This is a genomic window from Alkalihalobacillus phoenicis (assembly GCF_047302405.1).
Taxonomy (GTDB): domain Bacteria; phylum Bacillota; class Bacilli; order Bacillales; family Bacillaceae_D; genus Alkalihalobacillus.
In genome coordinates this window covers 115,344-230,686 of sequence record NZ_CP154853.1, presented here as the reverse complement: position 1 = coordinate 230,686, position 115,343 = coordinate 115,344, and the positions used below count along the sequence as shown (strand labels likewise).

The window sequence follows — 115,343 nt, the reverse complement described above, 5'->3', positions numbered from 1 at the left end:
CCATGCATTTTAGTAAAATTCAAGTCTTCCCCTACTTTCTTAATTGCTGATCAGTCCAAAAATAATCATCATCGGCCTCAAGGATCGTCATTTTCTCATGACAACATGGCATAATCAGAATGGTTTTAATCGATTCTTTAGCTCGTTCTAGATCACGTGCTTTTAAATTCGTTAATACATGATCTTCCTCACAAAAAGGACATGTATGAAAATAGATATCCTTCATCTGTTTTTCATACGGCCATGTATTTACAAATGGAATCACATCCATTGAAATTCCCCCTTGCCTATTCTCCTTTTCTTCATTAGATCACAATTGTTTCCATATACTCGCCACCAGAATACATTTCACTTCCCGCGGTTCGCTTCTCCCGCCGATAACGAGTTTTATCTATTCCATGCTCAGCTTAATATCCGTCTTCTAAAAAGGAAACACCTTTTAAAAAACAAAATTCTATTAGAACATCGGATTTTCCTCTAAATGTTGATATATATTTTCCACGAGTTCTTCCGGTGTATCACCGGCCACATACTCGCCATTGACAAGAGCAAATAAATCATGGGCACAGCTTCCACAATTTGATGTGCAACCATACTCGATAATATCAAAATTCGGATCCTTTTCAAGTTCTTCCATTGCTTTTTGGGACCCGCTCGCTAAATTACTTAAACAAAATTCAATAATTGGTCTCATCTGTCATCACCCCTACTTCTTCAAGCTCTATGCTACTCTGCCCTCTTAATAATGTCAATTTTCTATCTTGTTTTACTAATTTACTATAAAAATGTTGAGAATTTGTCACATTATCGTTATAATCAAAACTGACCACGGTCATTTAAAGAAGGGATCATGTATGAGCGATAAGAAAAAATCACAATCTACAAAAAAGAATATCGAAGAAGCCGCATTAGTTTTATTTCAAGAAAAAGGATTTCAAGCAACGACAGTTCAAGAAATCACCAAAAAGGCTCATGTGGCAAAAGGAACGTTTTTTAATTATTTTCCAACTAAAGATTCAATTATGAGAGCGTTGGCGAATGAACGGTTAGAGCAAGTCACTTCTTATATTGAGCAACCATCAATAAAAGCACTTCCACTTCATACTCGAATTCGTTCATATTTACATTTTATTTTGGATGGTTATGATGTACATCCAAAGTTAACGCTCCATATTTTAATGCATGTAATAGAGGAAGAGAACTTACTTAGAAGACATATGCTTCAATTGCTCAATCAAGCATTAAAAGCGAAGGAAATTGACCGTTCGACTTCTATAGAAATATGGAGTCACCTTTTAGTGGCTACGATTTCTTATGGACTGAAAACCTTTCAAAAGGAACCAACTAAGTCACAACTACTCGATCAAGTGATGAATCTTGTCGAAGTAAGCCTTGACACAATCACCGAAAAAAGGAGACATCTTGGAATGAAGAAACTAGTTCTTTTAGGTGGTGGATACGGCTCTATGCGAGCGATGCAACGTCTACTACCCAACGATTTACCGGATGACACTGAAATTATTTTGATTGACCGCTTACCTTACCATTGTTTAAAAACAGAGTACTATGCTCTTGCAGCAGGTACGGCTTCGGATCAACATCTTAGAGTCTCTTTTCCAGAGGATCCACGCCTGACGATCAAATACGCAACGGTGACAGACATTCGACTTGAAGATAAACAAGTCGTTTTAGAAAATGATGAAATCGTCGAGTATGATAAACTGATTATCGGTTTAGGCTGTGAAGACAAATACCATAATGTTCCTGGTGCTGATGTTCATACTTATAGCATTCAGACGATGAATAAGACGCGTCGTACGTATGAAGCGATCAATAATATTCGTCCTCAAGGAACGGTTTCTATTGTCGGAGCCGGTTTAAGTGGGGTCGAACTAGCTAGTGAACTAAGAGAAAGTCGCCCTGATGTAACGGTTAAGTTATTTGACCGTGGCGAAATCATTCTATCTATGTTCCCGAAAAAATTAAGTGTGTATGTACAAAATTGGTTCCTTGATCATGGTGTTGACGTCATTAACAAATCGAATATTACAAAAGTCGATGAGAACGGATTATATAATCATGAAGAATTTATTCAAAGTGATGCAGTGATTTGGACCGCTGGTGTCCAGCCAGTAGAAGTCGTACGAAATCTTGATGTGGAAAAGGATAAATCAGGACGTGTGATTTTGACACCACAGCACTTTTTACCAAATAACGAAGACGTTTTTGTTGTTGGTGACTGTGCGAGCCTTCCGCATGCTCCAAGTGCTCAACTTGCGGAAGGACAAGCCGAGCAAATCGTTACTATTTTAAAGAAACAATGGAACAACGAACCACTACCAGCAGAACTTCCAAAGATTAAGCTAAAAGGTGTTTTAGGCTCTCTTGGTAAAAAACACGGTTTTGGTTTAATGGGTGAACGTACTTTACTTGGACGCGTACCCCGTGTCTTAAAATCAGGTGTATTATGGATGTATAAATACCATTCCGGATCATAAACGATTTTTACTTGTTTATGTAAAATCCCACAAAGTCAATTTGACTTGTGGGATTTTTTTACACACAAAGAATATAAACACTCATTAATTTGAGGATTGTGCTGTTAAGGATTCAACTTTTTTGGTAATTTCTTTTAAGTTCGGGTTTCCTTCCCCAACCACTTCACCATTTAAGACGACTAATGGATAAAAATACTCTTCCTCTTTAATCGCTTCCGCATAACGTTGATCTTCTTCACTGATTAACGTTTGCTCAATATCGATATATTGAAATTGTAATCGATTATTTGGAAACTTCCGTACTAATGCAGCTTCTAACCATTCACTTGTTTCTTTGGCGGTTGGTAAATGAACACAACTTGCACATTTCTCTTCGGCTCCATATATACGAAAGGAAATAGATGATGACATGACATGACCTCCTGAGTCTAAATCTTAACTTTACAATAAGTTGAAATCTCCAAACTTGCAAGCTTCAACATAAAATTCCTTCAGGGCATTTTAATCAGCCATTCTCATTTCTAGCTCTTGATTTTCAATAACGCTTTATGTCATAATGACTCTTCCTATAGTTTTAATCTTAAAATATAGGCTTTTGTCTTTCATCGATGGCTTTTAGATATTCAAGTTGACTTTTTAATTATAGTTGTTCTAAATAATTTTTAAAAATCAGCGGCTCAAACATGGATTTTTTTTGCCATCGCTAGTATAATAAAAAGTAGAAAGGAGTTGTTCATTATGTCAGCTACTGTTGAAACATTTGATCAAGTCAGAGAGGTATTGGATAAGCTTCGTCCTTTCTTGCTTCGTGATGGCGGGGACGTTGAACTTGTAGATGTAAGCGAAGATGGAATTGTTCAAGTTCGTCTTCTAGGTGCATGTGGTTCTTGCCCGAGCTCAACGATTACGCTAAAAGCAGGAATTGAGCGCGCTCTTCTTGAAGAAGTACCTGGAATTACAGAAATCGAGCAAGTCTTTTAATGAAATAGTAAACGCCTGAAAATGATTCAGGCGTTTTTCTTTATGATTTTGAAGAAGCAGCAACCTAGCGGCTCCCAGCCACTCTAATAATATTGCTCATATAATTGTTCTGCTTCTTCTAAAGTGGTGAAAATCGCATCATCGGCTTCAATTGGGTGATAATAATCATATAAAAACAGAGCCAACTGATTTTGAATTTCCGGATGTTCCCGAATCGTCGCTTCTTGTATCGTAGCAACGGTTTGCGTATGCGGATTCCGATAAATGACATACACATTTTGTCCATCATATAATTGATTGAGATCGAGCATCAAAACAACTCCTTATTATGTCATAAAGTTGTTTTTCCCTGTTTCCTCATCCCTATACGTTGGCATTCATTCTATATATGAACCCTACTCCTACTTATCCCTAAGATATTTCTTTTTTCTTTTTCTCTGATAAATGTTGAACTTGAATACCCTCTGTTGCTGGTTGAAGGATCTCAATTTCAAAGTTTGAAAACTGCTCAAGTAAAGCTGATTTCACTAATTCACCTTGGCCAATCGGTGCCAAACAAAGCATCGTCGGACCAGCTCCACTTAAGGCAGCACCAAATGCAACGGTCTTACCTTGAACAAAATCAATTACTTTTTGCAAATGTGGAATTAGTTCACCGCGATATGGCTGATGAAAAACATCACGTGACATCATCTTACCGACAAGTTCCCAATTTTTTTGGAAAACCGCCGCAACTAAAACATTCGCAACACTGCTTCCTCGAACAGCCTGTTTAAAATCTATTTTTTCAGGTAACACACTTCTAGCAAGTTTGGTTTTTAACTCTTCTGACGGAATGAGTAAAATTAAATCTAGCTCAGGAATGCCCCCATATAACACGTCGGTCTCCTCTAATGTATGTGTACCAATCGTTAAGCCACCGTAAATAGAAGGGGAGACATTGTCTGGATGCCCCTCCCATAAACTCGCAAAACGAACTTTCTCTTCTACGCTCATCTCTGTCTCTAAAAATTGATTGGCTAACTCCACTCCAGCTACAATGGCTGCAGCACTACTTCCAAGCCCTCTAGCTAACGGGATATCACTTCTCATCTCTACGCGGCAAGGAGGTATTTCTATCCCTTTTTTGCTTGCGACATGTTTGGCCACTTCACAAATTAAGTTATCCTCTCCAACTGGGACCCCTTGTAAATCCACTGATTCGGAAGAAAAATGCCACTCCTCGGCTTCTTCCACAGTGAGGGTTAAGTAACGATTGACTGCAAGACCAATTGAGTCAAATCCCGGTCCTAAGTTCGCTGTACTGCCCGGAACCGTTACTTCAAAACAAAGCCGACTCATTGTGTAACACCGCCTTTAATGTGAGAGAGGAAGGCTTCTTCATTATTTGGCAGAACAACAGGTTTAACGGCGACCGTATCCATTGCTGTGCTTGGATCTTTTAAACCATTCCCTGTTAACACACAAACCACTTTTGAACCTTTTTTAATTTCACCTGAGTCAATTTGTTTACGTAAGCCAGCAATTGAAGCACATGAAGCTGGTTCTGCGAATATGCCTTCACGTTTGGCTAACAACTGATAAGCATCCAAAATTTCCTCGTCCGTTACATAATCAATTTTCCCTTTTGACTCTTCTGCTGCTCGAACAGCAAAATCCCAGCTTGCTGGATTCCCAATTCGAATCGCCGTTGCAACCGTTTCTGGTTCCTCAATCACTTTATTTTGAACAATCGCAGCCGCTCCCTCTGCCTCAAAGCCACGCATTTCAGGTAAACCTGTACCCTTTTTCTCATGATACTCCTTGAACCCTTTCCAGTAAGCCGTAATATTTCCAGCATTTCCGACCGGGATCGCTAAGACATCTGGTGCTTGACCAAGAGCATCACATACTTCAAATGCCGCTGTTTTTTGCCCTTCAATTCGATATGGGTTGACAGAGTTCACGAGTGTAACTGGCTCCTTTTCACTAATTGAACGAACAATATCAAGAGCATTATCAAAATTCCCTTTAATTTCAAGTACTTCTGCTCCATACATAACCGCTTGTGCGAGTTTCCCAAGGGCAATTTTCCCTTCTGGAATGACGACGATACAACGCAGTCCTGCCCGTGCTCCATATGCCGCAGCAGCAGCTGAAGTATTTCCAGTCGAGGCACAAATGATCGTCTTGCTACCTTCTTCTTTGGCTTTCGCAACCGCCATCACCATTCCACGGTCCTTAAAGGAGCCAGTTGGGTTCGCACCTTCATATTTTACATAAACCTCTACTCCCCATTCTTCCGATAAATTTTCTAACGGAACGAGTGGTGTATTTCCTTCTTTTAATGTCAAGATAGGCGTATTTTCGTTTACCGGTAAAAACTCCTTATATTCTGCGATTAACCCTTTCCAACTACTCATCCTATTGTCCTCCCTCAACTCGATAACTACTCTCTAATGAATGTACAACCGCTAGTTCATTTAAACGATTGATTAACAATTGATAATTCTCTTTATTTGTTTTATGTGTAATAATAATGACCTCTGCTGCTGCTTCTCCTTCAATTGGCAATTGCAATAGCTTTTCAAAACTCACCTCATATTCAGCAAATAAAGAAGTAATCGTTGAAAACGTTCCAGCCCGATCGACGACTTTTAAGCGAATAAAATATTGCGATTCAATTTCTTTATCTTCTTTTAAGACACGCTCATGTAGAGGCTCCTGAACCGTCTTTCCATTCACCCCTAGCCTCATGTTTCGAATGACTTGAACTAGGTCAGACATGGCCGCTGTCGCCGTTGGAAGCGATCCTGCACCTGGTCCATAAAACATCGTTTCACCAACTGCTTCTCCGTAAACATAAACCGCATTATATTCATTATGAACAGAGGATAATGGATGATGATGAGGCAATAAGGTCGGTTGAACACTCACTTCAATTCTGTCCTCATCACGCTGGGCCAATCCGATAAGTTTCATCGTGTATCCAAGTTGATGGCTATAATGCAAATCAGCATCTGAAACAGATGAAATGCCTCGAACACTCACATCATCTAATTGAACTTTCACGGAAAAACCAAGTGTGGCTAGAATCGCCATCTTTCTAGCTGCATCAAGTCCTTCTACATCCGCTGTCGGGTCACTCTCTGCAAACCCGAGCTCTTGAGCCTGGCTTAACACCTCTTCATATGAGCTACCTTCTTGCGTCATCTTCGTTAAAATATAATTGGTTGTTCCATTTACAATACCCATCATTTTTGTAATACGGTCGGCTGATAATCCATCCGATAATCCTTTTAAAATTGGGATTCCGCCCGCAACACTCGCTTCATAAAATAAGTCACATTGATTTTCTGCAGCTACCTTTAATAATTCCGCCCCATGTAAAGCCATCAAATCCTTATTTGCTGTGACCACATGTTTTTTATGATTTAAGGCATCGATTAATTGAAGTTTGGTTTCTTCAATTCCTCCCATTACTTCGACAATAATATCGACTTCTGGATCATGAATCACTTCACTCGCTACTTCTGTTAAAATGCTTCTATTTACTTCAACCGTACGCCGTTTATTGACATCACGTACGAGAATTTTTTTGACTTCGACCGGACAGCCGACCTTATGCTGCAATTCATTTTGATGACGCTGAATAATCTCAACGACACCACTTCCGACCGTACCGAACCCTAGTAAACCAACTCCAACTGCTTTCGCCATACTCCCACTCCCATCCTTCAAAAATGTTTCTCTTAAATGAACATTTGTTTCTCTATAAAGGACATTATAGACCTCATTCCAAAAGAAAACAAGAGTGATTCATCTAATTTTCAAATAATTCTTGATGTTTTTTTTTCTCCTTCTATATCATGCCCCTTTTCCTTCCTATCCGACTAACCAATCTACACACCTTGTCTATAATTGAATTCAAAAAAACTGTTGAGCATCATTTGCTCAACAGACTCGTTTGGGTATAAAACTAAATCCAATCAATCCTCGGTGTTCTACCAGTTGTTCTGGGCATTTTAATATTCTCCTGAAAAACTTGAAGAAATGTTTCATTATCCTTTTCATGCTCCAAAAGTTGGGTAAAACGTTGACCAATTTGAAATTTCTCCTCTCTAATTTGACTTCGATAATAATCCTCAATCGTCTCAAAATAGTGAACAGGAAAGAGAAGACGTGCATACATTAATCGCCATGAATAGCTTGTTAAAGGGTTATACTGAGTATATCCTTCTAAAAACGGTTCAATTAAACCACCATTTCGTTGATCAAAAAGTGAGAATCGTTTCGAACGAATCCACTCCGCCAGATCTCGACACGGGTGATCAAAAACAAACTCAGTTGGACATTTGACAATACCACCTCGTTCAGACAAGGTCAGCCAAGTCTCCTCAGTAAACCGGCGATGACAAAGAGTGCCTTGCTCCATTTCACTTGTTCGATCATCTAACCCTGCATCAACAGCATACTGAATCGCATTTTCTGTGATCCCCATATAATAAGGGTACGTATAAAGAAACGCTTCATCGACTATTGTTTGTGGTCCTTCATAATTCACTTGAAAATACCATTCCTCCAGTTGCTCCAATCTTTGTTGCCATAGATTGGGCCATTGCCCAAAATAATCATATTGTTTGCGGTTTTGAGAAGTTTGTTTGCCATAATGATGAACGATCGCTAAATGCTCACCTCGTTCATAATCATTATTAATTTCTAACCCCGTTCTTTCATCTTGATTTGGCAATTTGAATAAATAAACGTCTTGACCATCAATAAAGCCACTATTTTTTTTCAACTTTGTTGGCACTAATTGTAACACCGTACTGTCCCCGAGCGAACGCAAATACTCACTATAATAAATCATTTCTTCTTCTGTTGAAGCTAAGTGCTCCTTTGGAAATAACAAATATTGCTCGGTCTCTGTTTGAAAACCGTCATAATGACCAAATCGGGTTCGAGAATCGCAATAAATGCCATAATAATCATAAATATTTCTTTCAAACATTGACACACCACCTCATTATTGTGCCCATTTTAATACAGTGTATGACCTAAAGCATAAAATGTTTACGCCCACCGTAAACTAACTAATAAGTGCTATTAATTTTACAACAGGAATAACAAAGAGACTTACTACTTTTGTTAAGGGGGTTTTTCATATGAAACCAGAAAATGAATACGGAGTCGTCGAACGAGCAGCACGTGAATCGTTAACAAAAAGAGGAGTTACAATAGAAGATATAGCTGATCTCGTCTATTTTTTGCAAGTAAAATACCATCCTGATCTTACACTTGAAACCTGCCTAGAAAATGTCGATCGTGTGCTCGGGAAACGAGAAGTACAAAATGCGATACTAACAGGTATTCAACTAGATATTCTCGCCGAAGAAAAGAAACTAATTGCTCCTTTACAAGGAATCATTGAAAGAGATGAAAGCCTGTACGGTGTGGATGAAATCATCGCTTTATCAATCGTCAATGTGTATGGCTCCATCGGGTTTACAAACTACGGGTATATTGATAAACAAAAACCAGGAATTCTCGAAATGTTAAATGATAAATCAAGTGACAAATGCCATACTTTTTTAGATGACATTGTCGGTGCGATTGCAGCCGCAGCCTCAAGTAGATTAGCACATCGAGCTGCAAATGTGGAATAAAGTTAAAGGTTGTGTGTGGCAGCTACTTGTTTCGGACTGTAAACACAATTAATCGTCAAATGAAGCCATTAGCTATATAAAAGTATAGTCAGTGGCTTCAGAGGGGACTTTATAGGAACCCAGAACTATCAACTTGAATTAAAGGCACTCTAAACATAATCATCTGCACCAATAATACAAAAGTCAACAGTAGGGCTCACCCTACATTTTTTTGCTTACACACAAAAAAAGCAGTCACCTTTAAAGTGACTACTTAAATTTCACAATTTCTGAAGACAAGCCTCCACAGAGACAATAACCGAGGGTAAAATGTTACCTTATTCTCCAAAAGGCCATTCTGCTAGCGACTTTAAAGCCAGCGTCGGTTGCTCCGCTTTTTCTTTCAATTGCTCTTCAGAAGTAACACCAGTATGTACAATTAAAGTATCAATTCCAGCTTGAATCCCGGCTAAAATATCGGTCTCGTAATTATCGCCGACCATTAATGTTTCTTCTTTTGTGAGTCCTAATACATCCATCGCTTGTTCGACAATAATACTTTCTGGTTTTCCAATAAAAGTTGGTTCAATACCGGTTGATACGGCAACAACAGAAACGAGCGAGCCACAACCTGGCATTAACCCACGCTCGGTTGGCAAAGCGACATCACCGTTTGTTGCAATAAATGTTGCCCCTTTCCGAATCTCAATCGTCGCTCGTGCTAACTTTTCATAGGTAATTTCACGGTCTAAGCCCATTACAACAAAATCAGCATCTTCTTCAACGAGACGATGCCCTTCTTCAACTAAAGCTTGTCTCAATCCAATTTCACCAATCACATAAACATTCGCTTCCTTTTGTTTTTCCGATAAAAATTTTGCGGTAGCCATACTAGTTGTAAAAACATGCTCTGTTGTGGCCGGAACATCCATCGCTTGTAAAAGCTCGGCCACTTCTTTGGGAGGTTTTGTAGAATTATTAGTCACAAATAAATAAGATAAATCTCTTTTTTCAAGCTCTTTTACAAACTGAATCGCTTCATCTATTTTTTCTTTGCCACGATAAATCGTTCCATCTAAATCAATTAAAAAACCTTGATATTTCTTCATATTCTCCACCCACACCTTTTCTTTTTTCTCATTATACAAGGTTCTTTCCCTAAAGAAAACTCGTGAAATGGAGAACATTGTAAAAGCAGCGGCATCAGCGTTAGAGTACCTAGGCCCTTTTGGTGGCGTTCATCTGCCATTTTTACACATCAACCATGGCCCAATCACTTTGACGCCTTTGCTCCTCCTTTTCACACAGAAAAAAACCACGAAATCAATCCGTGGTTTCTTGAGCTAGTTGTTAAGCCATTTTATTTGATTTTTTTATCGTATATACACAAGCACTATCTTCTTTTGCTGCACATGTTTCTCTTGTAATATTTTCCGTCTGCAATAAGTTTTGGAAAAGTTTCTTCTCACATGAACAAGCAACATGATAATCCTTCGCGACCTTTGCAATGGGACAATTATATTCAACAAATTGGAATGTGTCCTCATCTGTCTGATTCCACTCAACCATATAGCCACTTTCATCTTGAATTTTAGCTAAGGCGGCTACCCGTTCTTCTAGAGATCCTTGAACAATTTGTTGATATTTCTGTTCTAAACGCTCTCTTCTTTTTTCAAAAAGTTCCTCGATTACCTTGTTTCCGTTTAAAGCTTCAAGATCCTTCAAAAATTCAAGAGATAAAGAACCATAATTTCTTGGAAAACTTTCTTCACCAGCTTCTGTTAAAAAATATTTATAACTTGGTCGGCCCATTGACTGTTTTTCCAGTCTTGCTTGAATTAAACCATCGTTCTCGAGTCCTTGTAAATGTCGCCTGACAGCCATCTCCGTAACCTTTAGCTCAACAGCTATTTCGGATACGGTTCGTTCCCGATGTCTTTTAATTAGCGACAAAATAATTTGACGAGTCGAGCGCGTTTGTTTTTCCATGGCCATCACCACCCTTATGTCTATTGTATGCGATGTGGCGATTTTTGCAAAGAACTTGCCTATTACCTCATTTTACTTGTCCGGTAAAAAAGCTGTAACTGGCCCTAATTCTTCCAATAAATAACGGCGAACATCTTGAGGAAATTGAGCAATCGCTTTTTGAGAAGCTTGCAATTGACTCAACAGAACGTCATGATTAAGTTCCAAATAATCTTGAACAAGCTGCTTACGTAAGCCCATTAGTTTTTTTAAATCTTCCGCTGAATCATCTTCAATTACTTTTTCATCAAGTAAAATTTCAATAATATCTTCATAACTTCCCGGATCCCTCATAATAAAGCCATCAATCATACTATTCCCGACATCAATAATCGTTTCAATATATAAGTAAACGGTTCGTTCTAACGCTAACTTCTGAATGCGATTATCTTGTATGGATGCAAGAGAAAATGAACTTGTTTGCATAAGCTGCTCAATAAATTGTAAAGTCTTTTCTATTTTTTCACGATTAACAAAATACATAAACGTCACCATCATCTTTCCATTATGTATAATCTTACTTCGATTAATAAATGTCACCCATCACTCATATCACAATTGCTCACTTTAGGATAAAAAATAGAGCCATTGTCTACTCTATAACCTATGGAGGGGATCAAATGTCAAACGATCATAAACTTAAGCACAAGTATAGCGACTTTTCAAATGTCGAAGAAGCAAGGGAAACCATCTTACCTGAAGATTTACCGGAAGGAGCTTATGGTTCGCCGATAAATAAGCATGAACCTGTTGAAGGAAAAAGTACCCCTTGGGAAGAGGGTCAGCATGCAGCTAGTGCCTTTATTTATGAAAATAAACAATTGCACCGCGACCATCAACGGCTTGACCCAGAAAGTCACCCTACGCATCAAGAATCTGGTGAAAATTAATTCCTCAACTCAGCCACTACCCATTTATTCATTCATCTTGTCCACGAAAAAATAGGGAGGATAAACGATACCCTCTCTATTCTTTTATCCGTTTCAAGACGAAATAAGCACAGCCAAAGTTACAATACTCATATAAATAATCATCTAATGTACTAATTTTTGTATCAAATGTCGATTTTTTATGTTTATCCTCAAAAAACCCACGTAATCTTAGCTGATTATAGCCCCAGTCGCCGACAATATAGTCATATTTATTTAGCACTTCACTATAACGTTCTTTAAAAGCTTCCTCATTCCAACCGTCTTTCACTTCTTCAATAAGCTCAAATTGCATAGCTTGAAGTCGGACCATAACCCGTTCACCTCACTTTATAACTATCTTATATTGTACCATATCAAGCCAAAATCACCTACTCACTTTCCACCGATTTACTTACATGATTCAATCAACCAAATGCCAAGCTATGTATAGATGGACCTATTTTATACAAATCGACCATTTAATCATTACTTATAAAGGAGAAGGCATTCATGATGAAAACAAGATTAACTTTTAGTGGTTTACTATTGGCCCTCGTACTCACTGGTTGTCAATTAGAACAAGCAAGCCCACTTACACTTGAGAATTCTTCCGATATTGGAGGTACTCAATCAACAAATAAAGGTTATTATTCAATTACCAATAAACGAATGGATGAAAATGACACCCCACATTATGGTTATAGCCGTTTCCAACGAGAACAAGTGCATAAAGCAAATGGGGATTTTTCTTATCCTGTCGTTGATCGAACGGAAATCTCAACAAATATCACTAAAATGGTTCTCACCAATCCAGAAATTGATGAAGCGGCTACATTAGTAACAGACCAGTATGCATTAGTCGTTTATGAGTCCCATCACAATGAAGAAGATAATGATTCACGCTCTAATAAAGAAGAAATCGCCGCTTATGTTCGTAAAACGGCTGAATCAGCTTTACCTCGTTTTTATGAAGTCGTTGTCGCAGACGATCATAATCAAATTGAAAGTATTGAACGATTCCAAAGTTTATCTTCTCGAAGCACCTCGATTTATGGAACACTTGAAGAAACGATTGAGCAATTACGAGAGTATCCACAAGGAACTAATTATAATACGCAATCCGACTACGAACGGAATTAAAAGAGCACGACTAGATTTTTTGCTAAATGAAAATGTCAAAACCTCATGCTTAAGCGAGGTCACTGAAAAACTCTGAGCGTAAGAATGTGGCTATATCATTTAGCTTTACTCCACTCGCTGCATGCCCTACGCGTTCCGCTGGTGAACCGGGAGCCTCCTCACGACAAGTCGCTGCGGGGTCTCCCGTGTTTCACTATTCCCGCAGGAGTCTCCGGGCATTCCGCTCGTTCCGTTTTGGTAATCCAACTCATAGAATAACATTGAATGAAGTTTCTTCTCATTTAGTCTTAGAATACTACTTTTTCAGTGGCCTCTGCTTAAGCTGGGGTTTTTCTTCTGCAAAATGTCTCTAAGAAGAGCGTCACCTTGAGTATCACGGCTTTTTTATGTAAACCCGAAGCCTGCTATTTAAAGGCACTAAGGGATTCATTGAACTCCTTTGATTGCCGATGACATTCAATTTACGGCACTAAGGGATTCATTGCTCTCCTTTGATTCCAGGAGACATACAATTTACGTCACTAAGGGATTCATTGCTCACCTTTGATTGCCGAAGACATTCCATTTATGTCACTAAGGGATTCATTGCTCTCCTTTGATTGCCGGAGACATTCCATTTATGTCACTAAGGGATTCATTCGCCTCCTTTGATTCCGGAAGACATACAATTTACGTCACTAAGGGATTCATTGCTCTCCTTTGATTGCCGAAGACATTCCATTTACGTCACTAAGGGATTCATTGCTCTCCTTTGATTCCAGGAGACAGCGAATTTAACGCACTAAGGCATTCATTGCTCTCCTTTGATTCCAGGAGACAGCGAATTTAACGCACTAAGGCACTCATTCGCCTCCTTTGATTCCTGAAGTCATTTCATTTAACGCACTAAGGGATTCATTCGCTTCCTTTGATTCCAGAAGACAGCGAATTTAACGCACTAAGGCATTCTTTCGCCTCCTTTGATTCCACTTTTCCATTACTTATCATCATTTATTTACCCTGTGGTCTCTTTTGCAGACCTTGATCCGACCAACAAGTACAACAAAAGAAGAAACCCGAAAAGAGCACATTACGCTTCTCTTCGGATTTCTCCACTATTGCTCTTTATTGTCCGCTTACGGTTTGTTCATTTTGTACTTTACGAGCTTCGTCACGAACTTGAGCTTCGTTAACTTGTTCGTCAGCATGGTATGAAGAACGTACTAACGGCCCAGCCTCACAGTGACTAAACCCTTTACTTAAAGCAATTTCCTTTAGTTCAGCAAACTCATCTGGGTGATAATATTTAACGACTTTTAAATGCTTTTTCGTTGGTTGTAAGTACTGACCGATTGTCATAATGTTGACGTTGTTCGCACGTAAGTCGTCCATTGTTTCAATAATTTCTTCTTTCGTTTCTCCAAGACCAATCATCAAGCTTGATTTAGTTGGAATATCTGGATGTAACTCTTTGGCACGACGTAAAAACTCAAGTGTCCGGTCATATGTTGCACGAGCACGAACTCTTGGAGATAGACGTCGAACCGTCTCGATATTATGATTCATAATATTTGGTCTAGCATCCATTAACGTTTCTAAACTTTCATGGTTCCCTAACATATCTGAAGGGAGCACTTCAATTGTACAGAACGGGCTTTTTCTTCTGACCGCACGAACCGTCTCAGCAAATACTCCTGCTCCACCATCTTTTAAATCATCACGAGCAACCGCTGTAATAACGACGTGTTTTAAGCCCATTTGTTCAACTGAATCTGCCACACGTTCTGGCTCTTGTAAATCTAATTCATTCGGTAAACCCGTTTTTACAGCACAAAAACGACAGGCACGTGTACATATGTCCCCTAAAATCATAAACGTCGCAGTTTTACGTACAGCCCAACATTCATGAATGTTCGGACATCTTGCCTCTTCACAAACTGTATGTAATTTCTTTTCACGCATCATCTTTTTTAGACCCGTGTAAGACTCATTCGTATTTAACTTAATTTTTAACCACTCAGGTTTACGAATATGCTCTTCTTTTTTTGCCATTCACACTCACCATCCAATTAAAGTTTAAAACTATTCTGTTTTGGTAAAATGCAACACATTTCACCGCCATTTTTTCTGTCTTTTATACTTTATCATGAATTGAAGGAAACAACCAACTGCTTAAATTGTTTTCTTTTTGATTCACTTCCATTTTTTAACGTAATTTAATCAAACGAATTGAAGACAATAAAAGTAAGTTAATTTAACGAAAGGAGACCGACAATTTATGAAACAAATCCTACTTTCTCTCGTCATCATTATTCCCTTATGTTTTGTTCCATCTACGTTTACAGCTGCTGCTGAAGAAGAATTAACCTTGGAAGAAAAAGATGCCGAACGATTGAACTTGTATAAAAAAGTTGAAACATTGACAAATATTCCTTGGTATTATTTAGCTGCAGTTGATACGTATGAACGAGGGTTAAGGAGGGTTGTGAAAGATCGTCCAAAAGAAACTGGTCTTGCCTCGATCTTTTTTTCACCAAGTCAATGGGTTGGTCCTCTAAACCCCAAATTGGATGAACAAGAGCCCTTATCGATCAGTATGTTTGGGGGGCTTGGTTTAGATGGGGATGGAGACGGATTGGCGGACCCAAACAACGATGAAGACATTCTTTATACGTACGCTCGTTATTTAGAGCAATACGGCTTTAATAAAGAGGATTTTCGCATTGCCTTATGGGATTATTATCAACGTGAACAAACCGTCTCAATCATTGATGGACATGCCTCCATTTATGAAAAATTTGGTCACTTGAATCTCCATGATCATGCTTTTCCATTACCGCTTCGTTCCACTTACAGCTATCGTAGCACATGGGGAGACCGTCGCGGTTGGGGAGGCAGACGAATTCATGAAGGAACCGATATTTTTGCTGGATATAATGTGCCCGTAAGATCAACAGCCTATGGGATTGTCGAAATTAAAGGCTGGAATATGTATGGGGGCTGGCGTGTTGGCATTCGTGATTTAGATAACATCTATCATTATTACGCCCATCTTAGCGGTTTTGAAAAGGGGATTGAGGAGGGATCCATTGTTGAACCTGGGCAAGTCATTGGATATGTAGGAAGCTCAGGGTATGGAAAAGCAGGTACACAAGGCAAATTTCCACCACATCTCCATTATGGTATGTATCGTGACAACGGCTATACTGAATGGTCTTTTGACCCGTATCCATCCCTTAAATCCTGGGAACGTAAAGGGTTTCAATTATTAAAACAAGGAAAATAAAAAGAGACCTCAAGCACAATTACTGTACTTGAGGTCTTGTTTCTTCTTTTTATAAAGATGACTGCACTCTTTTTTTTCTGGAAACTCGTACGGCGTTCAAAATACTTAAAATCATCCCGCCCCAAACTATAACAGTACTAATAATTAACATGATAATTGCACTTGTACTCATATTAAAATCCCCCTAAGTCATCAGAAGCGTTCTTATTGTTTTTCCACTTAAAGAAAGTAAATAAGAAGCCAACAACAATCGCTAAAATAGCAACAGCCCATCCAGCTATCATAATAAAGTACGTTGGATAATCTTCATAATTGGAAGTTAAATTTAAAATAAGGTTTTGATAAAGCATAAACCCTAATACAGCAGGCGTTATGATTCCTAAACAAACTTTCCACCATAAGCCGATACGGAAATCAGATAATTCGTTTGTATGTTTTTGTAAATCAGGAAGCTTTCTCATAAACCATGCAACCGCAATAACGGATACAAGTCCCGCTAAAGCTACGCCAAAGTGATTAATAAAGTAATCGACCGTATCTAATAACCATAACCCACCTTGAGTAGCATATAAAATCGAAATTAGGGCAGATAGCCCACCGCCTATAATAACGGCTTTTGTACGAGTTATTTTAAACTTATCTTGTAAAGCTGAGACATACGTTTCGATAATTGATATCAACGACGTCAATCCAGCCATCACTAATGAACCAAAAAATAAAGCTCCAAATAATCCATTTAAACCTGGAAAACTGTTAATAATCTCTGGAAATACCATAAACGCTAAAGCAATTCCTCCTGCAGCGACTTCATCAACTGACGTTCCTTGCTGAGTTGCCATAAAGCCAATAATGGCGAAAACTCCAATACCAGCTAATATCTCAAAACTCGAATTTGAAAATCCTGTGATAAAAGCATTATTATTTAAATCTGATTTACGAGGTAAATAACTGGAATAAGTAATCATAATAGCAAAGCCAATCGATAAGCTGAAGAAAATTTGGCCATAAGCCGCTACCCAAACCGCTGGATTCATTATTTCTCCCCAATTCGGTTTAAAGAACGCATCTAACCCAACCATAGCTCCATCCAAAGTTACAGCACGAATAACAAGGATTAAGAACATTACAACCAAAAGAGGGATAAAAATACGATTTGCAAATTCAATGCCTTTCTTTACCCCTTTAAATAACACGCCTAACGCGATAACCCACACGATTAGTAATGGGAAAAAAATAGTAGGAACAAAACTACCTAATTGACCAGGATCAACAATCTGTAAAAAATCATTTAATAAAAAATCAGTAGGATTTGATCCCCATGTTTGTCTAAATGAAAAATAAGTATAAGAAATAGCCCAAGCAATAATAACCGCATAAAACGTAGAAATAACGAATGAAATGGCTACTTGCCACCAACCAATCCATTCTGCCTTTTTATTTAACCTAGCATACGATAAAGGTGCTGACCCCCGATATTTCTGTCCAATTGTAAATTCCATAATTAATAAAGGAATCCCTGCTGTTAATAGTGCAAACAAATAAGGAATTAAAAAGGCGCCGCCCCCATTTTCATATGCTACATATGGAAATCTCCAAATATTACCTAGTCCTACTGCCGAACCAATTGCCGCTAGTACAAAACCAGCCCTTGTCCCCCACTGTTCTCTACCTTCCATCTTTTCAAACTCCTCTCCCTCTTTACGAAAAGATATTTTAAAATACAGTCCTATCTTTTCAAAATTATCTGAAAATTATATCAAGTACTAGCTTTTCTTTTTTGTCGCAACGAACTCAATGTCATTTTATTTTATATTTTCAGATTAATCAATATCTTATTATAATAACTGAGTCGAATTTTGTCAAAAACTTTTTTTACCAAAAGAAGCCCTAGCCGAATGGCATGATTTTTTCGTGTCGACCGCGTTACTCCTCTTTAAAAATATACCATCTCCGTCCATATATCCGCTCCACCACATCCCTCTCTTCTCTCTATCACGATTCCAAAGCCGGAGCCCACAAACTAAAAACAGCCAATGAAAAGTTTCAAAACTTCTCATCAGCTGATTTTAACCTGTTTTTCTTAGACTACTTCATTTACGCTTTTTTTAAACTTGTATTTAATTGCTTAATTACAAATACTGTAATTACAAAAATGACAACTACTAACAATAATGATAACCACATATTTCCTGTAACTCCTAAGATAATAAAGCCTACAAAGGCAATCACCGCTGAAACAATCGCATAGGGAAGCTGTGTAATAACATGGTCAATATGATGACTTCCTGCACCTGCTGATGACAAAATCGTCGTATCAGAAATAGGTGAGGTATGATCACCGAAAATAGCTCCCGCTAGTACGGCTGCAAGCATTGGTAACATTAAAGTCACATCAACTGCAGCTGCCATATCACCAGCAATTGGTAAGAGTAAACCAAAAGTTCCCCAAGAAGTACCTGTCGATAAAGCTGTAAAACCAGCAATTAAGAAGATAATCGCAGGTAATAGCATTGGAGGAATAGTACCATCCACTAACTCAGCTAAAAATCCACCTGTTCCAATTTCACTAATGATCTCAATAACAGTCCAAGCAAGAATTAAAATATAAATTGCAGGAAGCATTGACTTAATCCCAGCCCATAGAGTTTGGAACATGTCTGGGTTATCAGGTTTGACCAAATTCGTAATAAGAGCAAATACAAGACCAATCACTCCACCAATCACTAATGAACCAGCAATATCAGCCTCACCAAAAATAGCAATTAAAGATGCAGATTGTGCCTCTCCGTACCCAGTGAATACCATAGCAGTAACTGTACCTACAACTAAACCGAATATAGGTAAAATTAAATCATAAACTTTCCCGTGACTATGGCTTTCAACTTCTCCATCTGTTCCAGGAAGATCACCTGATTTTGGATCCGTTAATTGTCCCGTTGTTATCGCGAGTTCCTCGTGTCTTCTCATTGGACCAAAATCAATTTTAAATAAAACGACAGCGATCATAAAAGCAATCGCAATGAGGGCATAATAGTTCATTGGAATAATTAACATAAACGCTTCAAACGCTTGATACTGTGATAATCCATGTGCCGTTAAAATTCCACCAATTATCGAAATAATATAAGCACCCCAGCTCGAAATAGGAGCAATTACACACATTGGTGCCGCTGTTGAATCGACTAAATAAGCTAGCTTCGCACGTGATACTCGGTGCTTATCCGAAATGGGACGACTAATATTTCCCACTGTTAAGCTATTAAAATAATCATCGATAAAAATAATAAAACCTAAAAAGATCGTAAACAATTGAGCACCGACACGGGTTTTTATCCGTTTCATTGCCCACTCTGCAAAGGCAAGGCTACCACCAGATTTGGTAATTAAAGCAGCCATCATTCCTAATAGGAGCAAAAATAAAATAATATAAAATTCCCAATCATTGATGCCACCATCAACATAAAAAATTCCGGTAAAAATACCAACGACTTGCATCAAACCGTCGATAGGATTAAAGCCATTTAACATTAAGGCTCCGACTACAATACTAACTCCAAGTGAAATTAATACCTTCCTTGTTAACAGCACAAGCACAAGGGCTAACACAGGTGGTATTAATGAATACCATGTACCTACAACTTCCAAGATACATCCTCCTCTACTCCGCTCTCTTTTTAAAGAGCTTATCTTTTTTGTGTGCTGAAGAAGAATTATCCCAATAAAAAAAGGCCCTAATGGAAACCCATTATGCCTTTTGATCGCAAGGTTATCCCCATCTTCAGTAGTAGTTCTCCACAGTCTTTCAACCGTGACAGTCCTGCATTTATTTAATACAGTCCCAGCATATAGAAACATGACTTTTTCTATAAACTTCGGCGAACTTGCCTTTCTCCTTTACTCAACGTTGTCATCCTCATAAAGGGTACTATTCGTATTCGCGCCTCTACCTCACCGTGTTGATGAGGTAATACTATTTATATTATCGTAACATATTATATCGAACTATTTCTTTATAATCAATGGTTATTTTAGTCAAAAAGTGCTAGCTTCCTTTATAAATAAAAATCAGCTTCTCACTTTTTTTGATAGGTTAAAAAGGTATGTGGATATTTATTTTCTGGATCAACCGAACCTTCCTTTTGGAAAATGAGCTCCCAATTCTCCCACTCCCATTTCGGAAAAAATGTATCTCCAGCAAACGACTCATTAATTTTCGTCATATATATTTTCTCAACCTCTCCACGGAACAAATCATAAAGTCCTGCTCCACCAATGACAAAGGTCTCGTTTTCTCCCGCAATCGCCTTTAAAACAGCTTCTTTTGAATGAACAACTTCACAGCCTGGAGCTTGATACGCTTCGTCTGTCGTTAATACGATATTGCGACGTTTCGGCAACGCACGACCAAGCGATTCATATGTCTTTCTCCCCATAACAACCGTTGAACCTGATGTCACCTTTTTAAAATATTGCAGATCATTTGGCAAATGCCAAGGCATATCATTGTCTTTTCCTATGACACCGTCTTCTGCCATCGCAAAAATATAGGAAATCATACAGACACCTCACCTTTAATATGTGGATGTGGCTCATAATCGACAAGTTCAAAATCATCAATCGTAAAATCAAAAATCGATTTAACATCTGGATTAATTTTCATTGTTGGAAGGTTACGTGGCTCTCTCGTTAGTTGTAGTTCGACTTGCTCATAATGATTCGAATAAATATGGGCATCACCAAAAGTATGAACAAATTCACCTGGCTCTAAGTCAGTCACTTGAGCAATCATCATTGTCAAAAGGGCATAGGAAGCAATATTAAAAGGAACACCTAAGAAGATATCCGCACTTCTTTGATACAATTGACAAGAAAGCTTACCATCATTTACATAAAATTGGAATAAACAATGACAAGGTGCTAAAGCCATATCATCAATCTCCGCGACATTCCAAGCATTTACGATTAGACGACGGGAATCCGGGTTCGTTTTGATTTGTTCAATCAACTCGCTAATTTGATCAATCGTTTTGCCATTAGCCCCTTGCCATGAACGCCACTGTTTTCCGTAAACCGGACCAAGATCTCCATTTTGATCGGCCCACTCATTCCAAATTCGTACTTTATTCTCTGTTAAATAAGCAATATTTGTATCCCCTTTTAAAAACCATAACAGCTCATGAATAATGGAGCGTAAATGTAATTTTTTCGTCGTTACTACCGGAAACCCATCGGCCAAATTAAAACGCATTTGATAACCAAACACACTTTTAGTTCCTGTGCCTGTTCGGTCACTTTTTTCTGTTCCGTTCTCAAGTACATGTTGGCATAAAGATAAATATTGTTGCAATTTGCTCATCTCCTACTATATAACTTAACTACTTTGCTCTTCAAAAGCATCGGTTCCAATAATCGTGATATTTAGATGTTTCATTAAATCAATAAAATAAGGCTCTTCTAGTTTTATCCCATCCTCATATAGAACTTTAATGATCGGATGAGTACTCATTTCACGATTTTGTTGAAACACAACCCCTTTTCGATTATCACTTAAGGTAACCATTAAACCGATTGGATACACAGCAATCGTTTTACGAAAAGCTGTAACTAAACTTAAATCAAATAAGGTCGACGCACCAGAATATAATAGCTCTAATGCCTCATGAGGGAGCATTGGCTTTTTTCGATACACTCGATTTGTCGTGACAGCATCAAACACATCGGCAATCGCAATAATTTTCGCATAAGGGTGTATCTCATCTTCTTTCAGTCCCTGCGGATAACCTGTCCCATTTAACCGTTCATGATGTTGGTGAGCACATTTTGCTACTTGAAGGGGAATATGTTTTGTTTGCCTTAATAAGTCATAGCCTATTTTACTATGAGTTTTTACAATTTCAAACTCTTCTTTTGTCAGCTTGCCTGGCTTTTCTAATATTTCTAAAGGTGTCGACATTTTTCCAATATCATGTAATAATGCCCCTAGTCCTACCTCTAACAATTGACGTTCTGAGTAATTTAACTCTACGGCTAATCCAATTGAATAAACCGTAACATTAAATGAATGTGTAAAGATATAATGATCGTGTGATGTCGCACTTAGAAGCAACGTTAAAGCATTCGGTTTACTTTTTATATCACCAATTAACAATCGAACAGCGTCTTCAAATTCAAGATTTAATTGGAGAGAGGAAAAATGATTCGTATTCTTTTTCCACGCATCGGCTAAATCAAGAAAATCTTTTTTTAGCTGATTAATTGTATATTCTCTTGTTTCAGTAGAAATCACTTGTTCGATCTCAGGAAGTTGAATTTGATCATCTCGAATGTAAATAAACGAAACACCAATACTCTTAAGGCGCTGGATTAATTTCCTAGTTAAACATACACCTTTATTTAAGAGAATCGTACCTTCCTCATTTTTTATCGCTCTGGCTAACTGCTGCCCTGGTTTCGCCACCATCACTGCTATTAGTCTCATAGAACGTCCCCTCTTCTATACGTAGAACAGCTTTTTCTTTTATCTTCCCATGAATAAAAAACTTGTGCAAGCCTGTTTTCGACAATTGGAAACGATCTTGTGAAAAAAAAGTCAAATTCTGTCTTTTTATAACGCAACTTTCGCATCGAGAAAATCCGTTCAACGAGTTGGCAGAGCGAAAGGGAAGCTCTTAAACAAATGCCCTTGACACGTTTGAAAAGCGAGAACGTACTATCACACAAAACGGATAAACTGTGCAGTAAAAAAATATGCCCTCCGGCGGTCGCTACCAAAACCATACTCCGCGTCCTGCAGGAACCTGGCGAGCCTCCTCGGCAAGCCTTGCGGGGTCTCGCTCCGGTTTATTCCCGCGGGAGTCTCCGTATGGTTTTGTCCGCTAAGTGTCGTGGAGAGGCTTGATGATATGGATCTTTCCAACTCAGCTATTTCTAACGCAGAAGGACCTACTTCTTCCCTTTGTTGGTTATGGAACGAAATAGGGAGTTGCCACCTATTTTTTTCCTAAGTCTGCAGTAATGAAAAGGCATGATTTAAATTGAAACCAGCTCGATCATCTAGCTAACGTACAGAGCATCAACACTGATTTGGCTAATGTACGTTGAAGTCATGACTGTTTTTTTATTCAATGAGAAAACCGAACCTAGATTCGATTCCATTATCTAGCGGACAAACAGACACGGAGACTCCCGCAGGAATAAACCGTCCAATGAGACCCCGCAAGCGTGCTGAGGAGGCTCATGAGGTTCCTGCAGGACGCGGAGTGTCTGTTTGGGAGCGACAGCCGAAGCGCTTCATTTAGTGAACAGTTTCCTTCAACAGCCTACGAAGAGATGTGTTCAGACTGTCGACGATTGAACCGTTTATATAAAGTCAATTTGAGTATTGTATCTCCCTAAAGTCAATCTCTATCAAAGGTTAAGGGTCAATTATACGCTGCGAAAGTTGAGTTATAAGAGCAAAAAAAAACGGATTGTCCATCAAAGTCTGAATCACTTTTGAGACAATCCATTTTGAAAAATTAGTACTTCATTTTTAATAGGGCGTCTTTACCCTTCATTCCTACATGAATGCCGAGCTCTTCCGCCTCCAATGTGACCGATTCGAGTGGTGCTTCTAACAGTTGCTCAATCGTTCTAACACCAACTGCTCTTGCTGCGACAATTTTTCTATCTTTTAATTTCTCATTTAATAATGCCACATCTAAAGCTCCACACATTATATAGCCGATTTCATTCGTAATCGCCATAAAATTAGTTTTCGGCAGTTTTAACGTAATCGCAAGAAAAGTTTCCCCTTCGACTGTAATTGGATTCATTTCAAGCATCGTTCGTCCCTCCATCCTCATGTACAATCACTCTTTCAATACTACTTTATGAGGATCGATAGATGACCGTGAATAAGTTTATGCCCATTCTTGCCCAAGCTTCCAAGCTAAAATATCACGTAAAAATTCTGGCATAAAATACTCTTTATTCGGCGCTTGAAAAATATCAGGAAAAAGATGACCAAATGTATACATATCTAATGTTGCCAATCGATAAGTCTCTTCCAACTGAAGGGGTTCCCCTAGAACCTCAATCCCACTGACTTGCTCACTCTCTGATAAAGAAATGGAAATTCCAGTAAAAATCATTCTCCCTAAAATCTTGCCCCTAAACCCAAAGCCTTTTAGTTCTAAATAGCGAATTTCGTTTGTAAAAGCTCGTTCAATAGTTGCTTTTAATTGTGATCCAGTTAATTCAACGACACAAGGATTAATGGGGTGTGGACAGATTCTATGTATATCCCCTTTCGTAATTTCACCTTGCCGAATCGATTCAAGCAACACGCCAGCATTTAACATTGCCATCTCTTCTTTACACCATTTTGCCAATGCGTCACAAAGCATTTGAATCACTTCGGTGTTGTCTTGCCAAGAAACCAGTAAATCATGTGGAATAGTGGCAACACGCTGATTTAATTTTTGAAAGGCTTCGGCCTCTAACTGCTCAATCAATACCCGTGTTTCTTGAGAAGGTTCACAATCGATGGCGGCTACCATTTTCTCTTCAGCTCGGAAAATTTTTCCTTTCTCTAGATCATACTCCACTTCAAGCTGCCCAAAATAATGACCGTGCTTACCTGCTTGAGTGATTAATGTTCCAGCAACCCATTTCCCTTTTGCTAAAACGTGATGAGTGTGAGAGCCAAAAATAAAATCAATCCCATCCATTTGTGCTGCAATCTCTTCATCTGTAAAAAGCCCTAAATGTGACATTAAGATCACAATATCGGTTTCCTTTTTTAATTGCTGGACAATTTCTTTTAATGGTTCAAGAGAATCTTCATTTTTCCAACCTAGTTGTGAATAGAGGCCAGTAAAAGCCGCCGTCCACCCTATTAATCCAATTCGAACCCCGTTTTCAAAAGTGTGAATGGCATATGGTTGTGCCCATTTAGGAAGACTACCATCTTTCTCAAATAGATTCCCAACTAACACAGGAAATGTTGCCTGTTCATAAAGCCTGTCCAGTTGCGGCTTTGAAAATGTAACCCCTTCATTATTTCCTATCGTCGCATAATCTATTTTCGCTTGATTGAGCAATTCAACATTGCCTTTTCCTTCGGTTGCTTCCGTGATAAGCTGGCTGCGGTCGGCATGATCGCCTAAATCTAAAAATAAAGTAGACTCATCACGATGCTGATTCACATACCCAACAATATGTGGCCAGTTTGTAAAACAACTATGTAAATCATTCACATGAAAAATCGTTAGTTTCTCTGTAGTCAAGGGGTCCTCCCTCCTTTCACTCCCCATACAAAAAAGAGGTTAAAATAAATCCATCTGCCTTGGGGCCAATCCGTGGTAGGTAATGTCTAGCTTTTCAATTAATTGTTTGGCATTGTCTGCTGCATCTCCACCAGAATTATTATTAAAGATAATATATAGATTTTTACTTTGGTTTTGAAAATTGACTAATGATTGAGCCCACTCTGTTAACTCCTCATCATTATAACGATACAAATAACGAACATCTTTCCAACGTCCATTTCCAGGGTCATTCCACCCATGAACATTGCGGCCATGAAAACGAAATAAGGTTTTATTCTCATCCGTAGCCTGAAGAACAGTCGGAATAGAACCGGCTCCAGCTTGAGGTTCATCACAAATACTATGTATCCAGCCTTCTTCTCGCATAAACTGTAATGTTCGCTCACGATATCTGCCAGAGAACCATGATTGATGACGAAATTCTAACGCGACTGGTAAGCCATTTAATTGCTCTTTTATATATCTCACCCATAAAACATGGTCTTTTTTACAATCAAACCAAGGTGGGAATTGACATAAAACCATCGCTAATTTATTTGCTTCCACCATCGGCATAAGAGACTCACGAAAGGCCAAAAACATTTCTTTTTTTGTTTCAAAAGGGGCAATCCCTTTCTGATGACCGGTCATTCCCTGAAATGTCTTGACAACAAATTGAAAATTGCTCGGAGTTTCTCGTACCCACTTTTCCATATTTTTTAAAGGTTGGACCGCGTAAAAAGAAGAGTCTAATTCAATGATTGGGAAAAAACCAGCGTAGGCCTCTAATTTAGAAGCACTGCTACTTAAACCTTGATATAAGCTATTATGATCACCCCAACCTGCTAACCCAATATAAATCAATGATCTCTTCACCTCAATCTATGTCAAACAAACTTCCCGATTATTACTCTTACGAGGCGATTTCGTTAAGCTGACTTACTTGAAATCCTCACAAAAATTCCTTCCTTACAATATACCAAATTTCGATCAGATAACCTATAAAAATGCAATCCAAGTCACACAAAATAGCAGTGTGATTTTTCTAAATGAAATGCACTGCTTTTTTATTTCTTATTCACTCTTTTTTTGTATGGCACCATTCAAACATAAAGCGCAACACAACTTTTGTATAGTCGACTAATTGTTGTATAGATACTTGTTCATTAATAGAATGGGCATGTTTAAGCTCCCCCGGTCCATAAATCGCTGCTGGTATTCCTGCATCACCAAACCAGCCTCCATCTGTAACCGTTGGGGATACACCTACAACTGGTTGTTCATATAAAGTAGATTCGTGGCATGAGCTCAATGTCTTAACCGCCTTATGATCCGAATCAACCTCCAATGATGGAAAAATCTCACCACGGTCTACAATCATCGAGGAACCACCCCATTCAAACGTCGGAGGATTTTCTCTTAACCACGGATCGGCTTTCGCCACAAGCTTAATATGTTCTTCAATTTCTTTTGCGACTTGTTCATGCGTTTCATTCGGATAAAAATGGACCGTAACCCACAGGCGACATTCATCCGCAATAAAAGCAGCATGCCTTCCTCCTTCAATCACAGCAGGATTAATTGTATTCGTACCAGGATCATAACCAGGATAACTTTTCATTACAGACCAATGTCTCTCTAAATCCTGCAAGCCTTGGATAATCTTCATCATCTTCTCAATTGCACTGGCCCCAAATAATTTCCCACCCGCATGAATCATATTTTTCCTAGTAGCATCATGATGAGTCTGCTTGCTTTTAACAGTTATCCAACCAGTTATAACACCACCTTGTCCTTGAATATGCAAATTACTCGTATCAACAACTAAGGCAAAATCAGCTTTATACCCTCGTTTGCAGCATTCTAAAGTGCCCGCTTCTCCTACCTCTTCCCCGATGACAGACTGAAATATTAGGTCACCAGGTAGCTCAATTCCCGCTTCGTGCAATAGTTGAATGGCAAACAAAGCACCAACCAGTCCACCCTTCATATCTGCTGCACCTCGTCCAATGACGACTCCATCCTTTACAACTGGAGTAAACGGGTCTACCTCCCATTCTTCTGTTTCACTTACCTCTGCGACATCCACATGTCCATTTATAATCAAACTCTGGTAGTCCTCTGCTTGTTTTCCTTTTAAAACCCCAACGACATTCGGATCACCAGGGTACACATCCCATTTATCGATCATAAAACCTTTTTTATCTAAAAAATCAGCAATAAACTGCTGCACCTCGTCCGTATTTCGGGCAGGTGGTGCTGGTGTTTTATAACGGATTAACTGTGCCAACAAATCAACCAATTCATCCTGACGTGAATCCACTAATGCTAACAATTCCATCAAGTTCGACTTCATCTAATCATCCTATCTTCTAAATATTTTTTTATCCGCTCTTTTATTACATTAGAGAAAATTGCTTCAAAAGGTCTTAATTAATAACTCAACTTTCGCAGCGTATGATTGACCCTTAACCGTTGATAGAGTTTGACTTTAGGGCGATACATTACTCAAATTGACTTTACATGAACGGTTCAATCGTTGACAGTCTGAACACATCTCTTCGTAGGCTGTTGAAGGAATCTGTTCACTAAAATGAAGCGCTTCGGCTGTTTCTAACGCAGAAGGACCTTCTTCTTCCCTTTGTTGGTTATGGAACTAAATAGGGAGTTGCCACCTATTTTTATCGAAACAAGCTCGATCATCTAGCTAATGTACAGAGTATCAACACTGATTGGTTTACAACTGTAACGGAATTAGTCATGGAAGGAGAAAAAATCATTCTCAAGCTAATGTCCTTTGAAGTCATGACTGTTTTTTTATTCAATGAGAAAACCGAACCTAGATTCGATTCCATTATCTAGCGGACAAACAGACACGGAGACTCCCGCCGGAATAAACCGTCCAATGAGACCCCGCAAGCGTGAAACGCTGAGGAGGCTCATGAGGTTCCGGCAGGACGCGGAGTGTCTGTTTGGGAGCGACAGCCGAAGCGCATTGTACATTGTATATTTTTTCTTGATGCGCAGTTTATCCGTTTTGTGTGATAGTACGTTCTCGCTTTTTAAACGTGTCAAGGGCATTTGTTTAAGAGCTTCCCTTTCGCTCTGCCAACTCGTTGAACGGATTTTCTCGATGCGAAAGTTGAGTAAATAACAAAAAACCACTTCCCTAAAGAAATGGTTGAATTAAAAATAGACAGAATAACCCCATCAATCCACTTCCCTTCGCTAGCATTACCTAGTGCAGGTTAAAAGGGTTAAGACAGCAGTCTCTCTCAGCTTAAAAGCACCCCTAGCTTCAAAATATTCAATTATACTAAAACTTTAACAAATGAAAAGCATGAATACAATAAATAGTTCATTCAAAGGAAATAGAAAAGCTTATTCAGTGGATTACGTAGGAAATACAGCAGGTGGAGGATTCCAAATGGTTATCTCTTAAAACAAATTATTCACTTTCTTCCCAAATGATTTCCACATTCCATTTATTCGCCAGTTTTTCTAAGTCATCTTCATATTGAATATATAATTCTTCAGATTTAACAAACAATCGATCGGATTGAATGAAGTCCTCTGCTAACCAAAGTTGATTGCCTTCGATCGCTTTATTAAAAGAATCGATCAAAATTTCATGAACTTCTAATATTTTCGCATGATCATATTCTTCGGAAATACGCTCTAATTGTCCCATTAATTGATTCAATTTCGGTAAAGTCTCTTCTTCCGTATATGTATAAAGTTCTTCATAATCTTCAATCATCGCTTCTTCGATCATTAGTGATACATAGTCACTTGTAACCCGATCTGATTCATCAATATAAGCGATAATTAAATCTTGTTTACTCGAATAATTATAATAATAAATCCCGGAAGCCACTAATACAATCAGCCCCGCTAAGACTGATATTACCTTTTTGCTCACTCAACTATCCCCATTCTTCATAAAATTAAATGTTTTTCCTAAAATTTGAAAACACAACATCTTACATAATAATCCACATGATCCAATTTAACAATAATTCGAATGGTATAGGTCATTAGGAGTGGGCTTTATCTGTTTACTGAACGCGGATGAATCAGGAACCACCTCGTAATTAGTAAAACCACTGAAAAACGGTCTACTCATCAAATATGGTTACATTAGTTAGCTATACTCCGCCAGCTCCATACCCTACACGTTCCGCGGGTGAGTCGAGAGTCTCCAGGTATTGCGCTGGTTCCGTTTTGAATAAAGGAAAAACAGTTAAAGCCATAATGGATCATCAAATGAATATCCAAATTTTTTTGAAATTCTTCCCAGTAAAAGGTGAGAATGGGGTTAAACAAAATGCGGAATGGGCCTCTTTATTGAGCATGTCAAAGTAGAAAAATTCATCATTATCCCCTTCAGACCTCCTGTGATAGATGTCAATGAGTAAAACGGTTTCTGCACTTGCTCCAAGCAACTTGTAAAACCTAAATAAAAATAAGGTAGGGAAAAAAAGTCCTAAAAGAGTTGGATGACTAGAAATAACGGTCATCTAACTTTTTTTATTTGGAAATTCCTTATGTTATCTTCAAAAAAGGATGGGAAGGTTCACAAGTATTAAATGATGAACCCTCTATCTTAGTGGACGAAAACATGCGGAGACTCCCGTGGGATCTAGTGGCAGGGCCGAAATCCACCGGCCTAGCCGGTTAGTTCGGCGGCACCCCACAGGACGCGGAGCATGATTTTCGGGAACGGTGAGAAAAACACCTCGACTTCTGTTCCAATATATATATTTTCATACTAGGGAAGGGTTTTGTCCCAGCCTCATTTCCTACGTTTAGTCAAGGGGTTTCTGATCCATGTAGGTTAAGGTAATTAATTTCTGCAGGGCCCGGAGGGCCCTGCAGAAATTAAAAAGCACTTGCTGATCAACTGAATAAAATTAGACTTTTTGTTGGGTAATCTAACGTAGGAGGATACTACTTATTTTATTTTCTAGTACGACTACGTATGATTAGGCATAAGAAATAAACCTCAAGTCTAGTTCATTTAAAATGAGGTTCATGTGATATAATACTTTTATTGGTCCGTTGAGACCGCGTGCGAGTAATCGTACTTTGTATCATTTCTAACCATGGAATGAATACACTTTATAAGCTTGTTCATACAAGCGACAATGGCAACCTTGTCCTTCTTGGGGGTAGGTTGCTTTTTTAATTTGTAATAGTAATCGACAATGTGATTGGGAGCTGCCTTTTGTTGGCGAATCATGTTTCGGATAATTATATATAAAATCTTTCTCCCTTTGGGATTTCCGCGTTTATTGATATGGTCCTGTCCATGATATTTACCTGATTGATATCTTCGAATATCAATTCCAACAAAGGCATTCACTTGTTTATGGGTGGAGAAGCGGGATACATCACCTAGTTCCCCCATGAGCAGGGCAGCACTTATCTCACCGATACCAGGAAAGCTGATGAGCCGTTCGAATTCAGGAAGGGTTTTAGCTTCTGCAATCATCGCTCGGGACACGTGTTCTTTTTCTTCTAATAGGTGAAGTAGCTGACGTGCATAGTACTGTACTTTTTGAGTTTGAACACTGTTGGACGGCACAGCTGGATACGATGATTGTGCGTACTCCATAATGGTTATGGCTTTTTGTTTCGCTCGTTCCTGTGATATTTTTTTCTTCGTGTGATTCACTAAAAGATCCTTAATCTTTGTAATACTGGAACCTAAAACAAGATCAGGGTGAGGGAACAGTTCAATCAGTGTTAACGCGTATGGGGTGAGTCTATTTGAGAAGAACTGTTCAAGCTCTGGAAAACTCATATGCAGGGCATTGTGTAAGTACATACGCATACGTTTAATTTGTTCCTCTATTTCTTGATAAAAGCGAGAGAAATCACGCAGATTTTGATAGACATCCGATGGATGGATCTTTTCTTCTCTTCTGTGATGGGTGTGAGATTGAGCTAACATATGTGCATCGTGCTTGTCCGTCTTCCAACTTCTGAGTGTATTTTGTTCGAGTTGCTTTTTAGCTGCCAAGGGGTTTAAGAGACAATAAGGCAGTGCATTCTTTTGGCAAAATGTTTCAACCGGCTTTGAGTAAATACCTGTGGATTCGAAAACCACTGTCACCTTCCCAGGGAGGCTTTGAATTTGATGGAGCAGCTGTTGAAACCCTTTAAGATTATGGGCAATCTCTTGTTCATAAATGCATGTTTGATTTTGATAGATGACGACATAACTTCTCCCCATTGAAACATCTAAAGCAGTTACAAATTCCATGTTTTCTCCTCTTTTCATACGAAAGTTGAAAGTTCTTCACTTATTCATTCCGATTCCCATTTCCTATACACGAGCTCAATGGCCCCAACATACTTAAAACTGATTCAGTAATGAAAGTGAAGAAGCTCGGTTTGATTTCCGGATTCTGAATCCCTGAGGCTTTGGTCGAGCTTTCTTTCACCTCTCACTATACTCCTAAAAGAAAAATAGTGGGTAAAATCATCCGTCGATGATCTTACCCACTAATCTTAGTATGTTTATACCGATTAGTCATTTTAAGAGCACTTGTCTTAAACATATTGACTTGCTCTCTCTAGCTCCTTCAATTTCATGCGATCTTTTTTTAACACTTCCTGAACATTGGGGCCAAACCATTCTAATGAAGCATCTATATCTGAATGCGAATTTAATATCTTTTCAATAATAGGTTCATATTGAATAGCTCCTTCAAAAAGAGGAACCATTCCTTCCCTTGTACCTGCTGGAGAATAGACATTATCCTGTTGAAAAACATGTAACTGTTCTCTTGAAGTAATATTTTTAAAATGAAAATGAGAAATATGATTTTTTAATAACGAAAAAGCTTCGAGTGGATCCACACCAGCTTCCCATATATGCAAGACATCAAAATTCAAGCGTAGTCCTGGGTGAGCTACTTCCTTTACTAACCGAATAATCGACTCTAGCCGATCGGCAAATGTATTTGGATGTGTTTCGATAAGTAACAACTGGTTATTTTTATAGAAATAATCGGTGATGTCTCTTAAACGTTGAACAAGTATTTGTTTTTCTGTTTCAGTCATGTCCAAACTTGATTTATTTCCTGCAAATATACGAACTTTTTTCGTTTTCCATGCTTTTGCTGTCAATGATAATAATTGAACAGAGTCCATCAGCTGTTCAGTCGTTCCCATTAAAGGTACATAGTCACTCACCATTGTAATAGGTAAACCATAAGATTCTAACATGTCTATGTTTGTAGGAGCTTCGGCTAATAAATTTTTAGCATGGACACCCCAAAGCTCAATTCCTTGAAACTGATGATCGTTGGCCCATTGTGCAAGATTATTTAATGATTGAAGTTGATGGCGAAACGAAATGGTACATAATGAGACGTTCAAAACGATCCCTCCCTTATTCTATGTCAGTTGTACTTGTTGATTTGGTTCATTATCGGATCGAACCTTTTTTTGAGACCATTCATCATAAACTTGCTGCAACCCTAACTTGATCTTAAACTCTTTTTGATGAAGAGCCTTTAATTGTGACAACACCAGCGTTAAATCTGGACTCTTCCCCGTCAGAGCATAACGCATCGCTTGATATTGTAAGGTTGTAAACCCGTTAACAAGATGTTCTATTTCATCGCACCATGCTTCAAACTCATCCTCCTCTTTCCCTAAATGAATCCAAAAATAAGCAAATGCATGTTCATACGCATATTTCCTTATCGCTAACACAGGGATTTGCTTGAGAGCTTCAGTTAATCTCTTTCGACTTTCTTTCTTTTCACCTGTTGAATAACAATGAATAATATTTGCAATAGCGTCTGTTAAAGGATTGGTTTTAAGCTTTAAGCAAGTATTAAAGTAAGCTTGAATAACTTCATCATCTGGCACACGAAGATGATCGGTATCGAAGTAATAACCTCCTTCTACAGAAGGTTCACGAATGGCTTCAAGAATCCGCTCTTTTTCTAAAACTCCTTCCCAACGAAAATCCGGATCAAACATCAACCATTTATCTGCGTCCTCGGTTTGTTCGATCATGACATAATGCGGAAAAGGTTTTTGATGAAATTTATTTTTTCTTTCAGGTAATTCCGATAAATCAAGCATCACCATTATCGATCGTTCTTCCTGTTTATTCTCGATTAAATGGAGCAATCGCATGATATTTTGTTCTTTTGTTTCACTCTTGTCATACCATTGATACATCTTAATTCCATACAATCGTTCATACCATTCCTTAAAAAAATCATGGTCAATGTTAGGAGAATGATAAGTTAAAATATGATCTTCTGTTACATCAAAATCTGCATCCCACACGCCAAAATAGTAGGGACGGTGATCGACTCCTTCTTTTTTTTTGATCACTTCGCAGACACAACTAACAAAGCAGTGGACTTTTATCATATTAATACTCCTTTGAGACTTGGTTTTGTGGCAATGAATCTAAAAATTCAACTAAGCTTCCAATCGTTTGAAAATTTTTAGGGATAACCATCTCATCTGGAATGGAGAAACCCGCTTCTACTTCCAAAAACAAAATGAGTTGTAACAACATAAGTGAATCCACACACAAATCTTCATTTAACCTCATACCATTATGTAAAATGCTAGGATCAGCTAATTTTAATTGTTCAACGAGGAACTCATGAATCAATTGAGTAATAGCTTCTCGATTCATCCCGATACCTCCACTAGTTTTTTTCGACTTATTTTCCCATTAGGTAATCGCTCAATAGCATTTACTTGCTTACATTCAATTGGGATTTGATGACTAGGCAATTGGTGAAAGCACCATTTTCTCAGTTCTTGAACATCTAGCCCTTCCTCATCGGAGACGAATTGACAACATACTCTTTCCCCAGCATATAAATCTGTTTTTTTGTACACTACAATATCTTTTATTTTTGGATGTTCTAATATCACTTCTTCAACTTGATGGGGATAGACATTTAAACCAGCTACATTAATCATGTCATCTATTCTCTCAAGATAAAAAATTCCTCCCGTTGCATTAAAGTATCCTAAATCCTTTGTATAGATCGTTTTATTTCCTAAGTGAATGACTATTTCACTTGGCTCAGTCTCATCTGTTCCTGTCTCGATCTCAAGGTGACTAAGTGGGAATCCGATCTCCTCATGACTTGTTAACTGATGCTTCATTAAAACACACCCTGCTTCTGAACATCCGTACTGTTGAGACAATTGATTCGTGATTTTCTTTAATTGGACAAAGAGTTTTTTCGGTAATAGCATTCCTGAAGTCATCACACAATCTAACTTCATATCCTTTTCAACAAAATGACAAAGCGTTTGTAACAAAGCAGGCGAAGCATATAATAAGTGCTCCGGATATTTCTTCAACATTTTGACCATATATTTTGGATTTTGATTCGTTATAATAACTGGTGTTATTCCTCGATTGAGAGAAGAAAGAACTCCACTTATTAACCCATAGGAATGAGTAATGGGGCACATAATAATCGTTGTTTTTTCTTTTTGTCCACTCAGTGCTTGATTATAACTTTCTATTTCTGTATCAATTTCTTCCCATGTTCTTTCAATACATTTTGGTTTTCCCGTCGTTCCAGAACTCATTTGGATGAGAACACCCATTGATTCATCTGTTTCTCGATTTAAGTCAATCGGATTTTCTAACGATTGATAAAATAGTAAATGACTCGATGTCTCGTTAGCAGCTCTAACGGCCGCCTCCTTTGGAGAACTTGAGTGAATGAGCGTAATGGAACTCCCTTTTTTTCTCACATAGAAAAAAAGAGCTAACATTTCAAACGGATCATTTAAGCAAACCGCGATGCGTTTCTTCTCACCATCTTCAAATAGATTCAATTGTTCACATTTATTTTGCAGTGCTTCTAAATCGGCAACTGAATAAAATTGCTCATTAACAAAAAGCATTAAATGTCACCCTTTCTCTAAAAATCAGTCAATGTATTTTTCACTCGATGACCATATTCCGTCGCATCATCATTGCTCACTTTTTTTGTTAATAAAGATTCTACATAAATAAAAGGACTTTCCGCTTGGAGCTGCTTATGTCGTTTCACTAGATCGGGATAGAGAATTAAATGTTTCGTAAGTGCTACTTTCACTTTATGCCAAAACAAATTTTCTTCATAAGAATAGTAGCTCTCCATTAGATGTGATAGTTCACTAAAATTAAAGACAAACAACGTATCCATGACTAATTCTCTTAATGCTTCTACATTTGACATCCAAAAATATTGATCGATTGGACTGTTTTGATAACACTCATTTATTACCGTAAAGGAAGGGAGTCGTTCTGGGTTGGCTAAATACTCTTTGACATATTCCACACTCTCGTGAAAGTCACGAACAATGAGTCGCGTTGGCCATCCTTCTTCATGTAATAAAACCATATTTTGAGCATGGGCTTCTAATGCCACACCGTGTTTGATTAATAAATGCCAAACTGGAATAATCGCTACTTCAATAAGACGCTCGAGCCAATTTTCTATCCCATAACGACTTAACCACTCATCAATAAAAGGTTTTCCATCTGCCTCGATTTGTATGAGTGCCGTAAAAGGTAGAGCTTCTTCTCCTTGCTTCATATATGTTCTTACATTTTCTCGCCAAATTACAGCTAGTTCAGCTTGTTCACCATCATCCATTTGTAACTGTTTATGTTCCAGTACCATCCCCGTATATTCTTGCAAAAGCACAAGCTTACTCTCTTTTCGTAAAAATGGATCGGACTCTACAATACCCGTTAACCATGCAGATAGATACGGAGCGGTACAAACGGAATGAGTAGCTAAAGTTCGAAGCGAGGATGTATGGGCGACACTCATTGAAAACTTTAGGTTTGCTCTATTTCGGCTTGTCGTATTTAAAAGTGTTCGAAGTGATTGCGTTGCCTGATAACGCTCATCTCCATATGTAAGGAAGACAATCTCTTCTCGCTCAAGTTCTGTTCTTAAATCCTCTTTTTTCTGCTCCCATTGCCATGGGTGGACAGGGAAAAACGTATAATCAGCACGTGACTTCCCGAATTCTTCTAATTTAATTACTAATTTCTTAAAACTTTCCTCTCCTAATTCTTCTCTCCAAAACTCATCCTCATTTCCTGGAAATTTCATTTTTGTCTGTCTCCTTAATACGGCAAGCCAGACTAACTCAAACGAATTGGCTGCTTCAGGTCCGTAAATTTCATGATCGGTTATCGAAAACCCGGTCCGAGATTTAAAGCATGGATGATAAGGGTGACCTTCCAAAATCGCTGATTCTAGTTCTTCATACTCAAACTTCCTTCTTATGTGCTTGAACAAATGTTTCTCATTCCACTCAGTAAAATAAACGGTCTGTTTTAATTCATTTATTAACTCTTTCTTTTTCTCTTTCGTTACAGCTAATTCTTCAACAAGTTCCTGAACTGTCGCTGGACGAGGCGGACTATTTGTATGACTAGCATAGATGGACATTTCCTCTAGTCTGATCCTTCCAAATGCACCTATCTTCCCTTGACACTGATAGCTATTGAACCTGCCTTTAACAAGGAAATTTAACAATTTACTTTCTGGATTTCCTATCATTTCATATTCATAAGAAAGCAAGTTCTCAAAAATAATCGCTTCCATGAGCTGCCTTCTTACACGATATTCCGCTTTAGACATGACCTTTTGAGGTAACAGCATATTCGTCCTCCTCTCTCTTATTCGCACGATAAAGTAGAAATGGATTATCAAATTTAGCATATACAGCTTGTTCAAAATCGGCTTCTAATTCGTCAACATCAAGTAACCTCGTCAATAAGTTTGCCTTAAATGGAAGCTTCTCGCGATTTAATAGATGATGAATAAAACGACGACCAGCTCCTTTAAGTTCCTGTTCAAGCTCTTCCATTCTTTGCGTCAAAACACTCATTAGCTCGTTTTCAGAAATAAGCTGATCGATCCCAAAACGGTTAATAATGGAAAACAGATGATTAAAAAATAAATAGTAGGTAAACCTCTCATGAATCATCGTTTCTTCATAAAATAAATCATAAGCAAACTTCAACCCTGATTGCTCTTCTACAAGTTCTTGTTGATACTCTTTTGATAAATAATAGCCTTGATTATCGCGATAATAGTACCGTTCTGGATAATTGGTTGTTAAATCAAGTAAACTATTTTGCTGGTGTGCTTCAAGAGCAATTCCATGTTCATCAAATAAAGAAATAAGAGGCACCATTACATTTTCCAAATACTTCTTAAACCATTTCAAACTAACTTCTTCACCCGAGCAAATCTCCTTCTCAGTAAGTGCCTCAATTTGATTCACCAATAACGACTTTTCGCCTGGCATTGGATCCTGAACAAGTGCAGCTATCGAACTAATTCCTTTCGATTTCTCTCCTCTAAATGGATTTACACGTATAATCGTCTCAAAACCTGTTTCTTTTCTTCCCGGTAGATTTACCGTTAAATAAGCTAAATCATCAATGATTTCAAAAGTAGGATGGTTCTGAAAAAAAGGTAAAGCTCTTTTTAACTTTGCCATTGCAACCCCTGCCTTTAACTCAGCTAACCGGTTTACACGCAATGAATTCGTTATTTTGACTGGAATTGAGAATTTAAGCATCCAATCTTGATTAGCGTTATAAACGGTTCTCATCGAGGAAGTTGCCGTGTACGCTGCTCCTAAAGGCCCTAAATACTCCATTATTCCTCTATTGATAGCCTCCTGCACATATGTTTGCTGTAAAAGCCATTGTGTTTGTAATGGATGCATAGGAATGAGGCTCAACTCACTATGATTCGAAACCTCTCCTTGCTCAATACTCGAATCAATCATCTCTACAGCCTTGATTTCTAAAGCTGATTCCTGTTTTATGTATTCATTTTTGACTCGGAAATAATGCAATTGAAATTGTCCTGCTAATTCCGGTGCATAATCATTATGTTGCCAGTTGGCCATCCCTTGCCTGCTCTTAGGTGTCGGATGAAACCAATGTCCAAAGAGGAGCGACTGTTCCGTTTCAATAAACTGTGGCCTCTTGGATCTCGAATTCAATGGCTCAACTAGTCTATGATCAAGATATACAGCCATCGTCTTGTAGCTTTCAAAAAATCGAACGAGTAATTCATCAAAGTAGGTTAGTGCCGCACCTTCTTGATGAATCAAATTGTTTTTAGACTGAAGATGAAGTTCTCTAATCAGTAAAACGATAGCGGAAAGATAATCTTCCCCTTCCCAATCTTGATTGCTATCGTGTGAGCTCAATACCGTTCCAAACAAATGCTTTCCAACTTCTGAACGATATTCTATTTCAATCGCTAATACGATCGATTGTTTTGGAAGGTGTAAGGTTAGTATATTTTCTCCTTTTAAAAAATAAGAAGGATAAAACTTATTAATAAACTCTTCCTTTCCATACCATATTCCGTGATCAACTTCTCTTATATAGCCATTTAAAAATGCATGAAAAGACGCCTTTTCTGCAATAAAGTTCGCTTGCTTCACCATGACTCATCCTTTCTCGGTCTAATCCCCCAGTAAATGATATTCATTCTCAATAAATGCGTTAAAAAAAAGAGGCACTCTCTTTTGACTCTAAAGAAATAATTGCTCTAATTCTCCTTACATATATTGAATGCTTTTATTTGTTGAACATCGTTTCATATAAAAAAAGGAAAAGTCTAACCATATTTGTGTCTTTCATTCTAACGATAATGATATTCATTATCAATTAGACGTTGTACCTATTTTTAATATAGTACTAAATAGTAAAAAAGCAACCTTATTTATTTCTCACCCCTCTTTTTACACTGTGCTTTCTTCAATTTTGTTAAAAATGCGACTTTTTTTAAATTTGTACATCTGGTTCTAAATATCCGTTAACTAAGGCCTCTTTTTTATTTTATTAAAATAACTTTATACATTGGGTTGCTTTGCTTCGCCTCGAGTTCAAAATACATATTAACTAGCAAGGTAGCTCTCTTGCTTTGACTTTGTCTGAACCTACGCACAGCCGCCTCTCTCTTACTTCGAACTTTCTCGCCTAAACCAAGTACAATAACAATAAAGGTAAGAATAGAACCTTTTCCTTACACCATATTTAGCACAAAAAAAGACTGTCCTCATAAGGTCATTTTCATAACCTTACTGGACAGCCTCTCTTATATGGACCCAAATCGGATCGACACTTTTTCTCATATAACAAAATCCTTATTTACTAAGGAATTTTATTATTTTAACCAATCGAACCTTCCATCTCGAATTTAATCAAGCGGTTCATTTCAACAGCGTATTCCATCGGTAATTCTTTTGTAAACGGCTCGATAAAGCCCATAACGATCATTTCTGTTGCTTCTTGTTCCGAAATACCACGGCTCATTAAGTAGAACAATTGGTCTTCCGATACTTTAGAAACAGTTGCTTCATGCTCCAATGTAATATTGTTGTTTAAAATTTCGTTATAAGGGATTGTATCTGACGTTGATTCGTTGTCTAAAATTAACGTATCACACTCAATTTTTGATTTTGAACCTTGAGAACGACGTCCAAAGTGACAAATACCACGGTATGTTACTTTACCACCTTGTTTCGAAATCGATTTAGAAATAATGGTTGAAGAACAGTTTGGTGCAAGGTGAGAAATTTTTGCCCCTGCATCTTGGTGTTGGCCTTTACCCGCAATAGCGATAGAAAGAACCGTTCCTTTTGCCCCTTCTCCACGCATAATAACCGCTGGGTATTTCATCGTTAATTTAGAACCAATGTTACCATCAACCCATTCCATCGTTGCACCAGCATCAGCTACCGCACGTTTCGTTACTAGGTTGAAGACGTTTGGTGCCCAGTTTTGGATGGTTGTATAACGACAGTAGGCATTCTTTTTAACGATAATTTCAACAACCGCACTATGAAGAGAGTTCGTTGTGTAAACAGGTGCTGTACAGCCTTCAACATAGTGTACAGAACTATCTTCATCAGCAATGATTAGCGTACGCTCGAATTGACCCATATTTTCTGAGTTAATACGGAAATACGCTTGTAGTGGAGTTTCTGTTTTTACGCCTTTTGGAACGTAAATGAATGATCCACCAGACCATACTGCTGAGTTAAGAGCTGAGAACTTGTTATCCGTTGGCGGAATAATCGTTGCAAAATGCTCTTTAAAAATCTCTTCATGTTCTTTTAAAGCTGTGTCTGTATCTGTGAAAAGAATTCCAAGATCCGTCAACTCTTGTTTCATATTATGGTAAACAACTTCAGATTCGTATTGAGCAGAAACCCCTGCTAAATACTTTTGCTCTGCTTCTGGAATTCCTAATTTATCAAACGTGTTTTTGATTTCTTCTGGTACTTCATCCCAAGACTTCTCTGACTTCTCTGATGGCTTCACATAATACGTAATGTCATCAAAGTTTAGTTCAGATAAATCGCCACCCCATTGTGGCATTGGCATATTATAAAAGTGCTCTAGCGACTTCAAACGGAAGTCAAGCATCCATTGTGGTTCTTCTTTCATACGTGAAATCTCTTCAACGATCTCTTTCGTTAACCCACGTTTCGAACGGAAAATTGATACATCACGATCCGAAAAACCATATTTGTATTCACCGATATCAGGCATTTTTTTCGCCATCGGAAACCCTCCTTCTTTTACTTACCAGTCTCTTCGTTTAACCCTTTTTCCATCGCTTTCCAAGCTAAGGTTGCACATTTGATTCGTGCGGGAAATTTCGACACCCCTTGTAGAGCTTCAATGTCCCCTAAATCAAATTTTTGGTCATCATAATCTTTTCCGAGCATCATGTCAGAAAAAAGATGAGACATTTCAATCGCTTCATCCTTCGTTAACCCTTTAATAGCTTGGGTCATCATCGAAGCGGATGAAAGACTAATTGAACAACCTTCTCCTTCAAACTTAGCATCTATTACTTTACCCTCTTCAACTTTCATTTGAAGTTGAATTCTATCTCCACATGTTGGGTTATTCATGTTGACTGTTAATGTGTCTCCATCAAACTCACCACGATTACGTGGGTTTTTGTAGTGATCCATAATAACTTGGCGATATAAGGTATCTAGATTATTAAAAGACATCTCCAAAGTACTCCTTTGTTTTTACTAATCCAGTTACAAGACGATCAACATCGTCCTTTGTATTATACAAGTAAAAACTAGCACGGGCTGTCGCTGTTACATTTAACCACTTCATCAATGGTTGAGCACAATGGTGTCCGGCACGAACTGCAATCCCATCAGCATCAAGAGCCGTCGCCACATCATGAGGATGAACATCGTCTAAGTTGAACGTAACGACTCCGGCACGATGTTTTGGACCATAAATCGTCATTCCTTCAATTTCAGACATTTGCTCCATCGCATAATGTGCTAATTCTTGTTCATGCTTTTCGATTTCAGAAAGACCCACCTCAGTTAAGAAATCAATGGCCGCACCTAAACCTATCGCACCTGCAATAATAGGCGTTCCACCTTCAAACTTCCACGGTAACTCTTTCCAAGTTGAATCGTATAAACCGACAAAATCAATCATTTCTCCACCAAATTCAACTGGCTCCATATTCTCAAGCCACTTTTTCTTTCCATAAAGGGCACCAATTCCAGTTGGTCCAACCATTTTATGTCCAGAAAAGGCAAAGAAATCACAATCTAAATCTTGAACATCAATTTTCATATGCGGGGTACTTTGAGCTCCGTCGACAACCATAATCGCTCCATGGCGATGAGCGATTTCAGCAACTTCTTTCACTGGATTGACTGTTCCTAATACATTTGATACATGCATCATTGTCACAATTTTTGTTTTGGCAGTCACTATATTTTCTACATCTTTTAAATCTATTGTACCATCTTCTTGTAATGGAATGTATTTTAACGTTGCTCCTGTCGCTTTAGCCAATTGTTGCCAAGGAATGATATTTGAGTGGTGCTCCATTGGAGTTAACACAATCTCATCGCCTTCTTTGACGTTCGCTCTCCCGTAACTTGAAGCGACCAGATTTAACGCTGTTGTTGTTCCACGTACAAAGATGATTTCTTCTATGGAATGAGCTCCGATAAATGAGCGAACCTTTTCGCGGGCCCCTTCATATCCATCTGTAGCAAGTGTTCCCAATGTATGAACACCACGATGAACATTAGAGTTATAACGACGATAATAGTCTTCTACCTTCTCAATCACTGAAATCGGTTTTTGAGAAGTGGCCGCACTGTCTAAATAGACAAGATTGTTTCCGTTGACTTGTTGATTGAGTATTGGAAACTGCTTTTTCAGCTCAAGAGCATTCATTACTTAACTTTCCTTTCAATTGCTTCACGTAAACGCATCTTTACTGAATCAATTGGTAACTCTTCTACAACAGGTGCTAAGAATCCGTGAATGACTAAGCGCTCCGCTTCTTTACGAGAAATACCACGGCTCATTAAATAGAACATTTGTAACGGATCAATTCGACCTACAGATGCTGCGTGTCCAGCAGTTACATCATCTTCATCAATTAATAAAATTGGATTTGCATCTCCACGAGCCTTTTCGCTTAGCATTAACACACGCTCTGTTTGTTCTGCATTTGATTTAGAAGCTCCGTGTTCAATTTTACCAATACCATTAAAAATCATCGTTGCATTATCTAACATAACACCATGTTTAAGGATTTGTCCGTCAGAATGTTTACCATGGTGAATGATTGATGTTGTAAAGTTTTGCTTTTGACTACCAGTTCCAACAGATACTGTTTTCGCATCCCCTGTTGAACCTTCACCAATTAAATGAGTTGTATTTTCAGAAACGGTATTTCCATTATTCATTTGACCTAATGCCCATTCCACACGACCATCGCGTCCAACATGTGCTCGTCTAACGACATATGTTGTCACCTCTTCAGATAAATGGTCCACCGCACCAAATGATACTTTTGCTCCATCTTCAGCGTAAACTTCTGCAATGATATTCACTACACCATTTGTAGTAGAAGGTGATACATAGTTTTCAACATAAGTAACAGAGCTATTCGCTTCCGCTACAACGATAACATGGTTGAATAATCCACCGTTTTCACTATCTAATGAAAATACCGCTTGAAGTGGTACTTCGACTTGAACATTTTTTGGAACATATACAAACAGACCACCATTTAAAAGGGCTGCATGTAAAGCCGTTAAACGGTTCTCATTAACATGAACAGCTTCACCGTAAAGATATTTCTTAACTAGCTCACCATGTTTGACTAATGCTGTTTGAAGATCAGTAAAGATAACACCTTGTTTATTTAAGTCTTCACTCACTTTTGTAAAAACCGTTTGTCCGTCTTGTTGCACGACAACGTTTTGGCTTGTTGCATCGACTAATTCACGTAACTCAGTTGAAAGAGCCTCTAATGAAGCAACAGCTTCTCTTTTTGTTACTTCACGAGTAAACTCTGTGAAATTCCATTTTTGAATTTTTGTTTTATCTGGTTTTGGTAGCTCAAGTGTTTCAACAAGCTCCAAACCTTGTAAACGGATGTCCTGAAACCATTTTGGCTCATTGCGTTCATCCGAGAATGTTTGAATTTGTTCTTTATCGAACGTTAACGTCGTCTCGATTGACATATTTACTCACCCTTTACTGTTGTTCATTTACTAAACTTATTAAGCGATACTTCCAATTGGATCAAGCCTCTCCTAAAAAGAGGGGACGATTAAGAATTAACTGTTTCGTCTTCAATTCCTAATTCATCTTTAATCCAGTCGTAACCTTCAGCTTCTAAACGCTCAGCTAATTCTGCTCCACCAGATTTTACGATACGACCTTGCATCATAACGTGTACTTTATCTGGAGTGATGTAGTTTAATAAACGTTGGTAGTGAGTAATGATTAGAGAACCGAATTCTGGGCTACGCATAGCATTAACACCTTTTGAAACGATTTTTAATGCATCAATATCAAGACCAGAATCGATTTCATCTAAGATTGCGATTTTTGGCTCTAACATTAATAACTGAAGAATTTCATTACGTTTCTTTTCTCCACCAGAAAATCCTTCATTTAAGTATCTTTGAGAAAACTCAGAATCCATATCAAGTACTTCCATTTTCTCATCTAATTTACGGATAAATTTCATTAAAGAAATTTCATCGCCTTCCTCACGTTGAGCATTAATCGCAGAACGCAAGAAATCAGCATTTGTAATTCCACTAATTTCACTTGGGTATTGCATCGCTAAAAATAGACCAGCTTGTGCTCTTTCATCCACTTCCATTTCCAGAACATCTTCACCATTCATATGAATCGAACCACTAGTGATTTCATATTTAGGATGCCCCATAATAGCTGATGCTAAAGTAGATTTTCCTGTTCCGTTAGGTCCCATGATCGCATGGATTTCTCCCCCTTTAATTTCTAGGTTAAAATCTTTTAGGATTTCTTTACCTTCTATAGATACTTTTAAATTTTCGATTTTCAAAAATGGTGCTGTCATGACTTTACCTCCGTTTAATCGCGTCGATTCGCGTACATTTTTAGAATTGAATCATTATCAATCTATTCTCATTATCATTTTATAACAAATTTAATCTAAATTCAAGTTCAGCAAAATAGGGGACAAATGAATTATTCACAATCCAAAACGAAAAAATCCCTTTATTTCACTAGAAAATCTGACTACTTTTAATCATGAACATAATGAGAAACCTCTATACAATTTATTCCCAAAAAAACCCCATCAAAATCAATAACGCTTAATTAATTGAGAAAAGGGTGTTTTCTAAATGAAAGAAACAGAGTGATTCAAACTCACTCTGTTTCTTTATATTTTATGCTTGCTTCTATTACTTGTCCAGTGAATCGACCATTTTTTTCGTCATTTCATATTCTTTTTCTCTATCTTTCTCCACTTGTAGCCTTTTTTCAAAACTGTTATTATATTCCGCCATGCTCATTCCGTGTGATTGCTGTAATCCCTTTTCCATTTCTGGTGAATGTCCATTCTTTTGCGGTTGAATAATCAATCAATCCCTTCGGTTATTTACATCTATGATCGTATCATTAGTGATATAATCTCACAAACTTCACTAGATGTACTGACATAGGTTCTATCCCCTTCAAATAGAAGCACGAAACATAAGCTTCCTTTTATATGTATATCGATTCATTTCCTCCCTTATCCTCTTTTATCCGCCGTAAACCTTTAGGAAGATTGATTAGAATCACCAGAATTTGAATTAGAGTTTGAATTTTGTTCGAATTCCGATAAGGCTTCCAAAACAAGAGTGACCGCTTGACTCATCGCTGCTCCCCCACCAAAAGCAGCTGTCACCGCAATTGCTTCTAGTACTTCTTCTTCTTTACAACCTTCATCAAGGCATCCTTTCGTATGGTAAATCATACAATATTCATCCTGGGCAATAACACTTACGGCCAAAGCAATCAACTGCTTCTCTCTTAAGGTAAGCTTTCCTTTTTCAAAACATGCTTCTGTAAACGCATTATATTTTTTGGCAATATGAGGCATTTTTTTTGAAAATTTTTGGGTTCCTTCTTTATATTCCTGCAAAGCGAGTGCAATCGGACTTTGTGGATCTTGCTGTTGCTGACTCCCTGACATCGTTATCCCTCCATTCACCTATTTACGTCAATAGTATGAGATAGCCCGAGGTCGATTATTCTAAATAAGCGAAAAAAGATATTTTGTCCTGCCCTTTCCTTAGGTCACTGAAAAAGACTATTCGTTAAAAATGGTTACAGTAGTTAGCTATACTCCGCTGGCTCCATACCCTACGCGTTCGAGGCCACTGAAAAACTCTGAGCATTAGAAATGTGGCTATATCATTTAGTTTACTCCACTCGCTTCATGCCCTACGCGTTCCGCGGGTGAACCGGGAGTCTCCAAACATTCCACTCGCTACCCTGTTAAAGATGAGCATGAGACTTTTTCAGGGGCTTACCCTTTCCACTTGCAGGAATCGGCTCCCACCCCTTCCACTAGTTAGAGATCATCTCCTGGCATGAGGTAGGTCTCTTTTTTCGCGTCTCATCCACCATTAGGCCATAATAAAAAGCAGACGAGGTTTTAATTTCCTCGTCTGCTTTATGAAAAGCTACTAGCCCATTAATCCACTAAAGAAATAACGGCACCATTATATTTTTCTTGAATAAATTGTTGAATTTCTTCCGACTGAAGTACTTCTAAAAGCGTTAAAATCGCTTCACTATTTTCGTCTTCAGAACGGACAACTAAAAGGTTTCCTTGTAATTTATCATCGGATTCAAAAGCAATTCCATATTGATCAATATCAACATTTCCTTCAAGGGCATAGTTTGTATTAATCGCGACAGCATCACCTTCGCCTGATTCAAATGATGGAGCGAGCATTCTAGCTTCAACTTGTCTTGAACCAAACTTTAAATCTTTCGGGTTTGATGAAACATTATCAATCGTTGCTAATTCGCCTTCTTCGACATCAAGTTCAATTAAACCAGCATCCTCAAAAATCGGCAAAATACGTCCATGATCACTTATTGAATCACTTAAAATAATTTCAGCACCTTCTGGAAGCTCATCTAAACTTGCATAATCTTGAGAATAAATTCCAATAGGTTCAGCATGTACAGAACCTACGCTAACAAAATCATAGTCATATTCAGAAATTTGTTGAGCTAAATAACCTGGTGTTTGGAAGTAGTTTGCATCTAAATCCCCTGACTCTAATTCCTGATTCGGTAAAATGTAATCAGAGAATACAACAATATCTAGTTCAATTCCTCTTTCAGCTAAAATCGGCTCAGCCGCTTCAAGAATTTCTTGGTGCGGAACTGCTGAAGCACCAATTCTAATTGTTTCTACTTCTGCTGCTGAATCATCCCCATCACCAGCTTGATTATCATTACCTTCATTGTCACTACCGCATGCTACAAGTGCAAGTGTTACAGCGACCGCTCCTAGTGTACGAACAAATTTTTTCATACATTTCTCCCCCTCTTATCGTTTATCTGTTTTATTTGTTAAAAAGTCACCAATTGCTTGAATCACAAAGACAATAAGCAATATAGCAACTGTTGCAACCACCATTAACGATGAATTATTTCTTTGCCAACCTTCAAGGAAAGCGAGATGTCCTAATCCACCTGCTCCTATTACTCCCGCCATTGCTGTAAAACTAACAAGTGAAATACTTGTTACTGTAATTCCCGATATTAAGGCTGGCATTGATTCTGGCAATAAAACCTTCCAAATAATACGAAAGTTTGAAGCCCCCATTGAGTGGGCCGCTTCAATGACCCCTTTATCGACTTCACGTAAAGCAATTTCAACCAATCGAGCATAAAATGGTGCAGCTCCTATTATTAAAGCTGGTAAGGCTGCAGTTGCACCAAGGATGCTCCCCATCAACATTCGAGTAAATGGCATAAGTAATATAATGAGAATAATAAATGGAATCGAACGGAAAACATTGACAATCGATGCAAAAATAAAGTTAATAACCTTACTTTCCCACATATTCCCTTTACTCGTTAAATAAAGCATCAAACCTAAGAAAATCCCGATTACGAATGAGGCAGCAACAGAAATTCCTGTCATATAAAGCGTTTCTTTTATAGCTTCCCATAAAAGATCCCATTTCACATCAGCTAAAAACTCTTCAACCACGCTCGATCACCTCCCATTCGACTTGCTCACCTTGAATGAAGGTAATCGCTTTGTCTATCTCTTCTTTATCACCTGTTAAATGGATAAAAAGAGTCCCGTATGAGCTTTCTCTAGTTTTCGAAATTTTACCTTGCAATATATTCACATCAACTTGATATTTGCGAATCAGCTCAGTTATCAGTGGGCGCTCTGCCCCTTCCCCAACAAATGTAAGCTTAACGACCTCACCATCTATCCCTTGCTGTAGCCAATGTTCGAGTGACTCCATCGTTTCTTCAGGTTCAGTTATTTGTTTGACAAATTCCTTCGTCATATCTTGCACTGGTTTGCGGAAGACATCAAGGACAGGTCCTTGTTCCACAATTTTCCCTGCCTCCATGACGGCAACTTGATGACAAATTTTGCGAATCACATGCATTTCATGAGTAATCAAAATAACGGTCAAACCTAACTTTTGATTAATATCAACAAGCAATTCTAAAATGGAGTCGGTCGTTTTTGGGTCAAGAGCTGATGTTGCTTCATCACATAATAAAACCTTGGGATTATTTGCAAGTGCTCGTGCAATTCCGACCCTTTGTTTTTGTCCCCCACTTAGCTGTGACGGATAACTCCCACCACGACCTTCAAGTCCAACAAGTGATATTAACTCTTTAACTCGTTCTTCTCGTTCCTTTTTTGGGACTCCAGCAATCTCCAATGGAAAAGCAATATTATCAAAAACGGTGCGGGACCATAGTAAGTTAAAATGTTGAAAAATCATCCCTATTTCTTGTCTGGCTTTTCTTAACTGAGGTTTTGAAAGCTTTGACAATGATTTACCCGCTACGACAACTTCACCACTCGTTGGTCTTTCAAGCATATTTAACATCCGAATAAGCGTACTTTTACCAGCACCACTATACCCGATAATGCCAAAAATCTCGCCTTCATTTATTTGAAGATTAATTCCATCAACCGCATGTACTGGACCATCCTTTGTAAAAAAAATCTTTTGGATGTCACTTAAATTAATCACGTTGTTTCTTGCCTCCTGACAACTTCTCTATTCTTTACCCAAATATAGGTCTGAACATTTATACATTATCTGAATTTAAAAGTGCAAAAAAACCTTCTTCTCACCAATCCAGATGAAAAGAAGGCTTTAACCTTAATCTCATCTTTCAAAGCAATTTGCTTTGCAGGATTTAGCACCGCGAAAACGAAATCATTCGTTTTACGGTTGCCGGGTTTCATCGGGCCAGTCCCTCCACCTCTCTCGATAAGAGCTATAAATGTTATGTTCATTTTTGTTTGACTTATCGTAACACGCTCATAATTTTGTTGTCAACCTTTTTTACACAAGTAGTCTGACCTTTATAATCGGTTTAGTCTTATAATTCATTATTTTCCGTCTTTTTTATTGTTATTTAGCACCAACCGCCATCACAGTTTTCTACATAAGCTTTTATTTGTTCTGGATGAGCATTTTCGAAATGGTATATTTTATCATTTTCAAAAACGAAACCTTCTCTCATTTTCCGCTTGAGACCATCATCTGTTTCTGTCACCATCCCAATTTTTATCTCACCCATATAAAGATTTAATTGCCCCTCTTCATATTTACCGATTATTTTGTTCGTCACATCCACTTTATCTAAATTCATTTTCTGTTCCCCCTCCTCACTCTTAAATTAACCTTCCTGCTAAGCTTGATACTGTTAGATTTGTGGGAAACAGGGGTGATTGTGGGTTAAGTTGATCATTTGCTTGTATAAAAAGTGATTGTAAGTAGGTAGGCGGGGTTCGTCATGCTTAATTACATATCATCACCGGCCAAATTGCTGAGACCACTGAAAAATGGCAACATTAGTTAGCTATACTCCGCCAGCTCCATACCCTACGCGTTCTGCGGGTGAACCGGGAGCCTCCTTGGTCGGCGTTCCTATGCTTTAATTTCACATCATCCCGGCCAAGTCCACTTAACGTATCTAAACCATCAAAAAAAGCACCAAAGCTTATCCCTTAGCTTCAGTGCCTTTTGCTCTTATTATTAATTAGTCTTCACTAATCATTTCTTCGTATTGCTCTGCAGACATTAAGTTTTCAATCTCAGACTTATCAGATGGTTCTACAACGATCATCCATGCTTTTTCATATGGAGATTCGTTTACGAACTCTGGAGAATCATCTAAGTCTTCGTTTACTTCTACTACTTTTCCACTTACAGGTGCATATAGTTCAGAAACTGTTTTTACGGATTCTACGCTACCGAATGGCTCGTCCGCTTCAATTGAATCTCCAACTTCAGGAAGTTCAACAAATACGATATCGCCAAGTTCTGATTGGGCAAAGTCTGTAATCCCGATACGAACGTTTCCGTCTTCTGTTTTGACCCACTCATGTTCTTCTGAATACTTTAATTCCTTTGGTAAATTACTCATTAGATGAATACCTCCAATATTTTTTGCGTTATGTAATACGTTCTTACTAAACACTATACCTTTTTTTTGAGAAAATGAAAATCCTTGATTGTATCATTTCCAAATTTGTTCAAACTCTGCCTCTTTAAAACCAACTGTTACTCGCTTACCGTCCGTTGTGATCGGACGTTTAATCAACATACCGTCCGTTGCAAGTAAACGTAATTGTTCTTCTTCATTCATATCCTTAAGCTTGTCTTTTAAACCGAGTTCACGATATTTTTGACCACTCGTATTAAAGAATTTCTTTAATTCAAGTCCACTCTTCACATAAAGTTCCTGCAATACTTCTTTAGAAGGCGGCTCCTCGACAATGTGAATAGCTTCAAATTCAATTCCGTTGCCCTCCAGCCATTTTTTCGCATTACGACAAGTTCCGCACTTTGGATAATGATAAAAAGTTAGGCTCATTTATAATCACTCCTCTTTAATAATCATTATAATTATTATCCAACTGTTTTTCAATCTTTCTCAATCAATTTAGCCTTTATCGACAAATTTGAAACAAATTCTGTTCATTATACTTGCTGTATTAAGTAATCGCCAACCATTTGATAGCATTAATGTGATGTGTCAATGAATTTCTATTCGCTTTATAATGCTCTTCTTATACAGACACTATTCTCACAGAAAGAACTCCTAACCGAAGATTCCTTTGGTCGGAGTTCTCACTCAAATTACCTATTAAGCACCTTCTTCAACTAAAAACTTAGCGATTTCACGTTTTGTTTTAATCGCATTGATTGGGTTTGCTTTTGTCAATTTGCGGACGATTGATAACATCGTGCGGAGATTATCGCCTGATTCCACGTTGCTAAGTGTTTCTTTAGCAAGGTTGTCAATCTTCTTGAGGGCTTCATGACAATATAACTCTGTCATCAAAATAAACTTCCTTGCTTTTTCTTCACCAACTCTTTCAATTTCTTTTTTCGTACGAGCTACTGCTGATTCCATTTGGAACACTTCAATTACAATATCGGCTACATTTGCTAACATTTCTTGCTCATCTTGCAGCTTATCTGCGTATTTTTGTGCAGCAGTTCCAGCAATCATAAGGAATAATTTTTTGCTGTTTTCAACGATCGCTTCTTCACGCTCAAGTGGTTCGCTCCCAATCTGTTTTGGCATAAGCATAAGCAGTTCTTTTTGTAATTCTGTTGCTTTTTCTAATAAAGGTAATTCACCTTTCATCGCCTTACGTAAAATGGTACCTGGAATTAAGAGACGGTTAATCTCATTTGTCCCTTCAAAAATACGATTAATTCGTGAATCTCGATAAATTCGTTCAACTTCATATTCAGCCATAAAACCATATCCGCCATGAATTTGAACCGCTTCATCCGCTACATAATCAAGCATTTCTGAGCCAGCAATTTTGGCAATCGAACATTCAACCGCGTATTCAGCAATCGCTTTAGCTGCATTTTGCCCAGATTCATCCTCCATATCGGAAAGTCTTTGCTCAAATAACCCTCCTGTTCGATAACAAGAACTTTCGGTTACAAATATTTTTGTGGCCATATTCGCCAATTTTTCTTGAATTAATGGGAAGTTGATAATGGCTGTCTTGAACTGCTTTCTTTCTTGAGCATAATCAAGAGCAAGCTTCAACGCCCTTTTTGATCCGCCTAAGCAACCAACTCCTAGTTTATAGCGACCAATATTTAAAATATTAAAGGCGATTAAATGTCCTTTTCCAATCTCCCCTAAAACATTTTCAACTGGTACTAACGCCTCTTCTAAAATAAGTGTTCTTGTTGAAGAACCTTTAATTCCCATTTTCTTTTCTTCAGGTCCAACCGATACACCTTCATATTCTCTTTCGACGATAAAGGCTGTAAATTTCTCGCCATCGATTTTCGCATAAACGACAAAAACATCCGCAAAACCAGCATTCGTAATCCATTGCTTTTCACCGTTTAATACATAATGAGTTCCTGCTTCATTTAAAACCGCTTTTGTTCGAGCTCCTAAGGCATCCGAACCTGAACCTGGTTCTGTTAAAGCATATGCTGCAAGCTTTTCACCACTTGCTAAACCAGGTAAATATTTATGCTTTTGCTCTTCATTACCAAAATAGACGATTGGAAGTGAACCAATTCCAACATGTGCCCCGTGACTTAAACCAAAACCACCGACACGGGCAATTTTTTCCGTAATAACAGATGAACTTAATTTATCTAATTCCATACCACCGTATTTCTCAGGGACATCTGCCGCTAATAAACCAAGATCTCCTGCCTTTTTTAATAACTTAACAGTATGCTCAAATTGATGGTTTTCAATATCTTCAATAAGAGGTGTAACATCTTTTTCTACAAATTGATCAACGACTTTTCCAATTTCTTTTTGTTCATCTGTTAATTCCTCTGGTGTATAAATAGATTCCTTTGATACCTCTCCTAATAAAAAGCTTGCTCCTTTTGGCCAATCTACTTTCTGAGTCATCATTATTTCCCCCTCAAATGGTTTTGGTTAACATAATTCAAAAACAGCTGCAGCTCCCATTCCACCACCGATACACATCGAAACAACGCCGTATTGAATGTTCTTTCTTCTCATTTCATGTAAAAGAGTTAAAGTAAGTTTAGTACCTGTACACCCAAGTGGATGTCCTAGTGCAATAGCTCCACCATTCACATTGACTTTCTCAATATCGAGCTCTAGAGAACGAACAACTTGTAAGGCTTGGGCCGCAAATGCCTCATTAATCTCAAATAATCCGATATCTTCTTTTCTCAATCCAGCCATCGATAGTGCTTTTGGAATCGCTCCAATTGGCCCCAATCCCATAATTTCCGGGGCACAACCCGTCACCGCATAGGAACGAAACTTAGCAATAGGTTGCAAATTTCGGCTTATTGCTTCTTCCTTATCCATAACAAGTACTGAAGCTGCCCCGTCACTCATTTGTGAAGAATTCCCAGCTGTCACTGACCCTTGCACATGAAAAGCCGGTCTTAATTGGCCAAGCCCTTCAATGGACGTATCAGCTCGGACGCCTTCATCTTGAGCGAATTGAACCGTCTTCTCAACAAAGCGATTATCTTTTACAGAGCGTAATTTTACTTCAATCGGTACAATTTCTTCCTTAAAAGCACCTGTTTGCAGTGCCTTCGCTGCTTTTAATTGACTCTCCAAAGCAAATTGATCTTGGTCTGCTCGGCTCACACTATATCGATTGGCCACCTCTTCTGCGGTTAACCCCATATTCATATAATATTCAGCACGAGCCTCAACGATCTTACTATTCGGAGCTATAACATGCCCTCCCATTGGGATTTGGCTCATTGATTCTGCCCCACCGGCAATAATTGTTTTTGCCTGACCTGTCAAAATGCGCTCTGCGGCATAAGAAATACTTTGTAGACCAGACGAACAATAACGATTAATCGTAATACCAGGTACCTCATCAGGTAACCCAGCAAGCAATGAAATCGTGCGAGCCATATTCATTCCTTGTTCTGCTTCAGGCATTGCACAACCAATAATCACATCATCGATTTGATCAAAATCCTGAAAGTTCGCTCTATCTAATGTTGCTTTTACCGTTTCAGCCGCATAATCATCTGCTCGCATATTTGCAAGCGTTCCTTTTTTTGCTTTACCAACAGCTGTCCTCGCACCACTTACAATAACTGCTTCCCTCATCGTATCCCTCCTTGAATAAAAGCGCAGTCCGTTTGCCTAGAAGCGAGAAAAAATTAGGGACGGCTTCTGAAGACGCTTTTTGTCTTCATAAGACGAACCGATTTTTCTCGAGCTTCTAACGGACGTAGCTAGATTAAATAAAAAGCGCAGTCCGTTTGCCTAGAAGCGAGAAATATCAAAGTTCAACGCTAAATTCGCGCCATCCTGCCGCAACGCCTTGTACCCACGTCCTGTGGGCAGGGGCGGCCGTTGAAGACGCTTTTTGTCTTCATAAGACGAACCGATTTTTCTCGAGCTTCTAACGGACGTAGCTGAACTAATTCCGTAATGGCTTTTTCGTCATTAACATATGTTGCATTCGTTGTTGCGTTTTTGGTTCACCGACAAGGCTTAAAAAGGCTTCTCTTTCGATATCAAGCAAATACTGCTCATCCACGAGCGTTCCTTTTGCGACTCGTCCTCCAGCAATAACGAAGGCCAATTTTTCGGCAATTTTTAAATCATGTTCACTAATTCTTCCGGCAAAGTGAAGACTTTTCGCTCCTAAAAGCATCGTCGCATAACCGGTCTCACCTACGACTGGAATAGGCTCTCTAGTCGGTGGCATATAGTGATTTTTCTCCAGAGTCAGAACGGTCTGTTTGGAGCGCTCAATAATCTCCTCTTTATCAAAAATAATCACGTCATTGTCACCTAAATAATTTAATTGCTTCGCTTCAAGAGCTGAAGTTGAAACGGAAGCCATTGCAATCGTCTCAAACGTTTTGTTCGCTACATTTTGTAAATCAAACTTAACATCGTTAGCCGCATTTTTTAGATTGCGTAAATAAAGTTCTTTGTTTCCGCCACCGCCTGGAATAAGACCGACACCTGTTTCGACTAAGCCCATATATGTTTCAAAATCGGCATGAATGCTAGCCGCTGGTAAGCTCATTTCTACGCCACCACCGAGAGTCATTCCAAATGCTCCAACAACTACTGGTTTAGCTGAATAACGAACTTTACTCATTGTTTGTTGGAAAATATGAATGATATCTTCAATATCCTCATAATTATCACTTTGAGCTTCAAGTAAAATCATTAATAAATTGGCACCTACACAGAAGTTTTTCCCTTGATGACTAATCACAAGCCCTTTATATGATTTTTCTGCTTCTTCAACCGAGCGACGAATCATATCGAGTACATCAAGTCCGATTGATTGATTTGGTGAGTGCATTTCCATTAATACAACATCATCACCGATATCAAGTAAGCTTGCTCCATCATTTCCGAAAATCTTCTTCTCTTTTTTAAGAAGAGTTAAATTGTAATACCCATCCTTTTTAGGGATTGAAACATAATTTCCTTTTTTCTCATCATAATATTGCTCATTTTGATAAAAACTCGTAAAACCATTAGCAACCATTTCATCAATCCAAGATGGAACAGTTAAACCTGATTCTTTCATTTTCGTTAGTGTTTCTTTCACGCCGATCATATCCCACATTTCAAATGGGCCAGCTTCCCAACCAAAACCAGTTTTCATCGCCACATCAATTGAATAAATGTCATCGGCAATATCATCCTTTTTCTCAGCTGCATAAACAAGCACATTCGAAATTAAGTTCCATATAAATTTCGCATCTTTACTATTTTGAGAAACGATAAAAGGGAGTCGTTTTCTTAATGATTTGATTTGTTTTGTTTGTCCGATTAGTTCCGATTGATACTTCGTCGTTTCATCATATTCTAATGTCTTTGGATTTATCGCTAAAATAACCGATTTGCCATCTTTTTTGACTTTTTGGTAAAATCCTTTTCCTGCCTTTTGACCAATCGCACCATTTTCAACTAATTTTTTCATAAAGTTTGGTGGGTCAAATAAGTCCTGTTCCTTACCTTCTGTATGATCATATACGGTCTTCGCTACATGTAGAAATGTGTCCAGACCAACAACATCAAGTGTTCGGAACGTTGCACTTTTCGGTCGACCAATTAATTTTCCGGTTAAAGCATCAACATCTGATACCGTTAATCCGCTTTTCTCCATTTCTTGTACCGTTAACAAAAGCCCATACGTCCCAATCCGATTCGCAATAAAATTAGGAGAATCTTTAGCTAAGACAACGGTTTTTCCTAATCTCTTTTCAGTAAACGCTTTCATATTTGCGATTGTACTTGTGTCGGTTGAATTACTTGGAATAAATTCAACAAGCTTCAAATATCGTGGCGGGTTAAAAAAGTGGATTCCTAGAAAATTCTTTTTAAACTCATCAGAACATGTGGAAACCATTTTTTCAATGGACAATCCAGAAGTATTTGAACTTACGATACAACTTGATTTTTTCACCTTCTCAATTCGTTCAAAAAGGTCTTGTTTGACGGACATATTTTCAACAACCGCTTCAATAATCCAATCCACTTCAGCTAACTTTTTAAAGTCATCTGTTAAATTACAAGCTTGAATTAGTTTGGCTTGTTCTCTTGTACCAAGTGGAGCTGGTTTCATTTTTGTCAATTTCGTAATGGCTTCCAAAGCGTAACGATTCTTGACTACGGCATTATCTAAAGAAAGTCCCAGCTTTGATTCCTTCTCTGATAATTCCTTTGGCTGCAAATCAAATAACAATGTCTGAATTCCTGCATTGGCCAAGACTGCAGCGATTTGCGCCCCCATTACTCCCGCCCCAATAACGGCAGCTTTCCTAATTTGAACAGGCATGGATACCCTCCTCATTTTTAAAATATAAAATAACCCTACTGTTCCATATGCAAGTGATTGACTAAAGATGCTGCTAAATCGTAAATTCTCATAATAATTCAGTCATATTTGGCTCATACGACTTGGATTTACGTTGCATTTAAATTTGTTTTAGACGATCACACAATGGAATTGTAAGCGCTTAATTATATAATTCGCGATAAATCGCCGATAACCTTCAATATTTTTAAAATTTTTTAAAATTTATTCAGATTTTTTTTATAACGTTCTGAAAGTCATGGTTCACCAATAATTGTCGCTTATATTAATAAGAAAAAAATCAAATTCTATAGGGGTAACCGTCTTAAATTTAACGGTTCATCATTTTTTAGGGGGAGATTTTATGCAACAACAAAGTCAAAATCAAGGTCAACCGCAGCAACAACAGCAGCCGCAATACCAAGAACCACCTGCCATTCTTTCAACAAAGGATAGCCTTTATTTATCGGATATGCTGTCATGGAATTTAGTGGCTATGAAAAAAGCTCATTTTTATGCGGGTCAGTGCCCCGATCCTGAAATTAAACAAGCGTTAGAAAATGCTGGGCAAATGCATGAACGACATTATGAAAAAATCCTGAGCCATTTACAACCTCAGCAACAGCAACAACAAGTCACAAATGGCCAGCTACAGTAAATATTCATTAGGATTGCTAATCCGTATTTTCGAGCATAAGAAGGAGGAATTCAGATGAGCCAAAAAATTCAAAACCCACAAATACCGATTCCAAAAACTCCACAAATGTCGGAGCAAGATTTTATTACTGACCAACTTTCGACAGAGAAATATTTGTGTAATTCCTATAGTCTGGCAGCGACAGAGGCGAGCCATGCTCAATTGTTCCAAGACATTAATCAGATCGCAAACGAAACCCATAACTGCCAACGTGATTTATTTAATGTCATGTTCAAAAAAGGACTATATAGCTATGATGCAGCCGACCAACAATCCATCCAGCAAGATTATCAAAAGTTCACTGGCTACAAAAATCAATTCCCTTATCCACAAGGACAAGGCGGACAAAATTATTCGTAAAAACAGCTTCCAGTTGCATGAGTTTAAAGTAAAAATACTTCCGGTGATTTCAAGTAAATCACCGGGTTTTTATTGTATAATATTCAAATTTCGGATTATTGCTCCAGTTGGGCTGGGGGGGGGCGGCTTTTTTTCACATTAACCACGGCCATACTAGGTTTCGAGGCGTTCCAACTCTCTTTTTCCACACCACTACCGATCGCTAACATCATTCCCTATCATTACATCACTCCATAAATTTTGTATTCAAACTCAATCTTCTTCTCTCCCCCATTCTCCATTTCTTTTTCTGTATAGAAGCCTTCTTTTACTTCTTTTTCACCGATTATAATCACCTTCTGTACCGCTATTCGGTTAGCTTTTTTTAGGGCTTTTGTTATTTTTTTCGTCCCTAATTCCATTTCAACAGAGAAGCCATTCCCCCTTAAGGTTTTTGCGACTTGCATCGCTTCTTTCTCATAACCTAATGGAATAATATAGTAATCGATGGCTGACTTTAGATTTTGTCCACTTTGTTCCAAAGCAGTACAGATCACGTCTAAACCAAATGAAAGTCCTACAGTGGGATAGCAGTCATCCGTACCAAGAAAACCGTTTATCGCCTCATCATAACGTCCACCTGCTCCAATACTTGATTGAATCGAACGATCCTTTAAAAAGATCTCATAAATGGTACCCGTATAAATTTCAAGCCCTCTTGCTAAGTAAGGATTAAATACACAACAGCCCATTAAATCAATGGCCTCTAAATAATTCAGCAGCTCTTCTGTTTCCTGCAATCCTTCTAGAAACCATTCATTCCGAACATCGATTTTCTTGAACTCTTTAAATGTCCATTCTTTATTTAAAAACTCGATAACTTTTTTGATTGAATTGGCTTCCACAGCTTTATCTTTTAGTTCCTTTACAACACCATCAACCCCAATTTTCAAAAATTTATCAATCGTTAAAATCACTGAATTTATTTTTGCTGGATCTACTTCAAAGCTTTTTAATAACCCTGATAACAACTTACGGTTATTTATTTCAATCTCAATATCTATTCCTAATTTCTCAAAAACATCGACCGCCATCGAAATTAATTCAGCCTCAGCTATTTGTGATTGGACTCCGACTATATCAACATCACATTGCGTAAATTCACGGTATCTCCCAGTTTTAATTGGGCCATCCCGAAAAACTTTTCCTATTTCATATCGTTTGAAGGGCATTGGCAAAGTAGGATTCATAGCAACCACTTTTACAAAAGGAATCGTCAAATCATACCTCAGGGCAAGCTCTCGTTCTCCTCGATCTGTAAGAAGGTACATTTCCTCTAAAATTTCCGTCCCACCACCATATTTAGACGCTAGTAATTTGGCTTCATTTATAATAGAAGTCTCTAGTGGTAAACACCCGTACGCCATAAAAATATCTTCTAATATACGACGAACTTTTCTTCTCACTGACTCTTCCTTTGGCATATAGTCAGTTGTACCTTTTACATTTTTAATGACAACACTCTTTCTCACATCAATTACCTCCTAATATTTGTAAATATAATAAAATAAAAAACCGCATTGATTAAAATAAACTCTTTAATCAATGCGGTTTCATGGGAAAAAGTCTTCCTAAGATTAATTTTTTTAATCTGTAGCAAGACTTTTACATATGATGATGTTGGTTCATTAATATTGAGCGGTTTCGACTTTTCACACTAATCACACTCCTAGATTTCTGTTACTTTACCATCTCTACAAAAAGAAAACAATATTTGTTAGAAAATTACTCAACTTTCGCAGCGTATAATTGACCCTTAACCGTTGATAGAGATTAACTTTAGGGCGATACACTACTCCAATTGACTTTACATGAACGGTTCAATCGTTGACAGTCTGAACACATCTCTTCGTAGGCTGTTGAAGGAAATTGTTCACTAAAATTAAGCGCTTCGGCTGTCGCTACCAAAACCATACTCCGCGTCCAGCAGGAACCTGGCGAGCCTCCTCGGTACACCTGTGGGGTCTCGCTCCACGGTTTATTCCTGCGGGAGTCTCCGTATGGTTTTGTCCGCTAAGTGTAGGGGAGATGCTTGATGATAGGGCCATTCTCAATCAGCTATTTCTAACGCAGAAGGACCTTCTTCTTCACTTTGTTGGTTATGGAACTAAATAGGTCGTTGCCACCTATTTTTTTCCTAAGTCTGCCGTCATGAAAAGACAGGATTCCAATCGAAACAAGCTCGATCATCTAGCTAACGTACAGAGCATCCACACTGATTGGTTTACAACTGTAACGGAATGAGTCATGGAAGGAGAAAAATCATTCTCAAGCTAATGTACTTTGAAGTCATGACTGTTTTTTTATTCAATGAGAAAACCGAACCTAGATTCGATTCCATTATCTAGCGGACAAACAGACACGGAGACTCCCGCAGGAATAAACCGTCCAATGAGACCCCGCAAGCGTGAAACGCTGAGGAGGCTCATGAGGTTCTCGGCAAGGACGCGGAGTGTCTGTTTGGGAGCGACCGCCGGAGGGCCTATTATTTTTTCTTGATGCGCAGTTTATCCGTTTGGTGTGATAGTACGTTCTCGCTTTTCAAACGTGTCAAGGGCATTTGTTTAAGAGCTTCCCTTTCGCTCTGCCAACTAGTTGAACGGATTTTCTCGATGCGAAAGTTGAGAAAATTAAAACAAAACACTTGCTTTATTTCTTATATATCCTTTAATATATAACTAAATGATATATATCAAAAAGATATAGAAGGATGAATCGAGATGGCACAAGAAAATCATACAAAGTACGCAATACTTGGAATATTAACGACGACCTGTAACTCCGGTTACGAGATTAAACAAATGATCGACAACAGCTTAAATCATTTTTGGAAAATTAGTTACGGACAAATTTATCCAATGTTAAAAGCTTTAGTTGCTGATGGATTAGCTTATGTAGAGGAGGTTGAACAAGAAAACAAACCAAATAAAAAAAACTATTTTATTACTAAAAAAGGACAGATGACTCTACAAGATTGGTTAGAAACTCCAATCGAAAAAGTGGCTATTGAAAAAAATGAATTGCTTTTAAAGCTTTTTTTTAGTAGCCATCAAAAAAATCACCAACTCACGATTGAACAAATTGAACAATACGTCCAAAAACTCCAAGAGCGAATGGCTGTTTTTTCAACTATCGAACAGTCGATTTTGACTCATTCAACGGGACAATCCGATGAACAGTATTGGCTTCTTACATTGGATTACGGAAAAAGAACGACTCAAGCCGCGATTGACTGGGCATTAACAGCCATTGCAACCATTAAAGGAGGAATCGAAAATGGGTAAAACAATTGAGACCCAACGAGTGACCGCAACACATCGTGATAAAGTAGTGATTTTTATGATTGGGATGAGAGTGAATAAGTGGTGGGCCATCCATAAATGGTTCCCAGTATTTATGGCAATGCCAGCGATGATTAAAGAATTGTATCAGCATAAAGAGCATGGTTGCTTGTCGATGGAAAACTTTTTTGGCTTGCGTACCACTTATTTGCTCCAATATTGGCGATCTGAGGAAGATTTATTTGCTTATGCAAAAGGGCAAACCCATTTAAAAGCATGGAAAAACTTTAACAAGCGTTGCCGCAATAACTCAGCCGTAGGTATTTATCATGAAACATATGTTGTGGAGCCTGGAGGTATGGAGTCCATCTATGTGAATATGCCGAAATTTGGGTTAGCAAAGGTATCCGGCTATGAAAAAGTAACAAAATCATTACAAAGTGCTTCACAAAGGTTAGCTAGAAACTGAGGGAATAAGGGAAATTGGTTTTCCTTTCCGTAATAAAGGGATCTCATACCCTTTTTATCGGCTTACTTACTTTTAAAAGTGGCCTTTTCATTAAATAATAAAGAGGGTGAAAAAGAAATGCTCGTATTTTTCGGTGTTTTTAATGCGGTCCTATTTCTTGGGATAGCTATTTTTCAACTACTATTAGCGTTTGGAAAACCATTAGCCGAATATTCATACGGGGGCAAGTTTACTGGAGTGCTTCCATTACCATTCCGAATCGCTAGCTTTGTTTCAAGTTTGGTATTAATTGCTTTCGCCTTCGTTTTTTTACAGTACACAGGACTCATTTTGCCAGGCGTAGACCTTCCATTTTTAAAATGGATAATCGTCGGAATCGTTATTTTTCTTTTCATTAATACAGTCGGCAACTTAGCCTCGCGAAGTATAAAAGAAAAAATGGTGATGTCCCCCCTTTCGGCACTAGCTTGTTTAGCTGGAGTGATTATCTTGCTCTTGACACGTTAAGTTAACATAGTTGCCCGCGGAATATTCTAGGAGATGGGGCCGAGGTAGTCAGTATTTTTATACAAAAAAGTTGATGAGAAGCCCTCCGGCTCCTCATCAACTTTTATTAGTGTATATGTCGGCCCTTATTGTAAAGCTTCTGTTAAAGGTGGAACAATTTGCTTTTTACGTGAAACCACACCTTTTAATAGGGCTGTCCCATTATCTAAATGAACGTTAAACGCCTTTTCAACAGCTGGTGCTTGACTTCCTAAGGCAAGGATAACTGAATCGTTTTCTAAAATATCCGTGACGACTAATACGAATAAATCAAGTTTTTTCTCTGCGATAAGTTCAGTTAAGACCGGCTCGATTTCTGCTTGACGATTAATGACTTCATTCGTATCAACTGTGTTGACTTGAGCAACTTCTACTTTAAATTCACCCATTGAGAATTCTTTTGCGTCAATTGAAATTAATTGTTGAACCGTTTTGCTTGTCGTATCAGCACCCGCTTTAAGCATTTCAAGTCCGTAGCTATTTGCATCGACACCAGCGATTTCAGCAAGTTCTTTTGCTGCGGTTACATCTTCTTCCGTGCATGTTGGCGACTTGAATAATAAAGAATCAGAAATAATGGCTGATAACATAAGCCCTGCAATATTTTGCTCGATTGCAAAACCTTTTTCTTTATAAATTTTTAAAAGAATTGTTGCCGTACATCCTACAGGCTCCGCACGATAGTATAAAGGGTCAGCCGTTTCAAAATTAGCAATACGATGATGATCAATGACTTCTAAAATACGAACATCCTTAATATCAGAAACACTTTGTTGGAATTCATTATGATCGACTAAAATAACTTCTTCCGTTTCATTCGCGACCGTTTCCACAAGACGTGGTGTTTTTGTACTAAATGTTTTTAAAGCATATTCCGTTTCTCCATTAACCGCACCAAGACGAACTGCTTCCGCTTGGACACCTAATTTGTTTTTTAAATCTGCATAAGCAATCGCTGAACAAATTGTATCTGTATCAGGGTTTTTATGGCCAAAAATAAGTACGTTAGACATAATCTCGCTCCTTTTAGATGTTTACATTTTTTTATCTATCATCGATTCTACCATGAGTTGTCCTACTTTTACATAATCGATTTTACAACAGATCGAAATGAAAGCAAACCATATCGATAGGAATAATTAAATTTGTTGAATATTTAATGTGTTCTTCATGTAAAAGAGGTCAGTACAAAACCCAGCTCTAAATTGAAAAAGAGGCTGGGAAAAATCAAAATGTTTAACCGAGAATACGAACAAGACATAACCTTAGCGGAGAAAATATACGTAGACTCCTGCCGGCATAAAGGCGTGGCCACTGAAAAACAGGCTACTCGTTAAAATATGGTTACATTAGTTAGCATACTCCACCAGCTCCATACCCTACGCGTTCCGCGGGTGAACCCATGAGCGACTTTCTACTCGGAAAATTAATTTCTAAGATAAAGGTGATGTTGAGACTTTTTCAGACAAACAAGCTTTTCCTACTAAAAAGAGTTCGATGACCATTTTTCTCGTCATCGAACTCTTTTTTATAATCATTTCGCTATCAAAATCGATTCTGCTTTTTCAATCAGTTCCCTACTCGGTGAATCAATTCCTTTAAGTGGATACGGATACCCAAGTGCCTCCCATTTATAGACTCCCATTTGATGGTACGGCAACACCTCTACTTTCTCGACATTGGTAAGGGTCCCAATAAAGTCGGACAAACGTCTTAAATACTTCTCATCATCATTAATGGTCGGCACGAGCACATGTCGTATCCAGACAGGAATATTTTTCTTTGATAGGTGTTTCGCAAAATCAAGAGGGGCTCGATTTGGTTTACCCGTTAGCTCACGATGTTTTTGATTATCGATGTGCTTTAAATCTAACAAAACGAGATCCGTATAGTCGAGCAATTCATCCAGTCCCTTTAAAAAAAGCTCTCCCTTTTCAAAACAACCGCCCGATGAATCAATCGTAGTGTGAATGCCTCGCTCTTTACAAGCCTTAAAAAGTTCGATTAGGAATGGAATCTGTAGAAGCGGTTCACCGCCACTAACAGTAATTCCTCCATTGGAAGCGGCAAAAAAGGGACGGTAATCTTCAAGCTCAACTAAAATTTCCTCCACTGTTTTATCGGTTCCCGTGCCAATTTTCCATGTGTCGGCATTGTGGCAATATTTGCAACGTAACAAACAACCTTGTAGAAATAGCACATAACGAATACCTGGTCCATCTACCGCCCCAAATGTTTCCACTGAATGAATATTCCCCTTCATGCGATCAACTCCTATCTAGATTGGCTCCGTTACCTTTTCCTGTTCGGTTATCGCCCCGTGGAAGGTACGGTTAATAACATCCAACTGCTGTTCTTTCGTTAATTTAATAAAGTTTACGGCATATCCCGAAACTCGAATGGTAAGTTGTGGATAATTTTCTGGATGCTCCATTGCATCGATTAACTGCTTTTGATTAAAAACGTTAATATTTAAGTGATGGCCCCCTTTTGCGATATAACCATCTAAAATCGCCACAAGGTTTTGAATCCGAGCCCCACCTTCTTTTCCTAACGCTTTTGGCACAATGGAAAAGGTGTTCGATACACCGTCTAAAGCATAATGATAAGGAATTTTTGCCACTGAGCTTAAGGATGCAAGAGCTCCCGAACGATCTCGCCCATGCATTGGATTGGCTCCAGGAGCAAATGGTTCACCAGCTCTTCTACCATCAGGTGTATTCCCTGTTTTTTGACCGTAAACGACATTGGAGGTAATGGTTAGTACGGATGTAGTTGTTTTAGAATCACGATACGTCTTATACTTTTTCAATTTGTTCATAAAGTTTTTGACTACCTCAACAGCAATCGCATCGACGCGTTCATCATTATTTCCGTAAGTTGGATAGCTTCCTTCAACATAGTAGTCAATAACCATTCCTTTTTCATCACGAATCGCGTGAACTTTAGAATGTTTGATCGCACTCAGAGAGTCAGCTACAACGCTAAGTCCAGCTATTCCTGTTGCCATCGTGCGTAGAACCTCTGTATCATGTAAAGCCATTTCAATTCTTTCGTAGCTATATTTATCGTGCATATAATGAATGATGTTAAGAGAATTAATATAAAGTTCTGCTAACCATTCCATCATGACATCAAACTTTTCCGCTACTTCCTCATAATGGAGAATATCACTTGAAACCGGCTCCATTTTAGGACCAACTTGTTCTTGTAACTTTTCGTCAATACCGCCATTAATGGCATACAATAAAGTTTTCGCTAAATTGGCTCTCGCTCCAAAAAATTGCATTTGTTTCCCGATACGCATCGCCGATACACAACAAGCAATCCCATAATCATCGCCCCATTCTGGACGCATTAAATCATCATTTTCATACTGGATGGCACTTGTTCTAATCGACATTTTTGCACAAAATCCCTTAAATGCTTCAGGCAAATGCGTTGACCATAAGACCGTCAAATTTGGTTCTGGTGCTGGTCCAAGGTTTTCAAGCGTGTGTAAAAAGCGGAATGAGTTCTTTGTCACTAGATGTTGACCATTAATCGACATTCCCGCAATGGATTCGGTTACCCACGTTGGATCTCCACTAAATAATTCGTTATATTCAGGAGTTCTTGCAAATTTGACCAGTCGTAGCTTCATCACAAAATGATCAACAAGCTCTTGGACTTCTTTTTCAGAAAGTAGATTTTGCTTTAAATCTCTCTCAATAAAAATATCTAAAAAGGTAGAAACTCGACCTAAGCTCATCGCCGCCCCATTTTGTTCTTTAATGGCCGCTAAATAAGCTAAATAGAGCCACTGGAAAGCTTCCTTCGCATTAGTCGCCGGCTTCGATAAATCAAATCCGTATTTATGCCCTAGCTCCTTTAATTCTTTTAATGCTCGAATTTGTTCAGATAACTCTTCCCTCAACCGAATTTGATCTTCGGTCATCGTTTGACTCGTTTCTTTTTTGTCCTTCACTTTTTGTTGGATTAAAAAGTCAATTCCATATAAGGCAACCCGACGATAATCACCGATAATCCGACCTCTACCATAGGCATCAGGTAATCCAGTAATAATCCCTGCTTTTCTAGCTTTCTTCATTTCATCTGTGTAAGCATCAAAGACTCCTTGGTTATGTGTTTTACGATATTTCGTGAAAATTTCTGATATCTCTTCATCGACTTGATAACCGTAAGAGGTTGCCGCTGTTTCAGCCATACGAATTCCACCAAATGGCATTAACGAGCGTTTAAATGGTTCATCCGTTTGAAGCCCTACAATTTTCTCTAATGACTGATTCAAATACCCCGGACCATGTGAAATAATCGTCGAAACCACTTTTGTATCTAAATCATAGACACCGCCTCGCAATCTTTCATCATTTGTTAAGTCCATAATTTGCTGCCAAAGTTGTTTTGTGGCCTCTGTTGCGCCTTCTAAAAAATTTTCATCCCCATCATAGCTCGACACATTTGTAAGAATAAAATCTCTGACATCGACTTCTTTTTTCCAATTTTCCCCTCTAAAAGAATGCCATTGCTCCATTTGTTCTTCCTCCTCATTTTTTTGGAATAAAAACAATAACAGATTAATTGAAATGTATATAACAGCTATTACACTTTTATTGTACTTGAAAATTCAGACAATGGATTATCCTAATTATGAAGCTCTTGTGAACTTTTTCACAAACCTTGGTATTAATTGATTTATTTCCTTTTCATTGAGCAATTAATCGTATCGGCTTAATTTGAAATACTCACTGAATCCACACCCCACTGTATTAGTACTATTTAGTCATGTGTTATAATAAATGTAATAAAGATTCTCTTTTTACAAAAGACTTTTTTAATAGATTCTCCTGCCCATCCGTGGGAAACACAGGATATACCCCTCTCTCCATTTTTCTGTTCATTTCGACTTGTTCTCATTTTCTTATTGTTACTTTCGACCACCATATAAATCTTTTGTCACATATTGATGAACTTTTGTTCGAAATAAATAAAGGAAAATACACCTTTTTACCTAATATAATACTAATAAGAATATAAAGCGGGAGGTTGTACGATTGAATGAAAGTGATTTAATGTTTACAGTGATAGAAGGTATGTGTGAAGCTTGTGTCCTACCAACGCTCCCGACATTATGTGTTAGGACAGGACATACAAAAGAAGAGCTGCTGCCGATATTAGCTCAATTAAAAAAAGAAGGTAAAATCGAATGGATCAATGAAGAAATCGTCATATCCTTACCCAAACCAGAATGGTATTTAGACTATTTACTTTCTATTCAAAAAATAAAAGTGCTGCCATAAAGTCCGATAATGACTTTATGGTTTTCTTATTGAATGATTTTACTAATTCCCCCTACTAACTCAGACAATAGATAAACTTTCCCTACTATCTGTTGGCATCTATACAAAGCACAACATTTTATCAAAGACTCGCCCTAAATAAGCAATTGGATAGCCCCTCTCCTCAATCGGAGAGGGATGGTACGAGATACAGTGATAAGCCGAGTTGAAGCTGACTTGGCTTATTTTTGTGCTTCTCGGTTCCTTATACGCCGAACTACATTTGGCTCGGCTCTTTTTTCTGCTTCTCCGTTCCTTATACGCCGAACTACGCTTAGCTCGGCTCTTTTCTCTGCTTCTCCGTTCATTATACGCCGAACTACCGCGCCTCCCTCTCTGGGTCCCTTCGCTCCATGGCTTATTCAAATTAATACACCCCTAATTAATCCACTTAAAAAGTTTTATCATTCCTTATCAAAAAAACTGATGAGATTCACATCTCTCATCAGCTTTTTCAAAATGATTACTTCGATTATTTCTCCTTCAAAATTAAGTAAGAATAATCCTCTAAATAAATCGACTCTTTCATCTCTACATTTTCATCATTTATTAAGTTAATCAAGCTTTTATCTTGAAGCTCTTTTGGCAATGAAACCGTTCCAACACCTTCTGTATAAAAAATGAAGTAAAGATGACCTTGATCACTTTTCTTTTTGTATATAATGTTATTCTCTTCTACAGTCAAAAACTCAAATTTCCCACCTGACCCGAACTCTGGATACTCTTTTCTTAACTTACATAACGTTGCGATATTACCTTGCTCTCGTTCCTCATCCCATGGCATACAGCGACGATTATCAGGGTCTTCGCCACCATCTAAGTAAATTTCACTGCCATAATAAATGGAGATCGCTCCTTGCACTGACAGCAATAAAGCAAAACACATATCAATCTTGCGTTTATCTCCATTGGCCCATCTTGTAATTCGCGTTGTATCATGACTATCTAATAAGGTGAACATGCCTTGATTGATATTGTCCGAATAACGTAAGAGGGCATGAACGAAGTCATTCTGAAACTGAATGCCATTAATTCGTCCAGTCGCAATCCAGTCTTGAATTGGTCGCGATAATGGATAGTTCATTACCCCGTCAAATTGATCACCGTGTAACCACGCTTGACTGTCATGCCAAATTTCTCCACAAATATAAAGATCCTCTTTTATAGCTTTCACTTCTCTTCTGAATTCACGCCAAAAAGCATGATCCACTTCATTGGCGACATCAATTCTCCAGCCATCAATGTCGGTTTCTGTAATCCAGTAACGACTAATCGTCAATAAATAATCGATTACTTCAGGATTTGATGTATTTAATTTTGGCATTGCTGGCACAAAGTTTTGATACGACCACTTCTCAACTGGTCCATCCGTCTGTTCAAATAGAAACCAATTAAAGAACTTAGAATCTTTACCTTTTTTCAGTACATCTTGAAATGGATAGGATTTATCCCCGATATGGTTAAAAACCGCATCAAGCATCACCTTCATCCCTTTATTATGTGCCTTATCAACTAACTCACGTAAGTCTTCCTTTGTACCAAAGGCTGGGTCAATTTGAAAATAGTCAATCGTATCATACTTATGAGAGGTCGTCGCTTCAAAAATAGGCGTTAAATAGATTCCAGTTATGCCGAGCTCTTTAATATAATCTAATTTGTTAATGATGCCACGAAGATCACCACCATAAAAGGAATACTGACCTAACTCAGCCCCCTTTTTATTCCAAGTGATCACCTCATTTGGATCAATCGTTGCATCTCCGTTTGCAAATCGATCTGGAAAAATCTGATACCATACGGTGTCCTTCACCCAAGCTGGTGCGGAAAAAACATCTATCTCATGTACAAATGGAAAAGCAAAATAACTATTAATATCATTTTCGATTCCCGGCTCATCCGTTTTGAAAAAGCCTCGATCTAAATAATAGAGTTCTTCCCGTCCATCATTCACAAGAAAACCGTACCTCATTTTATAATCAACCGGCTCCACTTCCGTAAACCAATAATCAAACATTTCCGTCTGAAACTCACGAGTCATTTTAATTTTACGTTTCATCCATTGCCATGTCCCGTCTTCTTGCTCCTGCCAGCCTACTTCTGAATCCGTTAAAAGATAGACCTCTTGCAAATCATCACGCTCACTCTTCAAACGAATGTGAACGGTTTTTCCATCAAAAGCATAAGAAAAATGACTTTTTGCTCGATGATAAATCGCATGTTTATTCATTAAAAACAACCCCCTTAGATTGAGTAAAAGACTAAAAATTAAGCACTTACAAAAATAAATCCAAAAATCACTTAATCGTTTAAGTAATCCTCTAAAAGAAAAGCGAAAAAGCAATGTCATTCCACTGCTTAAACGCTTAAGTTAACTTGATTTTACCATACTTTAATAAGCTGTCAATAAAACTAAAGGTCCACCATAGGAACAATAAACTGATAGCGTGGAATTTCATCATGATGCTCCCAATTGATCAAGGACTGAACTAAAGTGGAAACAGCCTCTGCCTTTTGTTCGTGACTGATGACAACCTTTTTCGTAGTGGCTAAAAGTAATTTGGATTCCGGATTAGAAATAACCGTCGTTAATGCGAACGATTGACTTTGAATACGTTCTAGTTGTAAACCAATCATTTCACTCATCGCGAGGACATCTGTAATTACACCGTCGCTAAGCTTATCTTCTAGTTCCTGCAGCTGATTTGAGAAAAGAACATTTGATTTAGAGAAATATTTCGCAGTCAAATCTATTAAATCTTTTCTTGCAAACTCATTTAAAACAACTGCATACTTTTTCCGTTCATGTTCGTTTACATACTCTGTAAACAGCTTCTCATAATCCGTAAGAACGGTATGAAATATAGGATCATTAGGATCACAGTCAACAAAAAGAACAGGGATGATAAAGTTCGTTGTAACAGACTTTAACATTTCTTCTTTAATCCCAACTACGATCACGGCGTCCATCGCTCTTTGCTGAAAAGGTTTATCCTCTTCACTTAATACTTGATGGACGGGGATAAGAATGGTATCTAGATGAAGTGTGGCCAATTGTTCTTTGATCTGCTCGGTTAGTTGAAAAAATTCTAGAGCTTCACTTGGTTGTTCCACCAACTTCGCATCATAAATGATTCCTATTAATTTACTTTTTTGATTTACTAAAGATTTGGCTTCCATATTCGGTACATAATGAAGCTTTTTGGCTATATTAAAAACCTTCAATCTCGTTTCATGACTAATTTTTTGCTTCTCAGAATAATTAAGCACGTATGAAACTGTTGCAACAGATACTCCAGCCTCTTTCGCAATATCCTTTAAAGTCGCTCTCTTTTGCATAATCAATCATCCCTAAACTTACTTTTTATCTCTTTATAATACCATAATTAGGGAAAGAAAAGGACTGTCTTATAAAGGTCAATCTACCTCACAAGACAGTCCTATTTCATGTTGTATTTCGATAACTAAACTAGGTGTGCACTAGTCGACTAAACTATTTAAAATATCATCAATAATTTGGCCATTGGCGATAGCCCCTTGGTAAAGCCAAGACGTATCTGCTCCAAATTCATAAACTTGTCCTTTTTGAACCGCAGGGATGTTTTGCCATAACGACTCATTAATTGCAGAATCTTCTATGCCTGTATCGCTGTTAATAAGGAAAAGATGATCAGCATCTAATTCTACCAATTTCTCTAATGAAATCGAGCTCCAGTTCGCTGAATCACTTGCTGAAATCTCTTCAACTACAGAAGGAACACCCAATCCTAAGTCACCATACATAACCGAACCACTTGATAAATTTTTATTTACAATAAAGAAACTATCATTGACGAGCCAGATCGCTGCGGCTGATTCGTCACTAATCTCTTCTTGTATCTTATTTTTAGCTTCCTCTGCTTTTGCATCGTATTCAGATAGTACTTGTTGTGCTTCTTCTTCTTTATTTAAGATTTCAGCAATCGTTGTTAAATTGATGCGCCAATCACTGTTTTCCTCTTCTCCAATAACATATGTTGGAGCAATTTTTGAGTACTGTTCATACTTACCACCTTCCACCAAAGAAGGCGAATTAACAATAATTAGATCGGGTTCAAAACTGCTTACAGCCTCAAATGGTAAATCATGCGGCACTAATGGCACCCCATCTAAATCTCCTTGAAGATAATCTTGAATGCTTGCTCCATCATGGACAGACCATTGAGCTACAGGCTCAACATCTAATGCGACCAAACTATCTTCTAAATAGCTTGCAATAATTCTTTCAGTGTTAGCTGGAATTGTCACTTCATTCCCTAAAGTATCTGTTAACACTCGTTCTTCTGTTTGTTCACTTGTATTTGATCCATCTGATAACGATTCATCAGTAGAACTTTCCGACTCTCCATCATTTCCGCAAGCGACTAAAGCAACAGCTAATAGACCGACAGAGATCAATTTATAAAACGCTTTTAATTTCAACATCTTTCTTTCCTCCTAATTTTCACTTACATCATATGAATGATAACAATTTTCATTCTCACTTACAATATTTTTATTATTTATTTTCGAAATTGATGATTGAGATTTTACTTCCACTCTCCTATAATGAAAATGATTATCAGTTTCACGATAAAGAAAGAAGATGGTTTTATGCCTATGTTTTCATTATGAACAATCAAAAAAATCAACCAAAACTAAAATCAAAACCAACTACTGCGACGTTTATTCTCTCTAGTGGTTTTATTCTATTACTGTTATCGATTGCAGCCTCTACGGCCTTCGGTGCAGCAGACATTCAATTAAAGACCGTTTGGGAAGGGGTTTTTTCTTTTAATCCAAATGAATCTTCCCATATTATTATTCGTGAGCTCCGTTTACCACGTGCCATTGCAGCAGCGTTTATAGGAGCTGCTTTAGCGGTATCAGGGGCGATTATGCAAGCGATGACTAGAAACCCTCTTGCCTCCCCATCCATTATGGGTGTCAGCGCAGGTGCAGGTTTTTTCCTTGCGATAGCGTTTGTCATTTGGCCAAATATATCCTATTTTAATTTACTGATTGCTTCGTTTACCGGAGCTGGACTCGGAGCCGGTTTTGTTTTCGGCATTGCCTCATTATCAAAAGGGGGGATGTCACCAGTTAAATTAGCCTTAGCGGGAACGGCGATCACCTCTTTACTTAGCTCGATTTCAACGGTGATTGGCCTGAGATACAATATTGCAAAAGATATTAGTTTTTGGCATGCCGGTGGAGTCGCTGGTATTCAAAGCCATAGTCTTTATTATTTAATACCTCCTGTCGTGATTGGAATACTGCTTTCCCTTTTTCTTTCTCGTTCTTTGACGGTTTTAAGTTTAGGAGAAGATATGGCCAAAGGGTTAGGGCAACGAACAAAAACGGTCAAAGTATTAGGGACAATCACTGTTCTATTATTGACTGGGGCTGCGGTCTCTGTTTCTGGTGTTATCGGGTTTGTCGGATTAATCATCCCTCATATTACTAGATTTTTAGTCGGATTAGATTATCGTTGGATTATTCCTTGTTCCGCGATTTTAGGTGGTCTCTTATTAGTATTAGCTGATATTGTGGGCCGTACGATTAATCCTCCATTTGAAATTCCTGTCGGTGCCGTTACAGCGATTATTGGTGTCCCTTTCTTCCTCTATTTAGCTCGGAATGAAGGGAGGGGTTTATAATGGAGCTCATGCAACAACAACGAAAAAAGGCGATTAAACTTGCCTTTTTACTTATATTAGCAATCTGTATCATCTTTATTATTAGCTTAAATACTGGCTTAACCAAATTAAGTCCTTATGAAGTTCTCCAAACATTGTTAGGAAATGGCGAGCATAGAAATTGGGTCATTTTAGTTGAGTTCCGCTTGCCACGAATGGTATTGGCATTATTAGTTGGAGCTGGAATTGCAACAGCGGGAGCCATATTACAAGGAATTTCACGTAACCCTTTAGCCGATCCCGGAATCATTGGGATCAATGCTGGTGCTGGATTTTCCGTTGTGCTGTATATGTATTTTTTCCAAGGAAGCTCCTTTTTAAGTGGGGCTCTATCCATTTATTCATTGCCGTTTACAGCTTTAATAGGAGCTTTTACAGCAGCCTTGCTCATTTATTGGTTAGCTTGGAAAAACGGGGTGACAGCAACAAGATTAATTCTCGTCGGAATTGGGATTAACGCCGCTTTTAACGCTGGGGTGATTGTGTTTCAGTTAATGATGGAGCCCAATGACTTTACCAAAGCACTCACTTGGCTTTCAGGCTCAATTTGGGGTACAAACTGGACATTTGTTTGGTCTTTATTACCTTGGATTGTCATCTTAATTCCCATTGTCTATACAAAAGCTCGAATTCTTGATCTCATTTATTTAGGAGATTCCACGGCAATTGGTCTTGGTGTCAATATAGAAAGAGAGCGATTTATTCTCTTAATGCTAGCTGTTACCTTAGCTGGATCATGTGTTTCAGTAGGGGGAGGAATTGCCTTTTTAGGATTGATTGCCCCTCATTTAGCGAAAAGATTAATTGGCTCAAGGCATCAATTATTTATTCCTATATCAGCGTTATTAGGGGCTCTTCTATTAATAGCCGCAGATACACTTGGACGAGTGATTATGTCGCCTGCCGAAGTTCCTGTTGGATTAGTCGTTTCTGTTTTAGGAGTTCCTTATTTTATCTATTTATTAATCAAAACGCCGTGAATTAGTCGGATAGGACTGCCTCAAAAGGTTTTTTCACCTTTGGGTAGTCCTTTTTGTTGTTGGTAGTGTTTGGAGTAGTTGTAATGGAATTCATAATCATTGACACAAAAAAGCTGTCCTGAAAAGCTTTCACGCTCTTTTTTGGACAGCCTCATTCAACATATCATTTTAGTTATTTTCTTAACGTTTTTAAAGCTCCACTCCAAGCAATTGTCTGATCAAGCATAGCATTCACATTATCAAGGTGTAAGTCTGCTGGTTTAAACGTCGTATAGTTTTCAAAATCAGTAAACAAAGAGAGCGTCGGATGAACACGAACATCAGCAATCATGAGTTCGCCCATAATTCCACGTAAATGTTCCGCTGCACGAGCTCCACCAGTTGAACCGTAACTGACAATACCTGCCGCTTTGTTGTTCCAAGCTTCTCGAGCAAAATCAAGGGCATTTTTTAACGCTCCTGTAATGCTATGATTGTATTCTTGGACAATAAAAACAAAACCATCTAATTCAGCAAGCTTTTCATTCCAAGAGGCAATTCCTGGTTCTTTTCCATCTGTTGTTCCTAAAAACGGTAATTGGAAATCGGCAATATCCACCACTTCATAGTTAGCATCTCCGCGTTTATCGGCAATTTCTTTCACCCATGCTCCAACTTGTGGACTTACTCTTCCTTCTCGTGTACTTCCTAAGATAATTCCAATGTTTAATTTTTCGTTTGCCATTTTATTTTTCCTCCTAATTTGTTGTCTCATTATATTTTTCACTCAAAATTACCTATCCCACGAACCTTTTCACTTGATAGCATTTCCAATTATTCAAAATCAATAAGTAAATGAAGATAACGACATTGAGGCTTGTTTCTCTTTCACTCCTTTTATGATAAATTTATCTCTCTCTATAGAATAAACGAAAAAAAGAATATGGAAAGTAGGCACAATAAAGTATTATAGTATCCAAAATGATACCTAATGCTTCAACAAGCTAGAGCAGAATTCGCACCGTAATCCTCCTCAGCTCAGATTTTCATTACCTATTCACTACTATTCGCACCCTATTCCCCCATATCTCAAATTTTCATTACCTATTCCACCTTTTACACACACTCAGCCAAAATAAAAAAGCACACTCATCCCTGCCAAATTGGCAGAGATGAGCACACTTTTTTCGTCGCTTATTTAACATCGCTAGGCTATTCCATTTTTATTTACCTGTTTCTGCAAAATGTTGGATTCGTGCACCAATCTCGTCACGAACACGTTGGAAAAAGGCCCATTTTTCCTCGTCCGTTCCTTCCGCTTTCGCTGGGTCATCGAATCCCCAGTGAGCGCGTTTGATGTGAGGTGGTGTCATCGGACATTTATCTGCTGCATCGCCACATAATGTTACAACAAAGTCAGCATGATTTAAAATTTCTCGGTCAATAATATCTGATGTCTGATTAGAAATGTCAATGTCCACTTCTTTCATCGCTTTTATTGCATTTGGATTTAAACCATGTGCTTCAATTCCTGCACTATATACATTCCACTCACTCGCCAAAAATTGTTTCGCAAAGCCTTCCGCCATTTGGCTGCGGCAAGAGTTTCCCGTACAAAGAAAATAAATCGTTTTTTTAGACATAATCATTACTCCTTTTTTCTAATAAATCACTAATAACCAAACATATAAACCGAGAAGAGTCATAAACAAGACGGGTAGTGTAATCACAATTCCTGTTTTAAAATAGGTTCCCCACGATATTTTTACTCCTTTTTGCGATAAAACATGCAGCCATAATAATGTAGCTAATGAGCCGATTGGTGTAATCTTCGGTCCTAAATCTGCTCCAATGATATTGGCATAAATCAACGCTTCTCTCGTTAGCCCCGTTGTATCGGTTCCCGCAATCGCCATCGCATTAATTAACACAGTAGGCATATTATTCATCACGGATGAAAGGATTGCCGCAATAAAACCCATCCCCACCGTTGCCACAAACAGCCCTTGGTCTGCTACCATTTGAATCACATCTGATAACAGATCGGTTAAACCAACGTTTCGTAAGCCATAGACAACAACGTACATTCCAATCGAGAAAAAGACGATATTCCATGGTGCTCCTTTTAGAACCGTCCTTGTTTTGACAGCTGGACTTTTTCTTGCAATCATTAAAAAGACAAAAGCAATGATTCCCGCAACGATTGAGACAGGAATTCGAACAAATTCACTCACTAAATAACCAACGAGAAGAACTCCTAAAACGAGCCATGAAAGTCGAAACATCTTTTTGTCTTTAATCGCCTGAACAGGTTCTTTTAATTGTGCATAATCATATCGTTTCGGAATGCTTTTTCTAAAATAAAGGAAAAGAACAAGAATACTTGAAACAAGGGCAAAAAAGTTAGGAACAATCATTCGAGTCGCATATTCGACAAAACCTATTCCAAAATAGTCTGCCGAAACGATATTTACTAAATTACTCACAACAAGCGGGAGTGAAGTCGTATCCGCAATAAATCCACTTGCGATAATAAAGGGGAAAACCATTTTTTCATTAAAGTTCAAGGAACGGACCATCGCCAATACGATCGGTGTTAAAATTAACGCTGCACCGTCATTAGCAAAAAAAGCGGCCACGATTGAACCTAACAAACACACATAAATAAACATAAGAATGGCGTTCCCTTTTGCTACCCTTGCCATATGTAAGGCTGACCATTCAAAAAATCCAATCTCATCTAAAATCAAGGAAATAATAATGACGGCAATAAAGGTTAACGTCGCATTCCAAACAATGCCCGTAACGTCAACTACATCTGAAAAGCTAACCACTCCAAGTAAAAGAGCCACAATCGCCCCTCCACAAGCCGACCAACCAATATTTAAATTCTTCGGTTGCCATATTACGAAGATAAGCGTCACGATAAAAATAGCGGACGCTAAAAAAACAGAAGTCAAACTTTATTCCTCCCTTAACATTCTACTGGCCGTTCTTTCGAAAGGGCTCGCTTTAGCTCCTCATTATCTGAACGAATACGACCAATAACATCTTTAATAAGAGGAAAATGTAAGGATGATTTATTCAAAGAATAGAAACGCCATTGCCCTCTACGTTCTTCATTTATAAGCCCAGCTTGCTTAAGCTTTCGTAAATGTTGGCTGATAGCCGGTTGACTCATTTCAAGCATATCAACCAATTGACAAACACAATAAGTACGTCTCTCCACAAGCTTAACGATTAATAATCGTGTTGGATCACTCATTAACTTTAAACAATTTGTCACATCATCAATAGAATGTGTATCTTTTTCACTCATGCATACACTCCCCTTTCACGTTTCATTATATTATCATTTACTTATATAAGCAAACACTAATATAATGAGCAATTCTACTTTTTTGAGAACCGCCTTGTTCCCCGAAAGAAAAAATCCTTCATTATGAACTGGTCAGCTCCTAATCGGACTAAACCCCCTAATAAAGGATTAAAAAATATAGTTAAGATGCCAAACAGAACATGCCTTAAAACTCTCGATTTAAACATCTTGCCAATGAGTGGAATTTTCAAATAAGTCTTTATTTATATGCTCTAAATGAGTTTGATTTAAAGCGAAAATAATGCCTTCTGTTATACTTGTCCTCTGAAAAATAACCTCAGAAATGGAATAAGCTTGAATGATTGATAAAAGAGGTAATATTCCTCCTTTAAAAAAGGGAACTCTTCTTTTAGGTAATCCTTTGAGTTCTGAAAGTTGTTCTTCATCGTAAGCTACATATTCTTGTAATTTTTGCTGTAAATCATTTGCTGGAATGGTAGCTTGTCGGTCTAGTTTAAATATACTTTTCAAAAAATGGTGCGAGCCGCCAATAGTGATTAAATACGTTGGAAATTCAACTAGATTTATTTCTCTTCTTTCTACTTGTAATTGTCGGGAAAAGCTCTGAACAAACCACTGCCAAGATTCTCTTGACTTATCAGCTTCCTGAAAGAAACGATCACTTAGTGTAATCGCACCATAAGGAAAGCTCTTAAAGTGGATAGCTTCTTGATTTGACACTATTGTTAGTTCCGAACTCGCTCCACCTGTATCTAAAATAAGGCCATGTTCAAGTTTGTTTTTTCCAGTTTGAACTCCTAAATACCCTAAAAATGCTTCTAAATTACCTGAAAGAATATGAATTTTATAATGAAATTGCTCGTCTATTTTTCTTTTTAAAACCTCTCTATTTTTGGCCAATCTGACAACACCTGTTGCAAAAACAAAGGTGCCTTTACACCGATAAGCTTCCTGAACCTTTTTAAATTGAGAAAGTGCCCAGAGCACTTTCTTAATAGACGTTTTTTGTAATTCAAACGTATTTACTAATTTTTTCGCTAAATGAATTTGAACTTTTTTCGTTGTTACCAATATAAACGCATAATTATGATACTTGCATATCGTACATTTTATAGAATGAGAACCGATTTCAATGATCGCGTAATAAGACAACTTATCGTCACACCAACCTTATCCTATGTTCTTATATCTCTCATTAAATGACTTTTTTACGAATCCATTGTGACACCTGTTCAACAAAAATGACGACAAGTAATATAAGAATAATGATCATTAGTGCCTCATCAAACCTTCTCAAAGTCATAGAAGTTGATAATTCTACTCCAATTCCACCTGCTCCAACTAACCCGAGAACAACAGCCGAACGAATCGCTTTTTCAATACTAAATAAGCTCGTCCCCACAAATGAAGCAAAACCAATTGGCAATATAGCACCAGACATCACGCCTATTTTGGAAGCACCTGTTGACGCTAATGCCTCAGATGGTCCTTTGTCAATTTCTTCAATTCGCTCTGAGAAAAAACGAGCACAAAATCCAATTGTATCGAACATAATCGTTAAAATTCCAGCTAGAGGACCAAGCCCTAAAGAAATAACAAAGATTAACGCCCATACTAAATCAGGAATGGTGCGCAGTGTTGAGACGATTCCTTTCGTAACATAACTAATAATAGGATGTGGAGTCGTATTTCTTGAAGCTAATAAGGCAACAGGTAAACTTATAACCACTCCAAACACGGTCCCTACTAAGGCAATTTGAAAAGTTTCATACATGGCGATAGAAATAGTGCTAAGCCTTGTCGGATCAGGTGGAAAGGCACTTGTAATAAAATGAGCCATGTTAGAAAACCCGCGAGCTAACCGTTCAATTGAAACCCCACCATGCTGCATCCCCATCACAAATAAAGCAATGAAAATTACCCAGCCAATCCAAGCTAAAAGAGAAGGTCGCTTAAACCTTGGTGGCATATTGTTTTGCCAAGAGCTTGTTGATTGACTCATGAAACCTCTTCCTCCCTTTTATCAAGCTCTTCTAAATCATATAACCGAGACAAACTGTGACGCTCGATTTGAGAGACAGGAAAATCTAACACTTTCTCCCCCTGTTTTAAAGCAATCACTCGATCCCCAAATTCTAAGGCAATGTCAATATGATGAAGAATAGAGATAACGGTCATTCCATTGCTTTCAGTAACTTCCTTCAATAGGGCCATAATTTCTTTTCCTGCTTTCGGATCTAAACTAGCAATAGGCTCATCTGCAAGAACGATTGATGGTTTTTGCATTAACATACGTGCTATCGCCACTCGCTGTTTTTGTCCTCCAGATAATTCATCTGCCCGACGATTGGCTAATTCGGACAGCCCTACTTGTTCTAGGCATTTCATTGCTTCCATTCTTATCTCAGAAGAAGCAAATGGAGCAAAAACTTGTGGATAAAAGGCTACTCTTCCCATTGCACCGAACAAAACATTTTGAAACACAGATAGATTATAAACAAGATTAAAATGTTGAAACACCACTCCTATCTGCCTGCGATATTTACGTAACTTCCTCCGACTTAAATTAGTCATATCAGTCCCATTCACGAGAACATTTCCTGTTGTTGGTTTTTCAAATTGGCTAATACAACGAAAAAGACTAGATTTCCCTGAACCATTATGACCTAAGAGAACCACTTTTTCTCCTTGTTTAATTTCAAAATGAACATCTTTTAAAGCTTCAACACCATTCGAATAGGTTTTTGATAAATGGTTTACCTGAATGATTGGTGTGGTCATTATTCTAACTCCATTCCTAGTACACGATAGGCTTCACGCATCGAATCATAATCTGCATCATCAGCATCAACAAACTTCGCTTCTAAATATTTATCGTTTTCACCTGTTTCTAAAATACTTGCAAGAATAGTACCTTGGTTCTCTAGAATTGCACTCGTTAACTCCTCTAAAAATTCCTTAGGCAAAGCTGGAGAAGCAACAAAGACATCATTTGGGAGAGGTGGTCCTTCTACTAATAACCGATATTTCCCCTCTCCATCTTCTTCAACCATTTGCTCATAATCTTTAATACCTGTCGCTAATACATCAACATCACGGTTTTTAAATGCTTCGATTCTTGCACCATCCAGTAATTGAATATTGACATCTCGATCTAAATCAAATCCGGCTTCAATTAAAATTTGGCTCGGTCCTATATGACCACTTGTTGAGCCCGCATCTTTCATCGCAACTTTTGTACCTTTAATATCTTCAAGTGTTTGATATTCACTATCTTCATGAACAATGATGGCCGCATGATAATCAGCACGTTCAATCCCTACAATTGGTTCAGCTCCTGGAACAACCGATTTTATTTGAGCATATTCTGAAGGTCCTGCCAGTAAAATATCAACTTGCTCATACTCTAGGGCAGTCGCACCAATCACTCGATCATTCACAGCAAAAAATTCAACTTCAATGTCCAATACTTCTTCAAGTGCATCTTTAAATGGACCAAATTCCCTTTGTAATTCTTCTAAACCTTCTAATCCAGTATCAGCAAAACGGATTTTTTCTGGCCAATTTTGTTCTTCTGCCCCTTCATCACTATCCGCTGCTGTCTGCTCTACCTCATTTGTACTAGCATTACAAGCCATTAACAGCAATGTAAAACTAAAAAAAATTGCAAAAATAACCTTCTTCATATCAACCACTCCCATTCTCTTTAATTCACTATTAATAGTACAGAACGAATGTTGATAGATTATGAAGAATCTTTTAGCGTTTTATTTAATTTGTAAAAATATTATTAATTGCCAGATATATTAACCTGTGTTTCATAAATAGTTGAACAAGGGTGCTCAAAAATCTCGAGACACTCGTTGCTAGTGCATCTCCAGCAAGAACACAAATAGCAGAAACGTCGATACTTACCAGTACAAGTCAGATCGGGTCCTATCCATAGCAGTTCAAAGCAATTGCTGCACTTAAATTAAAAAGGTCTCGACATTTTTGTCGAAACCTTTTTAGAACAAACTAAGCATAAACTATCCATAATGATGCCTTTTTGTATAGTTTATCTTTTAAATCCACCTTCAGAATGAATAATCTGACCTGTAATCCAATCCGCTTCATCACTCACTAGAAATTTAATAGATTTCGCAACATCTTTTGGTTCACCTATTCTACCAAAAGGAAACATTGATTTTAATTGCGTTTTTATCTCCTCTGACATCCAGCCAGTATCAGTTGGACCTGGATTTATAGCATTGACTGTTATCCCCAACGGAGCAAGTTCAGCCGACAATGTAATCGTTAGTGCATCAACAGCTCCTTTTGTTGTTGCATATGCCAACTCACCAGGCATCGGTCCTTGGAACTGACCGGATGTAATATTGACTATTCTACCACCAGATTTCTTATCAAACCTCTGAGCAAATTTACTACTTAACAGTGTTGTAGCACGCACATTTACCTTGTAATGTTTATCTAATACTTCTGCAGTCAAAGTAGAGAAATTGTTATTAGTTGAGTATGCTGCGTTATTAATAAGGAAATCAGGAGAACCAAGTTGTTCGTATACTGTATTTAGAAGTTTTTCAGGTGCATCATATTGAGTTAAGTCCAACTCCATACATGATACCTTTACCCCTCTTTTTATTAATTCTTCTTTTAGTTCCAATGGCTCATCTAATTTAATACTCCAAGGCATTTCTTTATCATATTCCGTCCAATAAGTAAAAAAGATATGATAACCCGCATCTGCCAACTCTTTACAAATTGCAGCTCCAATCCCTTTTAACCGGCTTACACCCGTAACGATGGCAATTTTCCCTTTTAATTGATTCATTAAATATTCCTCCAATTGAAGGATGCATAAACTAGGACAACAGGAGATATAATTTTCCCCACTAAAAAGACTTAAAATATGGACATCTTCTAAAAAGGGATGTTGCAACCAAAATATGCAGTCCTTGAATGATTATAGATAGTCCAAATAACTCTCATTTCTTTAAAATTACTTGGAACGGATAATTTAGCTTGAGTATCATTAAACTAACTTATCCGGTGTTAACTTTCCAACAATACCAACTGGATTAAGATGAGCTTCTTTTCTTATCCATTAAATAATTTAACTAACTATCTTTCAAACTTAATTTAAATGTCAGATTTTCAAAGTTACTTACACTAAATCCCGAATTACACTTATAAATATAAGCATTATCAACTTCTGTAACTTTCATTCCTGACAAATATTCATGAAATCCAATTGTTCGTTCCTCTTCCCAAACGTTGAATACTTTAAAAAATCCTTTAGAACAAATAATATCTCTTTCAGTCGCACCATCGCTGTTCCAAATTATAATACTTTTACATATGGTTTTCTCCTCTAAAATTAACCCATTCTCTGAAACTAAAGCTATGCCTTGCTTTCTCGCTGCATAAGATTCTATAATTTTTTTAAATGCTTGCTCTGTAATATAGTTAAGAAAAAAACCAAAAATTGTAGGAACATCCATCTATGTTCTCGCATTAATCTACTACCCCACTATTAAAGAACTTCATCATTTCATTAAAACAATACTCTTGTGCTTCCAGACTATACTTACTTGAATACCTATCTGCAAAACCATGATCTTCATTTAAAAGATGAGTTCTTGTATTCTTTTTTTTGTTTAATACTCGTATTACATCTTTCGTATTAAAAGAATTTTCCTTTTCAGAAAAAAATAATAATACATCACATTTCGGATTGAGAGCTAGGTAGTTACGAATTCTAGAACCATAAAAACCTACTATTCCCTTAACATTATTAATGTCACTACTACATCTCCATGCAATAGTCGCCCCAATACTAAAACCTACTATATAAACACTTCCATGTAATTTACTTTTATTAGTTATATAATTCCTTATAAAGCCTGTTGCTTTATCAAAACCAACATTATTTATGAAATAATCATAGGCTTGTTTCTCATCATCATATTTAAAAGTCAGCGAGTCTTGATATAAATTAGGGCAATATACGACATACCCTTCACTTTCAAAGTAACTTTTCAAATCAGTGATATGACTATTTACTCCATATATTTCATGTAAAATAATTATAGATTTCCCCAATAATACACCCCCTTTCTAAAAGGATAGAGTTAGTAATAACTACCTCTATCCTCAATTAGAAATTTGTTAGTCGACTCTTACTTTCATATGTGAAATTCCAGTAAAAGTGGGATTACTAGTCCATACTATTTTGGAAAACTAATATTTAAAAATTTAAGAGAGAGTCCACCCTATCAAAAAACGTTACGCCTCCTTCAAACCTATCCTTACAATCATATAAAGTAGAATAAATCAAGGGTATTGACCCCTTAATTATGTCCTAACAATGCAACATGAGTGCAGCACTTTTTGGATAAATTGCCGGATTTTAAATAAAAAACCTAAAACGCTTATATGCTAAAAGTATCAGTTTTTTATGATTTAAAGTATAAGCTTTCCATACCTTGATTCAGAAAGATCTTTATAAAACATATTTCAGATTTTTGTTGAGTAACTTTTCTATTTTTTACTGTTAAACATACTATCTAATTTAGGTAAAATTGATTTTAATTCGATTAAATTATCAATCACAATATCAGCCTGAGCAAGTTCCTCTTCTCGTGCAAAGTCAAAATTACAACCTATAGATACCAAACCGTTATCTTTAGCTGCAAGTATGTCTGATAAGCGCTCTCCTACTACTACCGCATTGGTAATATCATATTTATTTACAATAACATTAACTAAATCTGATTTATTTAAAGAATCAATTTGTTGAATACTAAAGATTTCTGTAATCCAACTATTTAAATTATAATAACTTACAATAGCATTTAAATATTCAGTTAAGCCGTTACTAGCTATATATATGGAATAATCATTTTCCTTTATGTAACTAAAAATTTCATTTACGTTAGGGTATAAGGCACCTTTTCCACCTCTTATATTTTCAATTAATCTTTTCAAAAAGTAAGCATCTGTTTGTTTTCTTTCTTCTTCTGAACGATTCGACAACAAGGTCTCCCATACTTTTGGTAAAGGTACACCCATAATTTCTCTATATTTTTCTATAGGTGTTTCTTGATCCCATTTACCTAATAATCGCAAACGATTAAAAGCATCTTCTAATGATATTTCTAATATTTTATTTGTTTGAAATAGTGTTCCATCCATGTCAAAAATTAGAGCTCGTGTCATTAACCTCATCTCCTTATTTATATAGCCGATATCCTACCCAAACAAGCATACTTTAAAAAGCATACATCTTATCTGTTCCATCTATAGGCTGGTTAAAAACAAAAATAGAAACAACTTCATCGTTCTCTATGTCTATATCTGTAAAAATTTTAACGTATTTTCCGCCGACGACTTCCTCCAACTCGTTCGGAGGAAGTTCATTAAATTGTTCTGTCATCATCAAGGTCCGAGCTTTTCGTATCGTATCATACCCCTTATCAGTTTGAGCTATAAATAGTTCGACAGATGTTAGACATCCGCTCATCTGAGTAATTGCCCAATTTCTTGAAAAATTCACTTTAATAATTTGAGGTCCTTTTCCATATCTATCCTTTTGATAAGAACGAACAAGTTTGGAGAATTTCTGTTCTAAATTTGCTATCATTTCGCTCATTTAAATTCACCTTCAATTATAATTAGTTATATCTAGTTATATCTAGTTATAATTATATATAATTTCAAATGAATAATCTACACAATTACATGTACACAGTGTCTCCTCGTTATCTAATATTTAGGATTTTTACTTTTAGAACAGCTCTATATAGCACATGCCAAACATAATTCAGTGTTCGTTTCCATATACAAAAAAAATACCATAGCATCAATGTCTGTGGTATTCCAAAATTTTTTACTTTATATTTTATTAATCTCCGTATTTCTAAACAGTTGAAGCATAACCCTGCCAAAACGGCAAAATTATGCTTCAAGTCACATTCACCAAGATTCTCTCGGTTCTAAAAAATGGAGACGGTGGGAGTCGAACCCACGTCCAAACATAACGACACTTACGCTTCTACGAGTGTAGTTGCTGTATTAGCGATTCGCCAGTACGGCGGCCCAACAACAGGCTTTCGTATGGCTAGTTTGATTATTCTCTTCCTTCGCCCTCAAACGGCGGGCAGCCGGCGTATCCCACTAAAGTGAGTCTCGATCCCTACCACATGGGCGATGGAGGGTGAGACCGCGTAGTGCTATTAGGCAGCTACAGCGAAGTTATTGTTAGTTTTGCCAGTTATTGGCTTTGGCGTTTTAACGAGGCCGACCCCCTCGACTCGCCACGTAAGCACGACCTATGCCTGTCGAATCCGTAACGTCCCCTCGTTATAAAAGGAAATCCAGAGTAATGTGCTCTGGAATTAATATTATAGCATGGCTGAAAGAGAATGCAAATGGAAAAATTATCCTTTTTGTCGTTCTCTTAAAGCACGCTCCACTTCTCGTTTTGCATCTTTCCGTTTTAACGTCTCTCGCTTATCAAAATTCTTTTTACCCTTTGCTAAGCCGATTAAAACTTTTGCATAGCCATTTTTGATATAAACCTTTAAAGGGACAATTGAATATCCTTGCTGCTTTGTTGACCCGATCAACATATCAATTTGTTTTTTCTTAAGTAATAATTTTCGGGCGCGAACCGGGTCATGGTTATAACGATTCCCTTGTTCATACTCAGAAATATGAGCATTATGCAAAAAAACTTCTCCATTAGAAACACGAGCAAACGAATCCTTTAAATTCATACGCCCAGCACGAATTGATTTAATTTCAGTGCCTTGTAAAACCATCCCTGCTTCAAATGTTTCTTCAATAAAATAATCATGATTTGCTTTTTTATTTTGTGCAATTATTTTGCTTTCATGTTTTGCCATTTCACGACACCTCGTGTTCTGATTCGTTCTCTTATCATAGCAACCAAGTGCAAAACCGTCAATTTATCTCTATTATAAATGTCAAAGGATAGCCAAATTCGTTCTGGGTGGTGGGGTTAGTTGGCTTTTTTACATTAACCCCTCCCAATTACGTTGGGCAGCGTACCTCATAAGTCCGAAACCAGCTATTTTCAGGTGCAAAGAGCATCAAAAAGCGTCCATGTGATGCCGGTAGCATCCCATTTTAGCTACTAAAGCAATCATTGACCCCTTTGATTCCCGAAGACATCCCTTTTTCTCGGCTAAAGCAATCATTGACCCCTTTTGATTCCCAAAGACATTCCATTTTCGCTGCTAACGCCATCATTGACCTCTTTTGATTCCCGAAGACATCCCTTTTTCTCGGCTAACGCTATCATTGACCTCTTTCGATTCCCGAAGTCATTCTATTTACACTGCTAAGGCCATCATTGACCCCTTTGATTCCCGAAGACATCCCTTTTCGCTGCTAACGCCATCATTGACCTCTTTTGATTCCCGAGGTCATTCTATTTACACTGCTAAGGCAATCATTAGCCTCCTTTGATTCCCGATGACATTCTTTTTACGCCGCTAGGGCAATCATTGGCCTCCTTTGATTCCCGATGACATCCCCTTTTCGCTGCTAAGGCAATCATTAGCCTCCTTTGATTCCCGAAGGCCTCCCCTTTTCTCTGCTAACGCCATCACCCTCCTCTTTTGATTCCTAAAGACATCCCCTTTTCGCTGCTAACGCCATTATTCTCCTCTTTTAATTCCCAAAGACTGCTTTTTAAAACCAATTCGGCCCCGCTGTTTTCAAGCAGCGAGGCAATAAATTTTATTTTTTCTTTTTACGGCCTTTTTTGCGTTTAACGGCTGGGGCATTTTCATAATATGCTTTTTTCTTTTTCTTTTTACGACCGCCGCTTCCATTTGGTTTATCGCCTAGGGAAAGTCCACCTTTACTTTTCTCACCTTGGCCATTTCCACCTTTTGAATCTCCTTGAGCTTGAGCACGTCCACCACCTTGACGTTTTTTCCTTTTTCCGCCTTCAATGACAGTTGGACGACTTGGACGTTCGCGACGTTTTCTCGGCTTCATTCCAACGACTTCAAAATCAATCGAGGCTTCTTCCACATTGACGTTCACAACACGCACTTCGATTTCATCACCGATTCGGAAAACTTGCCCACTCCGCTCCCCAATCATCGCATATTGCTTTTCGTCATAGTGATAATAGTCATCGGTTAAATAACTAACATGGACTAATCCTTCAATCGTATTTTCAAGCTCAACGAACAATCCAAAATTGGTCACACCTGAAATCATCCCTGTAAAAATTTCACCAATTTTATCTTCCATAAATTGAGCTTTTTTTACACTGTCTGTATCCCGTTCTGCGTCGACCGCTCTTCTTTCCATTTCAGAAGAATGGCGTGTTAATTCAGGCAATTTTTCTGCCCAATGACTTTGCGTTTCTTGATCAACATTTCCTCTAATTGAGTAGGTTCGTATTAAACGGTGCACAAGCAAATCCGGATAACGACGGATTGGTGATGTAAAATGCGTATAGAAATCCGTTGACAAACCGAAGTGACCTAAGCTGGTCGTATCGTACTTTGCTTGCTTCATCGAGCGTAGCATCACGGTGCTAATGACCGTTTCTTCTGGTTCTCCGCGAACTTCATCTAATAGTTTTTGTAAGGCTCTTGGATGAACCGTATTGGCATTTCCGCGAACCACGTAGCCAAAGTTCGTAATAAACTCTAGAAATTTATTTAATTTCTCTGCATCTGGGTCTTCATGAATCCGATAAACAAACGGTAGCTTCAACCAGTGGAAATGCTCTGCAACCGTTTCATTCGCCGCAAGCATAAACTCCTCAATGAGCTTTTCTGCTACAGAACGTTCACGTAATACAACCTCTTTCGCTTTCCCTTCTTCATCTACAAGAACTTTTGCTTCTTTAAAATCAAAATCAATCGCACCACGGTCAAAACGTTTTGTCCGCAACGTTTGAGCAAGCTTTTCCATCTCTTTAAATAGTGGAACTAGCTGTTCATATTTTTCTTTTACCTCAGCATCATCATCGACTAAAATTTTATTAACATCGGAATAAGTCATTCTTTCCGTTGTTTTAATAACACTTTGGAAAATTTCATGCTTCACAACTTCACCAGATGAATTAATCTCCATTTCACATGAAAGCGTTAGGCGATCAACTTTCGGATTCAAACTACAAATCCCATTAGATAGTCGATGCGGAATCATTGGAATCACTCGATCAACTAAATAAACACTTGTTGCTCGATCAGCCGCTTCTTTATCAATTGGTGAACCTTCTGTGACATAATGGGAAACATCAGCGATATGGACCCCTAATAAATAGTTGCCATTCTCAAGCTTTTTCACATGGACCGCATCATCCAAGTCTTTCGCGTCAGCCCCATCAATCGTCACAATTACTTCATCGCGTAAATCACGGCGACCTTCTAAATCTTGTTCATCAATTTGTTCTGGCACATTGTTGGCCTGTTCCATGACATCATCAGAAAATTCAAGAGGAATGCCATGTTTATAGATGATAGAAAGAATGTCCATGCCAGGGTCGTTTTTATGTCCTAATATGCGAACAACTTCCCCCTCAGCACTCATTCTTCCTTCAGGATATTTCACAATTTTTACGATGACTTTATGACCATCAACGGCCCCGTTTATTGCATTTTTAGGGATAAAAATATCATTTGCAATCCGTTTATCATCGGCCACAACAAAACCATAGGCTTTCTGATCAGAATAAGTACCAACGGCCTCTTGAACTCCACGCTCCAAAATCCGAATCACTTTTCCTTCTGGTCTCGCTCCAGATGACTCCTGATGTAACCGGACAAGAACGGTGTCTCCATTCATCGCACTCTTAAGGTCAGACTGGGATACATAGACATCCTTTTCTCCCTCAACTTCTGGGATAATAAAGGCAAAACCTTTGGCATGACCTTGAACTCTACCTCGAACAAGGTTCATTTTTTCAGGGACACCATATCGGTCACTTCTAGTCCGAACAATATGCCCCTTTGCCTCTAATTCATTTAATCCTTTAACAAATTCTTTAAACTCTTCACTACCTTCAATTTGAAAAGCTTCTTCTAGCTCCGTCACGGAAAGAGGCTTGTCCGCGTCTTCACGAAAGTAACGTAAAAGTTGCTGTATCTTTTCTTCATTCATTATTAATCTTCTCCTTTCGTATCATGCAGCTTCTAAGTCTCAATCTGTTCTCGGAATCGATTAAACTGTCCAATCTAGTTGTTCTAAAAATTGAAAAACATCCTCATGAAGCTGCTCTTTTTCTGGACCAATTGTAATCGAGTGTCCAGATTTCTCATACCATTTTAATTTTTTTTCATCTGACTCAATTTGATCATGAATGACATCCGCACTCATTGGATCAATCATTTCATCTTTTCGTGCTTGCACAACAAATGTTGGTGTATAAATATGATCAAGATGCTCAGATACATCCGTCATTAAATCCCTTAATTCCTTTAGTGTATCAGTTGGAAGGTTTTTAAATTGAGTCATTTCTTCTTCAATTTCTTCATTCGTCTTCTTTTCTCGTTTCTTATATTCGGTAGCGTAAGTAAGAAGTCCTTTATAAATAGATTCCTCTGTTCTCGGTTTGACAGGTGCACACATTGGAATTATTCCCTTTACAGGTAAAGTGTAACCTATTTTTAAAGAGAATACCCCTCCTAATGACAAGCCACAAACCGCCATTTCTTCATAGCCTTCATTTTTTAGAAAATCATAACCTTCTTGAACCGATTTCCACCAATCCTCAGGTCCTGACTTCATTAACTCTTCAGGTGGTACTCCATGTCCTTCATAAAGTGGGGCATGACATGTATAGCCTTGACTATGTAAATAACGTCCGAGCATCCGGACATCAGCCGTCGTTCCGGTGAAACCGTGTAATAATAAAACAGCTCTATCACCTGCTTCAAATGTAAACGGCTTCGGTTTCACTAATCTCATTCTTGATCTTCCTTTCGTTCCTAGTCTATTTTCTGTTTCTATTTTATCATTGACTTGATTCGTTAGGGTATGCTCCCTTCGGAAAAGCTGACTTTGGTCGGTCTGGAAATTCCTTGTCTAAAAAATGCTCAACCGTTTGAATCAACTCAATTTGATCAAAATCGTGGCAAATCATATGCTTCGAATGTTTTAAAAATACAAGCGATTTGTTCTCAGAAGCTATGGTTTCAAACAAATAAGCGGCACTCTTCTTCGGAACAATTCCATCCATTTCACCTTGAACAATTAAAGTTGGCACTTTCACTTTTTTTAATTGAGGTTTAATTGCCTTAACCGCATTCATAAATTGCATCACCGCCACAATCGGAGTTTCCACAATTTTGGCTCGATATAATTGATAATGCTCATCTTTTTGCAGCTCTCCTCGTAATTGCAGTCGAATGACATCCTTTAACTCGAGTAACAATTGACTCGGATTCCAATAATAAGCGGCCGCACTTAACAACACAACTTTATCGATAGGGTACTTGGCTGCAATGTGACAAGCAAGCATTCCCCCCATTGAAAAACCAATCACATATACCTTTTCACAACGGTCGAGGAGCTCCTTGACCGCAATTTCAGCTGCTAAAATCCAATGAGCATACGTCACATCCCCTAATCGGCCGTTTGGTCCATGTCCAGGTAAAGTTGGCGTATACACAAGCCACCTTTTCTTTTCAAAAAGATATTTCGCTACCGGCTCAACCTCCCACGGCTCTCCCGTAAAACCATGTAAACAAAGACACCCGATCATATGCTCACCTCATTTGCATACCTTATGGAGTTATTTTACTTTAAAAATCATCATTTCACTCTTTATTCGCTTATACCCTTATTTAGGCGATTAAAATCAACTAAGGGAAAACTTTTATTCGCACCCTAATTTGCGGGTTTCCAGCTTTTCATTACCTATTCGCCATTCTCCACACCCATCCCTCAACGTCTTGCGGATCAAAAGAAAAAAACAGCAGGTGTATACCTACTGTTTTCATACGTCCATTTTATAAGAAATATGCAACGGTAATTGTTAGGGCGAAAAATAGAACGGCAAGTACTATTGTGGCTTTCATTAGCACTGCGTCAATTCCACGTGCTTTTTGTTTACCTAATAGTTGCTCGGCCCCACCAGAAATCGAACCTGACAATCCAGCACTACGACCCGATTGTAATAAAACAACAGCGATTAAAGCAATTGAAACAATAATTAATAAAACAAATGCGATTGATTCCATTTCTACACCTCCAGCACTGTATACACTACTTTTAATGTACCATAGCCTAACACGATAAGCAACGAGTTCTTAACAAAATAACTTACTATTCAAGAATACTTCCATCTTCAATTTGATATTTCACTCAAATGGTTTCGAGTCTTCAAACGCCTTTGCCACTCTTGCTACTCGCTCCCCTAAACGTGCCGCCATCGTTAATTCCTTTTGTACAGGCTCTCTCCCTCCATCAGGACCTGCCAATGTCGAAGCTCCATAGGAAGAACCACCGATCGGCTCATCCGTTAAATACTCTGGATTTTCCGTATAAGGTAAACCCATAAATATCATTCCAAGATGTAAAAGAGGGACTATCGAGCTTAATAACGTCGCTTCATGACCACCATGAATAGAACCTGCACTTGTAAATAAGGCTGTCGGCTTTCCTTCTAAATCACCTGTTGTACAAAACTGACCCGCTTCATCAAGAAAAGTTTTAACTCGCCCAGGCATTGATCCTAAATATGTAGGAAACCCCCAAATGATTCCGTCTGCATTCTTTAGATCTTCCATTGTCACAACTGGGATATGACTTTGCAATTCTTCATTTTCTTTATAGTCCTCTAACCGTTTGGCCAATTTAAAATGTGAGACTTTTTCCTCGTTCATCTGTTTTTGTTGGTTAACAGGTCGAAGTGATTCATCAACAAAATCAGGAATACGCACTACTCGAGCCTGCACCCCAGTGACACGATTCGCTCCCATCACTACCGCTTCACTCATTTTGGCAATATGTCCAAAGGCACTGTAATAGACGACCACAATTTCAGCCATAAAAACCTCCCTTTCCTCATTTTTACTTCAATAACTTTGTGTTTTACTTCCAATCTCAACTAGATTGATATTTTTTGACCATGGGTGCCTGTTCTAATTGACTATAATGAACAGAAGCCCATCCTCCGTTATGATAAACGGCTCTTGTTTCCGTCAATTCAGCAAATAATTGTTCCACAGAATGACTATCAAAAAGAACAAAACTTGCCCCATCACCTATATCAATGCCACTCTCTTTTTCACCAATTATACTTTTAGGAGTGAGTGTCACCATTTTTAATAGTTCAATTAAATCGTTTCTTCCTCCCAAATGAGCCGCATATCCAGTTAATTGAGCAATTTGTAGCATATCGGCTCGACCAAAAGGATGAAAAGGATCACATACATTATCCGAAGCTGTGGCCAATGGAATTCCAGCTGCTCTAATTTCATTGATTCTTGTAATCCCTCGTCTAATTAGGCCCTTATCCTCTCTCCCTTGTAAGTACATATTAGCGGCTGGTAACGTTACTGCCATTAAACGAGCTGTTTTCATTCGCTCCAAAACATGGTTAGCTTTCTCTTCATCCATAGCGGCTAAAGAGCATAAATGATCGACCACCACTCTTCCTTGTAGCTGATGTTTTATCGTCAATTCAGCGATTTTCAGGACGGTATCCACATTTGGCGAGTCGCTCTCATCCGTATGCAAATCAAGCGGCAGATCACTTTCTAAAGCAAACTGAAATAACTCTTCCACACATTCAAGCGGTTTTTCACTAAGATGCGGTGCCCCTCCAATGCCATCAATATCCATCATTAAAACTTTTTTTATACACTGACGATCAAGCTCATTATAAGGATGATAAGGGAGCATCGGAAAAACTTGAATATGAATCCAATCTTTTAACTCTTCTTTCACCTCTAGTGCCATCTTGACACCTCGAAAAGTCGTGGCTTGATCACTTCTTGTATGAAAATCAATATGCGTGCGAATCGTTGTCGTTCCATACTTTAATGCTGATAAAGCCGTCTTCCGTATACGAGCCTTGATTTGTGCGTCACTAAATGTTGGAGCTGCCTGCTTATAATTTTGCACCGCTTCAAGCAATGTACCACTTTGATTTCCGACATAAGGAAGTGAATGAGATTTATCTAAGTGCATATGAATATCAGCAAATGTTGGCAAGACGACTCTTCCGTTCAGATCATAATTAGCATTTGTTCGATCAATTTGCATTAAATCCTGGAAATCGAACGGCGTGCCTCCTTCTATTTTTTCTTCAGATGGGACAAGCTGCTTAATACGACCGTCTTCCACAACAAGCTCATAAAAAGTATTTGGTTTCAGTATAGGAATCAAAGCATTTTTTAAATGGACATTCATGGATACACACCTTCCTTTACTCATGATTGGATCATCTTATAAAAACCACGTCGTCTGTTCCGGTTCTGTTTGTGCTAGGACCTGACCTTTTAGTATCACATAACTAGGTTTAGGATGTTTTCTTAATAATTCATGAGCATTTTTTGCCGGACATATTAAAAAACTCGCCTCAGCACCTATTTTTAATCCGTAAGCATCCAACCTTAACACATGGGCAGCATTCGTTGTCATCATTTCAATGACCTGATTAAAATCGTCGCTTCCAGTCATTTGAGCTAAATGTAGGAGCATATGTCCTGCAAGTAACGGCGAACCGGTACCTAATGGATAAAAGGGGCTCATTAAATCATCGTGGGCTACTGCTACATTCACACTAGCTACAAGCAACTCCTTCACTCGTGTGATGCCTCTCCCTTTAGGCCACCCAGTATTTCTTGACATCATCACACTATTGATTAATGGACAAGTGACAACGTTTATCCTTGATTGACCAAGTAAATGTAATAACTTTTGCACGTATGGTTCATTATAATAAGCCATTGCATTAATATGACTAACTGTGACCTTCTCATACCATTCATATTCGATTGCCAAATCTGCTACGACCTCTAAATAACGGGACTCAGAATCATCGGTTTCATCGCAAAAGATGTGCACAAATCCATCTATTTCTTTAGCCATTTGGAAACAATGATGTAAGGATTCAATCCCTTTTTCCCGTGTTGCTTCTAAATGTGGTACGGCACTTATCCCATCTACTCCTAATAGAATCGCTTCCTTCATACGCTTATAACCTAAAGAACCTGAAGTTAAACCCAATTGTGGAAAAGCGATTATTTGTAAATGAAAATAAGGAGCAACTTCTTCTTGTAGTTGCTTAAGGGCCTCTAAGGCTATTAAACTTTTAGCTGTCACATCAACCATCGTTCTCATATATAAAACCCCATGACTAATCATGAGGTTAATCACCTGTTTCGCTCGTTCATAGACTTCCTTTGTTGTTAAATACTGTTCCTGATACTGTCCCCATAGTTTGATGCCATCGATTAATTCGCCAGTTGGATTCACAGCTGGTTTGCCATAAGTTAAGGCTGTATCCAAATGAATATGTGATTCAATAAAAGGTGGCAACACAAGCCTACCTTTGGCATCAATGACTCTCTTAGAATCTTCTTCTCCGACCGTTTTTTTTGAATCCATCTGTTCGATTTTCCCATTTTGCACAAATAGATGGACTCCTTTATCACCTTGCAACGTGCTTGCATTTTTTACGATTAAATCATACATATCTCTACACCTCTTGTTTTAGACCCGCCTTTAGTTTCCCTGGATTCAATAGATGGTACGGATCATTTTCTTGTTTAGCTAAACAAATATCAGAAATCCAATCATCTTTCCCTCCTTCTTCCAATAAATAAGTATGAGGATTGCTAATCTTAATACCGACTTCACGGAATTCTTTAATGATTTCATTTAATCTATCTTCCGATCTGAATTGTATGATAGGTTGAGAACTTGGAACCACTTGACCTTGGACCTTTATCCATTCAAAATGAATCCAGACTTCAGAAGGGTATTTTTCTTTTAGACCCTTTACCTGTTCCAAATAGCTTTCTCGGTTAAATCTTCCCTGTAAATAGGTAGCGGACGGCTCTTTTTTCATCCACCATAAGGTCACATGATTCCAACTAAAATCAGTAATTCTCGTCTTCTTTTCCACCATATCAGCATGAAAGTTTTTTATATAAGTTCCATTATAATCGTGAGCGATTTGAGCAATTTCGGCTTCATGGCCTTCTTCAATCAACAGAAGAACCGTTGTCGTTGATTCTGATATATACGAAGAAAAGGCTTTAAACGAAGTAGCTAGCGGTGCCTCGGAGACCGAGACAAGCCTTTTTGTAATTGTTGCATCAGTCGCAATCTCTTCTGAAAACGTTAAAGCGTCCTCTAATTTTTCAAAACAAATCAGTTGATTGGACCATTTTCTGAGTGGGGCTAAGGCTATTACGGCTTCTACAATGATGCCAGATACCCCATAGTTATGAATATATTTTTTTAGCTCTTCTCCTTTAATTGTTAATCGGCGCGGCTTTTCTTCCATCGTTAAAATTGATAATTCAATAACGTTACCTTCATCCCACAGCGTTCCATATTCGATTGAGCCAATGCCCCCTGTTCCTCCCGCAATAAAGCCACCCAAAGTAGACTTTATATATGTACTCGGAAAAAAGCGTAAGGAATAACCATAAGAAGCAAGCTCGTTTTCTAAATTCCCTAATTTAATTCCCGCCCCGAAACGTCCGATTCCATTGTTGATTTCCTTCATTTCATTTAATTCACTTGTATCGATTAAAATCCCTTTTTCTAAAGGAATAATTTGCCCATAATTCCCTGTCCCTCCCCCACGAGGAATAACCGCAATTTTATTTATTGCGGCAAAGGATAAGACTTTTGCTAATTCCTCTTCTGTTTTCGGTGTAACGACACAATCGGCGACATGGCCAGCTAATTGCTTTTTTAATACCGGGGAATACCAATAAAAATCTTGAGACATTCGCTCCACAAATTTAGGATTCGTTTTGACCCGTTCATAACCAACACACTTTTCAAGTGCTTTTATCCAAGCTTTTGAAACCTGCTCCATATTCCCATCCCCTTTCGTCTCGGTTAATGTCCCAAGTTCTTTGAGACTTGGCCCACTAACTGACTAAATTCTGCCGTACTACGGAAATCCTCATTTCGTTCATAATCAGGCACATCAAATTCATGACTAATTCTTCCAGGTCGTGCAGACATCACCGCGATTTTAGTTGAAAGAAAAACAGATTCAAAGACATTGTGCGTAATAAATAACACCGTCATATTCGTCTTTTTCCAAATCTTTAGTAATTCATAATGCAAGTTTTGCCTCGTGATTTCATCAAGTGCCCCAAACGGCTCATCCATTAATAAAAGCTTTGGTTTTGCCACTAACGCTCTCGCAATCGAGACCCGCATTTGCATCCCACCAGACAATTGACGTGGCAATGATTTTTCATACCCTTTTAAACCGACCAATTCTAGGACGTCTAAACCTTGCTTTTGTCTTTCCTTTTTTGAGACTCCTTTTAACTCTAATGGTAATGTGACATTATCTAAAACAGATTTCCAAGGTAATAGAGTTGCATGCTGAAAAACAAAACCAATTTCCGTTCGGTCTAAACTTTCTTTTTTAGACGTTTGTGTCGGCAACTCAACGGTTCCTGTTGTTGGTTCACTTAAACCAGCAATTATTTTAAAAATAGTTGATTTTCCACAGCCAGATGGACCAACAAATGAAATAAATTCCCCTTCTTTTACATCTAAATTCATATCGGTCAAAGCGACAATTTCTCCATTATAAACTTTGCTAACATTGGAAATCTTTAAAAGCGTTTTTCTTTCATTAACTGTTTCTGGTCGGATCACTTCTGCTGTTTTCATGACGATCACTCCTTAACATTTATTTCACTTCTGAAACAATTGGACTATTCTTTAGCACATCCATTTCAAAAGTACTGATCTTTTGTAGTGTTTTGGCTAATGGTTCACTAAGACGTGCAATCGTTTCGATTCCTTTATCTCGTGTTGCCAAAGTCGCATCTCCTGAGGTTCCACAATCTGAGACATCATCAGCTATCCAAGCAACTGAAGGGCTACCTTTAATATCAATCACAATCTCATCTTCTTGATAAGGCTGATACATATGGCTTTGGGCTATATCCATATGAACCCAATCTTCCTGCAAAGCTAATACAATCGACGTCTCCACATCACCGCCATGAATGCCATAGGTTAATTCTTTGTCTGTGTATAACCCATTTAAAACATCTTTATAATCCATTCCTGACATTTTAAACACCATTAACCCTGTTTGAATCCTTACTTCCCTTGCGATCATGTTAATTAAATCTAAGTTCCCCCCATGCGTATTAAACAGAACTAAACGTTTAAATCCACTTGCCTTTACACTTTCAGCTAAATCTAAAATCACACGTTGCAATGTTGTCGCGGAAAAAGTTAAGGTTCCAGGATGACCTAAATGCTCAGTGCTTTTGCCATACGGAAGTGGCGGTAACAGCCAAATATTGTCTTCTTTGTTTAAAAGCTCAAAAATGGCTTCTAACAATCCTTCTGCAATAAGTGTATCTGTATAAGTAGGGAGATGTGGACCATGCTGTTCAATTGCGGCAATCGGCAAAACAACAGCACCCTTGTCTTTCTCTAATGCAGCTACTTCATTAGTCGAAAGGCGTGGTAAGAAAAAATCTTGCCACGCCTTTCCGTTCTTTTCTGCTTTCAAAATATCGTCCTCCTCGTCATGTAAAGACTTTTATTAAGAAACAATTTGGTATATGTCTTCCTCAAGTGAATCGGGATCCCTCTCACGACAAAGTCGCTACTAGGTCTCCCTATTTCACTTATCGAGGCCACTAAAAAATGGTCTACTCGTTAAAAATGGTTACATTAATTAGCATACTCCGCCAGCTCCATACCCTACGCGTTCCGCGGGTGAATCGGGAGCCTCCTCGCAAAAGTCGCTGCGGGGTCTCCCGCATTTCACTATTCCCGCAGGAGTCTCCGGGTATTGCGCTAGCTCCGTTTTGGTTAATGGAAAAACGGTTTGATGCTATGATTGACACTTTAATAAATAACCTAATGATACTACCTAATTTAAAAACTGATCGGTGTAGACTTCCTCCACTGTTAAACCTTCATCAATAATTTCTAATTCAACCAACTGATCGATTAACGTCTGCCAGCGTTCCTCTGTCATCGTCCCTACTCCGTGCTCTGCCGCATCACCACCGAAGACTAAATCTTGCATTTGTTCCGTTGCATATTCCATTTGCTCCACTGTTTTTTCTGGCTCTAATTCAATGATATAAGGATAGAGAGGCTCTGGATTTTCTTTAAAAGCTTCCCATCCTTTTGTAATGGCATTCACGTATGCCTGAATGACCTCAGAGTTTTCTTCCAAATATTCTTTTGTTGTAAACAAAACATCCCCATACGGAGAATAGCCTGAATCAGCAATTAATAAATGGTTGGTTTCTATTCCTTCCTGTGCTAAATAAAAAGGTTCTGAAGTCACATACATTTGTGAAGCTGCGTTTTTATTAGTGGCAAAGGTCGTATTATCACCGCTATACACCCGATTTTGCTCATCCGTAATGGACGTAGAGTGGACTAAATATTCCCAATATCCAGCTCCAGCTGCTGTATAGACTTCATAACCATCTGCTAAATCTTCAAAAGACTCAATCGGTTGATCAGCATGAAACATAATGCCTTGTGGCGTCTTTTGAAAGTTAGTAAAAAAGGCTACTAATGGAATCCCTTCGTTAATAGCGTTTAAAACTTGATCGGCTTGAGCCATTCCAATTTCAGCGTTTCCTGATGCGACAATTTGGGTTGAAGAAACCGTTGGACCACCAGGCTCAGTCTTCACAGATAAACCCTCTTCTTCATAAAATTCCTCTAATGCTGCGTAGTATTGTCCTGCATTTTCCACTTGAGGAAACCAACTTGTTACTTGAGTAATTTCGATTAACTCTTCACTGTCTTCACCTGAACTAGCATTATCTGAGCCACATGCTGTTAAAAGTAATCCAGTTACAATTGCGACATTTGCACCTATAAATGATTTCCACAACCCCTGTTTCATTCAAAAGGCCCCCTCGTTTTGTATATAATCGTGTTTATTCTTTTTCCAATTCGGATTCATGCCATGAGCTAAGTAATTTTCTTGAGAAAAAGCTCACAAGTAAGAAAAAGACAATCCCAAGAACCGCTGCTGAAAGCCCTAAGGCGAATAAATAAGGGGTTTGTAGTCTTGATGCTGCAACAGTAATGGCATATCCGATCCCACCTGCACCTCCACCAACACCGGCAATATACTCACCAACAATCGCTCCTACTACCGCTAATGTACAGGAAATCTTCATCCCCGCGATAATAAAGGGTAGAGCAGCAGGAAATCGTAACTTCCACATAATTTGCCATTTTGAAGCATTGTATAGTTGAAATAAATCTTTTAGTTTATGATCCGTTGCATTTAATCCAATTAATGTGTTTGATAACATCGGGAAAAAGCCAATCGTAAAGGCAATAATAATAATGGCATTCATTCCAGAACCAAACCAAATCACAATGATAGGAGCGATCGCTACAACTGGAATTGTTTGTAAAATAATGGCATACGGATAAAAACTTCTTTCTATCCATTTTGAGCTCGCCATTAAAACAGCTACCCCAATCCCGATAACGACACTAAACACAAACCCTAATACGGATTCAATGACTGTCGTCTGTAAAGCTCTTATTAAATTATCCCAATTGGCCACTGTAGCGGCATAAATATCCGTTGGTTTTGGTAAAATATAATGGGCAATCCCAAGAAAACGAACACTCCCTTCCCATAAAACGACAAATAGTACCAATGCTAAAACAGGGGGCAATACTTTTTTAATGACCTCTTTTTGTTTTATCTTCCAACTATCAGATAGTGAAACTCTCTTTTTTTCAGTAACGGCAACCTGTCCTGTATCTATTATTCCTCTAGCCATCCAAATCACCAGCTTTCCTTTCGTATTATCAAATCACGATGCCGACACTTGTTCTGGAGTCGGCAATTTCCCTTGGTTCAGTAAATCATAAGGATCATTTATTTTTTTCTTGTTCGCAATCGACTCCAGCTGCAGATTCCAGCCACCTGCTCCCAGTAAATAAGTATGGGGATCATTCACACTAGCACCATTACGATTAAAGAAATCTATTACCTCATATAATCTTTCTTTACTTGAGTATTTAACAAGCGGTAAACCGGCTGGGATTAATCTCCCTCTGTCTCGAAGCCATTCAATATGAATCAGCACCTCATCACCAAATTTGATTTTAATTAATTCAATCTGTTCTTCAAAACGCTCCAATTCAAAGAAATTTTGTAAGTATGTCCAATCCTTATCTGCCTTTAACGCCCATAATGTTGTATGATTCCAAGTAAAATCAGATATCCCTATTCCTTTTCGATAATTATCTGGAACGACGGTATACACTTCTTTTCCTTTAAACTGTTTAGCTAATGAAAGGATAGCCTCGTATTGCTCATCTGCTATTTCTAAAAAAGCATAGTCTCCTTCTTCCGTAATGACTTTTTTTAGTGGTTTAAAAAACGAAAGGATAGGAGCTTCTAAAACCGTAACTAATCTCTTTTTCCAATTGCTTGACTCTGACATTTCTCTTGTAAACTGTAATGTATTTGATAAATCTTCAAACTTTAAAACTAACTGCCTCCAATTTTGTTTAGGCTTAAGTGGCAATGTCACATCGACCAAAACACCAGTCGTCCCATAGCTGTGAATGTAATCCTTTAGTTCATTGCCTTGTACTGTAAAAATCTCGATAGGCTCTGTCATCGTCATGACCGTTGCTTCTAACACATTTCCATCCCAAAGATTTCCCCAAGTAACAGATCCAATCCCACCTGATCCTCCTGAAACGAACCCTCCTACTGTTGCCTTAGCAAAGGTGGACGGGTAAATTGTTAATTCCTGTTCCTGTACATTAGCCTGTTTTTCTAAATCTCTTAACCTCATACCAGCTTCTACCTTTACATAACCTGGTTGCATATCAATCACTTTATTTAAACGACTTAAATCAACCACAACCCCTCCGGTCATGGGAATCGCTTGTCCATAATTCCCTGTTCCAGCCCCACGAATTGTAACAGGGATTTGTTCATTTCTAGCTATCTGTAATATTTCAGCAACCTCTGCTTTATTATCAGGAATTACAATAAAATCGGCTTTTTTCTCCTCCAGCTCATCCTTTAAAACGGGTGAATACCAATAATAATCTTTTGATAGCTTTAAAACCTTTTGCTCCTCCGTTATAATTTCACCCTTTACAACCACACTTTCTAATTGCTCAAGCACAGTTTGATTCAAAGCTACTCACTCCTTCAAAAGTTTCAATGTCCTATTAGCTATAAACTTCTTAACATCCGTTTCATATCCATCGTTTGCTCTTCATTATCCTTACATTACTTGATCCATTTCTCTTTTTGTTTTAATAAGTTAAATTTTCTGACATATTATTTTGTTTTAAATTAACGGTTAATAATATATATAATGATCTTTTTTTAATTATATATATTTCATTATGTATATATTTTTTCATTTTAAATTTCGAATCGATCATGCTAATTTATCTGACAATCCATCCATTACGGTATAACATAACAAATTTAAAACCGAACAAATTGCTTATTGTCGCTCTTGTATACGCTATCATAATTTCTAAGGGGAAAATCATCATAACTAAAAGGTGATTTCCTGTCCTTTCGTTTTGAACGCTTTACCTCTTCTCAAAAACGCAAAAAACCACCTACCCCAAGAGGGTAAGTGGCTCTAAACGATATGATTACTTCTTCAAGTTATAAAAAGAATTTAGCCCTTGGTAAGTCGCTACAGCTGCTAATTCGTCTTCGATGCGAAGAAGTTGGTTGTACTTCGCTACACGGTCTGTACGAGACGGAGCACCTGTTTTGATTTGACCAGCATTTGTTGCAACAGCGATGTCAGCGATTGTTGCATCTTCTGTTTCACCAGAACGGTGAGAGATAACCGCTGTGTAACCAGCACGCTTCGCCATTTCGATTGCTTCAAATGTTTCTGTTAATGTACCGATTTGGTTCACTTTGATTAGGATCGAGTTACCGATTCCTTTTTCGATACCTTCAGCTAGTTTTTTCGTATTTGTTACAAATAAGTCGTCTCCAACTAATTGTACTTTTTTACCTAGACGATCTGTTAATAGTTTGTGGCCATCCCAGTCGTTTTCGTCTAAACCATCTTCAATTGAGATGATTGGGTATTTAGAAACAAGATCTTCGTAGAACTCAACCATTTGTTCAGATGTAAGCACTTTGCCTTCACCAGATAAGTGGTATTTGCCATCTTCTCTGTTGTAAAGCTCAGACGAGGCAACATCCATCGCTAATTGAACTTCTTCACCTGGCTTGTAACCGGCTTTTTCGATTGCTTCAATAATCGTTGATAATGCTTCTTCGTTTGATGATAAGTTTGGAGCAAATCCACCTTCATCACCTACTGCAGTGTTGTAACCTTTAGATTTAAGAACTGATTTTAAGTTATGGAAAATTTCTGCTCCCATACGTACCGCTTCTTTAAAGTTCTCAGCACCTACAGGCATAACCATAAATTCTTGAATATCAACGTTATTATCAGCATGCTCTCCACCGTTGATGATGTTCATCATTGGTACTGGTAATTGCTTCGCGCTGAATCCGCCAAGGTAAACATATAAAGGAATTCCTAATGCGTTAGCAGCAGCATGGGCAACAGCCATAGAAACACCAAGAATCGCGTTTGCACCTAGTTTACTTTTGTTTTCTGTTCCATCAAGGTCGATCATTAATTTATCGATTCCTAGTTGGTCTAAAGCGTCCACTCCGATAATTTCTGGAGCAATAATTTCATTGACATTTTCAACGGCTTTTAAAACACCTTTTCCTAAAAAGCGTTCGCCACCATCGCGTAATTCAACCGCTTCGTATTCACCTGTTGAAGCACCACTTGGTACTAACGCACGGCCCATAGCTCCTGATTCAAGATAAACTTCTACTTCCACTGTTGGGTTCCCACGAGAATCTAATACTTCGCGTGCATAAACATCTGTAATCATTGTCATAACAAACGTCATCTCCTTAAAATTGTTTTTTATTTTTTAATTAAAGATTTTCCAGTCATTTCTTTAGGTTGCTTAGCACCTAGTAGTGATAAAACAGTCGGTGCTAAGTCTGCTAAAATGCCATCTTCTCTTAAACCCATGTTTTCCTCTGTTACAATCACTGGCACACGGTTTGTCGTATGAGCTGTCATTGGTGTATCCGCAAGCGTAATCACTTCATCCGCATTTCCGTGATCGGCTGTAATGACGGCGGCTCCACCTTTGGCTAAAATCGCTTCAACGACTCTGCCTAAACATTCATCGACGGCTTCGACCGCTTTAATCGTCGGTTCAAGCATTCCAGAATGTCCAACCATATCTGGATTAGCAAAGTTCAAAATAATCACATCTTGTCGGTCCGCTTCAATTTCAGCCACTAAGGCATCCGTGACTTCATAAGCACTCATTTCTGGTTTCAGGTCATATGTTGCGACTTTAGGCGAATCGATTAAAATTCGCTCCTCACCAGGAAATGGCTGTTCACGTCCACCACTAAAGAAGAACGTAACATGCGGATATTTTTCCGTTTCAGCAATTCGAAGTTGCCTATAATTTTGCTGTGAGAGTACTTCCCCTAACGTATTATCAAGATTTGTCGGCTTAAACGCAACAAACCCTTTTACCGTTTCACTAAATTGAGTTAAACATACATAATGAATGTTTGTCGGATGACTCCCTCCACGTTCAAAACCACGGAAGTCTTCATTTGTGAAAACTTGCGACATTTGAATCGCACGGTCTGGGCGGAAATTAAAGAAAATAATCGCATCATCATTTTCAATTTTCGCAACCGGTGAGCCGTCTTCTTTGGTCATAACAGACGGAATTAAAAATTCATCATGGACCGAATTCCCATAGCTATCTTGAATCGCCTCAACTGGCGAGCGGTAACTTGGACCGTCACCGTAGACCATTGCTCGGTACGATTTCTCGACACGGTCCCAGCGCTTATCACGGTCCATTGCATAATAACGACCGTGCAAGGTAGCGATTTCTCCGATTCCAAGCTCCGCCATTTTTGCCTCTAAATGTTTGATATAAATCTCAGATGTCGTTGGACCAACATCTCGTCCATCTAAAAATCCATGAATATACACTTTTTCGACATTGCGTGTTTTAGCTAGTTGTAAAATCGCAAATAAATGTTCAATATGACTATGGATTCCCCCATCAGATAACAGGCCATATAAATGAAGGGCACTATTTTTTTCTGTCACATGTGCCATCGCATTATTTAACGTTTCATTCCCAAAAAATTCGCCTTCACGAATCGATAAATTAACTCGTGTCAAACTTTGATAAACAATACGTCCGGCTCCAATATTTAGATGACCTACTTCAGAGTTCCCCATTTGTCCTTCTGGTAAACCAACTGCTTCCCCTTGTGCTTCTAGCGTTGCATGTGGGAACTGATTCCAGTAGCGATCAAAATTTGGCTTCTTCGCTTGAGCAATGGCATTTCCTTTTACTTCATCCCTTAAGGCGAAACCATCAAGGATGATTAAGGCTACTGGTTTTTTACTCATTTTCCTGCCTCCACAAGTGAAAGGAAGGAATCCGTTTCTAAACTCGCACCACCAACAAGGGCTCCATCAATATCAGACTGAGCCATGTACTCCGCAATATTGGCTGGTTTTACACTGCCACCATACTGAATACGAACCGCATCTGCTGCTTCTGTATTAAACGCCGCTGCAACGACTTTACGAATGTATGAGCATACTTCATTGGCATCAGTTGCTGAAGACGATTTTCCTGTTCCAATTGCCCAAATTGGTTCATAAGCGATTACTGTTTCTTTCACTTGTTCAACCGTTAGTCCAGCTAAGCCCGCTTCTACTTGTGTTTTGACAACATCATTCGTTTTTCCAGCTTCACGTTCTTCATCTGTTTCTCCGCAACACATAATTGGTACTAAGTTATGGGCAAAAGCAGCATGAACTTTTTTATTCACTGTTTCGTCTGTTTCAGCAAACATTTCACGACGCTCTGAATGCCCGATAATAACATAATCAACGTTCATATCAGCTAAGGCAGCTGGGCTAACTTCACCTGTGAAAGCTCCACTGTTTTCAAAATGAACATTTTGTGCTCCGATTTTTAATTCTGTTCCTTCTGCTTCTTTTACTAAACTTTCTAGGAAAAGGGCTGGTGAACAAATAACAGCATCTATTTCACTATTTGCTGGAATGTTTGACTTCACTTCTTGAACAAACGCTTTGGCCTCTCCAAGTGTTTTATTCATTTTCCAGTTTCCTGCAATAATTGGCTTACGCATAATTTCACCTCATCCAATCGTTTAAAATTATATTCTTCTAACTACTTGCTTTCATTATTTGTCGTTTAACGCGACAACTCCTGGAAGTTCTTTCCCTTCCATAAACTCAAGGGATGCACCGCCACCTGTAGAAATATGACTCATCTTGTCCGCGACTCCAAACTTTTCTGCGGCTGCGGCTGAATCTCCACCACCAACAACAGAATACGCTTCACTTTCTGCTAAGGCATTAGCCACACCTTTTGTTCCATTAGCGAACGTATTTATTTCAAATACACCCATTGGGCCATTCCAAATAACGAGTTTAGATTCACTTACAACTTTTTGATATGTAGCAATCGTTTCTGGTCCAATATCTAAAGACTCCCAATCAGATGGAATCGAATCAATTGGTACGACTTTTGTATTGGCATCTTCAGCAAAATCATCTGCAACTAAGGCATCTGTTGGTAAATAAAGATGAACACCATTTTGTTTTGCTTTTTCCATAAAGGATTTAGCTAAATCAATTTTATCCTCTTCTAGAAGAGATTTTCCAATGTCGTGTCCTAGTGCTTTAATAAAAGTGTAAGCTAGTCCACCACCGATAATAAGGTTATCCACTTTTTCTAGCAGGCTTTCAATGACACCAATTTTATCTTTTACTTTCGCTCCACCGATAATCGCTGTAAAAGGTCGTTCTGGAGTTAGAAGAGCTTTTCCTAACACATCGAGCTCTTTTTCCATTAAAAGACCGGCTGCTGCTGGTAAATGATGAGCAATCCCTTCTGTCGAAGCATGGGCACGGTGAGCAGCTCCAAATGCATCATTTACATACACATCTGCTAATTTCGCAAACTCTTTGGCTAACTCAGGATCATTTTTCTCTTCTCCTGGGTAAAAACGAACATTTTCTAATACTAAAATCTCACCATCATTGAGACCGTTTGCTGCTTCTTTTGCCTCTTCACCATAAGCGACATCAACTTTTTTGACATCCTTACCAAGAAGCTCACTTAGTTTTTTTGCCACAGGAGTTAAACGTAATTCCTCAACCACTTCACCCTTTGGACGTCCAAGGTGGCTAGCTAAAATAACCTTTGCCCCTTTTTCTACTAAAAGATTAATTGTTGGAATCGCGGCACGAATACGAGTTTCATCTGTAATGACGCCATCTTTCATTGGCACATTAAAATCAACGCGACAAAAAACCTTTTTACCATTTAAGTCTAGATCACGAATCGTTTGTTTATTCATGAGCATACGACCTCCTTTAGCCTACCAATTTTTTCAAACAGCTATCCCTGATCAATGGAAAGGGGAGCTAGAAAAAATCTACTCCCCATTTTCCACTATCAAATTAGATTATAAGCCTTTACTAGCAATATAATCAACAAGGTCAACAACACGGTGTGAATAACCTGATTCGTTGTCATACCAAGAAATAACTTTTACCATGTTACCTTCCATAACCATTGTTGAAAGAGCATCGATAGTAGAAGAATGAGCATTGCCATTATAGTCACCAGAAACTAATGGCTCTTCGCTGTAACCAAGAATTCCTTTTAATTGACCTTCAGCTGCTTCTTTAAATGCTGCATTGATTTCTTCTGCCGTTACTTCTTTATCAAGTTCAGCTACTAAATCTACTAATGAAACGTTAGGTGTTGGAACACGCATTGCTCCACCATTTAATTTCCCTTTTAATTCAGGAAGAACTAACGCTACCGCTTTTGCAGCACCAGTAGATGTTGGAATGATATTCTCCGCAGCTGCACGAGCACGACGGTAATCTTTATGTGGTAAGTCTAAGATTTGTTGATCATTCGTATAAGAGTGAACAGTTGTCATCATTCCACGACGTACGCCAAACTTATCGTTTAATACTTTCGCAAATGGAGCTAAGCAGTTTGTTGTACAAGATGCATTTGAGATAACGTTGTGGTTAGCAGCGTCATACTTGTCTTCGTTAACACCCATAACAACAGTAATATCTTCATCAGATGCTGGAGCTGAGATAATAACTTTTTTAGCACCTGCTTCGATATGTTTCGCTGCATCCGCACGTTTTGTGAAAAATCCAGTTGATTCAATAACAACTTCAACACCACGGTCAGCCCATGCTAATTTTGCTGGGTCACGCTCAGCAGAAACGTTAATCACTTGACCATTTACAACTAAGTTATCTTCTTTAACTTCAACTTCTGCATCTAGTCGACCGTGAACAGTATCATACTTTAATAAGTGTGCTAACATTTGGGCATCCGTTAAGTCATTGATTGCCACTACCTCTACATTTGGGTTGTTTAAAGCTGCACGGAATACATTACGTCCAATTCTTCCAAAACCATTAATACCAATTTTCGTTGCCATGATAAATCTCCTCCTATAATTTCCATCCAATTTTATTTGAAAAATTTATATCAAAAAGGGAATGACCGACTACATTCATGATCGATGTGTTAAAACACCCACCTTAAGGAAATCCCCTCTTATCTAACTTTTTTATAAATCAAGTAAACTTCTTGCCGCCCCTTCGTCTGTTACCAATACATCACTTGGGCGATTTCTTACATATGCTGCAATCGCTTTGGCCTTTGAATGACCACCTGCGACCGATATTACATACTTGTCTTGGTCCAGTTCATCTAACTGCAAACCAATCGTTCGTTGCTTATAAATACTCTTCCCGTTTTCATCAAAATAATAACCAAATGCTTCACCAACAGCATGATTGTCTATTAATTTTTGGAGGGAAGGCACTTTCGAATTTCTTCGTGCGGCCATCGTTTCTGCATCTCCAATTCCGTGGATAACAACAGAAGCGGATTTGATAATCGTTAAAATCTCTTGCACCGACGGCTCTAAAATCAAGGAAGAATACGCTTCTTCACTCAGTTGGTCCGGAACATGCAACAAACGATACTGGGCTCCTGCTCGACTAGCGAACTCTGCACTAATTGTATTCGCCTGATTCTCAACCTTCTCACCGAGACCACCTCGTGCTGGTACAAAAACAACTTCTCGATTTTTAGCATCAGCTGTCATCATACGTGCGACAGCGGCTAAAGTCGTCCCACCCATAACAGCTACAACATCTTTTGGCTTGAGACGGGAGCTTAATTCAAGTGAAGTCGCCTGACCTAATTCATGCTTCACCCAATCATTCTCATCACTATCACCTGAAACAACAATTACTTTAGGTACCCCAAGTCGCTGCTCGAGTTCTTTCTCTAAACTGCTTAAACCAAGAAGCTCTTTCATCATCTCTTCTAATTCAAGAAATAATCTTTCGCCTTGTTCCGTTAAGCTCATACCAGCAGTCGTAAAATCAACGAGCCTTTGATCTTTCAGAAACGTCACTTCGCTTCTTAATACACGTTCTGATAATTGAATATTGGCCGATAAACTGCGCCTTCCGATCGGTTGCATCAATCGAATGTTTTGTAAAATTCTATAGCGCTTCACCATCACATCAAGCACATCAGGCAATAATTGTTTTTGTAACGTGATTAAAGACCTCATATACAAAGCTCCTTTTGACTTCCTAATGCCCGTTTTGAATAGTTAAGTGACGTCACGGGTCAAAAACAGTCCCGCTATGACATTTTACGTCCCACGAAAACAAAAAAATATAAATTTACTCTTAAATACATTCAAGTGCATGAATTTTTTCGGTTCATCACACATTGGGTCTCAACACGTCCCACCGTGACATTTTACGTCCCGATAAGAGTAAAAAATAATCTCCCTGTCTTCAATCCCATTTTATCAATAATTTAATCCAGATACAAGCTAAATATTCAGTAAATGATCGATTAATTTTATTACTTCATTCATTACTATTCTAATATAACCAATTACGGAACAAATAAAACCTGATTATTTCATTTTTTTTATCGCTTCCCGAACATCTAATGCAGAAATATGCCCATAGCCCACTTCTTTTCCTCCAACTAAAACAACAGGAATCATAATTTGATACTTTTCCAAAAGGACATCATCCTGATAAATATCCGTGACTTTAATCTCAAAGTCAATTTCTTTCTGAAGATTTCTTAGCTCCGCAATTGCCTCCACACATAGTGGACAATGATTTTTTGACATCACTTCTACTTGCACCATGATTAACTCAACTCCTATTTAATTTATTGTACTCTTTTTTATGTACTACGAGCAAATATGGGGGAGCTGGATCAGGGTGGGGTGGGGATTTTGCTCCCCTTTGCGGTTCTTTTTCGATGGCTTCTGGCTTCATTGACTCCCTTTGATTCCCTTTGTGGCTCTTTTTCGATGGCTTTGGGCTTCATTGACTCCCTTTGATTCCCTTTGTGGCTCTTTTTCGATGGCTTTGGGCTTCATTGTGGCCCTTTGATTCCCTTTGCGGCTCTTTTTCAACTGCTTCCGACTTCATTGACTCCCTTTGATTCCCTTTACGGCTCTGATTCAATCGCTTTGGGCTTCATTGACCCCCTTTGATTCCCTTTGCGGCTCTTTTTCAACTGCTTCCGACTTCATTGACTCCCTTTGATTCCCTTTGTGGCTCTTTTTCAACTGCTTCCGACTTCATTGCCCCCCTATGTTGCCTCAATTGACATAGGTCAATACAGTGCACCTCTTTAGTCAACTGAGTGGATATTCTTTTTAGACATTTGTCCTTATAATTAATAACTGTAAGCGGTTACAACCAAAAGCAACCGCTAACATTCTAGTAATTAACAATTTATATACGTAACTTCACTCATATTTAACTCGATTTTTACTTAAAAGAGGAGGTGCTGGCGTGTGGCATTAGTGACCAAAAAAGAGAAATCGCATGCTCGACTTAATGATTCGTTAATGACAAAAGCAGCGAAAAAAAGACGAACACGTTCGATGATTGGGTATTTGGCATTTGTTGGTCCTGCGTTGTTATTTTTTATCATGATTCAGATGATTCCGTTTGGGATGGGGGTTTATTATTCCTTCACTTCATGGAATGGGATCAGTTCAACAGTTGAATGGGTTGGGCTTGATAATTATATAAGGATTTTTACAAATGATACTCGTTTCTTTAACTCGTTTCTTTTCACAACAAAATTTATGATTGCCGCTGTTTTGATTAGTAATGCAATTGGTTTTACGTTAGCTCTTATTTTAAATGCGGCACTTAAAACGAAAAACCTATTAAGAACCGTCTATTTTTTACCGAATGTCATTGGTGGACTTTTACTCGGATTCATTTGGCAGTTTATCTTTGTTCGTGGTTTTGCCGTTATTGGCGAGATGACCAATATTGGCTTTTTTCAACAACCTTGGTTAGGAGATGCCAACACCGCTTTTTGGGGCATTGTTATTGTCTTCGCTTGGCAAATTAGTGGGTATATGATGGTCATTTATGTTGCCGCGTTACAAGGATTGGATCGTTCTCTAATAGAAGCCGCAAAAATTGATGGGGCGAATGCCTTCCAGCTTCTTAGAAAAATTATCATTCCGCTTGTCTTGCCAGCTTTTACGATTTGTTTGTTTTTAACGATTTCAATGGCCTTTAAAATCTTTGACTTAAACCTTTCCTTAACAGGTGGTGGCCCATTTAACTCGACCGAATCTGTTGCGATTAACATTTATAATGAAGCATTTACGATGAATAACTACGGAATTGGCTCGGCTAAATCGATTCTCTTTTTCCTAGTTGTCGCGATATTCACCACGATTCAAGTATCGATCACAAAGAAAAGGGAGGTTGAAGCTTAATGCACTATACGAAACGAACGTTTTTACTAGAGGTTATTGCGATCGTTATCGCGCTTATTTTCCTCATTCCCTTTTACTTTGTTATTGTCAATTCTTTAAAAAGTTTCTCGGAAATATTAGTTAATTCGGCGGCCTTACCGAAAGAAGTTTTGTTTTCAAACTATGTAAAGGTTTGGCAGATTATTAATTTTCCAAAGGCTTTCTTTAACTCATTTATTATCACTGTTTTAAGTAATATCGGTCTTGTCGTGATTAGTTCAATGGCGGCTTGGAAAATGGTTAGGACTCCAGGAAAGTTTAGCAAAATTCTTTTTATTATGTTTGTCTCGGCCATGGTCATTCCCTTTCAAGCGGTGATGATTCCACTCGTTAAATGGGGTGGCATGATTGGCATTATGAATAGCCTTCCTGGCATTGTCATTATGTATTTCGGCTTTGGTGTCCCGCTTTCCTTATTTCTTTATCACGGTTTTATTAAGACTGTGCCGATTGAAATTGAGGAATCCGCACGTATAGATGGTTGTTCACAGTTTCGAGTTTTTTGGAATATCGTCTTTCCTTTGTTAAAACCGATTACCGTTACAGTCGTTATTTTAAATACATTGTGGATTTGGAATGATTACTTATTACCACTTCTTGTTCTACAAGATCCAAACTTAAGAACGATCCCACTCGCCACGAGCTCATTTTTTGCTCAGTATACAAAACAGTGGGATATGGGATTAGCTGCATTAGTTCTAGGGATTACTCCAGTTATCATTTTCTTCTTATTTTTACAGAAGCATATTATTAAAGGAATCGCCGCGGGTTCGATTAAATAACGTTATCCATTTTGTAGTTTTTACTACAAATTAAATAGTACAATTAAAGGGGAGGTTACCGAATATGAAGAAGTTAACAAAGTGGTTTTTTACATCAATTTTAGCGGTAGGATTATTAAGTGCTTGTGGTTCAGATGAGACAGATGGCTCTTCTACAACAGATGGGGATCAAGGTGGCTCAAGTAGTAGTGATGAGGTTGTAACCTTAAACATGTTCCAATTTAAAGTGGAAATTGCCGACCAATTACTTGAAATGCTACAAGAATTTCATGAGGAACATCCAAACATTCGTGTCCAATTAGAAACAGTTGGTGGTGGTGCTGATTATAGTGCTGCGTTAAAAGCGAAGTTTGCTTCAGGCGAACAACCGGATATTTTCAATAATGGAGGCTTTACAGAGCTCGGATTATGGAAAGAACATCTAGCTGATTTATCAGACGAACCTTGGGTTGAGCACCTCCTTCCTATTGGAGCGGTACCGATGACTGATACAGACGGCAAACTTTATGGAATGCCCGTTAACCTTGAAGGATATGGATTTATTTACAACAAAGATTTATTTGCAGAAGCCGGCATCACGGAAGAGCCAACTACTTATTCTGAATTACTGGCTGCTGTTCAAAAACTAGAAGAAAATGACATTACGGCTTTCTCTGCTGGATATGCGGAGTGGTGGGTCATTGGTCAACATTTATTAAACATCCCATTTGCTGAACAAGACGATCCAGCTGCTTTTATTGATGCATTATCAGAAGGCACTGAAACGATGGCAAACAACCAGAAGTTTATTGATTTTCAACGTTTAGTTGATTTAGAAATTGAATATGGAAACTCAAATCCGCTAACGACCGATTATAATTCTCAAGTAACTTATTTTGCAACAGGTGAAACAGCCATGATTCAACAAGGAAACTGGATTGAAAATATGATTTATGAACTGAATCCAGAGATGAACATGGGCATTCTCCCTATTTCATTAGATGATAACGGTGATGCGAGATTACCAATTGGCGTTCCAAACAACTGGGCAGTTAATAAAAACTCTCCACATATTGAAGAAGCGAAATTACTATTAGACTGGATGGTATCTTCTGAAACAGGTCAACGCTTTATGACAGAAGAATTTGCTTTTATACCAGCCTTTGACCATATCGAACCAACAGGGTTAGGCGCATTAGGTGAAGTCATTTTAGAATATTCATCAGACGATCAAACATTACCTTGGAACTGGTTTAGATGGCCAGACGGTGCGAACCAAGACTTCGCTGCCATTATCCAAGAGTATGTAGCCGGTCAAATTGATTACGATACGGTTCTCGAAAGAATGGATTCCACTTGGCAAAATTTAAAATAATGGATCCGAATATCTTCTAACAAAATATATTTAGAAAGCATATCTATCTTAGGTATGCTTTCTACTTTATACTTAAAGATAGATTTAAATGTTGGAAGAGGTGTTCAAACTGAAATCTAGCATTCGGCAAAAATTAATTACTCTTTTATTATTATTTACGATTATTCCGTTCGGTGCCTCGATCGTGGTCACTTTTTTATATACAAAGGAATCATTAAAAGATCAGGCGATTGAGGAAAATGTCAATCTCCTTTATCAAGGGAAAGTCAACATCGATAGTTATGTAAAGGAACTTAATAATCTAACCTTATCTGTTTATAACAACCTTGAATTTATTAGCTATTTAAAGTCAGCTAACTTAAGAGAACAACCTATATCTGTTCGTTCCGTAAACCAAGTATTACAAACGATTTTGTACGCTGATCAAAGCATTGAATCCGTCGATTTATTTATTGAAAAGAACAGCCAATTTATTACCACTTCTAAACAATCTTCGGTCATTTATTCAGAACAACGAAAGGATTTGAATTTTTCCTTTTATGAGCAAGCAAGCGAAAGCCCTTTTAATCTATATATCAAACCGAATGAAGGGAAAAACCCCCATCATTCTTTTAGCTTACACCGCTCTTTACAAAACGTTCCATCTGAAGATATTCTCGCTTATATTTCCTTGCAAATTAACGGACGGAAGCTTGTTGAATTAAGTGAACATTTATATACAGAAGGGAATGAAGAACTTTTTATTGTCACGACCGAGGGCGATTTTGTTTATCAGTCCTCCCCAATATTAAACGAAAGAAAGGAACAAGATTGGATTTCCGAAGTGCTATTGCACGAACAAAAAAGTGGTGTTTTAGAGTGGTCTGAATCGAATGAACCGTTTGTCTTAATTTATGATACAATCGCTGAATCTCGCGGTGGCTGGAAGCTGATAAAAATCATTCCTGCGAGCACCTTATTCGAAAGTGCTTATAATGTAGCTTTTATTAATATCATTTTCGGAATGTTAGGGCTATTCTTAGTCATTGTCGCTACCTTATTTGTTTCCTTTAAAAT

107 protein-coding genes, 1 other RNA gene, 1 pseudogene and 3 riboswitches (2 of these 112 cut by a window edge) are annotated in these 115,343 nt (G+C 38.1%); of the genes and pseudogenes, 19 read left to right on the top strand and 90 right to left on the bottom strand.

What is annotated here, in order from left to right; all coding sequences use genetic code 11:
* From dapF to AA0017_RS01025, 3 genes are all read right to left on the bottom strand, one after another.
* Positions 1-8, bottom strand: partial view of a diaminopimelate epimerase gene (gene dapF, locus AA0017_RS01035; protein ID WP_413382325.1) — the 5' portion only. The gene continues 826 nt to the left of window position 1, outside the view; only the first 8 of its 834 coding nucleotides appear in the window; the start codon lies at positions 6-8; the stop codon falls past the left edge of the window.
* A 23-nt stretch (positions 9-31) separates the two neighbouring features.
* On the bottom strand, positions 32-271 hold the full coding sequence (locus AA0017_RS01030) for a hypothetical protein (protein ID WP_413378671.1): 240 nt from the start codon (positions 269-271) through the stop codon (positions 32-34).
* Positions 272-457: 186 nt separating this feature from the next.
* Complete coding sequence (locus AA0017_RS01025; protein ID WP_004427929.1) at positions 458-694, bottom strand: YuzB family protein; 237 nt, start codon at positions 692-694, stop codon at positions 458-460.
* A gap of 91 nt (positions 695-785) precedes the next feature.
* Between AA0017_RS01025 and AA0017_RS01020 the strand changes: the two are divergent.
* Positions 786-1,022 (top strand): annotated as a pseudogene (locus tag AA0017_RS01020) (TetR/AcrR family transcriptional regulator); the annotation flags it as partial.
* A gap of 405 nt (positions 1,023-1,427) precedes the next feature.
* On the top strand, positions 1,428-2,498 hold the full coding sequence (locus tag AA0017_RS01015) for an NAD(P)/FAD-dependent oxidoreductase (protein WP_413382322.1): 1,071 nt from the start codon (positions 1,428-1,430) through the stop codon (positions 2,496-2,498).
* 84 nt (positions 2,499-2,582) lie between these two features.
* On the opposite strand, the gene AA0017_RS01010 is transcribed toward AA0017_RS01015, so the two are convergent.
* Positions 2,583-2,909, bottom strand: coding sequence for a YuzD family protein (locus tag AA0017_RS01010; RefSeq protein WP_413378669.1), 327 nt, complete (start codon positions 2,907-2,909; stop codon positions 2,583-2,585).
* A gap of 327 nt (positions 2,910-3,236) precedes the next feature.
* On the opposite strand from AA0017_RS01010, the gene AA0017_RS01005 reads away from it, so the two are divergent.
* Positions 3,237-3,479, top strand: a complete 243-nt coding sequence (locus tag AA0017_RS01005) for a NifU family protein (protein ID WP_004427939.1) — start codon at positions 3,237-3,239, stop codon at positions 3,477-3,479.
* 83 nt (positions 3,480-3,562) lie between these two features.
* Here AA0017_RS01005 and AA0017_RS01000 read toward each other — a convergent pair whose 3' ends face one another.
* From AA0017_RS01000 to yutH, 5 genes are all read right to left on the bottom strand, one after another.
* Entirely contained in the window at positions 3,563-3,790 is a 228-nt protein-coding gene (locus AA0017_RS01000) for a transcriptional regulator SplA domain-containing protein (protein ID WP_413378667.1), read from the bottom strand.
* Positions 3,791-3,890: 100 nt separating this feature from the next.
* Positions 3,891-4,820: a homoserine kinase gene (gene thrB / locus AA0017_RS00995; RefSeq protein ID WP_413378665.1), complete on the bottom strand. Its 930-nt coding sequence runs from the start codon at positions 4,818-4,820 to the stop codon at positions 3,891-3,893.
* On the bottom strand, positions 4,817-5,881 hold the full coding sequence (gene thrC, locus AA0017_RS00990) for a threonine synthase (protein ID WP_413378664.1): 1,065 nt from the start codon (positions 5,879-5,881) through the stop codon (positions 4,817-4,819). Before thrC ends, thrB begins: the two co-directional genes overlap by 4 nt.
* 1 nt (position 5,882) lies before the next feature.
* Positions 5,883-7,178: a homoserine dehydrogenase gene (locus AA0017_RS00985; protein WP_413378662.1), complete on the bottom strand. Its 1,296-nt coding sequence runs from the start codon at positions 7,176-7,178 to the stop codon at positions 5,883-5,885.
* A 259-nt stretch (positions 7,179-7,437) separates the two neighbouring features.
* A complete protein-coding gene (gene yutH / locus AA0017_RS00980) occupies positions 7,438-8,469 on the bottom strand; it encodes a spore coat putative kinase YutH (RefSeq protein ID WP_413378660.1) in 1,032 nt (343 codons plus the stop codon).
* A gap of 154 nt (positions 8,470-8,623) precedes the next feature.
* Here yutH and AA0017_RS00975 point away from each other — a divergent pair, with 154 nt between their 5' ends.
* Complete coding sequence (locus AA0017_RS00975) at positions 8,624-9,124, top strand: phosphatidylglycerophosphatase A (RefSeq protein ID WP_413378658.1); 501 nt, start codon at positions 8,624-8,626, stop codon at positions 9,122-9,124.
* Between the two features lie 317 nt (positions 9,125-9,441).
* Here the strand turns inward: AA0017_RS00975 and AA0017_RS00970 are convergent, their stop codons facing one another.
* From AA0017_RS00970 to hepT, 3 genes are all read right to left on the bottom strand, one after another.
* Positions 9,442-10,212, bottom strand: coding sequence for a TIGR01457 family HAD-type hydrolase (locus AA0017_RS00970; protein WP_413378656.1), 771 nt, complete (start codon positions 10,210-10,212; stop codon positions 9,442-9,444).
* A gap of 241 nt (positions 10,213-10,453) precedes the next feature.
* A complete protein-coding gene (locus AA0017_RS00965; RefSeq protein WP_413378654.1) occupies positions 10,454-11,092 on the bottom strand; it encodes a helix-turn-helix transcriptional regulator in 639 nt (212 codons plus the stop codon).
* Positions 11,093-11,164: 72 nt separating this feature from the next.
* Positions 11,165-11,614: a type VII toxin-antitoxin system HepT family RNase toxin gene (gene hepT / locus AA0017_RS00960; protein ID WP_413382320.1), complete on the bottom strand. Its 450-nt coding sequence runs from the start codon at positions 11,612-11,614 to the stop codon at positions 11,165-11,167.
* 137 nt (positions 11,615-11,751) lie between these two features.
* On the opposite strand from hepT, the gene AA0017_RS00955 reads away from it, so the two are divergent.
* Complete coding sequence (locus AA0017_RS00955) at positions 11,752-12,021, top strand: hypothetical protein (RefSeq protein WP_413378652.1); 270 nt, start codon at positions 11,752-11,754, stop codon at positions 12,019-12,021.
* A 76-nt stretch (positions 12,022-12,097) separates the two neighbouring features.
* Here AA0017_RS00955 and AA0017_RS00950 read toward each other — a convergent pair whose 3' ends face one another.
* The gene (locus AA0017_RS00950) at positions 12,098-12,373 is read right to left on the bottom strand and encodes a YutD family protein (RefSeq protein ID WP_413378650.1); all 276 of its coding nucleotides are present in this window, start codon (positions 12,371-12,373) and stop codon (positions 12,098-12,100) included.
* A gap of 179 nt (positions 12,374-12,552) precedes the next feature.
* Here AA0017_RS00950 and AA0017_RS00945 point away from each other — a divergent pair, with 179 nt between their 5' ends.
* On the top strand, positions 12,553-13,182 hold the full coding sequence (locus AA0017_RS00945; protein WP_413378648.1) for a YhcN/YlaJ family sporulation lipoprotein: 630 nt from the start codon (positions 12,553-12,555) through the stop codon (positions 13,180-13,182).
* A 1,104-nt stretch (positions 13,183-14,286) separates the two neighbouring features.
* On the opposite strand, the gene lipA is transcribed toward AA0017_RS00945, so the two are convergent.
* Positions 14,287-15,213 carry a lipoyl synthase gene (lipA, locus tag AA0017_RS00940; RefSeq protein WP_003322977.1) on the bottom strand — a complete coding sequence of 309 codons (927 nt, stop codon included), beginning with the start codon at positions 15,211-15,213 and terminating at the stop codon, positions 14,287-14,289.
* 226 nt (positions 15,214-15,439) lie between these two features.
* Here lipA and AA0017_RS00935 point away from each other — a divergent pair, with 226 nt between their 5' ends.
* Positions 15,440-16,447: a M23 family metallopeptidase gene (locus AA0017_RS00935; protein WP_413378646.1), complete on the top strand. Its 1,008-nt coding sequence runs from the start codon at positions 15,440-15,442 to the stop codon at positions 16,445-16,447.
* Between the two features lie 49 nt (positions 16,448-16,496).
* On the opposite strand, the gene AA0017_RS00930 is transcribed toward AA0017_RS00935, so the two are convergent.
* The 34 genes from AA0017_RS00930 to AA0017_RS00765 form a co-directional block, all read right to left on the bottom strand.
* Positions 16,497-16,619, bottom strand: coding sequence for a methionine/alanine import family NSS transporter small subunit (locus tag AA0017_RS00930; RefSeq protein WP_413378644.1), 123 nt, complete (start codon positions 16,617-16,619; stop codon positions 16,497-16,499).
* Between the two features lies 1 nt (position 16,620).
* Positions 16,621-18,123 carry a sodium-dependent transporter gene (locus tag AA0017_RS00925; RefSeq protein ID WP_413378642.1) on the bottom strand — a complete coding sequence of 501 codons (1,503 nt, stop codon included), beginning with the start codon at positions 18,121-18,123 and terminating at the stop codon, positions 16,621-16,623.
* 418 nt (positions 18,124-18,541) lie between these two features.
* Positions 18,542-20,092, bottom strand: a complete 1,551-nt coding sequence (locus AA0017_RS00920; protein WP_413378640.1) for a Na+/H+ antiporter NhaC family protein — start codon at positions 20,090-20,092, stop codon at positions 18,542-18,544.
* A 132-nt stretch (positions 20,093-20,224) separates the two neighbouring features.
* Positions 20,225-20,401, bottom strand: a riboswitch (Lysine riboswitch).
* Between the two features lie 119 nt (positions 20,402-20,520).
* Entirely contained in the window at positions 20,521-21,003 is a 483-nt protein-coding gene (locus AA0017_RS00915; protein ID WP_413378638.1) for a dihydrofolate reductase, read from the bottom strand.
* The gene (locus tag AA0017_RS00910) at positions 21,000-21,794 is read right to left on the bottom strand and encodes a thymidylate synthase (protein WP_413378636.1); all 795 of its coding nucleotides are present in this window, start codon (positions 21,792-21,794) and stop codon (positions 21,000-21,002) included. Before AA0017_RS00910 ends, AA0017_RS00915 begins: the two co-directional genes overlap by 4 nt.
* A gap of 24 nt (positions 21,795-21,818) precedes the next feature.
* Positions 21,819-22,925, bottom strand: a complete 1,107-nt coding sequence (locus AA0017_RS00905; RefSeq protein ID WP_413378634.1) for an HD-GYP domain-containing protein — start codon at positions 22,923-22,925, stop codon at positions 21,819-21,821.
* A gap of 1,039 nt (positions 22,926-23,964) precedes the next feature.
* On the bottom strand, positions 23,965-24,270 hold the full coding sequence (locus tag AA0017_RS00900) for a YunC family protein (RefSeq protein ID WP_413378631.1): 306 nt from the start codon (positions 24,268-24,270) through the stop codon (positions 23,965-23,967).
* A 78-nt stretch (positions 24,271-24,348) separates the two neighbouring features.
* Positions 24,349-25,716, bottom strand: a complete 1,368-nt coding sequence (locus tag AA0017_RS00895; protein ID WP_413378630.1) for a bifunctional metallophosphatase/5'-nucleotidase — start codon at positions 25,714-25,716, stop codon at positions 24,349-24,351.
* Positions 25,717-25,755: 39 nt separating this feature from the next.
* Entirely contained in the window at positions 25,756-26,601 is an 846-nt protein-coding gene (locus AA0017_RS00890) for a DUF72 domain-containing protein (RefSeq protein WP_413378628.1), read from the bottom strand.
* Positions 26,602-26,815: 214 nt separating this feature from the next.
* Complete coding sequence (locus AA0017_RS00885) at positions 26,816-28,093, bottom strand: acetylornithine deacetylase (RefSeq protein ID WP_413378626.1); 1,278 nt, start codon at positions 28,091-28,093, stop codon at positions 26,816-26,818.
* 847 nt (positions 28,094-28,940) lie between these two features.
* Positions 28,941-29,041: riboswitch (TPP riboswitch) on the bottom strand.
* Between the two features lie 144 nt (positions 29,042-29,185).
* A complete protein-coding gene (locus AA0017_RS00880) occupies positions 29,186-29,659 on the bottom strand; it encodes a hypothetical protein (protein ID WP_413378624.1) in 474 nt (157 codons plus the stop codon).
* 1,128 nt (positions 29,660-30,787) lie between these two features.
* Complete coding sequence (locus AA0017_RS00875) at positions 30,788-32,005, bottom strand: IS110 family transposase (protein ID WP_413376313.1); 1,218 nt, start codon at positions 32,003-32,005, stop codon at positions 30,788-30,790.
* A gap of 290 nt (positions 32,006-32,295) precedes the next feature.
* On the bottom strand, positions 32,296-33,126 hold the full coding sequence (locus AA0017_RS00870; protein ID WP_413378622.1) for a sugar phosphate isomerase/epimerase family protein: 831 nt from the start codon (positions 33,124-33,126) through the stop codon (positions 32,296-32,298).
* Positions 33,127-33,144: 18 nt separating this feature from the next.
* Positions 33,145-34,140, bottom strand: a complete 996-nt coding sequence (locus tag AA0017_RS00865; RefSeq protein WP_413378620.1) for a DUF6005 family protein — start codon at positions 34,138-34,140, stop codon at positions 33,145-33,147.
* A 1-nt stretch (position 34,141) separates the two neighbouring features.
* Entirely contained in the window at positions 34,142-34,414 is a 273-nt protein-coding gene (locus AA0017_RS00860; protein ID WP_413378618.1) for a phosphopantetheine-binding protein, read from the bottom strand.
* Positions 34,411-35,652 (bottom strand): AMP-binding protein, encoded by a 1,242-nt coding sequence (locus tag AA0017_RS00855; protein WP_413378616.1) that lies wholly within the window; start codon positions 35,650-35,652, stop codon positions 34,411-34,413. The genes AA0017_RS00860 and AA0017_RS00855 overlap by 4 nt, the downstream gene beginning before the upstream one ends.
* Before the next feature lie 17 nt (positions 35,653-35,669).
* Positions 35,670-37,412 (bottom strand): IucA/IucC family protein, encoded by a 1,743-nt coding sequence (locus AA0017_RS00850; protein WP_413378614.1) that lies wholly within the window; start codon positions 37,410-37,412, stop codon positions 35,670-35,672.
* The gene (locus tag AA0017_RS00845) at positions 37,384-39,225 is read right to left on the bottom strand and encodes an IucA/IucC family protein (RefSeq protein WP_413378612.1); all 1,842 of its coding nucleotides are present in this window, start codon (positions 39,223-39,225) and stop codon (positions 37,384-37,386) included. The genes AA0017_RS00850 and AA0017_RS00845 overlap by 29 nt, the downstream gene beginning before the upstream one ends.
* Before the next feature lie 727 nt (positions 39,226-39,952).
* The gene (sufB, locus tag AA0017_RS00840; protein WP_413378610.1) at positions 39,953-41,350 is read right to left on the bottom strand and encodes a Fe-S cluster assembly protein SufB; all 1,398 of its coding nucleotides are present in this window, start codon (positions 41,348-41,350) and stop codon (positions 39,953-39,955) included.
* Positions 41,351-41,367: 17 nt separating this feature from the next.
* Complete coding sequence (sufU, locus tag AA0017_RS00835; protein ID WP_413378608.1) at positions 41,368-41,811, bottom strand: Fe-S cluster assembly sulfur transfer protein SufU; 444 nt, start codon at positions 41,809-41,811, stop codon at positions 41,368-41,370.
* Complete coding sequence (locus AA0017_RS00830; protein ID WP_413378606.1) at positions 41,801-43,021, bottom strand: cysteine desulfurase; 1,221 nt, start codon at positions 43,019-43,021, stop codon at positions 41,801-41,803. Before AA0017_RS00830 ends, sufU begins: the two co-directional genes overlap by 11 nt.
* Complete coding sequence (gene sufD, locus AA0017_RS00825; RefSeq protein WP_413378604.1) at positions 43,021-44,322, bottom strand: Fe-S cluster assembly protein SufD; 1,302 nt, start codon at positions 44,320-44,322, stop codon at positions 43,021-43,023. The genes AA0017_RS00830 and sufD overlap by 1 nt, the downstream gene beginning before the upstream one ends.
* An 89-nt stretch (positions 44,323-44,411) precedes the next feature.
* Positions 44,412-45,191: a Fe-S cluster assembly ATPase SufC gene (gene sufC / locus AA0017_RS00820; RefSeq protein ID WP_413378602.1), complete on the bottom strand. Its 780-nt coding sequence runs from the start codon at positions 45,189-45,191 to the stop codon at positions 44,412-44,414.
* Between the two features lie 349 nt (positions 45,192-45,540).
* Positions 45,541-45,720, bottom strand: a complete 180-nt coding sequence (locus AA0017_RS00815; RefSeq protein WP_413378600.1) for a hypothetical protein — start codon at positions 45,718-45,720, stop codon at positions 45,541-45,543.
* 179 nt (positions 45,721-45,899) lie between these two features.
* Entirely contained in the window at positions 45,900-46,316 is a 417-nt protein-coding gene (locus AA0017_RS00810; RefSeq protein ID WP_413378598.1) for a carboxymuconolactone decarboxylase family protein, read from the bottom strand.
* Between the two features lie 504 nt (positions 46,317-46,820).
* Complete coding sequence (locus tag AA0017_RS00805; protein ID WP_413378596.1) at positions 46,821-47,675, bottom strand: MetQ/NlpA family ABC transporter substrate-binding protein; 855 nt, start codon at positions 47,673-47,675, stop codon at positions 46,821-46,823.
* 15 nt (positions 47,676-47,690) lie between these two features.
* A complete protein-coding gene (locus tag AA0017_RS00800) occupies positions 47,691-48,290 on the bottom strand; it encodes a methionine ABC transporter permease (protein ID WP_413382317.1) in 600 nt (199 codons plus the stop codon).
* Positions 48,291-48,351: 61 nt separating this feature from the next.
* Positions 48,352-49,377 (bottom strand): methionine ABC transporter ATP-binding protein, encoded by a 1,026-nt coding sequence (locus tag AA0017_RS00795; RefSeq protein WP_413378594.1) that lies wholly within the window; start codon positions 49,375-49,377, stop codon positions 48,352-48,354.
* Between the two features lie 135 nt (positions 49,378-49,512).
* Positions 49,513-49,627, bottom strand: a riboswitch (SAM riboswitch).
* Positions 49,628-49,768: 141 nt separating this feature from the next.
* Positions 49,769-50,005, bottom strand: a complete 237-nt coding sequence (locus tag AA0017_RS00790) for a YusG family protein (RefSeq protein WP_413378592.1) — start codon at positions 50,003-50,005, stop codon at positions 49,769-49,771.
* 390 nt (positions 50,006-50,395) lie between these two features.
* A complete protein-coding gene (gene gcvH / locus AA0017_RS00785; protein ID WP_413378590.1) occupies positions 50,396-50,782 on the bottom strand; it encodes a glycine cleavage system protein GcvH in 387 nt (128 codons plus the stop codon).
* Positions 50,783-50,875: 93 nt separating this feature from the next.
* Entirely contained in the window at positions 50,876-51,232 is a 357-nt protein-coding gene (locus AA0017_RS00780) for an arsenate reductase family protein (protein ID WP_413378588.1), read from the bottom strand.
* Positions 51,233-51,505: 273 nt separating this feature from the next.
* Positions 51,506-53,269, bottom strand: a complete 1,764-nt coding sequence (locus tag AA0017_RS00775) for an acyl-CoA dehydrogenase family protein (RefSeq protein WP_413378586.1) — start codon at positions 53,267-53,269, stop codon at positions 51,506-51,508.
* 27 nt (positions 53,270-53,296) lie between these two features.
* Complete coding sequence (locus AA0017_RS00770; protein ID WP_413378584.1) at positions 53,297-54,472, bottom strand: acetyl-CoA C-acetyltransferase; 1,176 nt, start codon at positions 54,470-54,472, stop codon at positions 53,297-53,299.
* A gap of 316 nt (positions 54,473-54,788) precedes the next feature.
* Complete coding sequence (locus AA0017_RS00765) at positions 54,789-57,176, bottom strand: 3-hydroxyacyl-CoA dehydrogenase NAD-binding domain-containing protein (RefSeq protein WP_413378582.1); 2,388 nt, start codon at positions 57,174-57,176, stop codon at positions 54,789-54,791.
* Positions 57,177-57,558: 382 nt separating this feature from the next.
* On the opposite strand from AA0017_RS00765, the gene AA0017_RS00760 reads away from it, so the two are divergent.
* Both AA0017_RS00760 and AA0017_RS00755 read left to right on the top strand, forming a co-directional pair.
* Complete coding sequence (locus AA0017_RS00760) at positions 57,559-57,852, top strand: hypothetical protein (protein ID WP_413378579.1); 294 nt, start codon at positions 57,559-57,561, stop codon at positions 57,850-57,852.
* A gap of 54 nt (positions 57,853-57,906) precedes the next feature.
* The gene (locus tag AA0017_RS00755; RefSeq protein WP_413378577.1) at positions 57,907-58,251 is read left to right on the top strand and encodes a spore coat protein; all 345 of its coding nucleotides are present in this window, start codon (positions 57,907-57,909) and stop codon (positions 58,249-58,251) included.
* A 221-nt stretch (positions 58,252-58,472) separates the two neighbouring features.
* Here AA0017_RS00755 and AA0017_RS00750 read toward each other — a convergent pair whose 3' ends face one another.
* Positions 58,473-59,762, bottom strand: coding sequence for a histidine--tRNA ligase (locus AA0017_RS00750; protein ID WP_413378575.1), 1,290 nt, complete (start codon positions 59,760-59,762; stop codon positions 58,473-58,475).
* A 1,248-nt stretch (positions 59,763-61,010) separates the two neighbouring features.
* Between AA0017_RS00750 and AA0017_RS00745 the strand changes: the two genes are divergently transcribed.
* The 3 genes from AA0017_RS00745 to AA0017_RS00735 all read left to right on the top strand — a co-directional run bounded on the left by AA0017_RS00745 (position 61,011) and on the right by AA0017_RS00735 (position 62,547).
* Positions 61,011-61,574, top strand: a complete 564-nt coding sequence (locus AA0017_RS00745) for a PadR family transcriptional regulator (RefSeq protein WP_413378573.1) — start codon at positions 61,011-61,013, stop codon at positions 61,572-61,574.
* Positions 61,567-62,040, top strand: a complete 474-nt coding sequence (locus AA0017_RS00740) for a DUF4188 domain-containing protein (RefSeq protein WP_413378571.1) — start codon at positions 61,567-61,569, stop codon at positions 62,038-62,040. The genes AA0017_RS00745 and AA0017_RS00740 overlap by 8 nt, the downstream gene beginning before the upstream one ends.
* 117 nt (positions 62,041-62,157) lie before the next feature.
* Positions 62,158-62,547, top strand: a complete 390-nt coding sequence (locus tag AA0017_RS00735; protein ID WP_413378569.1) for a hypothetical protein — start codon at positions 62,158-62,160, stop codon at positions 62,545-62,547.
* Positions 62,548-62,672: 125 nt separating this feature from the next.
* Here AA0017_RS00735 and AA0017_RS00730 read toward each other — a convergent pair whose 3' ends face one another.
* From AA0017_RS00730 to pflB, 3 genes are all read right to left on the bottom strand, one after another.
* Positions 62,673-63,599: a manganese-dependent inorganic pyrophosphatase gene (locus tag AA0017_RS00730; protein ID WP_413378567.1), complete on the bottom strand. Its 927-nt coding sequence runs from the start codon at positions 63,597-63,599 to the stop codon at positions 62,673-62,675.
* Positions 63,600-64,120: 521 nt separating this feature from the next.
* On the bottom strand, positions 64,121-64,849 hold the full coding sequence (gene pflA / locus AA0017_RS00725; protein WP_413378565.1) for a pyruvate formate-lyase-activating protein: 729 nt from the start codon (positions 64,847-64,849) through the stop codon (positions 64,121-64,123).
* A 15-nt stretch (positions 64,850-64,864) separates the two neighbouring features.
* Entirely contained in the window at positions 64,865-67,120 is a 2,256-nt protein-coding gene (gene pflB, locus AA0017_RS00720) for a formate C-acetyltransferase (protein ID WP_413378563.1), read from the bottom strand.
* Positions 67,121-67,640: 520 nt separating this feature from the next.
* On the opposite strand from pflB, the gene AA0017_RS00715 reads away from it, so the two are divergent.
* The gene (locus AA0017_RS00715; protein ID WP_413378561.1) at positions 67,641-67,886 is read left to right on the top strand and encodes a hypothetical protein; all 246 of its coding nucleotides are present in this window, start codon (positions 67,641-67,643) and stop codon (positions 67,884-67,886) included.
* A 511-nt stretch (positions 67,887-68,397) separates the two neighbouring features.
* Here the strand turns inward: AA0017_RS00715 and AA0017_RS00710 are convergent.
* The 3 genes from AA0017_RS00710 to AA0017_RS00700 all read right to left on the bottom strand — a co-directional run bounded on the left by AA0017_RS00710 (position 68,398) and on the right by AA0017_RS00700 (position 72,386).
* Positions 68,398-70,152, bottom strand: a complete 1,755-nt coding sequence (locus AA0017_RS00710) for a glycoside hydrolase family 13 protein (RefSeq protein WP_413378559.1) — start codon at positions 70,150-70,152, stop codon at positions 68,398-68,400.
* Positions 70,153-70,334: 182 nt separating this feature from the next.
* On the bottom strand, positions 70,335-71,261 hold the full coding sequence (locus AA0017_RS00705) for a LacI family DNA-binding transcriptional regulator (protein ID WP_413378557.1): 927 nt from the start codon (positions 71,259-71,261) through the stop codon (positions 70,335-70,337).
* Positions 71,262-71,402: 141 nt separating this feature from the next.
* Positions 71,403-72,386: an iron-hydroxamate ABC transporter substrate-binding protein gene (locus AA0017_RS00700; protein WP_413378555.1), complete on the bottom strand. Its 984-nt coding sequence runs from the start codon at positions 72,384-72,386 to the stop codon at positions 71,403-71,405.
* 185 nt (positions 72,387-72,571) lie between these two features.
* Here AA0017_RS00700 and AA0017_RS00695 point away from each other — a divergent pair, with 185 nt between their 5' ends.
* Both AA0017_RS00695 and AA0017_RS00690 read left to right on the top strand, forming a co-directional pair.
* A complete protein-coding gene (locus AA0017_RS00695) occupies positions 72,572-73,600 on the top strand; it encodes a FecCD family ABC transporter permease (RefSeq protein ID WP_413378553.1) in 1,029 nt (342 codons plus the stop codon).
* Positions 73,600-74,619, top strand: coding sequence for a FecCD family ABC transporter permease (locus tag AA0017_RS00690; RefSeq protein WP_413378551.1), 1,020 nt, complete (start codon positions 73,600-73,602; stop codon positions 74,617-74,619). The genes AA0017_RS00695 and AA0017_RS00690 overlap by 1 nt, the downstream gene beginning before the upstream one ends.
* Positions 74,620-74,791: 172 nt before the next feature.
* On the opposite strand, the gene AA0017_RS00685 is transcribed toward AA0017_RS00690, so the two are convergent.
* From AA0017_RS00685 to AA0017_RS00515, 35 genes are all read right to left on the bottom strand, one after another.
* Positions 74,792-75,343: an NADPH-dependent FMN reductase gene (locus tag AA0017_RS00685; RefSeq protein WP_413378549.1), complete on the bottom strand. Its 552-nt coding sequence runs from the start codon at positions 75,341-75,343 to the stop codon at positions 74,792-74,794.
* 478 nt (positions 75,344-75,821) lie between these two features.
* Positions 75,822-76,241, bottom strand: coding sequence for an arsenate reductase (thioredoxin) (arsC, locus tag AA0017_RS00680; RefSeq protein ID WP_413378547.1), 420 nt, complete (start codon positions 76,239-76,241; stop codon positions 75,822-75,824).
* Between the two features lie 18 nt (positions 76,242-76,259).
* Positions 76,260-77,558 carry an arsenic transporter gene (locus AA0017_RS00675; protein ID WP_413378545.1) on the bottom strand — a complete coding sequence of 433 codons (1,299 nt, stop codon included), beginning with the start codon at positions 77,556-77,558 and terminating at the stop codon, positions 76,260-76,262.
* Between the two features lie 14 nt (positions 77,559-77,572).
* Positions 77,573-77,917, bottom strand: a complete 345-nt coding sequence (locus AA0017_RS00670) for an ArsR/SmtB family transcription factor (protein WP_413378543.1) — start codon at positions 77,915-77,917, stop codon at positions 77,573-77,575.
* A gap of 219 nt (positions 77,918-78,136) precedes the next feature.
* Complete coding sequence (locus AA0017_RS00665) at positions 78,137-79,090, bottom strand: hypothetical protein (RefSeq protein WP_413378541.1); 954 nt, start codon at positions 79,088-79,090, stop codon at positions 78,137-78,139.
* A 43-nt stretch (positions 79,091-79,133) separates the two neighbouring features.
* Positions 79,134-79,940 (bottom strand): phosphonate ABC transporter, permease protein PhnE, encoded by an 807-nt coding sequence (gene phnE, locus AA0017_RS00660; RefSeq protein WP_413378539.1) that lies wholly within the window; start codon positions 79,938-79,940, stop codon positions 79,134-79,136.
* A complete protein-coding gene (phnC, locus tag AA0017_RS00655) occupies positions 79,937-80,719 on the bottom strand; it encodes a phosphonate ABC transporter ATP-binding protein (RefSeq protein ID WP_413378537.1) in 783 nt (260 codons plus the stop codon). The genes phnE and phnC overlap by 4 nt, the downstream gene beginning before the upstream one ends.
* Positions 80,719-81,624 carry a phosphate/phosphite/phosphonate ABC transporter substrate-binding protein gene (locus AA0017_RS00650; protein WP_413378535.1) on the bottom strand — a complete coding sequence of 302 codons (906 nt, stop codon included), beginning with the start codon at positions 81,622-81,624 and terminating at the stop codon, positions 80,719-80,721. Before AA0017_RS00650 ends, phnC begins: the two co-directional genes overlap by 1 nt.
* Positions 81,625-81,995: 371 nt before the next feature.
* The gene (locus AA0017_RS00645) at positions 81,996-82,769 is read right to left on the bottom strand and encodes an SDR family oxidoreductase (RefSeq protein ID WP_413378533.1); all 774 of its coding nucleotides are present in this window, start codon (positions 82,767-82,769) and stop codon (positions 81,996-81,998) included.
* Between the two features lie 286 nt (positions 82,770-83,055).
* The gene (locus tag AA0017_RS00640; protein WP_413378532.1) at positions 83,056-83,439 is read right to left on the bottom strand and encodes a hypothetical protein; all 384 of its coding nucleotides are present in this window, start codon (positions 83,437-83,439) and stop codon (positions 83,056-83,058) included.
* A 13-nt stretch (positions 83,440-83,452) separates the two neighbouring features.
* The gene (locus AA0017_RS00635; protein ID WP_413378530.1) at positions 83,453-84,040 is read right to left on the bottom strand and encodes a dienelactone hydrolase family protein; all 588 of its coding nucleotides are present in this window, start codon (positions 84,038-84,040) and stop codon (positions 83,453-83,455) included.
* Between the two features lie 438 nt (positions 84,041-84,478).
* Positions 84,479-85,156, bottom strand: coding sequence for an HAD hydrolase-like protein (locus tag AA0017_RS00630; protein WP_413378528.1), 678 nt, complete (start codon positions 85,154-85,156; stop codon positions 84,479-84,481).
* A 52-nt stretch (positions 85,157-85,208) separates the two neighbouring features.
* On the bottom strand, positions 85,209-85,589 hold the full coding sequence (locus AA0017_RS00625) for a DUF2294 domain-containing protein (RefSeq protein WP_413378526.1): 381 nt from the start codon (positions 85,587-85,589) through the stop codon (positions 85,209-85,211).
* Positions 85,590-85,937: 348 nt separating this feature from the next.
* Positions 85,938-86,296, bottom strand: a transfer-messenger RNA (tmRNA) gene (ssrA, locus tag AA0017_RS00620).
* Between the two features lie 80 nt (positions 86,297-86,376).
* Positions 86,377-86,844 (bottom strand): SsrA-binding protein SmpB, encoded by a 468-nt coding sequence (gene smpB, locus AA0017_RS00615; RefSeq protein ID WP_413378524.1) that lies wholly within the window; start codon positions 86,842-86,844, stop codon positions 86,377-86,379.
* Between the two features lie 859 nt (positions 86,845-87,703).
* The gene (rnr, locus tag AA0017_RS00610; RefSeq protein ID WP_413378522.1) at positions 87,704-90,091 is read right to left on the bottom strand and encodes a ribonuclease R; all 2,388 of its coding nucleotides are present in this window, start codon (positions 90,089-90,091) and stop codon (positions 87,704-87,706) included.
* Between the two features lie 60 nt (positions 90,092-90,151).
* Positions 90,152-90,898, bottom strand: coding sequence for an alpha/beta hydrolase (locus AA0017_RS00605; RefSeq protein WP_413378520.1), 747 nt, complete (start codon positions 90,896-90,898; stop codon positions 90,152-90,154).
* A 46-nt stretch (positions 90,899-90,944) separates the two neighbouring features.
* Positions 90,945-91,694, bottom strand: a complete 750-nt coding sequence (locus AA0017_RS00600) for an alpha/beta hydrolase (protein ID WP_413378518.1) — start codon at positions 91,692-91,694, stop codon at positions 90,945-90,947.
* Between the two features lie 247 nt (positions 91,695-91,941).
* A complete protein-coding gene (gene secG / locus AA0017_RS00595; RefSeq protein WP_003321176.1) occupies positions 91,942-92,172 on the bottom strand; it encodes a preprotein translocase subunit SecG in 231 nt (76 codons plus the stop codon).
* Positions 92,173-92,292: 120 nt separating this feature from the next.
* Positions 92,293-92,982, bottom strand: coding sequence for an NAD(P)H:quinone oxidoreductase (gene wrbA / locus AA0017_RS00590; RefSeq protein WP_413378515.1), 690 nt, complete (start codon positions 92,980-92,982; stop codon positions 92,293-92,295).
* A gap of 55 nt (positions 92,983-93,037) precedes the next feature.
* Complete coding sequence (locus tag AA0017_RS00585; protein ID WP_413378513.1) at positions 93,038-94,348, bottom strand: amidohydrolase family protein; 1,311 nt, start codon at positions 94,346-94,348, stop codon at positions 93,038-93,040.
* A gap of 36 nt (positions 94,349-94,384) precedes the next feature.
* Entirely contained in the window at positions 94,385-95,635 is a 1,251-nt protein-coding gene (locus AA0017_RS00580; protein ID WP_413378512.1) for an amidohydrolase family protein, read from the bottom strand.
* 4 nt (positions 95,636-95,639) lie between these two features.
* Complete coding sequence (locus AA0017_RS00575; protein ID WP_413378510.1) at positions 95,640-96,995, bottom strand: FAD-binding oxidoreductase; 1,356 nt, start codon at positions 96,993-96,995, stop codon at positions 95,640-95,642.
* A 23-nt stretch (positions 96,996-97,018) separates the two neighbouring features.
* Positions 97,019-97,813 carry an ABC transporter ATP-binding protein gene (locus AA0017_RS00570; protein ID WP_413378508.1) on the bottom strand — a complete coding sequence of 265 codons (795 nt, stop codon included), beginning with the start codon at positions 97,811-97,813 and terminating at the stop codon, positions 97,019-97,021.
* 19 nt (positions 97,814-97,832) lie between these two features.
* On the bottom strand, positions 97,833-98,672 hold the full coding sequence (locus AA0017_RS00565) for a creatininase family protein (protein WP_413378506.1): 840 nt from the start codon (positions 98,670-98,672) through the stop codon (positions 97,833-97,835).
* A 366-nt stretch (positions 98,673-99,038) separates the two neighbouring features.
* On the bottom strand, positions 99,039-100,037 hold the full coding sequence (locus tag AA0017_RS00560; RefSeq protein WP_413378504.1) for an ABC transporter substrate-binding protein: 999 nt from the start codon (positions 100,035-100,037) through the stop codon (positions 99,039-99,041).
* Positions 100,038-100,071: 34 nt separating this feature from the next.
* A complete protein-coding gene (locus AA0017_RS00555; protein ID WP_413378502.1) occupies positions 100,072-100,938 on the bottom strand; it encodes an ABC transporter permease in 867 nt (288 codons plus the stop codon).
* 33 nt (positions 100,939-100,971) lie between these two features.
* Positions 100,972-102,318 (bottom strand): FAD-binding oxidoreductase, encoded by a 1,347-nt coding sequence (locus AA0017_RS00550; RefSeq protein WP_413378500.1) that lies wholly within the window; start codon positions 102,316-102,318, stop codon positions 100,972-100,974.
* Positions 102,319-102,793: 475 nt separating this feature from the next.
* A complete protein-coding gene (gene eno, locus AA0017_RS00545) occupies positions 102,794-104,083 on the bottom strand; it encodes a phosphopyruvate hydratase (protein ID WP_004427387.1) in 1,290 nt (429 codons plus the stop codon).
* 29 nt (positions 104,084-104,112) lie between these two features.
* On the bottom strand, positions 104,113-105,648 hold the full coding sequence (gene gpmI / locus AA0017_RS00540; protein WP_413378498.1) for a 2,3-bisphosphoglycerate-independent phosphoglycerate mutase: 1,536 nt from the start codon (positions 105,646-105,648) through the stop codon (positions 104,113-104,115).
* Complete coding sequence (gene tpiA / locus AA0017_RS00535; protein ID WP_413378497.1) at positions 105,645-106,400, bottom strand: triose-phosphate isomerase; 756 nt, start codon at positions 106,398-106,400, stop codon at positions 105,645-105,647. Before tpiA ends, gpmI begins: the two co-directional genes overlap by 4 nt.
* Before the next feature lie 54 nt (positions 106,401-106,454).
* Positions 106,455-107,636, bottom strand: coding sequence for a phosphoglycerate kinase (locus AA0017_RS00530; protein WP_413378495.1), 1,182 nt, complete (start codon positions 107,634-107,636; stop codon positions 106,455-106,457).
* A 108-nt stretch (positions 107,637-107,744) separates the two neighbouring features.
* Positions 107,745-108,752, bottom strand: a complete 1,008-nt coding sequence (gene gap, locus AA0017_RS00525; protein ID WP_413378493.1) for a type I glyceraldehyde-3-phosphate dehydrogenase — start codon at positions 108,750-108,752, stop codon at positions 107,745-107,747.
* A gap of 132 nt (positions 108,753-108,884) precedes the next feature.
* Positions 108,885-109,904, bottom strand: a complete 1,020-nt coding sequence (locus AA0017_RS00520) for a sugar-binding transcriptional regulator (protein WP_413378491.1) — start codon at positions 109,902-109,904, stop codon at positions 108,885-108,887.
* A 357-nt stretch (positions 109,905-110,261) separates the two neighbouring features.
* Complete coding sequence (locus AA0017_RS00515; protein ID WP_413378489.1) at positions 110,262-110,504, bottom strand: glutaredoxin family protein; 243 nt, start codon at positions 110,502-110,504, stop codon at positions 110,262-110,264.
* Positions 110,505-111,218: 714 nt separating this feature from the next.
* Between AA0017_RS00515 and AA0017_RS00510 the strand changes: the two genes are divergently transcribed.
* The 4 genes from AA0017_RS00510 to AA0017_RS00495 form a co-directional block, all read left to right on the top strand.
* Positions 111,219-112,112 (top strand): carbohydrate ABC transporter permease, encoded by an 894-nt coding sequence (locus tag AA0017_RS00510; RefSeq protein WP_413382796.1) that lies wholly within the window; start codon positions 111,219-111,221, stop codon positions 112,110-112,112.
* Positions 112,112-112,933: a carbohydrate ABC transporter permease gene (locus tag AA0017_RS00505; RefSeq protein WP_413378487.1), complete on the top strand. Its 822-nt coding sequence runs from the start codon at positions 112,112-112,114 to the stop codon at positions 112,931-112,933. The genes AA0017_RS00510 and AA0017_RS00505 overlap by 1 nt, the downstream gene beginning before the upstream one ends.
* 64 nt (positions 112,934-112,997) lie before the next feature.
* Positions 112,998-114,287: an ABC transporter substrate-binding protein gene (locus AA0017_RS00500; protein WP_413378485.1), complete on the top strand. Its 1,290-nt coding sequence runs from the start codon at positions 112,998-113,000 to the stop codon at positions 114,285-114,287.
* A gap of 88 nt (positions 114,288-114,375) precedes the next feature.
* Positions 114,376-115,343, top strand: the 5' portion of a protein-coding gene (locus AA0017_RS00495) for a cache domain-containing sensor histidine kinase (RefSeq protein WP_413378483.1). 847 nt of this gene lie beyond the right edge of the window; 968 of the gene's 1,815 nt are visible here — the first part of the coding sequence; its start codon is at positions 114,376-114,378; its stop codon lies beyond the right edge, outside the window.

Excerpts from the sequence above, each read along its gene's own strand:
- AA0017_RS01030 (WP_413378671.1), bottom strand. The coding sequence starts at position 271 with ATGGATGTGATTCCATTTGTAAATACATGGCCGTATGAAAAACAGATG.
- AA0017_RS01025 (WP_004427929.1), bottom strand. The coding sequence starts at position 694 with ATGAGACCAATTATTGAATTTTGTTTAAGTAATTTAGCGAGCGGGTCC.
- AA0017_RS01015 (WP_413382322.1), top strand. The coding sequence starts at position 1,428 with ATGAAGAAACTAGTTCTTTTAGGTGGTGGATACGGCTCTATGCGAGCG.
- AA0017_RS01010 (WP_413378669.1), bottom strand. The coding sequence starts at position 2,909 with ATGTCATCATCTATTTCCTTTCGTATATATGGAGCCGAAGAGAAATGT.
- AA0017_RS01005 (WP_004427939.1), top strand. The coding sequence starts at position 3,237 with ATGTCAGCTACTGTTGAAACATTTGATCAAGTCAGAGAGGTATTGGAT.
- AA0017_RS01000 (WP_413378667.1), bottom strand. The coding sequence starts at position 3,790 with ATGCTCGATCTCAATCAATTATATGATGGACAAAATGTGTATGTCATT.
- thrB (WP_413378665.1), bottom strand. The coding sequence starts at position 4,820 with ATGAGTCGGCTTTGTTTTGAAGTAACGGTTCCGGGCAGTACAGCGAAC.
- thrC (WP_413378664.1), bottom strand. The coding sequence starts at position 5,881 with ATGAGTAGTTGGAAAGGGTTAATCGCAGAATATAAGGAGTTTTTACCG.
- AA0017_RS00985 (WP_413378662.1), bottom strand. The coding sequence starts at position 7,178 with ATGGCGAAAGCAGTTGGAGTTGGTTTACTAGGGTTCGGTACGGTCGGA.
- yutH (WP_413378660.1), bottom strand. The coding sequence starts at position 8,469 with ATGTTTGAAAGAAATATTTATGATTATTATGGCATTTATTGCGATTCT.
- AA0017_RS00975 (WP_413378658.1), top strand. The coding sequence starts at position 8,624 with ATGAAACCAGAAAATGAATACGGAGTCGTCGAACGAGCAGCACGTGAA.
- AA0017_RS00970 (WP_413378656.1), bottom strand. The coding sequence starts at position 10,212 with ATGAAGAAATATCAAGGTTTTTTAATTGATTTAGATGGAACGATTTAT.
- AA0017_RS00965 (WP_413378654.1), bottom strand. The coding sequence starts at position 11,092 with ATGGAAAAACAAACGCGCTCGACTCGTCAAATTATTTTGTCGCTAATT.
- hepT (WP_413382320.1), bottom strand. The coding sequence starts at position 11,614 with ATGTATTTTGTTAATCGTGAAAAAATAGAAAAGACTTTACAATTTATT.
- AA0017_RS00955 (WP_413378652.1), top strand. The coding sequence starts at position 11,752 with ATGTCAAACGATCATAAACTTAAGCACAAGTATAGCGACTTTTCAAAT.
- AA0017_RS00950 (WP_413378650.1), bottom strand. The coding sequence starts at position 12,373 with ATGGTCCGACTTCAAGCTATGCAATTTGAGCTTATTGAAGAAGTGAAA.
- AA0017_RS00945 (WP_413378648.1), top strand. The coding sequence starts at position 12,553 with ATGATGAAAACAAGATTAACTTTTAGTGGTTTACTATTGGCCCTCGTA.
- lipA (WP_003322977.1), bottom strand. The coding sequence starts at position 15,213 with ATGGCAAAAAAAGAAGAGCATATTCGTAAACCTGAGTGGTTAAAAATT.
- AA0017_RS00935 (WP_413378646.1), top strand. The coding sequence starts at position 15,440 with ATGAAACAAATCCTACTTTCTCTCGTCATCATTATTCCCTTATGTTTT.
- AA0017_RS00930 (WP_413378644.1), bottom strand. The coding sequence starts at position 16,619 with ATGAGTACAAGTGCAATTATCATGTTAATTATTAGTACTGTTATAGTT.
- AA0017_RS00925 (WP_413378642.1), bottom strand. The coding sequence starts at position 18,123 with ATGGAAGGTAGAGAACAGTGGGGGACAAGGGCTGGTTTTGTACTAGCG.
- AA0017_RS00915 (WP_413378638.1), bottom strand. The coding sequence starts at position 21,003 with ATGATTTCCTATATTTTTGCGATGGCAGAAGACGGTGTCATAGGAAAA.
- AA0017_RS00905 (WP_413378634.1), bottom strand. The coding sequence starts at position 22,925 with ATGAGACTAATAGCAGTGATGGTGGCGAAACCAGGGCAGCAGTTAGCC.
- AA0017_RS00900 (WP_413378631.1), bottom strand. The coding sequence starts at position 24,270 with ATGCTTGAAATGAATCCAATTACAGTCGAAGGGGAAACTTTTCTTGCG.
- AA0017_RS00885 (WP_413378626.1), bottom strand. The coding sequence starts at position 28,093 with ATGAAGTCGAACTTGATGGAATTGTTAGCATTAGTGGATTCACGTCAG.
- AA0017_RS00875 (WP_413376313.1), bottom strand. The coding sequence starts at position 32,005 with ATGGAATTTGTAACTGCTTTAGATGTTTCAATGGGGAGAAGTTATGTC.
- AA0017_RS00865 (WP_413378620.1), bottom strand. The coding sequence starts at position 34,140 with ATGATAAAAGTCCACTGCTTTGTTAGTTGTGTCTGCGAAGTGATCAAA.
- AA0017_RS00860 (WP_413378618.1), bottom strand. The coding sequence starts at position 34,414 with ATGAATCGAGAAGCTATTACTCAATTGATTCATGAGTTCCTCGTTGAA.
- AA0017_RS00855 (WP_413378616.1), bottom strand. The coding sequence starts at position 35,652 with ATGCTTTTTGTTAATGAGCAATTTTATTCAGTTGCCGATTTAGAAGCA.
- AA0017_RS00850 (WP_413378614.1), bottom strand. The coding sequence starts at position 37,412 with ATGCTGTTACCTCAAAAGGTCATGTCTAAAGCGGAATATCGTGTAAGA.
- AA0017_RS00845 (WP_413378612.1), bottom strand. The coding sequence starts at position 39,225 with ATGGTGAAGCAAGCGAACTTTATTGCAGAAAAGGCGTCTTTTCATGCA.
- sufB (WP_413378610.1), bottom strand. The coding sequence starts at position 41,350 with ATGGCGAAAAAAATGCCTGATATCGGTGAATACAAATATGGTTTTTCG.
- sufU (WP_413378608.1), bottom strand. The coding sequence starts at position 41,811 with ATGTCTTTTAATAATCTAGATACCTTATATCGCCAAGTTATTATGGAT.
- AA0017_RS00830 (WP_413378606.1), bottom strand. The coding sequence starts at position 43,021 with ATGAATGCTCTTGAGCTGAAAAAGCAGTTTCCAATACTCAATCAACAA.
- sufD (WP_413378604.1), bottom strand. The coding sequence starts at position 44,322 with ATGTCAATCGAGACGACGTTAACGTTCGATAAAGAACAAATTCAAACA.
- sufC (WP_413378602.1), bottom strand. The coding sequence starts at position 45,191 with ATGACAGCACCATTTTTGAAAATCGAAAATTTAAAAGTATCTATAGAA.
- AA0017_RS00810 (WP_413378598.1), bottom strand. The coding sequence starts at position 46,316 with ATGTCAGGGAGTCAGCAACAGCAAGATCCACAAAGTCCGATTGCACTC.
- AA0017_RS00805 (WP_413378596.1), bottom strand. The coding sequence starts at position 47,675 with ATGAAAAAATTTGTTCGTACACTAGGAGCGGTCGCTGTAACACTTGCA.
- AA0017_RS00800 (WP_413382317.1), bottom strand. The coding sequence starts at position 48,290 with ATGACAGGAATTTCTGTTGCTGCCTCATTCGTAATCGGGATTTTCTTA.
- AA0017_RS00790 (WP_413378592.1), bottom strand. The coding sequence starts at position 50,005 with ATGAATTTAGATAAAGTGGATGTGACGAACAAAATAATCGGTAAATAT.
- gcvH (WP_413378590.1), bottom strand. The coding sequence starts at position 50,782 with ATGAGTAATTTACCAAAGGAATTAAAGTATTCAGAAGAACATGAGTGG.
- AA0017_RS00780 (WP_413378588.1), bottom strand. The coding sequence starts at position 51,232 with ATGAGCCTAACTTTTTATCATTATCCAAAGTGCGGAACTTGTCGTAAT.
- AA0017_RS00775 (WP_413378586.1), bottom strand. The coding sequence starts at position 53,269 with ATGACTCAGAAAGTAGATTGGCCAAAAGGAGCAAGCTTTTTATTAGGA.
- AA0017_RS00770 (WP_413378584.1), bottom strand. The coding sequence starts at position 54,472 with ATGAGGGAAGCAGTTATTGTAAGTGGTGCGAGGACAGCTGTTGGTAAA.
- AA0017_RS00765 (WP_413378582.1), bottom strand. The coding sequence starts at position 57,176 with ATGCCTGTTCAAATTAGGAAAGCTGCCGTTATTGGGGCGGGAGTAATG.
- AA0017_RS00760 (WP_413378579.1), top strand. The coding sequence starts at position 57,559 with ATGCAACAACAAAGTCAAAATCAAGGTCAACCGCAGCAACAACAGCAG.
- AA0017_RS00755 (WP_413378577.1), top strand. The coding sequence starts at position 57,907 with ATGAGCCAAAAAATTCAAAACCCACAAATACCGATTCCAAAAACTCCA.
- AA0017_RS00745 (WP_413378573.1), top strand. The coding sequence starts at position 61,011 with ATGGCACAAGAAAATCATACAAAGTACGCAATACTTGGAATATTAACG.
- AA0017_RS00740 (WP_413378571.1), top strand. The coding sequence starts at position 61,567 with ATGGGTAAAACAATTGAGACCCAACGAGTGACCGCAACACATCGTGAT.
- AA0017_RS00735 (WP_413378569.1), top strand. The coding sequence starts at position 62,158 with ATGCTCGTATTTTTCGGTGTTTTTAATGCGGTCCTATTTCTTGGGATA.
- AA0017_RS00730 (WP_413378567.1), bottom strand. The coding sequence starts at position 63,599 with ATGTCTAACGTACTTATTTTTGGCCATAAAAACCCTGATACAGATACA.
- pflA (WP_413378565.1), bottom strand. The coding sequence starts at position 64,849 with ATGAAGGGGAATATTCATTCAGTGGAAACATTTGGGGCGGTAGATGGA.
- pflB (WP_413378563.1), bottom strand. The coding sequence starts at position 67,120 with ATGGAGCAATGGCATTCTTTTAGAGGGGAAAATTGGAAAAAAGAAGTC.
- AA0017_RS00710 (WP_413378559.1), bottom strand. The coding sequence starts at position 70,152 with ATGAATAAACATGCGATTTATCATCGAGCAAAAAGTCATTTTTCTTAT.
- AA0017_RS00705 (WP_413378557.1), bottom strand. The coding sequence starts at position 71,261 with ATGCAAAAGAGAGCGACTTTAAAGGATATTGCGAAAGAGGCTGGAGTA.
- AA0017_RS00700 (WP_413378555.1), bottom strand. The coding sequence starts at position 72,386 with ATGTTGAAATTAAAAGCGTTTTATAAATTGATCTCTGTCGGTCTATTA.
- AA0017_RS00695 (WP_413378553.1), top strand. The coding sequence starts at position 72,572 with ATGAACAATCAAAAAAATCAACCAAAACTAAAATCAAAACCAACTACT.
- AA0017_RS00690 (WP_413378551.1), top strand. The coding sequence starts at position 73,600 with ATGGAGCTCATGCAACAACAACGAAAAAAGGCGATTAAACTTGCCTTT.
- AA0017_RS00685 (WP_413378549.1), bottom strand. The coding sequence starts at position 75,343 with ATGGCAAACGAAAAATTAAACATTGGAATTATCTTAGGAAGTACACGA.
- arsC (WP_413378547.1), bottom strand. The coding sequence starts at position 76,241 with ATGTCTAAAAAAACGATTTATTTTCTTTGTACGGGAAACTCTTGCCGC.
- AA0017_RS00670 (WP_413378543.1), bottom strand. The coding sequence starts at position 77,917 with ATGAGTGAAAAAGATACACATTCTATTGATGATGTGACAAATTGTTTA.
- phnE (WP_413378539.1), bottom strand. The coding sequence starts at position 79,940 with ATGAGTCAATCAACAAGCTCTTGGCAAAACAATATGCCACCAAGGTTT.
- phnC (WP_413378537.1), bottom strand. The coding sequence starts at position 80,719 with ATGACCACACCAATCATTCAGGTAAACCATTTATCAAAAACCTATTCG.
- AA0017_RS00650 (WP_413378535.1), bottom strand. The coding sequence starts at position 81,624 with ATGAAGAAGGTTATTTTTGCAATTTTTTTTAGTTTTACATTGCTGTTA.
- AA0017_RS00645 (WP_413378533.1), bottom strand. The coding sequence starts at position 82,769 with ATGAATCAATTAAAAGGGAAAATTGCCATCGTTACGGGTGTAAGCCGG.
- AA0017_RS00640 (WP_413378532.1), bottom strand. The coding sequence starts at position 83,439 with ATGGATGTTCCTACAATTTTTGGTTTTTTTCTTAACTATATTACAGAG.
- AA0017_RS00630 (WP_413378528.1), bottom strand. The coding sequence starts at position 85,156 with ATGACACGAGCTCTAATTTTTGACATGGATGGAACACTATTTCAAACA.
- AA0017_RS00625 (WP_413378526.1), bottom strand. The coding sequence starts at position 85,589 with ATGAGCGAAATGATAGCAAATTTAGAACAGAAATTCTCCAAACTTGTT.
- smpB (WP_413378524.1), bottom strand. The coding sequence starts at position 86,844 with ATGGCAAAACATGAAAGCAAAATAATTGCACAAAATAAAAAAGCAAAT.
- rnr (WP_413378522.1), bottom strand. The coding sequence starts at position 90,091 with ATGAATGAAGAAAAGATACAGCAACTTTTACGTTACTTTCGTGAAGAC.
- AA0017_RS00605 (WP_413378520.1), bottom strand. The coding sequence starts at position 90,898 with ATGAGATTAGTGAAACCGAAGCCGTTTACATTTGAAGCAGGTGATAGA.
- AA0017_RS00600 (WP_413378518.1), bottom strand. The coding sequence starts at position 91,694 with ATGATCGGGTGTCTTTGTTTACATGGTTTTACGGGAGAGCCGTGGGAG.
- secG (WP_003321176.1), bottom strand. The coding sequence starts at position 92,172 with ATGGAATCAATCGCATTTGTTTTATTAATTATTGTTTCAATTGCTTTA.
- wrbA (WP_413378515.1), bottom strand. The coding sequence starts at position 92,982 with ATGGCTGAAATTGTGGTCGTCTATTACAGTGCCTTTGGACATATTGCC.
- AA0017_RS00585 (WP_413378513.1), bottom strand. The coding sequence starts at position 94,348 with ATGAATGTCCATTTAAAAAATGCTTTGATTCCTATACTGAAACCAAAT.
- AA0017_RS00580 (WP_413378512.1), bottom strand. The coding sequence starts at position 95,635 with ATGTATGATTTAATCGTAAAAAATGCAAGCACGTTGCAAGGTGATAAA.
- AA0017_RS00575 (WP_413378510.1), bottom strand. The coding sequence starts at position 96,995 with ATGGAGCAGGTTTCAAAAGCTTGGATAAAAGCACTTGAAAAGTGTGTT.
- AA0017_RS00570 (WP_413378508.1), bottom strand. The coding sequence starts at position 97,813 with ATGAAAACAGCAGAAGTGATCCGACCAGAAACAGTTAATGAAAGAAAA.
- AA0017_RS00560 (WP_413378504.1), bottom strand. The coding sequence starts at position 100,037 with ATGAAACAGGGGTTGTGGAAATCATTTATAGGTGCAAATGTCGCAATT.
- AA0017_RS00555 (WP_413378502.1), bottom strand. The coding sequence starts at position 100,938 with ATGGCTAGAGGAATAATAGATACAGGACAGGTTGCCGTTACTGAAAAA.
- eno (WP_004427387.1), bottom strand. The coding sequence starts at position 104,083 with ATGACAATGATTACAGATGTTTATGCACGCGAAGTATTAGATTCTCGT.
- gpmI (WP_413378498.1), bottom strand. The coding sequence starts at position 105,648 with ATGAGTAAAAAACCAGTAGCCTTAATCATCCTTGATGGTTTCGCCTTA.
- tpiA (WP_413378497.1), bottom strand. The coding sequence starts at position 106,400 with ATGCGTAAGCCAATTATTGCAGGAAACTGGAAAATGAATAAAACACTT.
- AA0017_RS00530 (WP_413378495.1), bottom strand. The coding sequence starts at position 107,636 with ATGAATAAACAAACGATTCGTGATCTAGACTTAAATGGTAAAAAGGTT.
- gap (WP_413378493.1), bottom strand. The coding sequence starts at position 108,752 with ATGGCAACGAAAATTGGTATTAATGGTTTTGGAAGAATTGGACGTAAT.
- AA0017_RS00520 (WP_413378491.1), bottom strand. The coding sequence starts at position 109,904 with ATGAGGTCTTTAATCACGTTACAAAAACAATTATTGCCTGATGTGCTT.
- AA0017_RS00515 (WP_413378489.1), bottom strand. The coding sequence starts at position 110,504 with ATGGTGCAAGTAGAAGTGATGTCAAAAAATCATTGTCCACTATGTGTG.
- AA0017_RS00510 (WP_413382796.1), top strand. The coding sequence starts at position 111,219 with ATGACAAAAGCAGCGAAAAAAAGACGAACACGTTCGATGATTGGGTAT.
- AA0017_RS00505 (WP_413378487.1), top strand. The coding sequence starts at position 112,112 with ATGCACTATACGAAACGAACGTTTTTACTAGAGGTTATTGCGATCGTT.
- AA0017_RS00500 (WP_413378485.1), top strand. The coding sequence starts at position 112,998 with ATGAAGAAGTTAACAAAGTGGTTTTTTACATCAATTTTAGCGGTAGGA.